The sequence below is a fragment of the Saccharopolyspora sp. ID03-671 genome (genome assembly GCF_045278815.1).
GTDB lineage: Bacteria > Actinomycetota > Actinomycetes > Mycobacteriales > Pseudonocardiaceae > Saccharopolyspora > Saccharopolyspora ipomoeae.
This window is the reverse complement of sequence record NZ_CP134054.1, coordinates 967,754-1,082,645: the sequence shown is the minus strand read 5'-3', so window position 1 is coordinate 1,082,645 and position 114,892 is coordinate 967,754. Positions and strand designations below refer to the sequence as shown.

The window sequence follows — 114,892 nt, the reverse complement described above, 5'->3', positions numbered from 1 at the left end:
CGTCACGCCGATTCGTACGGGGTCGCGGAGCCCCGGAGGAGGTCACCGGTGCGTCCGGATCAGTGGGTCGTCGTGTCATTTTCGGGCCTGTCGAGGGCTCGTCTCGTTGCTGTCCGCATCGCATAGGGCCATGCGCTTCGTGGCCGTTCCTCTTGCGATGTGGAGACAACTGTGTCTGTGAGTTTTCCTTTTCCGCGGCAGCGCGCTCATTCGGCGTTGGAACGCGTGATCGGTGATCGGGACGGGAAATCCGTCGAGGCGAAGACATCGGTGGCTTTCCTGACCGTGCAGGCGGCGCAGCACGTGGGGCGCCGCAGCGGTTATGTGAACGCGGTGCTGAGCGTGCGGGTGGGCTCAGCGGTGGGCTCCTGCGCGGTCGAGCCCGGTGAGATCGACGACGAGGTCGTGCGCGAAATCGTCGGGGCCGATTTGGCCGAGCTGCTGCGGCACCCCGTGACGGCGGTGCGGGTGGCCGCGCTGGACGCCTGCCTGGGGGATGCGGTGCCGCACGCGCGGCACCCGCGGGCGCGCTCGGTGCGAGTGCCCGCGGGGACCTCGCTGGAGAAGTCCACGGCGCGTGCCCGTGCTGTGGCTGAGCTGGTCGAAGTGCCGGCAGGCGGGCGGGTCGCCGTGGTCGGGGTGGTCAACTCGCTTCTGGCGGCACTGCGCGAACGCGGGATCGACTACGTGCCCTGCGATCTCAAGGGCGGCGTGACGGAGTGGGAGGAACCCGTCCTCACCGATCACCAGCGCGCGATCGACGGTGCCGACGCGGTGCTCGCGTCCGGAATGGTGCTCGGCAACGGCACGTTCGACTCCATCGCCGCGCTGTGCCGGTCGCGGGAGCTGCCGTTGGTGATGTTCGCCCAGAGCGGGAGCGCGGTGTTCCGCGAGATGCTGGGCGAGGAGATCACGGGGCTGTCGGCCGAGCCGTACCCGTTCTTCTGGCTCAGCGGCGGCGACACCGACGTCCACCTCTACCGAGGGGGTCTAGGGTGATCCCGCTGCAGCAGGGCGCCGCCGACGGTGTCGCGGGTGGCAGGAAGTGCGAGTCGTTGCTCGATCTCATCGGCGACACCCCAGTGCTGCGCGTGGCGACACCGCTTCCGCGACCGCACCCGGGGTTCTGGGCGAAGCTGGAGTCGGTCGGTCCGGCGACCATGAAAGCCCGTGCTGCGCTGTCGATGCTGCGCGGCGCCCGCGAGCGCGGTGAGCTCCGCACCGGGGCTGCGGTGGTCGAGTCCAGCAGCGGCACCCTCGCCGTGGGACTGGCGTTCGTGGGCTCGGCGCTGGGACATCCGGTGGTCATCGTTGCCGACTCCGAGCTCGACGAGATGACCCGGCGGTTGTTGCGCGCCTACGGCGCCCGCGTGGAGATCGTCCCGCAACCACATCCGGTCGGTGGGTGGCAGCGGGCACGGCTGGACCGGGTGCACGAGCTGTTGGCGGAGATTCCCGGCGCCTACTGGCCGGATCAGTACAACAACCCGGACAACCCAGCGGGCTATCGGGAGATGGGCCGCGAACTCACCGTGCAGTTCGACGAGCTCGACGCGGTGGTGTGCAGCGTGGGAACCGGTGGTCACAGCGCGGGCATCGCCTCGGTGGTGCGCAAGCGGTGGCCCGGAGTGCGCGTCGTGGGCGTCGACTCGCCGAGGTCGAGCCTGTTCGGCCAAGTGCCCGGGCATCGCCTGATGCGCGGGCTGGGAAGCAGCATCCACCCGGGCAACGTCGCCTACGACCAGTTCGACGAGGTGCACTGGGTGGGGCCTGCCGAGGCGGCCGACGCGTGCCGCAGGCTGGCCGCGCGCAGCTTCGTCAGCGGTGGCTGGAGCACGGGTTCGACCGCGATGGTCGCCGCGTGGTGCGCGCGGGAACTCGATTCGGATCGGGTCGTGGCGGTCTTCCCCGACGGTCCGGACCGGTACTGGGAGTCCATCTACGACGACGACTTCTGCCGGCACCACGACTTGGTCGCACGCGCCGCCATGCCCTCCACCGTGGACCACCCGCGCGAGGCCGTGGGCCGGCGGTGGGCGCGGTGCCGCACCGTGGCTGATCCGTGCTGCCGACGAGCCACCTCGGGGCAGTGGTGCCCGGTGTGCGAGGAGGGCGCGACATCATGACGAGCAAGGGAGCTTTCCTGCGGTTGTCCACGCCCGCGCGGTTGCTGGTGGTCAACCAGTTCGGGATCAACGTCGGCTTCTACATGCTGCTGCCGTTCCTCGCCTCCTACATGAGCCACGACCTCGGCTACGGCGCGGCCGTGGTCGGACTCGTGCTCGGAGTGCGGAACTTGAGCCAGCAGGGCATGTTCCTCGTGGGAGGAACCGCCGCCGACCGGATCGGCTGCCGGCCGATGATCATCCTCGGTTGCGCGCTGCGGGTGGTGGCCTTCGGCCTGTTCGCCTTGCTCACCTCGCTGCCGGGCCTGGTCCTGGCCGTGGTGCTGACCGGACTGGCCGGGGCTCTGTTCAACCCCGCCGTGCGGACCTACCTGATGCACGAGGCGGGCGAGCACCGGGCGGAAGCGTTCTCGGTGTTCAACGTGTTCGCCCACGCCGGGACCCTGGTCGGGCCGCTGCTCGGCGCGTTGCTGCTGAGCATCGACTTCCGCGCGGTCGCGCTGGTGGCCTGCCTGGCCTTCGCCGCGCTCACCGCCGCGCAGATCGCGGTGCTGCCGCACCGGGAAGTCGAACCGCAGGGCAGCAGCGTGCTCGGCAGCTGGCGGGAAGTCGTGACCAACCGACGTTTCCTGGCGTTCACGTTGTCGCTGTCGGCCTACTTCGGCCTCTACAACCAGCTCTACCTGACGATTCCGCTGGAAGCCCAGCGCGTGTCGGGGCTGTCGTGGGCGATCGCGGTGGTGTTCGTGGTCTCCACCGTGATCGGAGTCTTCGGCCAGGTGCGGATCACGAACTGGTGCCGTGGGCGCTGGTCGTCGGGGCGCTCGACGGCGGTCGGGTTGGCGTGCATGGGGTGCTCGTTCGTCCCGCTGATGGTGGCCGGGCCGCTGCTGCCCACGCGCGAGGTGGGCGAGACCGGCCAGAGCTGGGTGCTGCTGCCGGTGATCGTGACGACCGTGCTGTTCACCGTCGGCCAGGCGATCACGAACCCGTTCGCGATGGAGTTGCTGCCGATCGTGGGCAGCGAGCGGCTCGCGGGGACCTACTACGGCTTCTACTACCTGGTGTCGAGCCTGGTTGCGGCCGGTGTCAGCTGGCTCGTCGGAGCGATGCTCGACGCGTTTTCCTCGCCGGGGCTGCGCTGGTTGCCGTGGCTGGTGCTGTGCGCGGTGGGTCTGGCCGGTGCGGCGGGCACCGCCGTGATGCACCGGCGAGGCCTGCTGACGCGGAATCCGGCACCGTGCCGGAACGATGAGAGGAAGGCAGGAGCATGAGCGAAACCGGCAAGCGCCCACTGTGGAGTCGTCGGAGGATGCTGACCACGGCGCTGGGTGCCGCGGCAGCTCTGCCGCTGGCCGGGTGCGCCGGTGCGGGAGCAGGGGGCGGCGGTCGGCTTCGAGCGGCGTTCCCGACGTCGGGCGCCAAGGAATCGCTGGATCCTCACACCAGCTCGCTGTTCGTCGACCAGGCCCGGGCCAAAGCGCTATTCGACACGCTGGTCGCCTACGCAGACGACATGAGCGTCGTGCCGCGCCTGGCCGAATCGTGGGAGCCCGACGGGACGGGCACCCGGTGGCTGATCCGGCTGCGCCAGGCCAGGTTCCACGACGGCCGGCCGGTGACGGCCGAGGACGTGCTCTACAGCTTCCGCCGCATCACCGACCCGGCCACCTCGGCGGCTGCGGCCAAGCAATTCGTTGGCGTGAACTTCGCCGTCAGCCGCGCTCGCTCGGCCACCGAGCTCGAAGTGGTGCTCAACAGCCCCAACTTCGAGTTCCCGTCGGCGTGGGGCGCGCCAGGCGCCGAGATCGTCCCGGCGGGCACGACCGACTTCCACGCCCCGGTGGGATCGGGACCGTTCCGCTTCGTGGACTTCCAACCGGGCGCGAGCGCGGTGTTCGCGCGTTTCGACGGTCACTGGTCCGGCGCCCCGACGCTGCCGGAACTGGAGTTCGTGCCGATCAACGAGGACTCGGCCCGCGTGGCGGCGCTGCTGTCCGGTCAGGTGCACTATGCCCACGACATCGGCGCGAACGCTGCGCGCCAACTCGAAGCCGATCAGCGGGCCCAGCTGCTCTCGGCCGAGCGCAGTACCATGCAGGCGGTCGCGTTCAAGGTCGACCGGGCACCGTTCCGCGACCCTCGCGTGCTGCACGCGGTCCTGCGCGGCGTGGACCGCCGGGCGCTCGTCGACGTCGCTCTCAGCGGCAAGGGCGACGTGGGCAACGATCTGTTCGGCAAAGGACTGCGCCACTATGCTGAGAACGTGGCGCAGCGACCGCGCGACGTCGACCGCGCGAGGGCGCTGCTGCGCGACGCGGGTGCCGAGGGCTTGGCGTTCGATCTGCTGACCAGCGGCGCCGACCCGTACTTCGAGCCGGCGGCGATGCTGATCGCCCAGCAGCTCGGCGACATCGGCATCCGAGTCACCCCGCAGGTGCGCCCTTCGGAGACGTACTTCTCCGACATCAAGGAACAGGGCGTGGCCGCGCACACCAGGACCGCGGCCCTGCCGGTGGCGGCATTCCTCGGACAACGGATGACCAGCGGCAGCGGGACCAACAACTACACCCACTTCCAGTCGCCCGAGTTCGACGCGCTGTTCAGCACGGCGCTGGCCACCGCCGACGAAGGAGAGCGGGCGCGGCTGCTCTCCCAGGCCCAGCAGCTCGCGCACGAGCGCAGCGGGCTGATGGTGTGGGGCTTCAGCAACTGGAACGTCGCGGTCACCGGCGACGTCCGGGGCTTGCGGGCGGCCACGCCGAACTCCCTGGACTGGGCCCGGTTCGACCGCGCCGAGCTGGGTTGATGCCGAAGTTTGCGATCAGGCGGCTGGCCACGGGACTCCTGCAAGTCGTCGCGGTCGTCACCGGCGTGTTCGTGCTGACTACCTGGCTGCCGGGCGACACAGCGGTGGTCGTGCTGGGCGAGAACGCCACCGAACAGCAACTGGCGGCACTGCGCGACCAGCTCGGCCTGGACCGCCCCTGGCCGGAGCGGTTCCTCGACTGGGTCGCAGGCCTGGCCCGAGGTGATCTGGGGACGTCGCTGCTCACCGGGCAATCGGTGAGCGAGCAGCTCGGTCGAGAACTGATGAGCACCACGATGCTGGCCATGCTGACGCTGCTGGTCGTGCTGCCGCTGGCGGTGCTGATCGGGGTGCTCAGCGGGGTGCGGATGGGATCGCGCACCGACCGGGCGCTGACCTCGGCGATTGTCGTGCTCGACGCCATTCCGGAGTTCGCCCTGGGCATGGTGCTGGTCGCCCTGTTCGGACTGCAGCTCGGCTGGTTGCCCGCCACCGCGGCCGGGCTGTCGGGTCTCTGGCTGGCCGAGGAGCCGGCGGTGTTGGTGCTGCCGGTCACCGTGCTGGTGTGCAAGCAGTTGTGCGCGCCGACGCGGCAGATCCGGATCGGAGTGGCAGAAGCGGTCGAGGCCGGATACGCGACGCACCTGCGAATGCTCGGTGTGCCGGAACGGACGGTGCTGATGCGTCACGTGCTGCCCAACGGACTCGCACCGGCTGTCCAGCAGCTCGCCCGAACCGTGGACGGCCTGCTCGGTGGTGTTGTCGTGGTGGAGGCGTTGTTCGGGCTCACCGGGGTGGGATCGGGATTCGTCGACGCCGTCAAAGCCCGCGACCTTCCCGTGGTGCAGGGGTATGCGCTGGTGTTCGTGCTCACGACCGTCCTGGTCAACATCGCCGCCGATGTGGCGGCACGTCGGCTGATTCCGCAGCGGGAGGTGGTGGTGTGACCACGACGAACCTCCTGCGCGCCGTGACGGGATGGCTGCTGCTCGGTATTCCGCTGTGCCTGGCCCTGCTGGGGCCGGTGTTCGCCGGGACCACCCGGTCGGAAGCCGGTCCGCTGCTGTCACCGGACTCGGCACACCTGCTGGGGACCGACGCGCTCGGCCGGGACGTGCTCGCGCTGGTGCTCTCCGGTGGGCGCACGGTCGTCGTGCTCACCGGGGCGGCGCTGGCGCTGGCCTATCTCGCGGGCGTCCCACTGGCCTTGGTGATGGTCGGCCAGGCGCGGCAGTGGATCGACCAGGCATTGCTGCACGGGCTGGACGTGCTGCTCGCGCTGCCTGGCCTTCTCGTTCTGCTGGTGCTGGCCGCGACCGGCAGGCAGAGCGCGGCGAGCCTGGTCGTGGCGGTCGCCGTGCTGCAGCTCCCGGCGATCGTGCGACTGGCGCGCAGCGCCGCCCTGGCCCCGGGTTGTCGCACGGTCGTGGAAACCATGGTCCTGCAAGGCGAACCGTGGTGGCGGATTCACCTATGGCACACCGGCCGTGCAGTGCTCGGTCCGGTGGCAGTGGACGCGGGCAGCCGACTGATCCTGGTGTTGCAGCTGATGGCGTCGGCTAACTTCCTCGGCTTGGGTCTGCCCGCCTCGGCCAGCGATTGGGCAGTCCTGGTGGAACGCAATCGCGAAGCCCTGTTCCTACAACCGCTCGCCGTGGTCGCGCCCGCGTTGTTGCTGGTCGCTCTGTGCACCGGCGCCAACCTCGTGGTCGACCGCACGGCAGCGAAACGAAGCGAGGTCGCGGCGTGAGCGAACCCATCCTCGTCGTGCGCGGGCTCCGCGCCGCCGCGGGTGACCACTTGTTGCTGAATACCGTCGACCTGGACCTGAGACCGGGCACCGTGCTGGCGGTCATCGGCGAGTCGGGCAGCGGCAAGACCACGCTCGGACTGGCGTTGCAAGGCGAATCCCTACCCGGCGTCGCTCTTTCCGGCAGCGTCCGGCTGCACGACACCGAACTTCTGGGCTGCACGGATGCGCAGCGGCGCCGCGTGCGTGCCGGGAAGACCGCGGTGTTGCCGCAGCACCCGGCCGGTGTGCTCAACCCGATGCGGCGCGTTGGCACCGTGCTGCGCGAGCTAGCAGCACTACGTCACGCGGATCGCCGCACACGTGACCACGCCGTTCGGGACGCGATGACGGCAGCCCAGCTGAACCCGGAAGCAGGCCTCCAGCGCCGCTACCCGCACCAACTGTCGGGAGGCCAGCAGCAACGCTTCGCGCTCGCCCAAGCACTGATCACCCAACCCGGCATCGTCGTCCTCGACGAACCCACCACGGGTGCCGATACCATCACCACATCCGAAACCGCCGACATGTTGGCAGCTCTCGCGGCCAACGGGACGGCGTTGGTGCTGCTCACCCACGACCTGGCACTGACCCGCAGGATCGCGCACCACACGCTCGTCTTGCACGGCGGCCGGATCGTCGAACACGGGACAGCCACGCGATCGCTGCCCGCGCCTACCCACGCCCACATCAGAAAGCTCCCGGCAGCGGAGCGACACCTGTCCGCCAATGCCGACGTCACTCGGGCCGGTCCTGAGCCTGTGCTGCGTGTTGACAACATCGGTCGTCGGGCAAAGAACGGCACGCCTCTGATCAGCGGCGTGGATCTGACCGTGCACTCCGGCTGGTGCGCCGCGATAATCGGGCGGTCCGGAGCAGGAAAGACGACCCTGGCCCGCTGCCTGGCCGGGCTGACCCGTCCGGACACCGGCCGGATCCTCCTCGGCGACGTCGAACTGGCCCCGACGGCACGTCGACGACCTCGCGAACACCGCCGCCACGTGCAGTACATCCACCAAGACAACCGCGCCGCGTTCGACACGCGGAGTCCAGTGGTGCACCAGGTCGCCAGAACCGCGGAACTCCTGAGAGGCCTTTCCCGCCCGGACGCACTCCGGGAGGCCGGAGACGCGCTGGCCACACTCGGGCTGGAGTCGGCGCACACTCTGAGGCGCCCCTCCGGGCTCTCTGGCGGTCAGCTCCAGCGCGCGGCCCTGGCGCGCGCACTGCTGGCCCGCCCATCGGTGCTGATCTGCGACGAGATCACCTCATCGCAGGACGTGGTCAACCAGTCCGACCTGCTGCGCGTACTGGCTACCGTGAAAGCAACGTGTCACACCAGCATCGTGCTGATCAGCCACGATTTCACCGCGGTGTCCGCGCTGGCTGACGAGGTGCATCTCATGCAGGGCGGTCGCCTCGTCGAATCGACCACACCACGTGAGTTGTTCAACGCCCCGCGATCCGAGTTGGCATCCAACTTGGTTGCAGCGGACCGGAAACTCCGCCGGGGTCAGCACGTGACGGACGGCTGATCCACGGCACGCGACGGGATGGTCCAGCTTGCCAGGAGTGTGAACCTTTCCGCGGTGGGGCTGTCCTCGTCTGCACTGTAGGCCGTGATGGACAGCCTGTCTCCGCCGGGCATCTCCAATGTCGGCGGCGCCTGTCGGCCAACGAAAAGACGTCAACACAGCACATGCCCGACTACGTGGCCCGGGAGAACGCGCGAACGCCCAGCTCAAGTCCTGGAATATCCTGCGCAAGATTCGTTCCAGCCCACGACAGACGACCAGGCTCGTCAACGCCATCCGCAGCGTTATTCATGCAGGCTGTGCCAAAGTGGAAAACGTTCACTGATGGCTGCTTCCGATCCTATCGGACCATGATTTGGGGCTTTCCGTGAAAGCGGGGGAACCTCACCTGGCGGGATCGGATCAAGCAGGCCCACTTCGGCCGTGGCCAAAGGGGGCGTAAGTACCGAGGAGCGAGCTGCACCGTGAGTAGGAGGGGCCCGGGACCTGGGGTGCGGGCCCACGGTGGCGAGTTGGGGTCAGTCGTCCGCGTTAGCGGTGGTGAGCTGACGAGGAGTCAGCTGGCCGGTCGGGGTGAACTGACCGGTGGCTTCATCGAGAAACTGGACTTCGGCGGCGCCGATGTCGAAGTACATCCCGGTCAGCTGAAGAGCGCCGTTGTCCACCCGTTCCCGCACTCCGGGGTAGGTGAGCAGGTTGTCCAGTTGCTGGGCAACGTTGGCCCGACATAGGTTCTCGTGCGACATCGACCCGTGCTCGTCGTTGCTTGTGGTGTCGACGCGGTATCGGGCCAGGGTGTGGGTGCCATGTTGGAGCCATGCGTCCAGACCGGTAGTGGGACTGTTTTCGCCGTGGCCGTCCATGAGCGCGCGAATGGCTCCGCATCCGGAGTGGCCGCAGACCGTGATGTCGGTGACTTCCAGCACCTCGGTGGCATATTCGATGGCAGCGGCTACGGAGTGGTCGATTCCCATGGTGGTGGGGTCGACGTGGTGCTGTGGCACGAGGTTGCCGACGTTGCGCACGATGAACAGATCGCCAGAACCGCTGGTGGTGATCAGGTGGGGCACGATGCGGGAGTCCGCACAGGTGATGAACAGCTGCGAGGGTGCCTGCCCGCCGGCCAAATCTTCGAAGAGGCCGCGGAGTTTGGGTGCCACGGTGCGCTGGAACTCGTCAACGCCCGCGAGCATCTGCTGTCCCGGTGACGTCTCGGATTGCTGGGTCGGACGGGGCAGGAAGGCTGGCTTGGCCGGGGTGGATTTGGGTCCACCTGCGCCGTGTTCGGAGGCGTTGTGGTATCAGGCTTCGTGGATCTCATCGATGTCGACCTTGCCGCCAAGACGCTCCTGGGCCGTGCGCCAGTTGTGCAGCGCGTCGAAGGCGGCGTGGTCGAGGAAGTCCACAGCCAGGTCAACGTCCACGCTTGACCCGGCCGGGATCTGGGCCAGAGCGCGGGACAGCTTGGGCACCACGGCGAAGGTCAACGAACCTTCGACTACCACGTGCCACCGCTCGCCCTTATGCTCGGTGCGGACCGTACACCGCGTGAGCCGGAACAACGTGAACGCCACCGCTGTTCCGAGGCCCAGTAGCACACCGTCCATGAGGTTCAGGCAGACGACCCCCAGTGCCGTAATCAGATACAGCGGCAGCTCCCGATGACGCTGCAGCGCACGGATTTCTTTGATTTTGATCAGTTTGAGGCCGATCATCACCAGCAAGGCCGCCAGCACCGCAGTCGGAATCTGGCGGAGGAGTCTGGCGGCTAGCAACACGAACAAGATGACCCAAACACCGTGCAGAATCGTCGACACACGACTGCGGGCGCCAGCGGCCACGTTGGTGGAACTGCGCACGATGACACCGGTGATCGGTAGACCGCTGAGGCCACCGGAGACCCTGTCCCACCATCTCGCGGTTGAGGTCGGCGCGCGGACCATCGTGCATCCGGTCCACCGCGATCGCCGAGACCAGCGATTCGATGCTCGCGATCAGAGCCATGGTCACTACGGCCAACGCGATGCTGCCCCAATTCCCACTCGGGAAAGGCGGGTAGAACGTGGTCGTTCAACAGGTCATCGGGAAGGTTCACCCTGGGCACATCCAGCCCTGCGACCCAGGCCGTGGCGGTGGCCAACACCACCGCGATCAGCTGCGAGGGCACGGAGCTGACCTGTCGCGGCAATCGCGGCCAGACCAGCAGCACGCCGACGGTGAGAACGCCCAGTCCCAAGGCAGTTGGGTTCACCTGTGCCAGCTGGCCCGGCAGCGAGGCCAGGCTTTCCGGGGCCGAAGTGTGCGGCTGCCCGCCGAACACCACATGGATTTGTGCCAGGACGATCACGATGCCAATACCGGCGAGCATCCCCTGCACGACCGCCGGTGAAATCGCCAACGCAACCCGGGCAACTTTGGACATGCCCAGCAAGATCTGCAGCAGGCCAGCGCCAATCTCAATGGGCACATCGGGCGTCCGATGAACCTCGTGTCGATCCTCACACGCGCGATCCATACACGAGTGTTCCTCAACGATTACGAAAAGGGCCTGAATAACGCTGTCAGAATGTACGTGATCAAGACCGTAAAAGGATTAGTCGGGACTACCCTGAGTATCGGGATGCTTGGGAAAGGCCGAGTAGAGAATGCAGGAGCGCGAGCGGAGATCGACACCGATGGGAAGTGAGGCATCCTGTGGCCGATCAGCTCACCACCTGGCTACGCACAATCGTCCCGCCACTTGGTCCGCGGTCATCACCGCGCTCGCCACCGCCGGCGCTCCCCGCCTGGCTCACCAACTCGCTCGGCCATACCGGGCCACGCTCGTCGTGTTGCTCGTGCTCGCCACGGTCTACGCCCTGTTGCGCTGGGGGGACCGCGGCCTCCCGTACCGATCGCGAATCTACTGCTTGGAACCGCGGCCAAGCCGAAAGACCCTGGCCACGCAGGCACGTGACGTGAATCCTGTGTGGGTCTGGCGGGGCGGCCAACACCGCGCCAGCCGTGCACTCTCTCAGCAAAGACACAACCTAGATCACTGCTGTTCTTGCTAAGCGTGGTGCCTGCGCGCGGGTGGTCTGGTCGTGCATGCCGCTGCGATAACTAGCAGCGGTAGAGAGCACAAGACGGCCAGTGCGCATTGGTAGGAGTCGAACCACGTTCTGCCGAGTGCGAGAACGAGTGGGCCGAGTGCGGAAGCGCCGATGATGACCGAGTGCACGACGCCGCGTAAAGCTCCGAGATGGTGGGGGCCGAAGCGGTCGATGAAGACCACCGCCTTGAGCGTGCGCACCCCGCCGGTGCAGGCACCGAGTGCCAATCCGTATCCGATGGCCGCCCAGCCAGGTCGCACCCACGCTGCGCTGATCGTGGTGAGCGCGAGGATCGCCATGATGGCGATGGTGAGCGCGCGGTCACTGATGTGATCGGATAGCCACCCCACGAGGAAGCTGGCGAACAGTCCGGCGATCAGCTGCGGGATGAAGTTCGCGGCAGCTTCGGCGACGTCTAGCCCACGTTCACCCAGCAGGGAAACTTGGTGGAAGGTCAACGCGGTCGTCACCAGGCTGCACACGCCCGCACCGCTGATGACGACCCAGAACACCGCTGTCCGGCTCACGCGCCGGAGAGTCCAGTCGGCAGTGGCGAGCGCTGGCCCGGCTTCGACCGTGCTGAGGCTCGCAGTAGCGTCCTCCTCTGCGCGCACGCGCCGCGGCAGGACCAGCAGCGCGGCCGGTACGGTGAGCGCGAGGACGGCGCAGCCTTCCAACTGCCAGGCGGTGCGCCAGCCGAGCTCGCCGATGAGCCGCTCGAGGACCAATGGAGCCAGCGAGATAGCGGAGGTGCCGATCGCCGAGACGACGCCCGTCGCGAAGCCCTTGCGCTGCTGTACGTAGACCGCGACGGTGGTGGTGGCCACGAGGCTCAGCGCTCCCTGCCCGCCGATGCGGATGCCAACGAAGGCCGCGGTCAGGCCCACGATTTCGGTAGCGGTGCCGGCCGCCAGCAGGATACTGCCGAAGCAACATCCGATGACGGCCATAACCCGGCGCGGTCCGAAACGATCGAGCCCCTTTCCCAGCAGCGGCATCGCCACCGCGCCCGCCAGCGAGCCGATCAGATAGGCCGTGGCCACCGACGAACGAGACACGTGCAGGGATGTGATGAGCGGGTCGACGAACACCGAGATGCCCGCGGTCTGCCCAGGAGCCGTCATGGCTAACGCCACCGAAGCCGAGGTAATCACCCTTCGGCGGTAACTCCGCGTGGAACCCCCGCGGCCTGCTTTCGCCCCCTCCGACATGAACCGATCGAAGGTGATCGACACGAGCGCTCCTTTTCAAGTGTGCGGAAGTGCGCGACCGGATTCGGTCAGGGTTTGAAGAACGAGGAGTCGTGGGTCTGTCCGAGTGCTGCCCGTCCGATCGTCGCGAGGATGTGATCGTTGTTGTCGTGACGCGCGTAGAAGGTGAGATCGCGCAGGATGCGTTCCACGGGGCTGGGCCGAACCAGGCTGCGGGCTCCGCAGGCGCGGACGCAGTGGTCCACCGTGTCCAGCGCTAGATGTTCGACGAGGTGGCGGGCGCGGTTACCGGCGCGTTGCGCTTCGAGGCGACGACCGCTGTCCCAAAGCTGGGCCACGTGGGCCAGCCAGAGGTGCGCGGTTTCGATGTTGACCGCCATAGACCCGACACGATGCTGGACGTAGGGGTCGGCGGTCTTGTCTTGCCGGAGAAGGTATTCGAGCGCGTAGGCGTAGGCGCCTTCGGCGGCGCCGAGGAAGCTGGCCGCGTAGTGGGGAGTGAAGGCACTCTGCCAGCCCTCGTGCAGGTAGGCGCCCGGTGTCCCGATCAGGTTCTCCTCGGGCAGGAAGGTCTGGTTGAACTCGACCACGTGGCTCGCGGTGGCTCGCATGCCGATCGGGTCCCACCACGAATCGTCAACGGTGACCGCAGGGTCGGAGAGGTCGCACGCCAGCAGGAGCAGCCCCTCGGCCGGGCCGTCCGAATGGCGGGCGCCACCCGGCCCGGCGGTGTTGACCAGCAGAATGGCCCAGTCCGCACCCGTCGCGCTGGTGGCGAAGGCCTTGGCCCCGTCCAGGACCCATCCACCGTCGACAGCGGTGATGCTCGTGCCGAAACTATTGCCCTCACCGGGCTTTCGCGCCTGCGGCTCCCCGCTCCAGGCGACCCACTTCTCGCCGCCGCGCACGATTCCGTCGAACCAGCGAGCTTGTTGCTGGTCGGAGGCCAGCGCGTTGAGGAGCACCAGCGAGTTGGTGTGCCCTTCCCAGCATCGGCCGAGCGAGAGGTTCGCTTTGGCCAGCTCCTTGGTCATCAGCCACAGCGGGAGCGTGTCACCGTTCAGCGGCCCGAGCCCCAGCCCGCCATGCTCGCTGGGAACTGTGGCAGCGTTCAGGCCGGCGGCGGCCAAATCGTCGAAGTCCTTGCTGGGAAACACCGCTAACCGGTCGTATTCGTCCGCTCGCTCGGCGCAAGCTTCGGCTACTTCTCCGACGCGCCCGAGCAGTTCCCGATTTCGAGAGCTGAGACCTTGCAGCCACGTTGGTTCCAAGGTGTCGTCGATGAGCACGCGAATTCCTTTCTGTCTGAGTTCGAGGAGTCAGCAACGTGGAGATCCGTCGCGCGGGGACTTTCGCCCAGACTTCAGTAGCGCGCGGGTCTGTTCGGTGGGGATGTGCTGACCGGTCATGAAGTGGAACTGGCAACTGGCGTCGGCGAGGAGCACGTCCCACCCGTCGACGACGGTGAGTCCGCGCTCGCGCGCCGCGCTGCTGACCGCGGTCTCGCCCGGGGCGTAAACCATGTCGACAACGACCGCGTCGTCCGCAAGGTCATCCATGTGAAAAGGAACCCGCTCGGTCACAGGTGTCGCATGCACGAGGAGCGAAAATCCATCCGCGCGGAACTCGTCCAGAGGTATGAACTCAAAGCCGAGCGTCTCGGCGACTGACCGCCCCCGATGGTGATCACGGTTGACGAGCACGGGATCGGCGCCGCAGTCGGCGAGCGCGAGGGCGGCAGCGCGCCCGGCACCACCGCATCCGATCACAGCGGCCTTGCGGCCAGACACGGGTGCATCGATGCTGGCAAGGGCTCTGCTAATCGCGGGACTGTTAGAGGTGTCGGCGTGCCAGGTCTTCCCTCGTCGGACAAGCGAGTTCGCCGACCCGGAACTGTCCGCCGCGGGACTGGCCGTGCGAGCCGTGGCCAGGGCCGACTCCTTGTGCGGGGCCACGACAGTGGCCGCCCGCAGCGGAAGACCGAGCTCAGTCAAGCCAGACTCAGCGACTTCTCGCCAGAAGCCCCCGAAATCCTCGACCTGAAACGGCAAGTACAGCGCGGGGATACCGAGCGCGCGATAGCCGGCGTTGTGCGCACGGGGCGACACCGATGCCAAAACCGAACGGCCGACGATGCCGTAGACAGTGCTCAATGGGCGTAGCCGGGGGAAGCCGTAGTCGGCCACCAGCTGGTCGACAGTGGGCACCTCGGCGTCATTACCATCCAACCCACCAAACACGACGGGGGCACCGAGCCAGGGAGCCAGCAGGCGGCTCCAGAACCCGGCGGCGCCGGTGCCGAACGCGGTGACGTCCGGCCGCCCGATTTCGCCGAGGAACCGCAGCGGCGCCAAGGCTTGCTCAGGCCGCGATACGGCCGTCGTGAGCACATAAAGCCCAGCTCCCACGGCGGCCATGCGGTCGAAGTGCTGGTGCAGCAAGCCGTGTTCGGCGGCGGTTCCGTGCCAGGAAATGCGACGTTGCGTCACCGGAATCCGCTCCAGCAACTCCGGGACCAGGTCGTGCTCGGCCTCCAGATCGACCACGTCGTAGTGCTCGGACGCGGCCAGCAGCCGGGCGCATCGTTGCTGCGACGACCCCTCGAAGGCACCACCGTGCTCACGGCTGCGAAGACAGTACACGAGACAACCATCGAAACGATCCCGCAACCAGGAAGTGTCTACCTCACCCACGAGATCAGCCCGAACCTCAACCAGATCTGGTTCGTGCCGTAGCGCGTCCCACTCGAAGTCACCGTGAGACAGTGGCCTGGTCAACCCCGCGTTAATCGCAGCGCTGTCCCACTTCTCTGTACCAACGTGGATCAACGTAGCCTCCCGGCATGCGTGTTGCAGAATGGCAATTGGAGACTTCTCAGCACACACACGAAGCGCACCGATGCTGTCGATGAATCGCCGACCAAACCATGGCGTCGGTGCCGAAAGGCGTGCTTCAGTTACGCGTTTGAATCGCGTGCTAAGCGGTGTTAATGACGGCGTCGAGGATCAGGAATCCGACCAGCGCTACTCCGAGGACGGGCATGGCCCACACGTGGAGACCGGCGGCCAGCACAACTGCGCACAGCGTCGTTCTCGGCAGTTCGCGCCATACCCGCGGTGATGTGGGCGGCCACCGCGCATCGCATTGACGTTCTGCGGGGTGAACTCGTTATCCAGACCCGTGAGGCACATGACGACCAGGAACGGCGCGATTGCGAAACCGGCCAGGAAGTGCACGCATCGAGCGAGGACGGCTCGAAACGCGGCTTCGCTGCACCCGAAAGGCCAGCGGGACGGACCTCCCGCGTGTGCTGTGGCTCCTCGTCCGGAAGTGGTCGGCCGATGGTAAACGTCACCATGAGACTCCCAAGGTAGACGGTCAAGAGGAGAAACCAAATCGACATCAAGAATCGCGAGCTGCGATGCCGAGCTGCGTGGTGGTCGCATTCACCGAGTTCGCAGATCGTTCTGCAGCGAAAATGTTGACGCAGAGTCCCGCGAGCATCAATGACCCGGCAACGAAAGGTGTTTGATGCGTGACCGTCGGATCGTCCCGTTGAACGGACGGAGTCTCCGCCAGGCCGGAGCACATAAGTGAAAGTCCCGTTCGAACGCCGAGGGCGTCTCGCCGGTTCTGTTTGAATCCTAACTGCGGTTAGCTTGTCGGTGCAACTTCGATGGCCTTGTGAACTCGCGACCGATGCATGACGGCGCCGACCGCATGATGGCAAGCTGATGGCGTGACCGAGGACTCCGCTGACCGTGAAAACACTCCGCCAGGGTGGCTACTACTCATCTACCGAGTCCCGCGCGAACCGACCCGGCTGCGCGCGAGCGTATGGCGGAGGCTCAAGACCATCGGCGCGGTCTACCTGCAGAACTCCGTCGCAGTGCTGCCCGAGTCGACGTCCCACGAACGCGCGCTGCGCTCCTTGCGCAAGGACATCGGGGAGCTCGGCGGCACGGCCCAGTTGATGCGTTGCGAGGTTCTGGGCGGCATGGGCGAGGTCGTCGCGACCTACAACGCCAAGCGCAACGAGGAGTACCAGGAGATCATCGACCGGTGCCACGGTTTCCAGGCCGAGATAGACAAGGAGACCGCCGCCGAAAAATTCACCTACGCGGAACTGGAGGAGAACGACGAAGACCTCACTAAGCTGCGAGGCTGGTTCGACAAGGTCCGCCTCCGGGACTCGCTCGGTGCCGACCGCCGGACCGCTGCCGAGGAGGCGCTGCAGGCCTGCGTCGCAGCGCTCGACGTCTTCGCCGATCAAGTCTACCTCGCCGAGGACAGCCAGTGACCACAGGAAGCGCCCGGAGACAGTTTGGGCAGCGTCTTTCCTACCTTCGTTGCTCCCCCACGCTGCACACGCCGGAGACCATCTGCACGGTGTCCCCGACCATCCGCGCACCATGAAACGCGATCTCACGGAACGCGTCCCAGGCGTCACCGCCCAGCCGCCTTCGGAGTTGCCACGGGCTTGAGGTAGCTCTGCTCGGCCTGCTCGATGTTGGCCGAGGCCTCCCGGAGCCACTGGCAGGTCGCGGTGAAGTTCTCCGGGTGGCCCTTGAGCTCGGTGTCCAGTTCTTCCACGTCAGCGCCCGGCCTGCGCACTCTTGACGTTCAACGCTTCGTTGTAGTCGATCGTGTCGTACTCGGTGCGGCCATCCGCGACTGCGTCCCCCAGGCCGCCCGCGCCGGCGGCGACGTTGCCGACGCCCTCGCACAGGACAGCTTCGCCGACAAAAGCTCGGTCTCCCGCTCCACGATCTCCTGAGCGATGGCCGGCGGTGATGAACGTGGGCACGAAACGCGAATTTGCGCTCGTGTCACGGAGGAATGCTAACCGCCGTCATTTTTCATAGATAACCCTCGATCGTTCTCCGCGCTTTCGTGGACCGACACCTAAACTCCGCTCGTATCTCAAATCGACCCGGCGGTCACGCATCCCGTCCGTTTCGTCCTCGGGTCGTTGATACTCGCACGTCCCTCGCTCAAGGTTCCCGCAGAAGATCACGGGCATCGTGCGCTGGGAGTTGAACGGCATCGCGCGCCGGTCGGAAATCACCTCCGAAACCGTTCGGGCCGTTCACCGCCCGGCCCGTTTCCGGTGCCGGATGAGGATGCGGCGATCGCGTCCAGAACGGAGTCTGCTCGAGATGAGTCATCGCATCGGACATTGGGGAAAACGCGGTTGGGGGGCGATCTCCGCACTGGTGCTGAGCATCGTGCTGCTCGCCGGGTGCGCCACCGGCGGCGGAGGCGGAGAGGAAGCACCGGCGCCGACCCGAACGGTCGCGCATGACCTGGGTGCGAGCGCGGTCCCCGACAAGCCCCAGCGCATCGTGGCGCTCGAGTTCCCCTACGTGGACATGCTGGCGTCTCTCCGGGTGACCCCGGTCGGTGCGGTCGACGACGGCGATCCGGAGAACCTGATCCCCGAGGTGCGGAACCGGATCGGCAAGTGGGAGTCCGTCGGGTCCCGTTCGGAGCCGAACCTGGAGCAGATCGCGAGGCTCAAACCCGACCTGATCATCGCTGACAACGAACGCCACGCGGGGATCTACCACGAGCTGAGCGCGATCGCGCCCACGGTCGTGTTCACCGCCCGCTACGCCGGGTACGAGGAAACGCTGGACGTGGCTCGGAAGGTCGGCGACGCCATCAACAAGCCGGCGGAGATGAACGCGGAGATCACCCGCCTGAACGGTCGGCTGGACGAGTTCGCTCGAACCGCTCCCCAAGGTGGTGGACGCGATGCTCTGGCCGTCATCCCCCGGGATCACGGCACTGCGCAGGTTCTGGGAGAGGGGTCGTACGTGGCCGAAATCCTCCGCCGGGTGCGGGTGACGTACGCCCCGGAGGCGGCGGCCTACCCGGAGAACTCGGATTCGTCCTCGGTCGGGTTGGAAGGGCTGGCGCAGATCAACCCGGCCGTGCTGTTCGTCATGACCGACGCGAGGACCACGACGAAGGACTGGGAAGCGGCACCGGTGTGGCAGAACCTCAGCGCGGTCGCGGCCGGCGACGTCCACTCGGTGAATCGGGCCTTGTGGACCCGCTCCAGGGGACTCGTCTCCATGGAACTGATCGCCGAGGAGGCGACCAGGTTGCTCTACGAGCGAGCTCCGGCGAACGCCGGTCAACCGCAACAGCCGAACTAGTCGTCCCGGCCGGGCAGGATCATCTCAGTGTTGCGATCGCGGTACGCGCTCCTCCTCGGATTGGCGGTCTGCGCGTCGGTTCTGGCCGCAAGCCTCGTCATCAGCCTCAACTTCGGGGTGGCCGGAATCGGCGTGACGGACGTGGTGCGGGCCTTCGCGGACTTCAACGGGTCCCGCGATGACCTCATCGTCCGCACGATCCGGGTTCCGCGCGCGCTCAGCGCGGCGCTGGTCGGATCCTGCCTGGCCGTGGCCGGTGCGCTGATGCAGGGGATCACGCGCAACCCGTTGGCCGATCCCGGGATCCTCGGGATCAACGCCGGAGCGTCCTTCGCCGTGGTGATCACGGTGTTCGTGTTCGGCGCGACCTCGTCGACGACGTTCGCGCTGTTCGCCTTCGTCGGGGCGGCGGTCGCGGCCGTGCTCGTGTACGGGATCGGTTCGGCCGGCCGCGGCCAGATGGGCACGATGCGGTTGGCCATCGCCGGGGCGGCGCTGGCGGCGCTCCTGTCGTCGTTCACCACGGCCACGCTGATCTTCAGCGACCAGACGATGGACACGATCCGGTTCTGGCTGGCCGGCTCGGTGCTCGGGCGCGACCTCGCACTGCTGCAGCAGATATCGCCGTACGTCCTCGTCGGGCTAGGGAGCGCGCTGGCGTTGAGCCGTCAGATCACCGCGCTCATGCTCGGCGAGGACGTGGCCGGCGGGCTGGGTCAGAAGACCGCGCTCACCAAATCACTCGCCGTGCTCTCGGTGGTGCTCCTGGCTGGCAGCGCGGTCGCCGTGGCGGGGCCGGTGGGCTTCATCGGGCTCGTCGTGCCGCACGCCGTGCGCTTCTTCGTCGGCCTGGACTACCGCTGGATCCTGCCCTATTCCGCGATCATCGGAGGGATCGTGCTCCTCGGCGCCGACATCGTGTCGCGAATCGTCCTGGCGCCCCAGGAAATCCCGGTCGGCGTGACGACCGCTCTCCTGGGCGCCCCGTTCTTCATCTACCTGGCGCGCTGCAGGGCACCGCAGTGATGGCACGGCTGAGGTCCCTCGCCTCCCGGACGAACACCGGTGAGGCCGCGCTGCGAGCCGGACCGGTCTCGTTGCGGCTGAACCTGCGCGCGGCACTCGTCTTCCTCGCGCTGTCGTCGGCCGCGTTCGCGGGAGGCGTGGCGAACGTCGGGTACGGCGCCTACCCGGTGCCGCCGCTCGAGGTCGTGCGCACGCTCCTCGGTCTCGCGGACGACAGCGGTCAAGCGTTCGTCATCAACACCCTCCGGCTGCCCCGCGCGCTGGTCGCCGTGGCCGTGGGAGCCGCGCTGGCGGTGAGCGGGGCGATGCTGCAGGGCCTCACGCGCAACGACCTCGCCGCGCCGGACATCATCGGCGTCAACGCCGGGGCGTCGTTGGCCGCGGTGAGCCTGATCGTGGCCGCGCCCGCGGCAGCCACCGCCTACCTGCAGCCGGCGGCGTTGGGCGGGGCGTTCCTCGTGGCCGGGTTGCTGTACGCGCTGGCGTGGCGGGGGAACAGCTCACCGGTGAGGCTGGTGCTCGTCGGAATCGGGCTGAACGCGATCGCCGCCGCCGGCACCACGCTCATGATCACCATCGGCGAGATGCAGCAGGTGTCCTTCGCCCTGATCTGGCTCGCCGGCAGCGTCCACGGTCGCGGCTGGGACGAGCTCCAGTCGTTCGCGCCGTGGTTGGTGGTCCTACTCCCGCTGGCGTTGTTCCTCGCCCGTCGGCTCAACGCGATGAACCTGGGCGACGACGTCGCACGGGTGCTGGGGCTGCGCGTCGAGACGACGCGCGGGCTGCTGCTCCTGGCGAGCGTGGGACTGGCCGGCACTGCGGTGGCCACAGCGGGAGCGGTCGGTTTCGTCGCGCTGATGGCCCCGCACATCGCCCGCCAGCTGGTCGGCTCGTCCTACGGAGCCCTCATCCCCGTGGCGGCGGCGACCGGAGCGGCGATCGTCGTCGGCGCGGACTTCGTCGGGAGAACCCTCTTCGCCCCGGTGGAGATTCCCGCCGGAATCGTGACGGCGGTTCTCGGCGCACCGTTCTTCCTGTACCTGCTCCACCGGAGCAGGAACAAGTAGGTCTCGAGGTTCCGGTTTCACAGAGCGTCTGGAGGGCGAGTGTTCCTGTTGGGGAGGCGAGAGCCGTGAGCGAGCTCAGGACGGAGCGGATCACGCTCGCCTACGACGAAGCCACCGTGATCGCCGATCTTTCCGTCGCCGTACCGGAAGGCCGGATCACCTCGATCATCGGTCCGAACGGCTGCGGGAAGTCCACGCTGCTGCGCGCGATGGCTCGCCTGCTGAAACCCCGCGCGGGCACCGTCCTGCTCGACGGCCAGGCCATCACCGATCTCCCGACGCGCGAGGTCGCGAAGAGATTGGGCGTGCTGCCGCAGGACCCGCGGGCCCCGGAGGGGCTCACCGCCCGCGAACTGGCCGCGCAGGGCCGCTACCCGCACCAGAGCTTCCTGCGGCAGTGGTCCCGGTCCGACGAGCGGGCAGTCGCCCGCGCGCTGGAGATCACCGGCGTGGCCGAGTTCGCCGACCGGGCGCTGGACACGCTGTCCGGCGGCCAGCGCCAGCGCGCCTGGATCGCCATGGCCCTCGCGCAGCAGACCGACGCGCTGCTGCTGGACGAGCCCACCACGTTCCTGGACATGGCCCACCAGCTCGAGGTGCTCGAACTGCTCGCCGACCTGAACCGCGACGAGGGCCAGACCGCCGTCATGGTGCTGCACGACCTCAACAACGCCGCCCGCTACTCGCACCACATGATCGCCCTCTGCGAGGGCGCGATCTACGCCGCCGGAACACCGCACGAAGTCATGACCCAGGACATGCTCCGCGACGTCTTCGGCGTCGAGGCCGACATCGTCCACGACCCCCGGAACGGCAGCCCCCAATGCCTGCCCTACCAACTGCTCACCCGGAACCCTTCACAAGAGCCGCGCCGCACCCGCTGAATGGCCTCGTCGACTGGTCTGCCCCGGGTTTGACAGAGTCCGATTGTTGGATTGAGGGTGGCATGGGACGACGTGGGTATCCGCCGGAGTTCCGGCGGAAGGTGCTGGACGTGATCGACGCTGGCCGCAAGGTCGCCGACGTGGCGCATGATCTGGGGATCAGCGATCAGACGTTCTACGCCTGGCGGCGACAGGATCGGAACGACCGGGGCCTGGAGTCCGGGTTGACCAGCGCGGAGAAGGCCGAGCTGACCGCCGCGAAGAAGAGGATCGCCGAGTTGGAGGCCGAGCTGGCGGTGTATCGGCGAGCGACCGAGCTGCTGAAGAAGGAGGTGGTGCCCCCAAAGCCCGCTACGCCGCGATCGCGGGTCGCGGGGTTGACCCTGGAGGAGGTTGCCGGTGCTCGCCGATCCCAACGACGACCCGCCCGATGGGCTCGCGGACTTCCTGGCGGGTTACAACGACATGGTCCACACGGTGCATGGTGCTGACACAGGCCTGCGCTTGCTGGCACTTCGCTCGATCTATACCGCCTTCGAGCTCATCATGACGGAGGAAGCGGAAAGCCAACCCTTGGCGCGCATTGCCTCTGATGCGGCCATGCTGACGGCGAACCTCACCAATGCGTATCGACTTGACCAGCAACAGCCAGCCGATCGCGAAATGCGCGCCGTCGAAAGTTCTGCTGAGTATTTCCTTCGTGCTGTCACCCAAGCCCTCAGCGATTATCGCACATCAACGGCCGCGTCTGTGGCTGAGAAAAACCCCTGCCAGCGTCGACCACGGGACCCAAATTAGCTCCTACGCTAATAACAGGAATCTTCCCGGGAGCGCTTAGATTGCGTGGTGAACTCGCCCGGTAGTTGATGGACCAACAGTATTAAACCGGGGTTGTCACTGCTGGCTCGTGTTAGGGGGCCGTTCACCACGAGCCGGCCGAGCGTGCGCCTTCCGAGTGCGGTGGTTGGTCAGCCCGTTCGGCTGGTAGCGAGTGGGTGGGGTTCGCCGGTGAGGGTGGCCAGGGCGGTGGCGATTTCGGTCATGCCGGCGCGGGTGTAGGCGGCGGTGGTTCCGGTGTCGCTGTTGGTGGTGGTGTGGCCTGCGTAGGCGCGGGCGATGGCGTAGCCGTGGTTGCGTTCGACCCAGGTGAGGGTGGTGTGGCGGAGCCAGTGGGTGCTGACTCCTTGGGTGGTCACCCAGGGGAGGTGGTGCCGATGCGGGTCCAGAGGTGGTCGTAGCGGCGTCTGGTGATGGGTGTCCCGTTGCGGTAGCGCAGAAGCTGGTCAGTGGGTTTCGTAGTGCCGCGCTGCTGAGCATGCTCGCGCAGGTGGGTCATGAGGGTGGGGGAAACGGGCTGCCAACGGACGGTTTCGCCTTTTTCGTGGAGGCGGATGAGGCATTGGTCCGGGTCGAGGTCGCGGAGGGTGAGGACGAGGGCTCCGCCGCGGCGGCAGGCGGTTTCGATGTGCAGGCGCAGGATGAGGGTGTCGAGTGCGGGGTCGTCGCCGGTGGTGGCGGCGATGTGGTTGATCTCGTTGAGTCGGTTGTCGGTGAGTCCTCGTCGGGTGCTGGCGAGCCTGCGGGGTTTGGTGGCGTTCTTGGCGGGGTTGTCTCCTTCGGTGATGAGGTTGTCGGCGACGGCGTGGTTGTAGAGGCAGCGGATGGCGGCGATGAGGTGCTCGGCCGCACCCCGTCCGCCGCGGGCGTTGCGGCGCACGACGACCTGGGAGCGGACGGCTTCGGCGAGTTGTTGGATCTCCAGGGTGGTGGGTTCGTCGAGGTGCCGGTCGCCCCAGTGTTCGAGGATCCTGTTCCAGTACGTGCCATACACGCGCTTGGTGCCAGGGGAGACGGCTTTGGCGACCTCGGGGATGTAATCGGCGAACGTCGGAGCCTGCGGCTTCGGTGCGGCTGCACCGAGGAGGTCTTCGGGGGTGACGCCCATCTTGGCCAGCAGCAGGCGAGCGGCGTCGAGTTCGGGCGCGTCGGGGTGGTGGGTCATGGGGTGTCAGCTCCGGGGGTGTGGAAGGCGGCGACCATCGCGTCGAGAGCGCGCATGGTGTGGATCAGAAGAAGGCCGGGATCCGGGGCGGCGGCCAGCAGCAGCCGGTCGCCGGGGTTCAGGCCGCACCAGCGGCGCACCGCCGCCGACAGCGGGAGGTGGGCGCGGCGGGCGAGGGTGAACACCCCGTCGGGGTCGGCCTGGACGGTCACCGTGGTGTTGGAGAGCACATCCAGGCGCATCCGTCGCCCGGCTTGCCAGCCCAGGGCGTTGACGATGCTGCTGTCGGCGATGCGGCCTTGGGCGTCGAGGGAGGCGATCCGATAAACCATCGAGGTCGTACTCGGCAGTGCGGCCAGCTGCGTGAGCGGCACCCGCCGGGCCGTGCCGCGCGCGGCGATCAACTCGGCGCGCTCATCCACCGACAGCGGATGCAGCTCGATCGCGGGAACAGTCCGGTCAGCCACGGCTGCCACCCCCGAGCCAGGACTCTGTGGCAGAAGACGCGACGAGACGGCGGATGCAATGCACCTCGCCGTCTCGCGTTTGAAACCATCTGTGGTGTCGTGGGACGGATCCCACCCACTGGTGTCCGAGGGCGGACTTGAACCCGGCAGAGGACGATCAGACTGATGTGAGGCTGGTGCTATTTCCAGTCGATCTGAACTGATTCTTCCATGGTTGCCCAGGGGCCTCGCTTGTTGGGAAGCAGTGTGACGGTGCAGAGCGCGTCGATGGTGCCTCGCTTCAGGTCAAGGTCGGAATCGAGAAAACGTTGCCCGGGATCGTCGGTTCCGGATAGGTAGGCGAGTTCGTCGCGACCGAGCCGGGCGAGTTCGTCGTTGATTGCGTTGAGTCGGGAGGTCAGCGCCTGTGTCGCAGTTTGGACTTGCCCGGCGGTGAGGAGGCCTTGGGCATAGTCGACGCCCAGTCCATCGAGGCGTTGTCGAAGGCCGGCGGCGGTGGTGCGTAGCTCTGCGGCCCTTTGCTTGTTCTCCTGGCCAGCGAGGAGTTCGATGATGTCATCGCGGCGGAGGCGGGCGGCGACGGTGGTCAAGACGTAGGCGTCGACCTTGTCAGCACGGCGGCTGTTATGTCCGGTTAGCCTACATCGGTAGCCGCGGACTCTGTTGGGCATGTAGTCGGATTTCACGCGTGCGCCGCACTGGCCGCAGACAAAGAGGTTGCCACCTATCCAGCGTCGCGCGGTTCCGTCCTGGGTGCGTCGCCCTGGATCGGCAAGCAGTTGTGTCGCGGCTTGCCAGGTCTCTTCACTAACGATGGGGTCCCACTGTGTCGCGATGTCGAGGCGCTCGCCCTTGTAGAACCGCACGCCGGCATTGCGCGGGTTGCGCAGCACGGAGCGAACTGATGTTCGTGTCCACGTGTTGCCTCGCGCGGTTCGGAATCCTTCTTCGTTGAGCTCATGCGCCATTCGTCCGAGCGTGCGACCTGCGAACAGGCCTTCGTAGAGGCGCTGCACGGCGGCCCGTTCGGCCTCGATCTGCTCGTTGGGGACCGCGTGTCGTTCCTTGCCGAGCGGGGTCTCTACCCAGTGGCGTCGCGGATGCCCGAACGCCGATCGGGAGGGTGGTTTGCCCTCGTAGGCTGCCGCCTTCGCGGAGCGGGCAATCCGGCCTGACATCTTGCCGCTTTCGTACTCGCTATCGACCGCGTCTTCGAGCAGCGATCTGCGGTCACGGGGATTGCTGGGGTCGTAGGTCCGGCCGTGGGTGGTGACGCGGACGAGGACACCCTGCTCCTCAAGCAGGTCGCAGAGCAAGACCCATTCACCGACCCGTCGAGATCCACGGGACGACTCCCAGATGATCAGCACGTCGGCGTCGAATCGCTTCCCTTGCAGATCCGCGATGAGCTCGTCGTAGCCCTCGCGCGCCTTCTTGGAGTACCGCGAGGCCGAGATGGATGTGTCCTCGTAACGGCGGCCCAAGACCCAGCCTTGACGTGCGGCGTCGGCGGCGTTGTCGGTGTGCTGCTCGGTGTTCGAGCGCGCCCTGCCTGACCGGTCGTATGACACCCGCAGGTACTCGCGCGCCCTCAACGGGGTCGGATCGCTGCTCATGAAGCCAAGGTAGTTCAAGACAGTAGAGAAACGGTTGGTGCTTCCCGTGGGCGGTGACCGCGGCCGGCGGGGTGCACCACTGCCTGCGCAAGGTCGACCCGGGTGCGATCTGGGCGGCGATCGGGCGCGAGGGCATCACGCACTTCTGCGCCGCCCCGACCGTGCTGGCGATGCTCGCCGAGCACCCCGAGGCCCACCACCTCGACCACGTGCTGCGGGTTTTCGCCGGTGGGGCACCGCCGTGGCCATCGCTGCTGGCGCGGATGGGGGAGCTCGGCTTCGACATCCGCCACCTCTACGGCCTCACCGAGACCTTCGGGCCCGCCGTGGTCTGCGAGTGGCAGCCCGAGTGGGACGACGCCGATCCGGAGCGCCGGGCGCGGCTGATCGCGCGGCAGGGCATCGCCAACGTCATCGCCGAACCGGTGCGCGTCACCGACCCCGAGGGCCGCGAGGTGCCCGCCGACGGGCAGACGCCCGGCGAGATCCTGCTGCGCGGCAACGACGTCATGCTCGGCTACTACCGCGACCCCGAAGCCACCGACAACGCCACCCTCGACGGCTGGTTCCGCAGCGGTGACCTGGGCGTTCGTCACCCCGACGGGTACGTGGAGCTGCGCGACCGGCTCAAGGACGTGATCATCTCCGGCGGTGAGAACATCACCTCCATCGAGGTCGAGAACGCCCTCACCGCCCACCCCGACGTCGTGGAGGCCGCGGTCGTCGCCGCGCCGCACGACAAGTGGGGAGAGGTCCCGGTCGCCTTCGTCAGCCTCCGCGAGGGCGCCGCGGCGGGGGAGGCCGAGCTGATCGAGTTCGTCCGCTCCCGCATCGCCGCGTTCAAGGCGCCGAAGAAGATCGTCTTCGGGGAGCTGCCGAAGACCTCCACCGGCAAGCTGCAGAAGAACGTGCTGCGTGCCAAGGCCGTATCCGAATAGAACTGTGACACCCCCGGTCTGGTCCGCGTCGGGTCGCGCAGGCCATACTCGCCCCCATCGCTGATCCATCCGGAGCAAGCGGATCGCGATTCGGGGTAAGACGTAGGGGGCCGCGTGACAGGGGAGATCGAGCTCAGCCGCAGAGCCGACGAGGAGTTCGGCGCCGATGCGGAGTTCGGCGCCGACGAGGAGTTCGGCGCCGAGGAGGACCGCGGCGAGCAGCGATCGGCGGGTTCGAAGGTGCTGGGCGGTCTGCTGGGGTTGGCCGGCCGCGTCGGTCGCGACGTCGCGCGCACCGGCATGGGCCTGATGCGGGAGCTGCCCGGCGGCGTCGAGGTGGAACGCCAGGTGCAGGCCATCGAGAAGGCCGTGTCGACCGGCGTGCGGGTCTGGATCGAGTCCGTCGACGACCCGGTGGCCGGTGCGGAGGGCGCCGACCCCGAGGACGACGAGGACGGCGAGGTCGAACCGGTTCAGGACGGGCTGCGCGAGGCCATGTCCGAGCTGCTCTTCCGGTCGGCCACGTCGAGCAAGGCCGAGGCCCGCGAGTACCTCTACGCCGGGATCCTGCGGATGATCACGCCCGACGAGGCCCGCGTCCTCGCCGGTCTCGGCGACGGCGCGGCATACCCGGTGGTGCACGTGACCGAGCGCTCCGGCATCGGCGGGGCGAGCCGGTTCGTGCTGCGCAACGGCTCCACCGTCGGCCGTGCGGTGGGGGTGGCGCTGCCCGACGAGGTTCCGCACTACCTGACCCGCCTGCACGCGCTGGGGCTCGTCGAGATCGGCGCCGAGCTGGACGCGATGGACGACCAGTACGAGATCCTGCAGACCGAGTCGCGGATCCGGGAGGCGCTGCGCTCGGGGAAGTCCACCAAGGTCGTGCGCCGCAGCGTCCGGATGTCCGAACTCGGCACGCGGTTCTGGCGCCGCTGCGATCCCACCCCGATATCCGGCGCCGACGAGGCGTCGAAAGCGTAATCGCGCGGGGTAAGGTCAATCCCGCTGTGTCGTCGAGCACAGGTTCGTCGGGAGCAGGTGGGGCCGGGGCTTTTTCGGGGAAGGGCGTGAGATGGGAGCGATCCTCCAGGATTTCCACGAGCACTGGATGCTCTACCTCTCCATCCCGCTGGTGGCCGCCTTGATCGGTTACGTCACCAAGATCCTGGCGATCAAGATGATGTTCTACCCGGTTGAATTCCGGGGGAAGCGGCCGTTCCTGGGCTGGCAGGGCATCGTCCCCAAGCACGCCGCGAAGATGGCGGGCATCGCCTGCGACACGCTCACCGAGCAGCTGCTGCGCCCGCAGGACGTCGTGGCGCGGCTCGATCCCGACCGCATCGTCGCCGAGGTCGAGGAGCCGCTGCGGCAGACGATCGAGGAGATCGTCAACGAGGTCGCCTCCACCTACCAGCCGGGCATGTGGGAGGCGATGCCGAAGGCCGTGCGGCGGGCCATGATCCAGCGCGTCCAGAACGACGCGCCGCGGATGCTCGCGGAGATCATGGACGAGATCAAGTCCGATGTGGACAACGTCTTCGATCTCAAGGACATGGTCGTCAACGCGCTGGTGCGCGACAAGGAGCTGCTCAACCGGATCTTCCTGGAGGCCGGCGACAAGGAGTTCCAGTTCATCCGGCGCTCCGGCGCGGTGTTCGGCTTCGTCATCGGCCTGGTGCAGATGTCGGCGTGGGTGCTGTTCAAGGCGCCGATCCTGATGCCGATGTTCGGTCTGTTCACGGGGTGGTTCACCGACTGGCTCGCGCTGAAGATGATCTTCCGGCCGCAGCAGCCGACCACCTACCTGGGCCTCTTCGAGTGGCAGGGCTTGTTCCTCAAGCGCCGCAAGGAGGTCTCCGAGGCCTACGGCGAGCTCATCGCCAAGGAGATCGTCACGCCGCGCAACGTCATCGAGGCGGTGCTGCGCGGTCCGCTGTCGGACAAGGTGCTGGCGCTGGTGACCCGCAAGGTCGACGAGGAGCTCAACCGGCGCACCAGCATCGCCAAGCCGCTGGTGGTCTTCGCCGTCGGCGGGCGCCGCTACCAGGACCTCAAGGGCCGCATCGCCGAGATGGTGATGGGCAGGCTGCCCGAGACGATGAGCTACATCGAGGACTACGCGGCCGACGCGATGGACATCCGCAACACGCTGGTCAGCAAGATGCAGGAGCTCGACGCCGAGGAGTTCGAGGAGCTGCTCCGCCCGGCGTTCCGCGAGGAGGAGTGGATGCTCATCGCGACCGGCGCGCTGCTCGGTTTCGCGGTCGGCGAGGTCCAGGTCCTCGCGCTGGAGCTCCTGACCTAGACCGCGTCGGCCTCGACCGAGGTGTGCGTCCGGATGACGCGCGCGGGCACGCCCGCGAGCACGCTGTTGGGCGGGTAGACCCCGGCGGTCACCTGCGCCCCGGAGGCGACGATGGAGTTCTCGCCGATCTGAGCCCCGGCGAGGATCACCGATCCGGTGCTGATCACGGTCCCGGACCCGATCACCACCGGCCGGACCGGCAGCGGCCACTGCACGGCGACGGGCACGTCGGTGAGGTCGTGGCGGTGGTGGTGGTCGACGATCGTCACGCGGCTGGAAGTCCACACGTCGTCGCCGAGCACGACCGAGGACATCGCCAGGATCTCGGAGTTGCGCCCCAGGACGCAGCGATCACCCATGACGATCATCGGCTCGCCTTCGCCGAGCGCCGCCCCGGGCAGTCCGGCGGAGAGCACGGTGTGCTCGTTGATGATGCAGCCGGCTCCGATGCGGATGCGCTCGATCCCGGTCAGCGCCCCCTGCGGGAACGCCAGGTGGGTGCGCGCCCCCAGCGCCCCGAAACGACGCCCCTCCGCTGTCCGCGCGGTGATCGCGGCACCGTTGCGCGCCCACTGCCACCACGCCCGCGTCAACCGGCCCAACCAACGACTCATCAGAAGACCTCGAAAAACGCCGCCACCAGAACTCCCACCCGACCCGGACGAACCGGCCTACCCATCAGTAGGGAGGAGTACTGTAACCCGACGCACCTCCGCACTTCGATCCTGCGGGGGCCTGGAGGAACTTGACGGGAGACTCCCGCGGCGTTGATCGGTGACCGGGTCGAGGGCGGTGGGCAGGGGACAGTTTTAGCCATAATCACCCATGATCAATGTCCGAAATGCCGGGACAATTATGGCTAAAACTGCCCCTCTGCCACGGAGCTCCCCACCGCACCCGGACTCCCGAAGCCCTGCAGCTGCTCAGCCATGAGGGTTGTGGCAGTCGTGGCAGGTGGGGTGGCAGATCCGGTCCATCTCCGAGGGCTTGGTCATCGCGACTTCCTGGTCGCGGACCGTGGTGCTGGAGGGGTGCCCGGAGATGAAGATCATCGTGGTGGCTCGTGGTGTCCGTTGTGTGATTTCGTGGGGGTTGTGCCCGGCGGGCGCGGGTTCGGCTCGGGTGCGCTGAAGCGACGTTCTGCGGAGGGGCGAGATATGGGATTTCACCTGCACCGGCGGATTCGGTTGGGTCCGATCTACCTGAACATCCACAACACGCGCGTCACGTCGTGGGGGTTCAAGCTGGGGCGCTTCAGCCGGAACATGACGCACGGGAAGACGACGATCGACACGCCGGGGCCGGGGCACTACACCTTCGGCGGCAAGCGGCGGCGCTGAACGGGAAAGCCGAGTTGGAAAGAGGTGGACCGGACGGCGGGGGACAGTCCGGTCCACCTCGGCTCAGGGTTGCTCCGACGGGAGGAGCGGTGACGCTGCCGCGGGGGCGACGGCGGGCGTCGGTGCTTCGGGGTTGGGGGCTGCGAGCGCCTGGGCGGTCGGGGCTATCGCGGCCATGACCAGGACCGCGGTCGCGGCCAGGCCGTGGGTCAGGCGGCTGGGGTCCTCGCGGGTGGACTCCGGCAGCAGCTTCAGGAGACGCTGGCGGAACACGGCTTCCTTTCGGGGTTGCAACGGCTACCGGGAGGCGCGAGTGCGGGAGCGGTCGCAACCGACCGGGGGTGTCGATTGCGTCGGGGGCGACTGGCTGCCGTGACCGTTCCGTAACTCGCCTAACTGAAGGTAACCACGGGTAGTCGTGCCTTCAAGGACCGTTCACGCGAACAGGGGATGCGCAGGGCTGATAACCATGATCGGTCGCGGAGGGTGACCGATGGTGTTCATGTGCGACCAGGGAAAACGTCCCGGTCCGCGATCTGTCGTGACGTCCGCCACTGATTGCGAAAACACCAGGTCAGAGCGCGATTTCCGCTCGATGCCGTGTTCGGCGGCACCGGGTCCCGGCGACGGATGTTGCGGTTTCCGCGCGGGGTCAGGGGCTGGGGTGGAGGTCCTGGGTGCCGATGACCCGGAGGAGGTCGAGCTTGTCCTTGGCGTCCGTGCCCTCGGTGGGGAAGTAGGCGAGGAGCTTGAGGTCGGCGTCGGGGGTGAGGAGGGTTTCGCAGCTGACGTCGACCTCGCCGACCTCGGGGTGCAGGAAGCGCTTGCGGTCCTTGTGGCGGACGGCGACCTCGTGGCGCTCCCAGAGGTCGCGGAACTCGGCGCTGCGGGCCAGCAGGTCCTCGACCAGGCCGGTGATGTCGGGTTCGCCCGCGCGGCGCGCGTAGGTGGCGCGCAGGTCGCTGACGTGGGCCGCGGAGTGGTGCGCCCAGTCCTCCTCGGGCATCCCGCGTCGGACCTCGGGATCGGTGAACCAGCGCCAGACGACGCTGCGGTGCTTCTCGCCCGGCCGCCGCTGATCGCCCATGAGCGCCACCGCCAGCGCGTTCTGCCAGACGATCTCGTTGAGATCGGTGCAGAGGCAGACCGGTACGTCGGTGAGCCGGTCGGCGAGGCTGATCAGGCCCGGCCGGACGTGCCCGCTCGCGCGGCGCGGTGGCGGGGTGAGGCCGGCGAGGTGGAACAGGTGGTCCCGCTCGTCGAGGGTGGAGCGCAGCGCGCGGGCCAGCCCCGCCACGACCGGCTCGGACGGGTGCGAGCCGCGCTGCTGCTCCAGTCGCGCGTAGTAGTCGGTGGAGATCCCGGCGAGCTGGGCGACCTCGTCGCGGCGCAGACCCGGTGTGCGGCGGCGGACGCCCTCGGGCAGGCCGACGTCGGCCGGGCGCAGCAGCGCGCGGCGTCGGCGCAGGAAGTCGGCGAGCCCCGGTCGGTCGATCACGCCTCCCATCATCGACCCGGCGACGCCCCTCAGCCAGGGAGAGCCCGTCCCCGGATGAACCGGGCCTGGGCGGCGCCCCCGGAGCCGGACGACAGTGGTGGCATGACAGCTCGAACCCAGCTCCGCACCCGCCGCCTCGGCGCCACCGGCCCCACCGTCACCTCGCCCGGTCTCGGCTGCATGGGCCTGTCCGGCGCCTACGGGCGCACCGACGACGCCGAGAGCGTCCGGGTCATCCACTCCTACCTCGACGCGGGCGGCACGCTGCTCGACACCGGCGACTTCTACGGTCACGGGCACAACGAGATGCTCATCGGCCGCGCACTGGCCGACCGCGACCGCGACGAGGTCGTGCTCTCGGTGAAGTTCGGCGCCCTGCGGGGACCCGACGGCGCCCCGGTCGGCTACGACGCGCGGCCCGAGGCGGTGCAGAACTTCCTGACCTACTCGCTCAACCGACTCGGCGTCGACCACCTCGACGTCTACCGCCCGGCCAGGCTCGACCCGAAAGTGCCCATCGAGGACACCATCGGGGCGATCGCCGAGATGGTCGACAAAGGCCACGTCCGCCACATCGGGCTCAGCGAGGTCGGCGCCGAGACCATCCGCCGCGCCGCAGCGGTCGCCCCGATCAGCGATCTGCAGATCGAGTACTCGCTGCTGACCCGCGGGATCGAGGACGAGATCCTGCCGACCTGCCGCGAGCTCGGCATCGGCATCACCGCCTACGGCGTGCTCTCCCGCGGGCTCATCGGCGGCAGCGGCGCGGTCGACGGCGGACTGCGCGCCATGCCGCGCTTCCAGGACGGCAACCGCGAGCACAACGAGGCGCTGGTGGCGCGGGTGCGCGAGATCGCGGCCGAGAAGGACGCGACCGTCGCGCAGCTGGCCATCGCCTGGGTCGCCGCGCAGGGCGAGGACGTGCTGCCCGTCATCGGCGCGCGCCGCCCGGGCCAGATCGATTCGATGATCGCGAGCAACGCCGTGCGGCTCGACGCCGACGACCTCGCCCGCCTCGGCGAGCTCATCCCGCGCGACGCGGTCCGCGGCGACCGCTACCCGAGCGCGCACATGGCCGAGCTCGACAGCGAGCGGTGACCGTCGGGGCTTGCGGGCGATCAGGGCTTGCGGGCGATGAGCCCGTACTGCGGGACGCTCGGCTCCGACGGGTCCGGGTTGTGCCAGCGGGCGCACGAGACGATGCCCGGCTCGACGAGCTCCAGGCCCTCGACGAACCCGGCGATGTCGTCGTGGCCGCGGGCGGTGATCGGGGGAGTGGCGTTCTTGTTCCAGAACGCCATCGCCTCCCGGTTGGCCTCCCCGTCGAGCTCGGTCGTCGGGTGGCTGATCACCACGTAGCTGCCGGACGGGATCGCCCCGATCAACCGGCGGACGATGTCGCGGGCCTGACCGGTGTCCTGGATGAAGTTGAGGATGCCGAGCAGCATCACCGCCATCGGCTGCTGGAAGTTCAGCGTGCGCGAGGCCGCCTGCAGGATCTCCTCGGTGTGCCGCGCGTCGGCTTCGACGTAGTCGGTGCGGCCTTTCGCCGAGCTGGTCAGCAGGGCGCGGGCGTGGGTGAGCACCAGCGGGTCGTTGTCGACGTAGACCACGTGCGATTCCGGGGCGATCTGCTGCGCCACCTGGTGGGTGTTGTCGGCGCTGGGCAGGCCGGTGCCGATGTCGAGGTACTGGCGGATGCCGACCTCGCCCGCCAGGTGCGCGACCGCGCGCTTGAGGAAACCCCGGTCGGCGCGGGCGACGTCGGCGATCAGCGGGAACATGCTGTGGATGTGCTCACCGACCTGGCGGTCGACCTCGTAGTGGTCCTTGCCGCCCAGCCAGTAGTTCCACACCCGCGCGTTGTGCGCGACCGTGGTGTTCACACCCCGCAGCGGGGTCGACCATTCGCTCATCGACTCGCTCTCCTCGACGCCACCTGTCCGGCCCACTCGCTCCCGGCGGAGTGTAAACGCCCGGTCACCCCGACTCATTCCTCCGGATCGGGCGCCGCGAGAGCCTCCAGCACACCCTGACCGTAGCGGTTGAGCTTGCCCTCGCCGATGCCGCTGATCGTCGCGAGATCGTCCAACGTGGACGGTTGCACGGTGGCGATCTGCTTGAGCGTCGAGTCGTGGAAGATGATGAACGGCGCCTTGCCCTCCTCGCGGGCCACCTCCATGCGCCACGCCCGCAACTTCTGGAACACCGGCTCGACCTCGGGCGGCATGTCCACCGGGGCGCGCTTGGAATCGCGCGCCTTGGCCTTGGCGGCCGGGGTCTTCTTCGGCTCGGTGCGCAGCCACACCTGCCGCGGGTCCTCCCGGCGCAGCACCTCGGAGCTGGTGTCGGTGAGCACCAGCGTGCCGTAGTCGCCCTCCACGGCCAGCAGGCTCTGGGCCAGCAGCTGCCGGATCACGCCGCGCCACTCGTTGTCGCTGAGGTCGGAGCCGACGCCGAACACGCTGAGCTCGTCGTGCCGGAACTGCTCGACCTTCTGGGTCTTCTTGCCGCGCAGGATGTCGATGATCTGCCCGGCGCCGAACTTCTGGTTGCGCTCGCGCTGCAGGCGCACCACGGTCGACAGCAGCTTCTGCGCGGCGACCGTGCCGTCCCAGGACTCCGGCGGGCTCAGGCACGTGTCGCAGTTGCCGCACGGCTCGGCGTCGGGCTGGCCGAAGTAGTCGAGCAGCCGGGCGCGCCGGCACTGCACGGTCTCGCACAGCGCGAGCATCGAGTCCAGGTGCCTGCTCTGGGTGCGGCGGTGCGCCTCGTCGCCCTCGGAGTTGTCGATGAGCTTGCGCTGCTGCACCACGTCCTGGAGCCCGTAGGCCATCCACGCGGTGGAGGGCAGTCCGTCTCGGCCCGCGCGGCCGGTCTCCTGGTAGTAGCCCTCGATCGACTTCGGCAGGTCCAGGTGCGCGACGAACCGCACGTCGGGCTTGTCGATGCCCATGCCGAAGGCGATGGTGGCCACCATGACCAGCCCGTCCTCGCGCAGGAACCGGGACTGGTGCGCGGCGCGGATCTCCTTGTCCAGCCCGGCGTGGTACGGCAGGGCGGTGACGCCGTTGGCGGTGAGGAACTCGGCGGTGCGCTCGACCTCGGCGCGGGAGAGCCGGTAGACGATGCCGGACTCGCCCAGGTGCTCGGTCTGCAGCAGCTGCAGCAGCTGCCTGCGCGCGTCGGTCTTGGGCGCGATCCGGTACTGGATGTTGGGGCGGTCGAAGTCGGAGACGAAGTGCCGCGCCTCGGTCAGCTGCAGCCGGTTCGCGATCTCGTCGCGGGTGGCCGGGGTGGCGGTGGCGGTCAGCGCGATGCGCGGCACGTCGGGCCAGCGCTCGTGCAGCACCGACAGCGCGAGGTAGTCGGGCCGGAAGTCGTGGCCCCACTGGGCGACGCAGTGGGCCTCGTCGATGGCGAACACGCCGACCTCACCGCGCGCCAGCAGGTCCAGCGTGGAGTCCAGCCGCAGCCGCTCGGGGGCGAGGTAGAGCAGGTCGAGCTCACCGGAGAGGAACGCGTCCTCGGTCTCGCGGCGCTGCTGGTAGCTCTGCGTGGAGTTGAGGAATCCCGCGCGCACGCCGAGCGCGCCGAGCGCGTCGACCTGGTCCTGCATCAGGGCGATCAGCGGCGAGACCACGATGCCGACACCGGATCTGACCAGCGCCGGGATCTGGTAGCACAGCGACTTGCCGCCGCCGGTGGGCATCAGCACCAACGCGTCGCCACCCCCGACGACGTGGTCGATGATCTCCTGCTGCGTGCCCCGGAAGGAGTCGTAGCCGAAGACCCGCTGCAGGACCTTCAGGGGTTCGGTGGACAGGTCGGTCGCGGTTTCGGGAGACGCCACGGCGGGAATCTTACGCAGGGCGCCGGACGTTCCCGGGTGCCCACACGCCACCGGTGAGTCGGGCCGGAACGCGACCGATCTGTGAGCTGCGCCACCTTCGGGGAGTGCGGCGGTTCCCCCGGAATACTTCGTAAGGAAGACTCGTTCCCGGAAGTAGTTGAAGCTCGTACAAAATGACTGCGGGCTCGGGCTCAGTTAGGGAGTTCACATGCAGTTCGGGATCTTCTCGGTCAGTGACGTGACGACTGACCCGACCAACGGCCGGACCCCGACCGAGGCCGAGCGCATTCAGGCGATGGTCCGGATCGCGCTCAAGGCCGAAGAGGTCGGACTCGACGTCTTCGCCACCGGCGAGCACCACAACCCGCCGTTCGTGGCCTCCTCGCCCACGACGATGCTCGGCTACATCGCGGCGCAGACCAAGGACCTCATCCTGTCCACCTCCACCACGCTGATCACCACGAACGACCCGGTGAAGATCGCCGAGGACTTCGCGATGCTGCAGCACCTGGCGGGCGGTCGCGTCGACGTGATGATGGGCCGCGGCAACACCGGCCCGGTCTACCCGTGGTTCGGTCAGGACATCCGCCAGGGCATCCCGCTGGCGATCGAGAACTACGCGCTGCTGCGCCGGTTGTGGCGTGAGGACGTGGTCGACTGGGAGGGCAAGTTCCGCACTCCGCTGCAGTCGTTCACCGCGACCCCGCGCCCGCTCGACGGCGTCGCGCCCTTCGTCTGGCACGGCTCGATCCGCTCGCCCGAGATCGCCGAGCAGGCCGCCTACTACGGCGACGGGTTCTTCCACAACAACATCTTCTGGCCCGCCGAGCACACCGCGCGCATGGTGCGGCTGTACCGCCAGCGCTTCGAGCACTACGGCCACGGCAAGGCCGATCAGGCCATCGTCGGTCTCGGCGGTCAGGTGTTCATGCGCAAGAACTCGCAGGACGCGGTCCGCGAGTTCCGGCCCTACTTCGACAACGCCCCGGTCTACGGCGGCGGACCGTCCCTGGAGAACTTCAGCACCGCCACGCCGCTGACCGTCGGCAGCCCGCAGCAGGTCATCGACCGCACGCTGGGCTTCCGCGAGACCGTCGGCGACTACCAGCGCCAGCTGTTCCTGATGGACCACGCCGGCCTGCCGCTCAAGACGGTCCTGGAGCAGCTCGACATCCTCGGCGAGGAGGTCGTGCCGGTGCTGCGCGAGGAGTTCGCCAAGCTCAAGCCGGCGCACGTCCCGGACGCCCCCACCCACCAGTCCCTGCTCGCCGCCCAACAGCAGCAGGAAGAGCAGAAGCAGGAGGTCGCACGATGAGCGAGCGCGAGATCGTCGTGATCTCGGCCGGGCTGAGCAACCCGTCCTCGACGCGGATGCTCGCCGACCGCCTGGCCGCGGCCACCGCGCGGCTGAGCCCGGTCCACGTCCGGGTCGTGGAGCTGCGGGATCACGCCAAGGACATCGCCAACAACTTCGTCACCGGCTTCCCCAGCCCGGAGCTGGAGGAGGTGCTGGAGGCGGTGCGCAAGGCCGACGGGCTGATCGCCATCACCCCGATCTTCCAGGCGTCCTACAGCGGGCTGTTCAAGTCGTTCTTCGACGTGCTCGACAAGGACGCGCTGGCGGGCAAGCCGGTGGTCATCGGCGCCACCGGCGGCTCGGCCCGGCACTCGCTGGCGCTGGAGCACGCGATGCGGCCGATGTTCGCCTACCTGCACGCCGTGGTCGCTCCGACCTCCGTCTACGCGGCCTCGGAGGACTGGGCGACCGGGGGCGACAGCACGCTGGCCGACCGCGTCGAGCGCGCGGCGGGCGAGCTGGCCGCGCTCATCGACCAGCGCCCGGCGGTGCGGGCACCGGACCCGTTCGAGGAGCCGGTCCCGTTCGAACAGCTGCTGGCCCAGCAGAGCAACTGACGAGGAACCCGGAACTCCCGTCGCGATCCGCGGCGGGAGTTCCGGGCTTCCCGCGCCTCCGATTCGCTGCGCGAGGGGTAGCCGCCCGACTACCGTGGGTGGATGAGCGGCGATCGGATCCCGGCGGCGGAGCCTGCCGAGCTGGTGCCCGCCTCGGCGCGGCTGCGGGCCGAGGGCGTGGAACTGGTCGAACTGTCCTTCGTGGACAACGCGGGCATCGTGCGGGTCAAGACCGCCCCGCTGGACCGGCTGCCCGAACTCGCCCGCTACGGGCTCGGCGCCTCGCCGTGCTTCGAGACCTTCACCTTCGACGACGTGATGTTGCGCGGCACCCACCTGGGCGGCCCCGACGGCGACCTGCGGCTGGTCCCCGACATCGCGCGGCTGACCCGGCTGGTGGCCATGCCCGGCTGGGCGTGGGCGCCCGCCAACAAGTTCACCCAGGACGGGCCGCGCTTCGTCGCCTGCCAGCGCGCCTTCGCCGCGCGGCAGGTCGCCGCGGCGGCCTCGGCGGGACTGACGATCTCCGCGGCCTTCGAGCACGAGTGGGTCCTGGCCGAACCCGGGCTCGACGAGTTCGTGCCCGCGATCAGCGGGTCCGGTTACGGCCAGGTCCGGTTGGAGGCGCTGGCCGACTACGGCCTGACGCTGGTGCGCACGATGCGCGAGCAGGGCCTGGACGTGCTGCAGTTCCACCCCGAGTACGCGCTGGGGCAGGCCGAGCTGTCGGTGGCCGCCAAAGACCCCGTCGGCGCGGCCGACGACGCCGTGCTCACCCGGCACACCGTCCGCGCGGTCACCCGCCGGCACGGCTGGCGGGCCAGCTTCGCCCCCTGCCTGGTTCCGGACGGCGCCGGCTCCGGCGCCCACCTGCACCTGTCGGTGCACGACAGCCGCGGGAACCTGTTCGCGAGCGGATCCGGTCGCCACGGCCTGCAACCGGCCGGCGAGGCGTTCCTCGCCGGGGTGCTGCGCGAACTGCCCGCGCTGGTGGCCGTCGGGGCGGGCAACCCGGCGAGCTTCCTGCGGCTGGGGCCGTCCCGCTGGGCCGGCATCTGGCACGCGTGGGGCCACGAGACGCGCGAGGCCGCGCTGCGGCTGATCACCGGGACCGAGGGCACGCACTCCTGGGCCGCCAACGCCGAGATCAAGTGCTTCGACGCCACCGCCAACCCGTACCTGGTGGTGGGTGCGGTGATCGCCGCCGGGCTCGCCGGGGTGCGCGAGGAGCTGAGCCTGCCCGACGAGATCACCGGCGATCCCGCGCTGCTCGGCGAGGACGCCCGCACCGAGGCCGGGATCGAACGCCTGCCCGCCGGTCCCGCCGAAGCCGCCGACGCGCTGGCCTCCTCGGAGGTGCTCGCCGAAGCGCTGGATCCCGAGCTGCACGACGCCCTGCTGACCGTGCGCAGGGGAGAGGCCGAGCGCTTCGCCGAGGCCACCCCCGACGAGATCGCCGCCGCCACCCGCTGGACCTGGTAGGGAACAAGCCGGGCGCCCGAGCGGTTGGTTCTCAGCGGAACGACAGATCGTCCCTGGGGAGGACCGTGTCCGAAGAACTGCGCAACCCGGTGTGGCACTCGCTCAACGGTGCCCACGCCCGCCTCGCCGAACGCGTCGGCGAGGCGATGCGCTACCCGTCCGAGGTATCGCCCTTCGCGGCGCTGCCGCTCGAACCCGACGAGGCGGCCTGGGCGGACGCGGCCAAGCTCGTGGGGCCCGGCGGGATCGTGCTCGTCACCGGGCCGCCGCGCACCGCGCCCCCGGGCTGGGAGCGCTTCGAGGTCGCGCCCGGCGTCCAGATGATCGACGACGGCGTGACCGGTGAGCGCGACCCCGAAGCCGTCCGGCTCACCACCGCCGACGTGCCGGAGATGCGCGAGCTGGCCGCGCGCACCAAGCCCGGCCCGTTCGAGCAGCGCACCATCGAACTCGGCACCTACCTGGGGATTCGTCGCGGCGGGAAGCTGATCGCGATGGCGGGGGAGCGGATGCACCCGCCGGGCTGGACCGAGATCAGCGCCGTGTGCACCGACCCGGGCTTCCAGGGGCAGGGGCTGGCGTCCCGGCTGATCAGGACGCTGGTCGTCGACATCAGGGCGCGCGGCGAGCGACCGTTCCTGCACGCCGTGGACACCAACACCGGCGCCATCGCGCTCTACGAGCGGATGGGCTTCCGGATCCACCGCCGCCCGGTGTTCCAGGCTGTGCGCGCCCCCGCCTGAGCGGTGGCTCCGGGCCGAACCGGGGCCACCGTCGTGCTCAGCTCGCAGTGGCGGCGACCCCGCCGATCTCGCCGTTGCGGAACGCGTCGACGAACAACCGGTGGTCGTCGCGGACGACTTCGGCGTAGCCGAGGGCGAATTCGACGAGCCAGTCGACGAACTCCTTCTCCCGGTCGCCGACCACGCCGAGGATCGCCTCCTCCACCTGGAAGTCGACCAGCTGCGTGTCCGACTGCGCGTCGGACACGCAGTGGATCTTCGCGATCGCCCGGCCCAGGTAGTCCAGCACCGGCACGATGTCGCTCGGCTCGGTCAGGTCGTCCCACTCCAGGTCCGACTCGTACGGCGAGAGCTCGTCGACCAGGTAGCCGACCCCGCCGATCTCGGTGTGGCCCAGCATCGGGTCGGCGTGGGCCTGCAGCGCCCGCTGCGACAGCGCCGTCCGGTGGCCGTGGTGCTTGAAGTGGGCGCGGATGCGCTCGTCGGTGACCACCCGCGACGGTGCCGCCACGTTGCCCTGCTTCATCGACAGCACGATGTCGTTCTCCAGCGCCTCGGTCGCGCCCTCGATGAGGATGTTGTAGGCCGGGAGGCCCGCGCTGCCGATGCCGAAACCGCTGGACCCGACGACGTCCTTGATCGTGTAGGCCACGTCCCGCATCCGGTTCTCCTGCGGGATGGACTCCAGGTAGCGCGCGAACGCCTCCTCGACCCGGCCGCGCTCGGCGTCGTCGAGCCGTCGGATGTTCGGCCCGCGCCGCATCCGCCGGTCGTAGCCCTCGGTCTCGGTGAGCCGGTGGAGCAGCTCGGTGCGGCTGCGCAGCCGGGTCTGCTGCAGCAGCTCGTGCACGGTGCCGTCGGTGGTCGACAGCCGCAGCGAGTACTCGGAGTCGCGGTCGCTGGAGGCGAAGGTGCGCACCTGGTCCAGGTAGGACGTGGCGGCGTGGCGCACGAACGCGACGATGTCGCCGTCCGGCAGGGCCTTGCTCCAGGCCAGCAGCGCCAGGCTCGCGGCGAAGCGCTGCAGGTCCCAGGTGAAGTGCCCGAGGTAGGCCTCGTCGAAGTCGTTGACGTCGAAGACCAGCACGCCCGAGGCGTTCATGTAGGTGCCGAAGTTCTGCGCGTGCAGGTCGCCCTGGATCCACACCCGGCTGGTGCGCTCGTCGGCCCACGGGTCGGTCAGCCGGTTGACGTCGGCGTAGAACAGGCACGCGCTGCCCCGGTAGAAGGCGAACGGGTCGGCGGCCATCTTGCGGAACTTGGTGCGGAACGCCGCCGGGTTGCGCTCCATGAGTTCGGAGAACGCGTCGACGAGGATGTCGGCGATCTCCCCGCGGCGGGCGTCGGTGTCGGTGACGTCGAGGCTTCGAGCGAGCTCGGACATGATTTCCGTCCACTGTGAACAGTAGTGACAACGAGGTGGACGCAGTTTATCGGAGAATCACGCGCCTTTCGAAGGCGCCAAGTCGTCCACATAGAACAAAATGGACTCCCGGTGCGATACCGGGAGACCCGCGCGCCCCGACGAGTATCCGCCCGCGGCCCCACGCCCGCAACGAGACGCGTCTCCGCCCGGTGCCGAGAACCGCGGCACCTGTCGCCGCGAGAACCCGGGCTCTCGACGCGAGGTGAGGTGAGGTTGTTCCGGTTGGGGTGGGGAAATAGCCTCTGGCCGGTGGTGGCACGGTGCGAGCGGAGGTGGTGATGGCCGAGGTGGGGAGCCCTCCTGCGCGCAACACGCGGCCCCGGAACCGGCGGGCGATGATCACCGCCGCGGCGGCGGAGCTGTTCTTCCGCGACGGTTTCGACCAGGTCGGGATGAGCGACATCGCCGAGGCGGTGGGCGTCGGGTCCTCCGCGCTGTACCGGCACTTCGCGGGCAAGCAGCAGCTGCTGACCCACGTCGTGCTCGACGAGCTGCGCCCGTTCGTCGAGATCACCGCCGAGGCGGGTGACGTCGACGAGGTCGTCGGGAAGCTGGCGGCGACCGCGCTCGACCACCGCCAGCTCGGCGTGCTCTGGCAACGGGAGTCCCGGCGGCTGCCCGAGGAGCGCCGCGACGTGCTGCGCGGCGAGCTGCGCGAGGTCGCGCGCGGGCTCACCCGGCTGGCCCGGGCCTTCCGGCCCGAGCTGACCGACGCCGACGCGCGGTTCCGCGCCTGGTGCATGTTCAGCGTCCTGACCAGCCCGTCCTACCACCAGGTGCAGCTCTCGCGGCGGGACTTCGAACAGCTGCTGCGCGCGATGGTGATGATCATCGGCAACCGCCCGCCGCAGGAGCTCGCGGCCCGGCCCGACGCCCAGCCCGAGCAGGTCGAGCGCTTCGCCGGGCGGGCCTCCCGGCGCCGGTTGCTGCTGGTCGCGGCCAGTCGTCTGTTCGCCGAAGCCGGCTACGGCAAGGTCACCACCGAGGACGTCGGCGCGGCCGCCGGGATCGCCGGTCCCAGCCTCTACAACTACTTCGCCAGCAAGCAGGAGCTGCTCAGCGCCGTGATCACCCGCGGCAACGCCTGGCTGGAGGTGGACCTGGAGCGCACCCTGGCCACCAAGTCCGACCCGGCCGAGGCGCTGCGCGCGCTGCTGCGCTCCTACATCCGCTTCGCCTTCGACCACGGCGGCTTCATCGACATCCTGGTCAGCGAGGTCGGGCACCTGCCCGCCGAGGAGCGGCACCGGGCGCGCCAGACCCAGCACTCCTACGTCGCCGAGTGGGTCGGGCTGCTCTGCGAGGCGCGTCCCGAGCTGGATCCGGTCCGGTCCAGGATCCTGGTGCAGGCGGCGCTGACCGCCGCCAACGACATGGCGCGCACCGGCCCGATCCGGGACGCCAGGGCGGTGCTGCGGCTGGGGACCGCGCTGATGCTCGACACCCCGGTCGACGGCTGAGGCGACGCGCTACCGGCCGTTCACTTAGCGAGGGAAAGGGCAGGAGAACCAGCTCGCAGGACGTCGATCTGCCTAATGGCGGCTCACTTGTCGGTTGACTCGATCATCATCGGCGAATTAATCTCCGGCGAGAGCAGATCCGCGCGGACGCGGAACCCGCGCAGGTAGTCCCGAACACGTGCCACGAGGACAGGTTGGTTGCATGAGCAGCGCGACGGAACCGGTCGGTCAGCCGCCGGTTGACGTGCCGGACATCCACACGACCGCGGGCAAGCTCGCGGATCTGTACCGGCGGAACGACGAGGCGGTGCACGCCGGCTCGGCGCGCGCGGTGGCCAAGCAGCACGAGAAGGGCAAGAAGACCGCCCGCGAGCGGATCGACATGCTGCTGGACGAGGGCTCGTTCGTCGAGCTCGACGAGCACGCGCGGCACCGCTCCACCAACTTCGGCATGGACGAGAACCGCCCGTACGGCGACGGCGTGGTGACCGGCTACGGCACCGTCGACGGCCGCAAGGTGTGCGTGTTCTCCCAGGACTTCACGGTCTTCGGCGGCTCGCTGGGCGAGGTCTTCGGCGAGAAGATCGTCAAGGTCATGGACCTGGCGCTCAAGACCGGCTGCCCGCTGATCGGCATCAACGACTCCGGCGGCGCCCGCATCCAGGAGGGCGTGGCCGCGCTGGGCCTCTACGCCGAGATCTTCAAGCGCAACACCCACGCCTCCGGCGTCATCCCGCAGATCTCGCTGATCATGGGCCCGTGCGCGGGCGGCGCGGTCTACTCGCCGGCGATCACCGACTTCACGGTGATGGTCGACAAGACCTCGCACATGTTCATCACCGGCCCCGACGTCATCAAGACCGTCACCGGTGAGGACGTCACCTTCGAGGAGCTCGGCGGCGCGCACACCCACAACTCGCGTTCGGGCAACGCGCACTACCTCGCCTCCGACGAGGACGACGCGATCGGCTACGTCAAGGAACTGCTGTCGTTCCTGCCGAGCAACAACCTCTCCGAGGCGCCGGTCTTCGAGGGCGCCGACACCGGCGCCGGGGCGATCGCCGACGCGATCACCGACGCCGACCGCGAGCTGGACACGCTGATCCCGGACTCGCCGAACCAGCCCTACGACATGCACAAGGTCATCCAGACCGTGGTCGACGACGAGGAGTTCCTGGAGGTCTCCTCGCTGTTCGCGCCGAACATCGTCACCGGCTACGGGCGCGTCGAGGGCCAGCCGGTCGGCATCGTGGCCAACCAGCCGTCCCAGTTCGCCGGCACGCTCGACATCGGCGCCAGCGAGAAGGCCGCCCGGTTCGTGCGGACCTGCGACGCCTTCAACATCCCGGTGCTGACCTTCGTCGACGTGCCCGGTTTCCTGCCGGGAACCGACCAGGAGTGGAACGGCATCATCCGGCGCGGCGCGAAGCTGCTCTACGCCTACGCCGAGGCCACCGTCCCGCTGATCACCGTGATCACCCGCAAGGCCTACGGCGGCGCCTACGACGTGATGGGCTCCAAGCACCTCGGCGCGGACATCAACCTGGCCTGGCCGACCGCTCAGATCGCGGTGATGGGCGCTCAGGGCGCGGCCAACATCCTCTACCGGCGCCAGCTGGCCGACGCCGCCGCCAACGGCGAGGACGTCGAGGCGCTGCGCGCGGACCTGCAGCAGGAGTACGAGGACACCCTCTGCAACCCCTACACCGCCGCCGAGCGCGGGTACGTGGACTCGGTCATCCCGCCGTCGTTCACCCGCGGCTACGTCGCCCGCTCGCTGCGGATGCTGCGGAACAAGCGGGCCAACCTGCCCGCCAAGAAGCACGGCAACATCCCCCTGTGACCGGATCCCCTGTGACCGGGTACACCCGTGACCGGTCGGAGAGCGTCGAGGTGAAGGAGCGATCGATGAGCGAGCAGACGCCGCAGCGGCCGGTGCTGCGCATCGTGCGCGGCGATCCCGACGACGTCGAGGTCGCCGCGCTGACCGCGGCGCTGGCCGGTGCGGCCGCCGCCCAAGTGCCCGACGAGGGGCAGGAGCCGATGTCGCTGTGGGCCGATCCGGCCTCGGGGCTGCGCCACCCGGCGGGCCGCCGCCCGCTGCGGCCGGGCCTGCACGCGTGGCGCGCGTCCGGTCTGCCGGGCTGAACGCCCTCGCCAGTCTTGAACTTTTCCGCCTGCTCCGGCGTCGCGCCGGGAAAATGAGGAGTTGACCACTGTGGACGTGACGCCGATCAGCAAGGTCCTGATCGCCAACCGCGGTGAGATCGCGGTGCGGGTCATCCGCGCCTGCCAGGACGAGGGCATCGCCTCCGTCGCGGTCTACGCCGAGCCGGACGCCGACGCGCAGCACGTGCGGCTGGCCGACGAGGCCTTCGCGCTGGGCGGTTCCACGCCCGGCGAGTCCTACCTGAACATCGAGAAGATCATCGACGTCGCGAAGCGCTCCGGCGCCGACGCCGTGCACCCCGGCTACGGGTTCCTGTCGGAGAACGCCGAGTTCGCCCAGGCCGTGCTCGACGCGGACCTGATCTGGATCGGCCCGTCGCCGCAGGCCATCCGCGACCTCGGTGACAAGGTCACCGCGCGGCACATCGCCACCCGCGCCGGTGCGCCGCTGGTCCCCGGCACCAAGGACCCGGTCCCGGGCGCCGACGAGGTCGTCGCCTTCGCCCAGGAGCACGGGCTGCCGGTGGCCATCAAGGCCGCCTTCGGCGGTGGCGGCCGCGGTCTCAAGGTCGCGCGCAGCATCGAGGAGATCCCGGAGCTGTTCGCCTCCGCGGTCCGCGAGGCCGAGACCGCGTTCGGCCGCGGCGAGTGCTTCGTGGAGCGCTACCTCGACCGCCCGCGCCACGTCGAGGCGCAGGTGCTGGCCGACAAGCACGGCAACGTCGTCGTCGTGGGCACCCGCGACTGCTCGCTGCAGCGCCGCCACCAGAAGCTCGTCGAGGAGGCCCCGGCGCCGTTCCTCAGCGCCGAGCAGCACAGCCGCATCCACGAGGCCGCCCGGTCGATCTGCGCCGAGGCCGGTTACTACGGCGCGGGCACCGTGGAGTTCCTGGTCGGCCAGGACGGCACCATCTCGTTCCTGGAGGTCAACACCCGGTTGCAGGTCGAACACCCGGTCTCGGAGGAGACCACCGGCATCGACCTTGTCCGCGAGCAGTTCCGCATCGCGGCGGGGGAGAAGCTGCACCTGGGCGCCGACCCGGAGCCGCGCGGGCACGCCATCGAGTTCCGCATCAACGGTGAGGACGCCGGCCGCAACTTCCTGCCGGCGCCGGGCACGGTCACCAGGTTCGTCGCCCCGCAGGGGCCGGGCGTGCGCGTGGACGCGGGCGTGGAGAGCGGCAGCGTGATCGGCGGGCAGTTCGACTCGCTGCTGGCCAAGGTCATCGTCACCGGTGCCGACCGGCAGCAGGCGCTGCAGCGCGCCCGCCGCGTCCTCGACGAGATGCAGGTGGAGGGCATGGCCACGGTCCTGCCGTTCCACCGCGCGATCGTGCGCGACCCGGCGTTCGTCGGAACCGACGGGTTCACCGTGCACACCCGCTGGATCGAGACCGAGTTCGACAACACCATCGAGCCCCACACCGGTGGCGCCGAGCCCGCCGAGGAGGCCGAGGAGCGGCAGACGATCCTGGTCGAGGTCGGCGGTCGTCGCCTGGAGGTCTCGCTGCCCGCCGCGTTCGCGGCGACCTCGGCCGCCCCGGCCGCCAAGGCCAAGCCGCGCAAGCGCAGCGGCGGCAAGGCCGGTGCCGCGGCCTCCGGCGACGCGGTGGCCGCACCGATGCAGGGCACCATCGTCAAGGTCGCGGTCGAGGACGGTCAGGAGGTCGCCGAGGGCGACCAGATCGCGGTCCTGGAGGCCATGAAGATGGAGAACCCGGTCAACGCCCACAAGGCGGGCACGGTCACCGGCCTCACCGCCAAGCCCGGCGACTCCGTCACCCAGGGCACCACCATCTGCGAGATCAAGTAGCCCGAACCTGGTGGAGGGGTGGAGGTTTCCGGCGGAACCTCCACCCCTCCAGCTGCGTCAGCCCGCGTTCCGGGGGCGGGTGAGGTAGCAGTGGGCGTGGTACCAGCCGTCGGCTTCCAGGCCCTCGGGGTCGAGTCCTCGGCGCTGCACGTCGTGGATCGCGGCCTGCTGCTCGGTGTCGTCGGCGAAGCGGCGCTGCGGGTAGGTGCCGGGTAATCGCTCGGTGGTCAGGCCGTGGTCCGCGAGGAGCTCGGTGATGGCGGAGTAGTCGAAGACGCGGAGCACGAAGATCGCGAGCCAGAGCTCGTCGGGGCGGTTGATCGCCGCGAGGAGGCGTTCGAAGGTCGGCAGGCCGACGTAGCCGACCCCGCCGGTGGAGATGATCAAGCCCGTGTCGGCGATGCCCTTGGCGAGTTCCGGTGAGGGATCGGTGGTTTCGAGGTTCTCGGCCCAGCCGTCGGTGAGCAGCCCGGCGCTGCGGCCGTAGGCGATCGCGGGTTCGGAGACGTCCAGGCCGACGATGTCGAGGTCGCCGGCGAAGTCGCGCCGGTCCGCCGCCGCCAGTTCCGCGGTCGACGACCGCTCGGCCGACGGACCGGTGTAGCGGTCGAGGACCTCGCGCGGATCGCCGGAGGACTTCAGCAGGGCCGAGTTGATGCCGTAGGAGCAGCACACGTCCAGGACGCGCGCGGGGCGCGCCGCCCCGATCACCTCGCGGAAGATCGGGGTGGCGCGCTGCGGGATCTGGTACTCGAACCGCTTCAGCGTCGAGACGTACGCCCGGGGATCCGGCCGGGCGTAGATGTCGCTGAAGTCGGCCTTGTGCTCACCAGGACGACCGTGGTCACCAGACCGACCGGGCTCTCCAGAGCGACCGGGCTCTCCGAGTCGGCTCATGACACCAGGTCGGAGAGCTCGTCGATGGCTCGGCCCAGCTGCTCGGCGAAGCCCGTCATCTGCTCGCCGACCGTGCGCGGCGTGCTCAGGTGCACGTTGAAGCTCTGCGGCAGCAGCACGTAGGCCACCCCGATGCAGTGCTCGCTGGTCGCGCCGAACCCGAAGTACTGGATGTTCACCGACGGCGCGGCGCTGGTGCTCAGGTAGTCGTCGCGCATCGTCAGCCAGCCCGGCGAGGAGTACAGCGCGGGCGAGAACTCCTGCCCGCGCCGGGCCGCGATGAGCTGCAGCTCCCACAGGTGCTGCTCGGGCGCGTCCCCGGCCTGGCACTCCTTGGCGCGGATGACGTGCGCGTCGGCGGCCCGCCGGAACGCATCCGCGCGGTCCGACCGCGAGGACTCGGCGTCCTCCATCGCGGCCACGAACTCCAGCACCTCCGGGGTCACCACGCGCATCGCCTCGGTGCGCCCGTGGTGGAAGTGCCGGGTGGCGATCGACTCGTAGGTCGCGCCGGTGAAGCCTTGGACCGCCGGTGCGCGAGCTGGAAGGCCATCTGCACGAACGCGTCCGGTGAGATGCCGAGCGCCTTGGCGCGCTCCGAGCCGAAGTCGTCGAAGCGCACCGTGCGGGTCGCGGTGGCCTCGCCGTAGGCCACGTAGTCCTTGGTGGCGGCGTCCACCTCGCCTGAGAGCTCCGGCGACAGGCGGAATTCCAGCGCCTGGGGCTCCGGCACGCCCTGCGCGGTGGCGCCGGCGGCCCGCGCGTGCGACTCGGCGGTCCCGGACATCAGCGAGTCGACGAACTCGACGATCGTGGTGCCGTCGAGCAGGCAGTGCTCGCCGTTGATGCCGGCCGCGCCGTCGGGGAAGACGATGAGCGTGACGCCCTTGTCGAACCAGCGGTCGGTCGGGTCCCCGGCCAGCAGCTGCTTGCACTTGCCGTCCAGGTCACCGGGCAGCTCGTGCTCCAGGGCCAGGCAGAACAGCGCCGTCTCGACGACGTCCACCGACGCGGTGTTGTCGACCAGCAGCGCCTCCCGGTTCGCCGCCCAGCGAACCCGGTCGTGGCTGGTCAGCGCCCCGACACCGGGGCCGCGGTCGGTGGTGGCGGCGATCCGGCGCAGCGCCTCGGCGAGCTCGTCGAGGGAGTGCGGCGCGCCGTCGGCGCCGATCACGTCGAGCCGGAAGGCGTTGCCGCGGAAGAACACCACGATGTGCCGCGCCGGGCTCGGGCCGGGCTGCTCGGGCGTGTTGGGCGCCCGCACGCCGTCCCGCTCCGGGCGCGGGATGCGGGTGGTGGAGAAGAGGTACCGGTGCTGCTGCATCGACAGCGGCTGACCGCGCCGCGTCGTGGGCGGCACCGTCTCGGCGTCCAGCGCCAGCTTGTGGTCCACCGCCGCCGCGATCAGCCGCACCGCGCGGGAGATCTGGTCGTCGTCGGTGTCGTTGAACAGGAAGAAGAAGTTCGCGTTGAGGGCGATGCGGTCCCGGCGGCCCAGGTAGCGGTCCCGCCAGAACTCGTCGAGCCAGCTGTGCACGTCGTCCTGACCGGCGTAGGCGGTCAGCGAGTCGTGCAGCTCCGCGGCCTCGTCGGAGGCGAGGAACTCGGCCACCGCCTGCCGGGTGGTGGCCAGCTCCTCCTCGGTCAGCAGCGGTGAGCACCACTGCAGGAACCGCTCCCCGCTGTCGGCGAGCGTGGGCAGCGGTATCCGGGGGAGGGAGTCCTCGTTGCCGAAAGTGCTGGTGCGCAAAGCAACCTCGTCGTTCACTAGTCGAGCAGGTCGTCGGTGCGGGCGGTGGTGCCGTGCGCGTCGGTGACCCGGCCGAACAGCTGCCGGGTGCGCTCCGCGGTGCCCACCACCCCAGGGCGATCACTGTAGGCGAAGATCGCCGAGTGCCGGGCCACGTCACCCTCCACGGCGCTGACCCGGTGCAGCGCGTAGCGGCCGTGGAACAGCTGCAGGTCGCCGGGCCGCAGCGGCAGCGCGCGCACCCGGTCGCCGCCGTCGCCGCTGATCACGGCGCCGACGTCGGCGAAGTTCTCCGATTCGGCCGAGCGGATGTGCGGGCAGTACTCGAACACGCCGCCGCCCCGCGGCTGCTGGGTGAGCATGCTGACCGCGAACTCGTTGGTGTCGAAGTGCCACGGGTGCTCTTTGCCCGGGTTGACGATGTTGACCACCAGCCCGGCCAGCGGGTCCTCCAGCGGGTGGATCCGCTCCAGGCCCAGGCATTCGGCCAGGAACCGCTGGAACAGCTCGTCGGTGTAGAGCCGGTGGATCAGGTGCTCGGCGGGGATGTCCTCGCGGGCGACGAAGGCGTTGCCGCGCACCGTCGTCCGCCTGCCCGGGTGCCAGTCGGGCAGGTCGGCGTCGGGCGCGGTGTTGTAGACGTTGACCGTCTGCTCCTCGTAGTAGGCGCGGTCGGCCAGGCCCGCGCACTCGGTGCGCAGCGCCTCCCGGTGCTCGGCGGCGACGAAGTCGCGCAGCACGCTGCACCCGTCGACGGCCAGTTCGGCGCGCACCGACTCGACGGCGGCGACCCAGCCGGGGCTGCCGGGGGCGGTGAGCGGGTAGCGGTCGGTGTCGACGATGTCGGTCACCGCAGCGGTCATCGGGTTCCCTCCGAGGCCGGGACGACGGGCAAGGTGATCTTCGAAGGATGCTCCGCGGACGTGTGGATGGCAACGGGCGACAGCGCCGCGGGCAGGTCGCGCACGGTGGGCAGCAGGTGCGGCACGTCGAAGGCCTGCACCGAGATGCGGAGCTTGTGGCCGGGCGGGATGACCGCGCCGGTCGGGAAGACCTCGACGTCGACCGGTTCGACCTCGCCGGGCCGCATGGTGCTCTGCGCGTCCTCGGTGAACGGGTGGAACGGCTGGATCAGCTCGCCGTCGAGGTAGCGGGAGCGCTCCGGGTCGAGGGCGCGGTGCGAGAGCACCTGCCAGCCGCCGGTGAGCCGTTCGACGCTGCCGTCGGGCGCCACCGAGGACACCGACACCGACAGCATCCCGTTTCCGGTCGGCGTGGAGGTCTGCAGGTGGGCGTTGATCGGCCCGCGCATCCGCATCACCTCGGTCATCGGTTCGGTCTCGAACACCGCGCCGGACAGGTCGTTCCAGCGGTTGTCCCCGCAGAGGCGGGAGATCCCGACGGCGTTGGGCAGCCCGGCGGTCCACTGGTTGGTCGAGCGGGTGCACAGGCCCGACACCGGCAGCGGAGCGATCGTGGTCCGCCCCGGCTCCGGGTCGGCGTCGACGAGACCGCCGGGGGCACCGGGCAGCGAGGTGCCGGAGAGCTCGAAGCTGCGGGCGCGCTGCTCACCGATCCACCGGTCGGCCCGGTACCACTGCCCGGACCCGATCTCGTGGTAGGTCAGCGGCGGGATGTCGGTGTCCAGCGCCGGGTCGGCCTGGCCGCGCACGTAGTGGTCGAACCAGCGCAGCTGCAGCTCCTGCAGCGTGCCGTACCCGGCGGCGGGGACCTCGTCGCCGGAACCCTGGAGGTGGTCCCACGGGCCGAAGATCATCTTCACCGGGACGCCGCGCTGCCGCAGCGCGTCGAAGACCATCGGCGTGCCGCGCTGGAACAGGTCGTACTCGCCGCCGATGAGGAAGGTCGGCACGTCGATGCGATCCACGACGCTCGCTGGGGAGCGCTCGGCGTAGAACGGGCCGTCGAAGGCGGCGTTGAGCCCGAGGGTGGCTTCCAGCAGCGTCGGCGCGGTGAAGCTCGTCGCCCCCTGGACGCGGTCGAGGTACACCTGCAGCGCGTTGTCGGGCTCGGCGGGACCGTAAGCCGGTGGGATCAGCCCGGTTCCGGTCACCAGCCCCATCCACAGCGGGATGAACCCGACGTCGAGCGCGCCGCCGGAGGCGACCACGTCGCGGTAGGTGTCCATCGCGGGAACCTGCGGGAAGATCGCCTTGAGGCCCGGCGGCCGGTTGCCCGCGGCGAAGAGCTGGTTGATGCCCATGTAGGAGGCGCCGTGCATGCCGACGGCGCCGTTGCTCCAGGGACGTTCGGGCGAGGCGGCCCAGTTCACGATCTCGCCCGAATCGGTGTTCTCCCGCGCGCTGAACGCCTGCCAGTCACCGCCGGAGGAGCCGGTCCCGCGCGCGTCGACCGAGACGTGCACGTAGCCGCGCTGGACGAAGTAGTCGGGATCGCCGCCGACCGCACCGGCGGCGGGACCGCTGATGATGTTCTTGTTGTAGGCGATGATCGTCAGCAGCACCGGGAACCGTCCCTCGACCGGCCTGCCCTCTGCGTCGGCGGGGCGCCGGACGTCGCCGCGCAGCACCGTGCCGTCGGACATCGGCACCGGCACGTCGGTCTCGACGACCGAACCGGGGTAGTCCGCGTCCCGGGCGCTCCATCCGGAGGCGGGGGTGGCGTCGGCGGCGGTCAGGCCGGCGAGAGCGGTCAGCAACGCGAGCAGCAAGGCGGGTAAGGAGCGGCGCATTCAGACCTCCCAGTACGTCCGGGAGATCAACGACCGGTTTCCCGGGAGGTTACGCGGATCGCGCCTACGAGGCGTGGAAGTGCAGGTGTGCGGCCATGAATCGGCGTGCGGCGACCGGGTCGCGGGCCTCGATGGCCGCCAGCAGCCGCTCGTGGCGGGTGATCGCCTCGCGGTCGGTCTCCACCGGAAGGCCGGACAGCACGCGGGTGAACGGCTCGAACAGCAGCGGCACGAACGCGTTGCCGGTCGCGCGCACGATCGTCTGGTGGAACGCGAGGTGGGCGGCGCCGCGCGAGCCGGCGTCGTCGCTCGCGCGCATCGCGCGCACGTGCTCGCGCAACTCCCGCAGGTCGGACTCGGTGCGGTTGAGGGCGGCGAGCTCGGCGATCCCGGCCTCCAGCATCCGCCGGGCCTCGTGGACCCCGCCGACGACGTCGGGATCGGCGCCGGGGGAGGTGGCGGCGCGGATCATCGGGTGCAACGAGGTCCACTCCGCCGGTGGATTGACGTAGGTGCCGCGACCGCGCTCGACGCGGACGACGTTCTGCACCCGCAGCGCCTTGACGGCCTCGCGCACGGTCAGCCTGCTCATCGAGAACAGCTCGGCGAGTTCGGGTTCCGACGGCAGCGCGCCGCCGGGCGGGTAGGTTCCGTCGATGATCGACCCCAGGAGCTGCTCGGCGAGCTCTTCCGGCAACGACACGCGGACCCCGCCCGTTCTCGATCCCACGACGACTCGGCAACCGGGGATTGGCGTCCACAATGGACTCCAAAGATCCGGATCGGACGAGTCTACTGCATGAGTGAGCGCGGACACACACCAACCGGTTGGTATGTGTGGTAGAGCTGATGGATCGGGTGTCTGGAGGTCTGACCATGGGTGATCCGCGGTACGAGTGGATGGAACCGGGCGCGTTCGAGGTGGCGCCGGGCGTGCACCGCATCCCGCTGCCCCTGCCCAACGACGGGCTCCGCGCGGTCAACGTCTACGCCATCGCCGACGGCGACTCGCTGACCCTGGTCGACGGAGGCTGGGCGCTGGAGGAATCCCGGGCGCAGCTGGTCGCCGCGCTCGCCCAGATCGGCGCCGGGCCGGGCGACATCACCCGCTTCCTGGTCACCCACGCCCACCGCGACCACTACACGCAAGCGGTGGCCCTGCGGCGCGAGTACGGCTCCGAGGTGCTGCTCGGCGAGGAGGAGCGGCACACCCTCGACCGGCTGATGTCGCCCGAGCACCGCTCGATGGACAGCCAGCTGGAGCTGCTGGCCGAGCACGGCGCCAAACCCGTCCGCGACACGCTGCTGAGCCTGCGCGAGGACGGGCCGCGCAACCACATCTGGGAGAAGCCCGACGCGTGGATCAACGCCGCCAGCGACCTCGGGCTCACCGACCGGTCGCTGCGCGCGCTGCCCACCCCCGGCCACACCCGCGGTCACCTGGTGTTCCTGGAGGAGCAGGCCGGGCTGATGTTCGCCGGTGACCACGTGCTGCCGCACATCACCCCGTCCATCGGTTTCGAGCAGGCCCCGACCGCGAGCCCGCTGCGCGACTACCTGGCGTCGCTGCGGCTGGTCCGCGGCCTGCCGGACATGCGGCTGCTGCCCGCGCACGGCCCGGTCACCGACAGCGTCCACGACCGCGTGGACGAGCTGCTGGCCCACCACGACGCCCGGCTGACGGCCACCGCCGCGGTCGTGGCGGCCGGGGCGAGCACCGCCTACGAGGCCGCCCGCGCGCTGACCTGGACCCGCCGCGAGCGCGCCTTCGACGACCTCGACGTGTTCAACCAGATGATGGCGGTCCTCGAAACCGCCGCCCACCTGGACGTTCTCGTGCTCCAGGACGAGCTGGGGGCCCAGCGGGTCGAAGGAGTCGTGCACTACTCCTGAGAGCCGGTTCGTGGTGGCTGCGCTGGGCAGCGGGCGGCAACGGTCCGTAACCGGACGGAGGGTCTCCTGCGGGCCGAAAATCACCCGACTGCAGCGCAGAGGCGACCGGTGATCGCGTGCGAGCCTGAATGAGCTCTCAGGCCGGTGCGCGGCCGGGGAGCGCAACCTCGTTGGGGTCAAAGGCGACGTCACTAGGAGCTCGTCATGTTGAGCAAGCACGAGCGGGACAGGCTCGCCGAGATCGAATCGGCGCTGGCCTCCGCAGACCCTGTGCTCGCGGAGAAGTTCGAGCGGTTCGAGGGCGGGCCGAGCACGGGCGCGCTGAGCCGCGCGCTGATCTGCACCGCGCTCGCGCTGACCGCGATGCTGTCGCTGCTCTCCCTGGCCAGCGGCCTGGTGTGGACCTCGGCCGCGCTGGGCGCGATCACCGCGGCAGGCGTCATCGCGGCGGGTGTCACCTCCCGCCGGCATCGCGAGACCTGACGTCCCGCCGCGGACGCTCAGTCGTGCATCGGGTGCGGTAGGGACTGCAGCGCCGTGTCGGCCTCGACGTAGGTGCCCTCGGGCAACCCGTCGAGCCGGTCCAGCTGCTCCGGGCTCGCGCCCAACTCCTCGCACTGCTGCACGATCTCGCGCTTGGTCGCCGGGAACCGCACGTGGCAGAGCACCTGCAGCATCTCCGCGCGATCGGCCAGCACCATGACTCCTCCTCCGTCCACCCGCCTCGTGCGGGTGGAAACCCTCACGACACCAGCTCGCGGGCCTTGTCGGCGATGGCGGTGGCGTCGATGCGCGCCTGCCCGAGCAGCTCGGCCGGTTGACCCGAGCCCGGCATCTCGTGGACGGCGAGCAGCCGCACCGGCACCGGGTCGTCGGCCAGCGCGTGCAGCACCGCCTCGCCGAGACCGCCCTCGGGCCAGTGGTCCTCGGCGGTGACCAGCCCCGCGGTCTCGCTCGCGGCCCGGCGCAGCGTCGCGGTGTCCACGGGCTTGACCGAGTACAGGTCGATCACCCGGGCCCCGATTCCCTCGTGCGCCAGCAGATCGGCGGCCTTGAGCGCTTCGTGCAGCGTGACCCCCGCGCCCACCAGCGTCACGTCCGCGCCGTCGCGGACCACCTTCGCGCCACCGATCGGGAACTCCTCGTCGGGCGGGTAGATCACCGGCATCGCGCCCCGGCTGGTGCGCAGGTAGCTGATGCCCGGCAGGTCGGCCATCGCCGCCACCAGGTGCGCGGTCTGGTTGGCGTCGCACGGGTACAGCACCGTGCTGCCGTGCACCGCGCGGAACGCCGCGAGATCCTCCAGCGCCATCTGCGACGGCCCGTCCTCACCGATGGCGACCCCGGCGTGCGACCCCATCAGCCGCAGGTCGGCCCGGCTGACCGCGGCCATCCGGACGAAGTCGTAGGCGCGGGACAGGAACGCGGCGAAGGTCGAGGCGAACGCGCACCAGCCGCGCACCTGCATGCCCACCGCGGCGGCGATCAGCTGCTGCTCGGCGATGTACATCTCAAAGTAGCGGTCCGGGTGGGCGTCGCGGAACAGCTCGGCGAACGTCGAGTTCGACACCTCGCCGTCCAGCGCCACCACGTCACCGCGCCGGTCGCCCAGCGCCGCCAGCGCCTGGCCGTAGGCCTTGCGGGTGGCCAGCTCGGTGCCCTCCTCGTAGGCGGGCATCCCGGCGGTGCCGGTGTCGAAGACGTGCGGCGTGGCGTCGCCCTCGGGTGATGCCGGTTTGACCCGCAGGTCGCGCAGTCCGCCGAGCTCGGCGATCGCCTCCTCGGCGTGCGCCAGGGGTTTGCCGTGGAAACCGGGCTTGTCGGCGACCTCGGCGACGCCCTTGCCCTTCTGGGTGGCCGCCAGGATCATCACCGGCCTGCCGTCGCCCCGCTCGGCCTCGGTCAGCGCGGACTCGATCTCGTCGAGGTCGTGCCCGTCGATCTCCAGCACGCGCCACCCGGCGGCCTGCGCGCGAGCGGAGTAGGACGACAGGTCCCAGCCGTGCATGGTGGGTCCGGTCTGGCCGAGCCGGTTGACGTCGATCAGCGCGATCAGGTTGTCCAGCCGCTCGTGCCCGGCGTGCTCCAGGGCCTCCCACACCGAGCCCTCGGCCATCTCGCTGTCGCCGCACAGCACCCACACCCGGTAGGGGAGCCGGTCGAGGCGCTTGCCCGCCAGCGCCAGGCCGACGCCGACCGGCAGGCCCTGGCCGAGGGAGCCGGTGGCCACGTCCACCCAGGGCAGCACCGGGGTGGGATGGCCTTCGAGCCGGCTGCCGAACTCGCGGAAGGTCAGCAGCTCGTCGTCCTCGACGGCGCCGACGGCCTTGAACGCGGCGTACTGCAGCGGCGAGGCGTGGCCCTTGGAGAAGATCAGGTGATCGTTGGCTGGGTGATCGGGACGGGAGAAGTCCAGCCGCAGGTGGCCGTCGAGCAGCACGGCCAGGAGGTCGGCCGCCGACATCGACGAGGTGGGGTGGCCGGACCCGGCGGCGGTGCTGGCCCGGACGGAGTCCACCCGCAGCTGCTGTGCCAGTTCGGTGCGGAACAATGCCTGGTCCATGCCCCGGAAGGTGCCCGGCGCGTGGCCGGGCGAAACACGCCGCAGGTCACCCCGCCCGGGTCGGCGGGGTGGAGCGGATCAGTCCAGGCCGCCGTTGCTGAGGCCGGAGAGCAGCCGCTTGATGACCTCGGGGTCGACCTCGGCGGTCTCCTCGGTCGTCTGCGGAGCCATCGCGTTCTTCTTGCGGGAGCGGCGGGGAAGCGGAACCGAGTCGGCCTTGACACCGCTGGGCAGCGGCATCTCGCACCACACCAGGGTTCCGCCGGTGCGCAGCGCCGTGGCACCGCAGCGGCCGTCGGCGAAGCCGGGGGCGAGCTGCGGGGGAACGGTGGCCTGCTCGTCCTGCACCTCGGCGACGAGGCTCTCACCGCTCAGGCGCAGGCGGACGGTGATGAAGCCGGGGTTCTTCTGGTCGGCGGCGTCGACGGCCGCGGTCACCAGGGCTCCGGTGAGCTGCGTGGCGATGTCGGTCATCTCGCGCAGGCTCCACTCGGCCAGGGAGAACCGCACGAACATCTCGGTGCAGTTCACCGCGCTGGGCAGCGCGATCAGTCGCAGGTCGTCGACTTGTGCGGTCTGAGTGTTCACCTGGTTGAGATCCTCCGTCCGCCCCCGCTGCGCTTTCGATCACCCGGAAGTCGTATTTTGCCAACTCCACTGGGTGGCTTGTGCGCAGGGGCCCCTTTTGCTTTCGGCCTCGTACTTCGCTCCTCGACCCGGGACTCCGCAGGTCGCCGCGACCACCGCCGCCGCCGTCAACAGCCTTCTCCAGCTGCGACGACGCACGATCTGGTGAAAAACGTACGTGACGAAAGCCGGTCGCGACCACCTCCGGACGTATCGGTTCCACAACGGGGGAGTTCCAGGCCGGTGGCCCCTCTGATAACCGAGGAGGTGAACGACGATCGGGCTCCGGGAGTGTCGGGGCGGTCACGGCGTGTCGCGACCGCCCCGAGCGGTTCGCACGGCTCACACGAGGGTGTCGAGTCCCTCGGCGAAGGCCTTGCCGATGAGGCCGATCTCCTCCTCGGTGATGATCAGCGGCGGCGAGACCGCCAGCGCCTTGCCCAGCGGGCGCACGATCACGCCGAGCTCGCGGATCTTCTTCTGCAGCGCGCCGAGCCCACCGGCCTGCAGCTGCTCGGCGGTGAGCTCGACCGCCCCGAGCAGACCGGTCCCGCCCCGCACCTCGGCCACCGCCGGGTGGTCGGCGACCTGCGCGAGGGCGTCGTGCAGCGGCCGCTCCAGCTCATCGGAGCGGGCGATGAGCTTCTCGCGCTCCAGGATGTCGAGGTTGGCCAGCGCCGCGGCCGCCACCGTGGGGTGACCGGAGTAGGTGGCGCCGTGGCGGAACACCCGGCCCGGCTGGTCCCAGAACGGCTCGGCCACCTGCTCGGCGACCACCACACCGCCCAGCGGCAGGTAACCGCTGGTCACGCCCTTGGCGAAGGTGATCATGTCGGGTCGCAGGCCCCAGCGCTCGACGCCGAACCAGGTGCCCACCCGGCCGAAGCCGCAGATCACCGAGTCGGCGACGAACAGGATGCCGTTCTCGGAGCAGATCTTGGCGACGGCTTCCAGGTAGCCCGGTTCCGGCGGGTGCAGCCCGCCGGCGCCGATCACCGGTTCGGCGAAGAACGCCGCGATCTTCTCCGCGCCGATGCGCTCGATGGCCTCGCGCAGGCTCTCGGCGTCGTCGTGGGCGACCCGGCCCGTCTCGGGGACCAGCCGGCCGAACCCGGCCTGGTTGGCATCGATGCCGCCGATGCTGGTGCCCATGCCGTTGGTGCCGTGGTAGGCGTTGCCGCGGCTGAGGATGTGGGTGCGCTGCGGCTGCCCGCGCTGGGCCCAGTACTGCCGCGCCAGCTTCGCCGCCGTGTCGATCGCCTCGCCGCCACCGGTGGTCAGGAAGATCTTGGAGTTGGGCATCGGCGCGAGGTCGGCCAGCCGCGAGGCCAGCTTCTCGGCGGGCGGGTTGGTGTAGTCGTTGAAGACGAAGTAGGACTCCAGCTCGCGCATCTGCGCCGCGGCGGCCTCGACGATCTCGGTGCGACCGTGGCCGGCGTTGGCGTACCAGAGGCTCGCCGTCCCGTCGAGGTAGCGACGTCCGGAATCGTCGTAGATCCAGACCCCTTCGGCCTTGGTGACGCAGAAGCTGCTGCTCTTGACCTCGAACATGTCCGCGAACGGGTGCCACAGCGCGGTTGATGACATGGTTTCCTGCCTCCTTCGTGGTGCCCCGACAGCTTCGTCGCCCGCACCCCGGAAGGCCAGAGGCGCGGCCGGGAAGTCCGAATCCCGGCGTCCGCTTGGTGAGAACGCACGTCCGCTCGTTGACACCGCAACGGGACCGGCCGGACGATGAGGTTCGTGACCACTTCGATCCTCAGCAGGCGGAGGCACGTCGACTTCCAGCGGGTGACGACCCAGGCCTGTCGCTCCTGACGGAACCGCAACGTCAGGGGGGACGCCGTCACCAGGCGGAACCCGGTAACGGTCCACAGAGGACCAGGAGCAGGGAGAAGTTCGTGTCCACCGTTTTGGTCATCTCCGGAAGCCCGTCGCGCACCTCGAAGACGGAGAAGGTCGGCGAGCACCTCGCCCAGCGGCTCACCGCGAGCGGCCGCAGCGCCGAGCACCTGCGGGTGCGAACCCTTCCCGCCGAGGCGCTGCTCGGCGCCGACGTCAGCGACCCGGCCATCGCCGCGGCGGTGGAGCAGGTCGCCGCGGCCGACGGCATCGTGCTGGCCACGCCGACCTACAAGGCCGCCTACTCCGGCCTGCTGAAGTCGTTCCTGGACCTGCTGCCGCAGTTCGGGTTCGCGGGCAAGGCCGTGCTGCCGCTGGCCACCGGCGGCAGCGTCGCCCACGTGCTCGCCATCGACTACGCCCTGCGCCCCGTCGTGCACTCCCTCGGCGCCCGCCACGCGGTCCAGAGCTTCTTCCTCCTCGACAAGCACCTCACCCTCGCCGACGACCACCTCGCCATCCACGAGGACAGCGCGAACCCGCTCACCGACGTCCTGGAGCAGTTCACCAAGGCCCTCGACGGGATCCCCCACACCACGGTCCTCGGCCGCTCCGCCTGACTCGGTCCCCGGAAGGTCGAATCCTGCGGTTCTCGACGTCGCAGGTCTACAGGGGGTTGTCGATCCAGTTCTGGATGAGGGGGGCCGTGAGGGCGACGAGGTCTTCCGTGGGTTCGGCGGTGATGGCCCGGGTGCGCAGGACGAGGCGGGAGGCGCCGAGGCCCATGAGGTGGCTGCAGACCAGTTCCGCGCGCAGGCGGGCGCGGGGGCCGGTCAGGCGCTCGGCGAGGCGGGTGACCAGCTGGGACTCGAAGTTGTCCCGGAAGCTCGCGCCCGCCGGGCGGGACGAGGTGAACACCGCGCGCACCAGCGGGTCGCCCTGGGTGCGGTCGTGGTAGTCCAGCAGCGTGCGCACCAGGTGCTCGCCGAGGTGCTCCAGCTCGCAGTCCAGCAGCTTCTCGGCGTCGTTCTCGAAGCCCGAGGCCTGGGCGAAGAGGTCTTCCTTGCTGCCGAAGTACTTCACCACCAGCGCCGCGCTGACGTCGGCGTCGGCGGCGATGTCGCGCAGCGTCACGTCCGCGTAGCCGCAGGACGAGAACCGGCGCCTGGCCACCTTCAGGATGGCTTCCCGCGTCGCGCACGCTGCGCGGCGCTGCTCCTCGATCGACCCCGTGGTGGGCATGCGTTTCAGGCTAGCGCGAGCCTCCCACCGCTACGGGCATCCGGGGCGTAACGGACTCGTACCGAGCCGGTCCCGGGGTCGCCGCGGCGATCAGCGCGGCCACCAGAGCGGCACCGCCGGCCACCACGAAGACCCAGGAGTAGGCGTTGATCGACGGGTAGGTCGCCCCGGCGACCCGCACCAGCGATCCGGTGGTCAGCGCCACCACGATCGCGCTGCAGCTGGAGGTGCCGATCGAGCGGGCGAGGCTGTTGAGCGCGTTGGCGGCGGCGGTCTCGGTCTCCGGCACCGAGCGCATGATCAGCTGGGGCAGCGCGCCGTAGGCCAGGGCGCCGCCGATCGAGCTGATGGTCAGGTTCAGCACGACCAGCGACAGCGGCCCGTGCAGCAGCGAGGCGCCGAGGTTGCCGAGCACGAGGACGCAGGCGCCGAGGATGAGGGTGGTGCGCGGACCGAAGCGCCGCGAGATCCGGGCCGAGACCGGCGAGAACAACCCCATCGCCGCACCGATCGGCAGCAGCACCAGACCGGCAGTCACCAGCGACATGCCGTAGCCGTAGCCGGTTTCCGGCGGTGCCTGCAGCAGTTGCGAGCCGACCAGGAACCCGGTGAACATCGCGATGCCCACCAGCACCGAGGCGATGTTGGTCAGCAGCACCGTGGGCCGCGCCGACACGCGCAGATCCACCAGCGGTGCGGTCGTGCGGAGCTCGTAGGCGCCCCACAGCAGCAGCATCGCCACGGCCCCGGCGATCAGACCCAGCACCAGCGCGCTCGACCAGCCCCACTCGTTGCCCTTGGAGATCGCCAGCAGCAGGCAGGTCAGGGCCACCGACAGGCCGAGCGCGCCGACGAGGTCGAACTTGCCGCCGGTGCGCAGCGAGGACTCGGCACCACCTTGAGGATCAGCGCGATCTCGACGAGCGCGAAGACCATCGCCCCGGCGAACAGCCAGTGCCAGTCCAGCTCCTGGGCGACCACGCCGGTGACGGGCAGCCCGACCGCGCCGCCGATGCCCAGCGTCGCGCTCATCAGCGCCACCCCGGAGCCCACCTGCTCCTCCGGGAGCTCGTCGCGCATGATGCTGATGCCCAGGGGCACCACGCCGACCGCCGCGCCCTGCAGCACGCGGCCGACGAGCACGGCGGTGAAGTCGTCGCTGACCGCGCCGATCGCGCTGCCCACCGCCATCGTGGCCAGGGATAACAGCAGCATCCGGCGCTTGCCGTACATGTCGCCGAGTCGTCCGGTGACCGGTGCGCACACCGCGCCCGCCACCAGCGGGGCGGTGACCAGCCAGCCGGCGTTGGCGGCGGTGGTGTGCAGCAGCCGCGGGAAGTCGGGCAGCAGCGGGACGACGAGGGTCTGCATCAGCGACACCGCGATGCCGCACGAGGCGAGCACGAGGATGACCCATTTCGAACTGCGCGTTGCGGACGAAGCGGACCCGGCGGTGCTCATCAGACTCCTCACTCATGGGGTGAACCGGTGTTCACCACGTGAGTAAACCTGTGTTCACCCCCGGAATCAAGACATCGCCCGTCCGATTCCACCCAGCAGTCACGCGAATTCACCCAGACTTCGTCCACAGTGGATGGTGAGTGGTGGGTCCGGGCGATCTCGGCGCGGTGGCGAGCCGGTCGCCGGTCCGCGCCCGGCCGACCGCCGGGCTAGAGCGGCGGGAGGACTTCGGCGTGGCGGGTGGCCTGCTCGAAGGCGTGGGCGATGCGGAGCAAGCGCTGCTCGGACCGGTGCGGGCCCACCAGCTGGAGCCCCACCGGCAGGCCCTCCGGGGTGAACCCGGCCGGAACGGAGATCGCCGGGCAACCGGTGGCCGAGATCCAGTACGCCGAGCGCATCCAGTCCAGGTACGACGGCATGGCCACGCCGCCGATCTCGGTCGGGAACTCCAGGTCGATGTCGAACGGCGGCACCTGGCTGACCGGCAGCGCGAGCACGTCGTAGCGGGTGAAGAACTCCCGCACCCGGTGGTAGAGCTCGGTGTGCAGCCGTTCGGCGCGCCCCACGTCGGCGCCGGTCAGCGCCCGGCCGGCGTCGATGTTGTCGCGCAGGCTCGGCTTGATCCGGTCCGGGTGGGCGTCGCGGAGCTCGCCCAGCATCAGCTCGAACTGCCAGGCGCGCAGCGTCCGGAACACCTCGTCGGCGCCGGTCAGGTCCGGCCACGCCTCGTCGACCGCGCCGCCGATCTCGGTCAGCACCCGCGCCGCCGGTTCCAGCACCGACCGGACCTGCGGGTCGACCACGAGGTCACCGCCCAGGTCCAGCGAGAACGCCACCCGCAGGCCGCGGAGATCGGCCTCCAGCGGCTCCCGGAAGACCGAGCCGGGCTCGTCGATCGAGATCGGGCTGCGGTCGTCGGGTCCGGCGATCGCGGACAGCATCAGGGCGACGTCGGCGACGGTGCGCGCCATCGGCCCCTGCACCGACAGCGTCGACCAGGCCGCGGCGTCCGGCCACGTCGGCACCCGGCCCGGCGCGGGCCGCAGGCCCACGACGTTGTTGAACGACGCCGGGTTGCGCAGCGAACCGCCCATGTCGCTGCCGTCGGCCAGCGGCTGCATCCGGCAGGCCAGCGACGCCGCCGCGCCGCCGCTGCTGCCGCCCGCCGAGCGGTCCGGGGCGTAGGGGTTGGCGGTCGTGCCGAACACCGGGTTGAAGGTGTGCGACCCGGCCGCGAACTCCGGGACGTTGGTCTTGCCCATCGTCACCGCGCCCGCGGCCTTGAGCCGCTCCACGACGAGCTCGTCCTGGACGGGCACGTTGTCGGCCAGCAGCGGCGAGCCGTAGGTGGTGCGCAGGCCCGCCGTGTCGTGGGTGTCCTTGTGCGCCATCGGCAGCCCGTGCAGCGGACCGACCGCCGCGCCCGAGGCCAGCCGCTCGTCGGCCGCTGCGGCGCCGGTCAGCGCGCCCTCCGGGTCGAGCGAGACCACGGCGTTGACCTTCGGGTTGAGCCGCTCGATCCGGTCCAGGTGGGCGCGCATCACCTCGCGCGCCGAGACCTCCCGCGCGCGGAGCAGCGCGGCCAGCTCGGTCGCCGTGCGCTGGCAGAGCGAATCGGACACGTCGTGGCTCCTCCCACCGGGTGCTTCGACCCGCAACATAGCGCCCCGGACGCCCGAGCTGAGCGCCGTGCGAGGTGGTCGCGGTGGTCGGGGTCAGCCCAGGTCGAGGTCGACGACCACCGGGGCGTGATCGGAGGTGCCCTTGCCCTTGCGGGCCTCGCGATCGACGTAGGAGTCGGTGACGGCACCGGTGAAGGGCTCGTTGCCGTAGACGAGGTCGATGCGCATGCCCTGGTTCTTCGGGAACCGCAGCGCCCGGTAGTCCCAGTAGGTGAACGGCACGTCGTACTTCAGGGCTCGCGGGTACACCTCGGCCAGGCCCGTCTCGGCGAGCGACGTCAGCGCCTTGCGCTCCTCGGGCGTGATGTGGGTGCAGCCCTCGAAGGCGGCGATGTCCCACACGTCCTCGTCGTTGGGGGCGATGTTGAAGTCGCCCAGCACGGCCCACGGGGTCCCGGCGGTGAGCTCCTCGGCGGCGGTGGCGCGCAGCGCGTCCAGCCAGCGCAGCTTGTAGTCGTAGTGCGGGTGGCCGACCTCGCGGCCGTTGGGCACGTAGGCCGACCAGACCCGAACCCCGCCGCAGGTCGCGGCGACCGCGCGGGGCTCGGCGGTCTCGAACATGGAGCCGTCGGTCTGGAAGCCGGGCTGGTCGAGCAGGCCCTCGCGCACGTCGGTCAGGCCCACCCGGGAGAGCACGGCGACGCCGTTCCAGCGGCCGGTGCCGTGCGCGGCGGCCTCGTAGCCGAGCTCACCGACCTCGTCGTAGGGGAACGCGTCCTCGGCGCACTTGAGCTCCTGGAGGCACAGCACGTCCGGCTCGGCCGTGCCCAGCCAGTCCAGCAGCTTGGGCAGCCGCGCCCCGACCGAGTTCACGTTCCAGGTGGCGATCCGCATGGCCGCAGCTTGGCACACGCCGCCGACGATCCGACCGACCAGGGGCTGTTGATGCGGCGGAGCCGCATTCCCCTCCGCCACCTGGGGCGCCGGCTCCGCTACCGGCGAAGTGATCACTCACGGTTCTCAGGGAGCAACGCTCTGCTCGCCGGCGTACTGGTAGCGCCACACGCCGTCCGGGCGTTGGTCGCGGCGGTTGTAGCAGGCGTAGGGCGAGCACGGGTCCTCCCCGTCGCGGGGCGAGGGGAAGGCGAACTCGCCCAGCGGTAAGTCCGCGTCGACGGCCGGGATGATGAACGATCGCCCGTCCTCCGGGCCGCCGATGAGTTCTGCGTGCACGTGCTGCTGCATCGAGGTTCTCCCTGTTCGGCGTTCGCCGTAATCCGCTTACAGCCAATAGGAACAAATGCAGCGCCCGTTGGTTCCCGTTGTCACCCGAATGTTTTAACGATGTGCTGCGAACGCTGCTCACGACCAGGTGATTGGGGATCGGCGCGGCCGGGTAGGACGAGTTCATGCCGCGTCACGACGAGGCACCGTCCAACCCGGACAAGGTGCTCTACCCGCAAGACTCTTTCCGGAAACGAGACGTGTTCGACTACTTCCGCTCCGTGTCCGGTCCGCTGGTCGCGCACGCGCGCGGCAAACCGGCGACGCTGCGGCGGTTCCCGGACGGCATCGACGCCGACGGGTTCTTCCAGAAAGAAGCGTCGAGTCATTTCCCGGACTGGATCGCGCGGGCGGAGGTCCCGCAGCGCGGTGGTGGACCTCCTGTGCACCACGTGCTCGTCGACGACGAGGCGACGCTGCTCCACCTCGCCGATCAGGCCGCCCTGGAAATCCACATCGCACTGTCCACTGCGGACGATCTGGAGCATCCGGTGCTGGCGGTGCTCGACATCGACCCGCCGCCGGACGGCGTCGAGATCGCGACGCTGCGCCGCGTCGTGCGCTCGGTGTGCGCGCTGTTCACCGACGACGGGCTCGATCCGCACGTGCAAACCACCGGGGGCAAGGGATTTCACGTCGCGGCACCCCTGGACGGCTCGCGCGACTTCGAGGAGGTGCGCGGGTGGATCCGCGAGATCGCCGACCGCGCGGCCCGCGACGACCCGGATCGGCTCACCACCGAGCAGCGCAAGAACAAGCGCGGCGACCGCATCTTCCTCGACGTCAACCGGAACGCCTACGGCCAGACCATGATCGCGCCCTACTCGCTGCGCGCCCGCCCCGGAGCCCCGGCGGCCACGCCGATCGACCTCGACGAGCTCAGCCGGGTGCACCCGCAGTCCTACGGCCTGACCAACCTGGCCCGCAGGCTCGCCCGCAAGTCCGACCCGTGGCGCGACCTGCGCTGAGCCCGCCCGTGCGCGGCCCCTCGTGCATGGCCGGGCGGGAACGCGGGTACGCGGTGGTGCAGGTACGACTTGGGAGGGATCGTGGACGCCGACATCACGCTTCGCGTCGACGGCGTCGAGCACCGGCTCACCGTGGACACGCGGACGACCGTGCTCGACGCCCTGCGCGAACGACTCGGGATCACCAGCCCCAAGAAGGGCTGCGACCACGGCCAGTGCGGCGCGTGCACCGTGCTGCTGGAGGGCAGGCGCGTCAACAGCTGCCTGATGCCCGCCGTCGCCCACGACGGCGCCGACCTGCGCACCGCCGACGGGCTCGCCGACGGCGAACCGCACCCGGTGCAGCGCGGGTTCGTCGAGCACGACGCGTTCCAGTGCGGCTACTGCACGCCCGGTCAGGTCGTGTCCGCGGTCGCCGCGGTCGACGAGCTGCACGCCGGGGAACCCAGCGCGGTGACCGATCGGGGCGCCGACCTCGCCGAGGAGATCCGCGAGCGGATGAGCGGCAACATCTGCCGCTGCGGTGCCTACGCCAACATCGTGCGCGCGGTCGAGGAGGCGGTGACCCGATGAGGCCCTTCCACTACGAGCGAGTCTTCGACGTCGACTCCGCGGTGAGCGTGCTCGCCGAGACCCCGGGCGCCGAGTACCTGGCCGGCGGCACCAACCTCGTGGACCTGATGAAACTCGAGGTCGCCGCCCCCGAGGTGCTCGTCGACGTGCGGCGGCTGACCTCCGACGAGATCGAGGACCGCGACGGAATCCTGCGCATCGGCGCGTCGGTCACGAACAGCCGCCTGGCCGCCGACCCGCTGGTCCGGGAGCGCTTCCCGGTGCTGTCCCAGGCGGTGCTGGCCGGCGCCTCACCGCAGCTGCGCAACCTCGCCACCACCGGCGGGAACTTGCTGCAGCGCACCCGGTGCGGCTACTTCCAGGACGTCTCCACGCCCTGCAACAAGCGCGAACCCGGCAGCGGCTGCCCGGCGCGCGAGGGCTTCCACCGCGAGCACGCCATCCTGGGCGCTTCCCGCTCCTGCGTGGCCACCCACCCCTCCGACATGGCGGTGGCCCTGGTCGCCCTCGACGCCTCGGTCAACACCACAGGACCGAGCGGACGGCGCCGCATCGACCTGGTGGACCTGCACCGGCTGCCCGGCGACGAACCCGAGCGCGACACCGTGCTCGAACACGGCGAGCTCATCACCTCCGTCGAGGTGCCGCCGCTGGACTTCGCGGTGACGTCCCGCTACCGCAAGGCCAGGGACCGCGCCTCGTTCGCGTTCGCGCTGGTCTCGGTCGCCGCCGCGGTCGACGTCGTCGACGGGGAGGTCCGCGACGCGCGGCTCGCCCTCGGCGGTGTTGCGCACAAGCCGTGGCGGGCCACCACCGCCGAGCAGCGGCTGCGCGGCGGGCCCGCCCGCGCCGAAGCCTTCCGCCGCGCGGCCGAGGCCGAACTGGAGGCCGCGAATCCCTTGCCCGGAAACGACTTCAAGGTGGAACTCGTGCGGAACATGATCACCGGAACGCTCGCGGACCTGGCGGGGGTGCCGCGATGAGCACCGCCACCCGCGTCCTCGGCGCACCTCTCGACCGCATCGAAGGCCAGGACAAGGTCCGCGGCCGCGCCCGCTACGCCGCCGAGCACCCCGTCGACAAGCCCGTGCACGCCCACCTGGTGCAGTCGCGCATCGCCCGTGGCCGCATCACCACCATCGACGCCACCGCGGCGCTGGACGAACCCGGCGTGGTCGACGTCGTGACCCACCGCAACGCGCCCGAGCCGGCCTGCACCGAAGACGCTGAACTCGCCGTCCTGCAGTCGCCGCAGGTCGCCTACCGGGGCCAGCCGATCGGCGTCGTGCTCGCGGAATCTCCCGAGATCGCACGGGCCGCAGCGGGTCTCGTGCGCGTCGAGTACGAGCAGGAGGAGCACGACGCGCGCCTGGACGCCGATCGCGACGACCTCGAGACCGTCTCCGACGACGTCGACCAGGGCGGGCTCGACACCGCGCTCGCCGAAGCGGCCGTGGTGCACGACGCGGTCTACACCGTGCCGCAGGAGCACCACGTCGCGCTGGAACCGCACGCCACCACCGCCGCGTGGTCCGACGGCGAGCTCACCGTCCACGACTCCACGCAGGGCGTGCACTGGGTGCGGGACGCGCTCACCGGGCTCCTCGGCATCGGCGCCGAGAAGGTGCACGTCATCGCACCGCACGTCGGCGGCGGGTTCGGCTCCAAGGGGCCCGCGCACGCCCACCTGGTCGCCGCCGTGCTCGCCGCCCAGCGCGTCGCGCCGCGACCGGTGAAGCTGGTGCTCACCCGCAGGCAGGTGTTCCCGATCGCCGGGCACCGCGCGAGCACCGTCCAGCGCCTGCGCCTCGGCGCCGACCCCAGCGGGCGTCTCACCGCCATCGGTCACGACGTCGTCGCCCAGGACGCCCGGCTCAAGAGCTTCCCGGAGATGGCCGGGAAACCCACGCGCACGATGTACGCCGCGCCGAACCGGCGCATCACCCACCGCGTCGCGCCGCTGGACCTCCCGGTGCCGACGTGGATGCGCGCGCCCGGCGAGTGCCCCGGGATGTACGCGCTGGAGACGGCGATGGACGAGATGGCGCAGGCCTGCGGGCTGGACCCGATCGAGTTCCGCATCCGCAACGAACCGGAGCGCGATCCGGACACCGGACTGCCCTACTCCAGCCGCAACCTGGTGGCCTGCCTGCGCGAAGGCGCCCGCCGGTTCGGCTGGGCCGACCGCGATCCCGCGCCCGGCGCCCGTCGCGACGGCGAGTGGCTGGTGGGTACCGGTGTCGCCGCCTCCACCTACCCGGTCAACTCCCAGCCCGGCACGCAGGCCACCATCGAGGCCCGGCCCGACGGCCGGTTCCGGGTGCTCCTCGGCGCCGCCGACATCGGCACCGGCGCCTGGACCGCGCTCACCCAGATCGCCGCCGACGCGCTGGGCACCGACGTCGACAAGATCGTGCTCAGCATCGGCGACACCGACCTGCCGTGGGCCTCCGGCGCCGGCGGTTCGACCGGGATCACCTGCTGGGGCTCGGCGATCGTCGACGCCGCGCAGCGGCTGCGCGCGGAGCTGCCCGACGGCGGACCCGTGCCGGACGGAGGCGTCGCGGTGACCGGGCGGATGCCCGACAACCCGCACCGGAGCGCGTTCGCGATGCACGCCTTCGGCGCCCAGTTCGCCGAGGCGCGCGTCAACGTCGACACCGGCGAGGTGCGGGTGCCGCGATTGCTCGGCGTGTTCGCCATCGGCCGCGTCGTCAACGCCAAGACCGCCGCCTCGCAGCTGCTGGGCGGCATGACCATGGGCATGTCGATGGCGCTGCACGAGGAAGCCCAGGTCGACCCGCGGTTCGGGCACGTGATCAACCGGGACATGGCGCAGTACCACGTCGCGTCCTGCGCCGACGTCGGCGACATCGAGGTCGACTGGATCGACGAGGACGACCCCCACGTCAACCCGATGGGCACCAAGGGCATCGGCGAGATCGGCATCTGCGGCACCGCGGCCGCCATCGACAACGCCGTGCACCACGCCACCGGCGCCCGCGTCCGAGACCTGCCCCTCACCCCGGACAAGCTCCTCGGCCGGATCTGAATCACCGCTGGACTGGAGCCTCGCGCGGGGTGTCGGCGGAGGCCCGCGCCGGGACGCCGCCGCTCGACCGGGACGCCGCTCGACCGGGGGACACCAGGCGGGCCCGGGACTACTCGCGGGCGGCGTTCAGCGCCATCTCGGCGACGGTGCGCAACGGCAGTCCGAGGGCTCGGGCGGCGGTCGCCACGTCGTCGTGCTCGGGCTTGGCCCGGTGCGGGCCGTGCTTGACGCGGATCGCGTGGCCACCCACGTCCACCGTCGTGGTGCGGCGGGGCAGGACCGTGCGCTGGACCTCGTGGCGGCGCAGCCCGAGCGCGCCGGTCTCGGTCAGCACGATCTCGCTCAGCGCCGCCTCCCGGCCCGGCGCGCACAGCACGTGCAGGACGTGGGCCGGGCGGGACTTCTTCATCGTCGCCGGGCTGGTCCACGCGTCGGCGGCGCCGGATTCGAGCAGCCGCTGCACGACGTGGCCCAGCGTTTCTCCGGTGACGTCGTCGACGGTGCACTCCACCACGACCATCGTCTCCGCTCCGGCCCGCGGCGAGCCCAGCGACGCCGAGAGCACGTTGGGCCGCTGCGGGAAGCGCTTGGTACCCGCGCCGTAGGCGGTGGCGCCCAGCGTCATCGCCGGGGGAGGGGTGAACCGCACGCCCATCGCCGAGACCAGCGCGGCTCCCGTCGGGGTGACCGTCTCGCCGGGCAGGTCGGCGCCCACGACGGCCGCGCCCGCCAGCAGCCGCAGCGTCGCGGGAGCCGGGGCCGGCAGCACGCCGTGCGCGCAGGTCACGGTGCCCGAACCCAGCGCGATCGGGGCGGAGTGCACCTCGGTGATCGCCAGGTCGTGCAGCGCCGCGGCCACGCCGACGGCGTCCACGACCGTGTCGAGCCCGCCGACCTCGTGCAGGTGCACCTCGGCGGGATCCCGGTCGTGCAGCGCCCCTTCCGCCTCCGCGATCGCCCGGATCGCCGAAACCGCGACGGCGGCAACGGGTTCCGGTTGGGCCCGGGAGACCAGGTCGAGGAGCTCGGCGGCGTGGCGCTCCGGCGCGTCGTCGTCGACCTCCACGACGGCCCTGGTCGCGGCGATCCCGTCGACCTGCACCTGCTCGGCCGCCAGCGACCAGCCCGTCAGGCCGGTGGCGGCGATCGCCGAGCGCACCGCGCCCAGCCGCGCTCCGAGGCCGAGCAGCGCGCCCAGCAGCATGTCCCCGGACACGCCGGTCGCCGGGTTGAGCCAGAGGATCATCGCCGCGCCACCGCGGCCAGTCGGTGCGCGGCCATCGCGGCGGAGAAGCCCGAATCGATGTTGACCACCGTCAGCCCGGCGGCGCAGGAGGTCAGCATCGCCAGAAGCGCCGTCACGCCCTCCAGCGAGGCGCCGTAGCCGGTCGAGGTCGGCACCGCGATCACCGGGCAGGCCACCAGCCCGCCCACGGCGCTGGCCAGCGCGCCCTCCATGCCCGCGACCACGATGACCGCATCGGCCGCCCGCAGGTCCTCGCTCGCCGCCAGCAGCCGGTGGATGCCGGCCACGCCCACGTCGCGGATCACGTGCGTGCGCAGGCCGATCGCCGACGCGACCGCCTCGGCCTCGGCCGCGACCGGCCAGTCCGAGGTGCCCGCGGTGGCCACGCACACCCGGAAGCCCCGGTCCGCGGCGGGCCGCCAGACCAGCAGCCGGGCCGTCTCGTCGTAGTCGCCGCCGGGAACCCGCACCTGCTCGGCGACCTCCGGGTCGACCCGGGTGACCAGCACCGGGCCGGTGCCGCGCGCCAGCAGTTCGGTGACGATGCCGGTGATCTCCTCCGGGCGCTTGCCCGGGCCGTAGACGACCTCGGGCAGGCCCTGGCGTGACTCGCGGTCGGTGTCGACGCGGGCGTAGCCGAGATCGGTGAAGCCCGTCATGACGCGGTCCGGGTGGGAAGCAGCGGCAGCAGCACGTTCATCCGGCCGCTGGTGAAGCCCGCCATGTCCAGCGCGCAGAAGTCGAAACCCGCGTCCCGGCCGGCGGCATCGAGCTCGGCGTGCAGCGCGGCAGCGCGGTCGATGTCCTCGGACGGCACCTCCAGGCGCGCCACCGTGCCCTGCCCGTGCGCCCGGACCCGGCACACCGGGAACCCGAGGTCGTGGACGGCGGCCTCGGCGCGCTCGATCCGGGCCAGCACCTCCGGCGTCACCGGATCGCCGTAGGCGACGCGGGAGGCCAGGCACGCCGCCGCTGGTTTGTCCGCAGTGGACAGTCCGAGCGCGGCGCTGGCCTCGCGCACCTCGTCCTTGGTCAACCCCGCGTCGACCATCGGAGCGACCGCGCCCCGGTGCGCCGCCGCCCGCTGGCCCGGCCGGTGATCGCCCAGGTCGTCCACATTGGTGCCCAGCGCGATGCGCGCGCCCATCGTCGCCGCCAGCGGTTCCAGCGCGTCGAAGAGCGCGGACTTGCAGTGGTAGCAGCGGTTTCCGTCGTTGGCCGCGTACTCCGGGCGGTCGGCCTCGTCGGTGCAGACCTCGACGTGGGCGAAACCGCGCTCGCGCGCGAAGCGCTTCGCCTGCCTGCGCTCCTCGGCGGCCAGGCTCGGCGACACGGCGGTGACCGCGAGCATCCGCGAGCCCAGAACCTGGTGCGCCACCACGGCCAGCAGCGCCGAGTCCACGCCACCGGAGAACGCCACGACCAGGGCTTCCTCGGTGCCGACACGAGCCCGCAGGCGGTCCAAACCGGTCACGACCTCACTCCTCACGCACGGCGGTACCCAGGTGGTCTGACCAGACCTTAACTCGTGCGGGCGATGCGTCCCATGCCCGCGAACGAGATCTTTCCGGTGGTCAACGAGCCTGTTGGGGCCCTGTTCGGAGTGCTAGTGCCGGACTCGCCCACGTGTCCCCCGACCGAGTGGCTCTCCCGGGGAAGGTGGCGTTATCGACCTACCTTCCGAGAGGAACGTGCCGACGGGAGGAGACTGCGGTGACCGACAACAGCGCTGCCCAGCAGATCGCGTCCGGATACGACACCGGGGGCGCCGCCGTCGACCTCGGCGCGGTCGTCATCGACAACGAGGCCGATGCCCAGGCCGCCGTGCGGATCCCGCTGGCGACCCTCAACCGGCACGGCCTGGTCGCCGGGGCCACCGGCACGGGCAAGACCAAGACGCTGCAGCTGCTGGCCGAGCAGCTCTCCGAAGCCGGGGTCCCGGTGGTGCTCGCCGACATCAAGGGCGACCTGTCGGGCCTGGCCCGGCCGGGGGAGGGCGGGGAGAAGCTCGCCGCCCGCGCCCAGGACGTCGGAGACGACTGGCAGGCCTCGTCCTACCCGGCGCAGTTCCTGTCGCTGGGCACCGGCGGGCGCGGCGTGCCGATCCGGGCGTCGATCACCAGCTTCGGTCCGCTGCTGCTGTCGAAGGTGCTCGGGCTCAACGCCACCCAGGAATCCACCCTCGGTCTGATCTTCCACTGGGCCGACCAGCGCGGCCTGGCGCTGCTGGACACCAAGGACCTGCGCTCGGTCATCCAGTACCTCACCAGCGACGAGGGCAAGGAGGACCTCAAGGGCATCGGCGGTGTCTCGGCGGCCAGCGCCGGGGTGATCCTGCGCGCGCTGGCGAACCTGGAGGCCCAGGGCGGCGACGAGTTCTTCGGCGAACCGGAGCTCGACGTCTCCGACCTGCTGCGGCAGGTCGAGGGCAAGGGCGTGGTCAACCTGCTCGAACTCGACGACGTGCAGGCCAACCCGGTGCTGTTCTCCACCTTCCTGATGTGGCTGCTGGCCGAGCTGTTCGAGGAACTGCCCGAGGCCGGCGACCTGGACCGGCCCAAGCTCGTGTTCTTCTTCGACGAGGCGCACCTGCTGTTCAACGACGCCTCCAAGGCGTTCCTGGACCGCATCGAGCAGACCGTGAAGCTCATCCGCTCCAAGGGCGTCGGCGTCTTCTTCTGACACCCAGCTGCCCACCGACCTGCCCAACCCGGTGCTGTCCCAGCTCGGTGCGCGCATCCAGCACGCCATCCGCGCCTTCACCCCCGAGGACCAGAAGGCGCTCGCCCGCACCGTCAAGACCTACCCGACCACCGAGCACTACCGGCTCGACCAGGCGCTCACCACCCTCGGCATCGGCGAGGCCATCGTGACCGTGCTGTCCGAGACCGGTGCGCCGACGCCGGTGGCCTGGACGCGGCTGCGGCCCCCGCGCTCGTTGATGGGCAGCATCGGCGAGGACGCCGTGCGGGAGGCGGCGCAGTCCTCGGACCTGCACGCCAAGTACGCCGAGACGATCGATCGCGAGTCGGCCTACGAGAAGCTCGCCGAGAAGGTCGCCGAACCCTCCGCCGGGCGGACCGGAGCGCCGGCCTCCGCACCCGACGGGGAGGTGCCGGAACAGCGGGAGCGCGAGGAGGCCGGGATGTTCCAGAAGGCGATGGAGAACCCCGCCGTGCGCTCGTTCTTCCGCTCCGCCGCCAGCGCCGTGGGCCGCGAGGTCACCCGGGGGTTGTTCGGGAACCGGAGGCACTGACGGACAACGCGTCACCCGATCAGGTAGGGTCTGCTCGACTTATCCACGCGGGAGCTCGGGCGCACCGGGCTGAGAGGGTGGCAGATCGCGCGCCACCGACCGCAGAACCTGTCCGGATAATGCCGGCGTAGGGAGCTGTCGATGACGCATGACGTCGCGCTGTCCGAAGTTCCGAACACCCTGGACGAACCGGCGCCGAAAACCCTGGGAGTGCTCGACCAGGGCGCGTTCTGGGGCAACCTCGGCGTGAGCCTGCTGGGCTTCAGCGGCGCGCTGGCGGTGCTCGCACCGGCCGGAGTGCCGCAGCTGTCGTTCGCCGCGGCGGTCACCGCGACCGTCGTCGGCACCGTGCTCGGCAGCATCATGGTCGGCATCGCAGCCATCCCGGGCGCGCGCACCGGCGCTCCCGCGATGATGCTGCTGCGGGGCCTGTTCGGCACCCGCCTGTCCTACGTGCCGACCGCGCTCAACATCCTGCAGCTGGTCGGCTGGGGCACCTTCGAACTGCTGGTGATCGCCCAGGGGGCCGAGGCGCTGTTCGGCGGCGGCCCGCAGTGGCTGTACGTGCTCATCGCCGGGGTGATCACCACCGCGTTGACGCTGCGCCCGCTCGGCGCGCTGCGACTGCTGCGCCGCTACGTCAGCGTCGCCGTGCTCATCGCGATGGTCTACTTCTTCGTGCAGCTGCTGATGAAACCGCTGCCGCCGATGCACGAGGGCTCGTGGGAGGGCTTCTGGCCGGGCGCGGACGCGGCGCTGGCCGTGGCGGTGTCCTGGTTGCCGGTCGCCTCGGACTACTCGCGGCACTCCCGCTCCGCGGGTGGCGCGTTCACCGCCGCGACCGTCGGTTACTCGATCACCCAGATCGCCTGCTACCTGCTGGGCCTGCTCGGCCTGGCGCTGGTCGGCTTCGACGGCGACAAGGCGTTCGACCCGCTGCTGGCCGCGCCGCTGGGCGTGCTGTTCTTCGCGGTTCTGGTGCTGCGCGAGGTCGACCAGTCCTTCGCCGACACCTACTCCACCGCGGTGTCCATCCAGAACCTGCGCCCCAGCACCGATCGCCGCGTGCTGAGCCTGATCGTCGGCGCGATCAGCACGCTGGCGGCGCTAACGATGGACATCGAGCAGTTCTCCAACTTCCTGCTGCTGATCGGTTCGGTGTTCGTGCCGATGTTCGGCGTGCTGGCCGTGGACTACTTCCACAACGCCCGCAACCGCGAGTGGGACGTCTCCGCCGAAGCGCCCTCGCGCTGGGGCATGCTCGTGGCCTGGCTGCTGGGCTTCGCGACGTTCCAGCTGATCAACCCGGGTGAGCTCGGCTGGTGGACCCAGCTGTGGACCAGCGCCCGCGAGGCCGTCGGGTTCACCGTGCCGACCTGGATGAGCGCCGCGCTGACCTCGTTCGTGATCTCCGCGGTGGCGGCGGGAGTCATCGGCCTGTTCGCCCGCCGCCACCGCGACTGATCGTCCGGGGACGGCTCCGGCCAGAAGGGGCCGTGGGGCCGGAGCCGTCGTTCCGGACCGCCGGGATCAGTGGTCCCGGCGTGCCACCAGGTGGGCGAGCGCCGTCAGACCCGCCGCCGCCTCCTCGTCCGGCTCGGCCTTGCGGAGATCCGACAGCGCCGCGGCCAGCAGCTCGTCGGCCTGCGCCTGGCTCCACGCCTTGCCGCCCGCCAACGTCACCAGCTCCGCGGCCTGGGCCAGCTCACCGCTGATCAGCGGCTGCTCCCGGTAGTACAGCGAGGCCAACCGCTGACCCGCGTTGGTGCCCGAGGTCAGGGCCGAGACCACCGGCAGCGTCTTCTTGCGCGTCCGCAGGTCGGAGAACACCGGTTTGCCGGTCATCGCCGGATCGCCCCAGATGCCCAGCAGGTCGTCGATGTGCTGGAACGCCAGGCCCAGCCGCTCGCCGAAGCTGCGCATCCGGGTGATCTGCTCCGGCGACCCGCCGCCGTAGAGCGCGCCGAGCGCGCACGCGCAGCCCAGCAGCGCACCGGTCTTGTCGCGCGCCATCCGCTGGCACTCGGCCACGCCCACGTCCGCGCGGGTCTCGAACTCCAGGTCCGCGTTCTGCCCGTCGATGAGCCCCAGCACCGCGCTGCTGAGCATCCGCACCGCGCCGGAGGACTCCGGGTGCCGGGAGGAGGCGAGCACGTCGGCCGCCAGCGACAGCAACGCGTCCCCGGCCAGGATCGCGGTGGCGTTGCCGAACACCGTCCAGGCCGTGGGCCGGTGCCGCCGCGTGACGTCACCGTCCATCACGTCGTCGTGCAGCAGCGAGAAGTTGTGCGCCAGCTCCACCGCCACCGCGGCCGGCACCGCGTCGGCCGGATCGCCGCCCACCGCCGAGGCGCTGAGCAGCACCATCGCCGGGCGCATCGCCTTGCCCCGGTCCGCGCGCACCGGGTCGCCGCGCTCGTCGAGCCAGCCCATGTGGTAACCGGCGACCTGCCGCATCCGGTCCGGGAGCCGGTCCACCGCCGCCCGCAGCGCCGGTTCGACCATCGTCCGGCTGCTGGTCAGCGCCTCGAATGCCTGACCGGCGCGGTTCGCGTCCTGCTGCATCGCGGTCATCTCCGCACTCCCTTCGCTCAGCGGGTGATTTCGACGTTCTCCAGGACGCCGAGCGCGTCCGGGACCAGCACTGCGGCCGAGAAGTAGGCGCTGACGAGGTAGGACAGCACCGCCTGATCGTTGATCCCGGAGAACCTCACGGAGATCCCCAGCTCCTGCTCCTCGGCGATCCCGGTCTGGCGCAGACCGACCACGCCGTGGTCGTCCTCGCCGGTGCGCATGCACAGGATGGAGGTGGTGCCCTTGCCGCTGATCGGGATCTTGTCGCTGGGCAGGATCGGCACGCCGCGCCACGCCTGCACCGGATGCCCCTGCACCTCGGTGGTCTGCGGGTAGATCCCGCGCTTGGTGCACTCGCGGCCGAACGCGGCGATGGTGCGCGGGTGGGCGAGGAAGAACCGCGACTTGCGCCTCCGCGACAGCAGCTCGTCGAGGTCCTCCGGCGTGGGTGGTCCGGTGCGGGTGTGCACGCGCTGCTGGAGGTCGGCGTTGTGCAGCAGGCCGAAGTCGCGGTTGTTGAGCAGCTCGTGCTCCTGGCGTTCCTTCAACGCCTCGATGGTCAGGCGGAGCTGCTGCTCGGTCTGGTTCATCGGCTGGTTGTAGAGGTCGGCGACGCGGCTGTGCACCCGCAGCACGGTCTGGGCCACGTTGAGCTCGTACTCGCGGGGTTCGAGCTCGTAGTCGACGAACGTGCCCGGCAGCACGACCTCACCGGAATGCCCTGAGGCCAGCGCGATGTCGGCCTCACCGCGCTTGTTGGTCGCCGGTGCGGGCGAGGCGTACTCGGCGGCCACGTGCGCGCGCAGCTCGTCGAACTGCCGGGTGACCTCGTGCAGCGCGGCGCGATCCAGCGTCAGCACGATGCACGGCGTCACCGCCCGGTAGGTGCTGTCCCACGTGGACTGAGCGGTGGCCAGCACCTGCGAACCGAAGAACGAGCCCCCGGCGAGGGTGTCGGTGACGGTGTCCTCGCCGTACTCACCGCTGCGGATCTTGTCGACCTTGCCGTGCGCGAGGAGCACGACCTCGGTCGCCGGTTCACCGGCCACCGACAGCAGCTGGCCCGGCTCGTAGTGCCGCTGCACGAACCGGTCGGCGAGCGCGCCCAGCGCCGAGTCGTCGTCGAACCCGCGCAGCAGCGGGAGTTCGGTGAGCTCGCGGGGGATGACCCGCACGGCGTCGCCGGTGTTGGTGAAGGTGATCCGGCCGTCGCCGGAGGCGTAGGTCAGCCGCCGGTTGACCCGGTAGGTGCCGGCGTCGATGTCGACCCACGGGAGCATCCTGCTCAGCCACCGCGAGGTCCTGCCCTGCATCTGCGGCTGCGTCTTGGTGGTCGTGGAGAGCTTGCGCGCAGCATCGGTGCTCAGGCTCAGAGCCGGCTGTTCGGTCGCGGTCAAGGTGGTTCAACTCCTCGGATCGGGAAGAGGAGCGGGCCGGCCGCTGCGACCGGCCCGCCTGTTCAGCTCTCGCGGCCCACTTCGACGTGCTCGAGAACGCCGAGCGCGTCGGGGACCATCACCGCGGCCGAGTAGTAGGTGCTGACCAGGTAGGACAGGACCGCCTGGTCGTTGATGCCCATGAAGCGCACCGACAGCCCGGGCCGGTACTCGTCGGGCAGACCCGTCTGGTGCAGGCCGACCACGCCCTGGTTCTGCTCGCCGAGGCGCATCAGCATGATCGAGCTGGTGCGCTTGTCGCTGACGTGCAGCTTGTCGCAGGGCAGGATCGGCACGCCCCGCCACGCGGGGACCTGGTGCCCGCCGAGGTCGATGCTCTGCGGGTACAGGCCGCGCTTGCTGCACTCCCGGCCGAACGCGGCGATGGTGCGCGGGTGCGCCAGGAAGCAGCCCGGTTCCTTCCACACCAGCGTGAGCAGCTCGTCCAGGTCGTCGGGCGTGGGCGGTCCGGTGCGGGTGGGGATGCGCTGCCGCAGGTCGGCGTTGTGCAGCAGGCCGAAGTCGCGGTTGTTGACCAGCTCCTCCTCCTGCCGCTCCCGCAGGGCCTCGATGGTCAGGCGGAGCTGCTGCTCGGTCTGGTTCATCGGCTGGTTGTAGAGGTCGGCGACGCGGCTGTGCACCCGCAGCACGGTCTGGGCGACGCTGAGCTCGTACTCCCGCGGCGCGAGCTCGTAGTCGACGAACGTGCCGGTCAGCGACGGCTCGCCGGAGTGGCCGGAGGCGATGTCGATGTCGGCCTCGCCGTGCGGGTTGTGCGGCCGGCCCGGCCCGGCCAGCGCCTGCCGCACGTGCGCGCGCAACGACTCCGAGGAGCCGTTGAGCTCCTGGAAGGTCCGCTGCCCCAGGGAGAGCACGGTGCAGGGGGTGACCGCCTTGTAGCTGGCGTCCCACTCGCCGGCCTCACCGGCCAGCACCTGCGCGCCGAAGTACTGGCCGTCGGCGAGCACCTCCAGCACGGTCTGGTCGCCGTACTCGCCGGTGCCGATCTTGTTGACCTTGCCGTGCGCGATCAGCACCACCTCCTCGGCCGGGTCCCCGGAGCTGGCGATCACCTGGCCCGGTTCGTACTGGCGCTGCACGAAGCGGTCGGCCAGCGCGCGCAGCGCCGCGTCGTCGTCGAATCCGCGCAGCAGCGGCAGTTCCTGCAACTCCTGGGGGATCACCCGGACGTCGGCACCGGTGTTGCTGAAGGTGATCCGGCCGTCTCCGAGCGTGTAGCTCAACCGCCGGTTCACCCGGTAGACGCCGCCGGCCGCCTGCACCCACGGCAGCATGCGCAGCAGCCACCGGGAGGTGATGCCCTGCATCTGCGGAACCGACTTGGTCGTGGTCGCCAGGTTGCGCGCCGCCGCCGTGCTCAGGCTCAGCTGCGGGGATTCGGTGTCGACGGGGTTGGTCGGATCGGTCGCAGTCACGACAGAAATACCACCAATCTTTGTGCTGACGAATCGACGAGCGGGAAACTCGAAGAAGAGCAGGAGAAGTTGAATCGACGATTGTCGTCGATGAATTAGATGGAGAGGGGGAAGGATTTAATCGTGCGTCGCAACGGCGGCGTTGGCGTTGCTCACGAACGGAACGCTAGCACCGGGCCACAGGGCCGTACAGTCACCCGAAAGTGCTGATCGGTTCCATATTGGGTGGTCAGCGAAGCGTAGTTCCATGATCACCTGATTGCGCCCTTGTGCCCGGCGGGGTGCGTCGAATAGATGGGTTTTCCGGCTTAACGGGCGGAAGTCGCGCTCGGATGCGTTGTTGAGTCGGCAAGCGGGACGGCCCTTCGGTTTGGTTGCTCCATTGGAGCGACGGAGTTGTGAACTCGAATTCCACGAATCGGGTTATCCATTTCCGGCGGATCTCCGGCGTAGTGTTCGGGCAGTGGTTCGGCCGGGTCTTTCCCCGATTGGATCGGGATGGTTGAAGGCCCCTCGAAGTCGGCGAACCGGTCAGTTGTTCTCTCCAGGAGGCGATTTCGCGTGAAGTGGAACCTGAGGCTGGTCGCGGCGCAGCGCGGTATCTGGAAGGCCACCGATCTGCAGCGCAGATTCGCCGAGCACGGGCTGGTGATCTCCGCCGGGAAGATGTCGGGGCTGTGGTCGAAGACCCCGGCCAGCCTGAAGCTCGACGACCTGGACGTCATATGCCGCGTGCTCGGCTGCGAGGTCGGTGAGCTGCTGGAGCCGGAGGTGCAGCGGGTCCCCGCTCCGCGGGCGCCCGAGAGCGCGCACGAGGCGCCGGCCGGGGCCGTGGAATGAACCTGATCCTCACCGGCACGCTCTGGGTCCTCGGCGCCGCCGTCGGCGCGGCGGTGGTCGGCTACCTGGTGCGCCGGATCGGTCAGGACGAGGGCGAACCCAGCAACAACGACGCCGCCGGGCAGGTCTTCACGATCGTCAGCGGTCTGCAGGCGGTGGTCCTGGCGTTCGTGCTGGTGACCTTGTTCGACGCGGTCACCGACGCGCGCGAAGGCGCCTACACCGAGGCAGAGGACCTGGTCGCGGTGTCCTGGGCGATGGAGTCGCTCCCGGCGGAATCCGCCGCCGCGGTCCGGGCGCACAGTCGGGACTACCTCGGGACCGTGATCCGCGCCGAGTGGCCGCAGATGGAGCGCGGCACCCCGGTCGGCGGGCCCGGATGGGGTCAGCTGGACCGGATCCGGGCCGCGTTGGTGGCCGCCCAGGCAGACGGCGAGTTCCAGGAGGACCGCAAGTCCGAGGCCCTCGACAAGCTCAACGAGGTCTACACCGAGCGGCACGAACGCCTCACCCGCGCCTTCGACCGCGGCGTCGTGGCGGTGGTGTGGTTCGTCCTCGTCGTCGGCAGCGTGGTGTGCGTGCTGTTGCCGAACCTCTTCGGCGGCACCCGCTCCTTCCCGCACATCGTGCTGGTGTCCACCCTGGCCGGTGCGCTGGCGCTGCTGCTGTTCGCGATCTTCCAGTTGCAGAACCCGTTCAGCGGCGGGTCCCGAATCGAACCGGAGGCCTTCCAGTGGGCGCTCGACCGCTTGGGGCGGGGCTAGCCCTCGTTCTCGGTCTCATCGCGGTGCCCCCGGCGGCCGAGGCCGCGCCGGCGTGCGAAGCGCTGCAGGTCCGCACCAGCGGGGCGACCTCGGTGCTGCACCGGGTGCGGCTGCCCGGGTTCACCGACGTGCGGGTGGGGGAGCTGCCGTACCGGATCAACGCCCTCGGGTACTCGCGCTCGCAGGGCTGGGCGTACGGCATCGCCGAGGGATTCGCGGACGGCGGGCACGTGGTGGCGCTGCGCCCGTCCGACCCGCCGCTGGACCTCGGACCCGTGGTGGCCGGACGCGGCGACACGCCGTGGAACCCGATCGGTCACCCGGAAGCCGGGGCGATCCGCGGCGACCGCTGGTGCGTCCTGGACGAGGACTACCTGTACACAGTGGACATCGACCCGGACAGCCCGACGTTCCGGCACGTGCTGAGCTCCCGAGCGCTGGAACGCCGGCACGGCCCGTTCTCGGTCGACGACGTCGACGTCGGCCCGGACGGCCTGCTGCGCGGGGTCGCCCAGACCTACACCGGCATCCCGGCCGTCGTGCGGCTCGATCAGAGCACCGGCGTCGTCGAACCGGTCAGGTGGCTGCCGGAACTGCCGCCCGACAGCTACGGGTCGGCGGTGATCGGCCAGGACGACGCCCTCTACGTCACCGGCAACCGCAGCGGCGGGGTGTACCGGATCGGCGAAGGGGAGACGGTGAAACTGGCCGAGCTGCCGGGAATGTCCAGCTCGGACGCCGCCGGGTGCCTGCGACGACCACCCCCGCCACCTCCGCCCCCAGCGCCCCCGCCACCTCCGACTCCGCCGTCGCCGGCCCCGGCGCCTCCGACCAGCTCGGAAGCTCCCCAGCTCCCCTCCCCGCCGCCGGTCGCCCCGCCGAGCCCCGAGCCGGCCGAGCCCCGGCCGACCCCCGCGCCGAGCGCCGCGCCACCCCCGCCGGAGGACCGGCCGGAGGACCCGCCGAGCGAGACGCCGGAGTCCGCTACGCCCACGCCCAGCGAGGAGACCGACTCGGAGGAATCCGGGCACACCACGCAGGAGAAGCGCCGCTGGGCGCTGGCCGGGCTGGTGCTGCTCATCGGTGGCAGCGCGGCCGTGCGCAGGTTGGGACGCGGCTGAGCCGGACGGTGATGCTGGTGACGACCGTGACATCGGCCGGTGGCACCAACGGCTAGGCTGCCGCGCATGTTGCAGGCTCGGGATGAACGGACGCTGCTTCGCTGCGGGACCGCGGGCGCGGTCCTGTTCGTGGCGGCGTTCCTGGTCATTGGTTCGGTGCGGGCCGGGTACGACCCGCTGCGCCACCCGGTGAGTTCGCTGGCCATCGGTTCGTTCGGCTGGACGCAGGCGGTGAACTTCTGCATCAGCGGTGTCCTGGTCACCAGCTTCGCCTTCGGCGTGCGGTCCGTGCTGCTGCGATTAGGCGGCGACTGGTGGATCCCCGGTCTGGTGATCGCCGTCGGTGTCGGGCTCATCGGCGCGGGCTTCTTCACCACCGACCCGATCAACGGCTACCCGCCGGGTGCGGAGGCGGCGACGACCGTGATCGGCGTGCTCCACCAGCTGTTCTCCGCCGGCGTGTTCCTCGGCCTGCCCGCCGCGAGCTGGATGCTCGGCCGTCTGTTCTGGGCCACGAAGCACCCCTGGTGGGCCGGTTACTGCTTCGTCACCACCGCGGCCTTCCTCACCGGGTTCGCGCTGGCCGCGCTCGGTTTCGCCGGGATGCCCGACTTCCAAGCCCTCGCGGGCCTCTACCAGCGCATCACCCTGGTCATCGGGTTCGGGTGGCTGCTGCTGATCTCGCTGTTCCTGCGCAGCGCGCGCTTCTCCCGCGCCTTCAACATCCGGGTCCGGACGGCCTGACGCCCCGGCCCGCGCGGGACCGGGGCGTCGACGCGGGACTCAGTCCTGGGCCAGGCGAGCCGGAAAACCGCCGGTGGCGATCGGGCCCCAGCGGTCGATCGTGATCCGGATCAGCGACTTGTCCTGGCGGACCATCGCCTCCCGGTACTCGTCCCAGTCCGGGTGCTCACCCGAGATGCAGCGGAAGTACTCGACGAGCCCCTCCACCGCCTCGGGCATGTCCAGCACCTCGGCGGTGCCGTCGACCTGCACCCACGGGCCGTTCCACTCGTCGGAGACCACGCAGACCGACGCCTGCGGGTTGCGCTTCAGGTTCCGGGTCTTGGCCCGCTCCGGGTAGGTCGAGATGACCAGCCGGCCCTCGGTGTCCACACCGCAGGTCAGCGGCGACATCTGCGGCCGCCCGTCGGCGCGGGTGGTGACCAGGACGCCCTTGTGCCTCGGCCGCAGGAACTCCAGCAGCGCCTCGCGGTCGACCTCGTCAGCGGTGGCGATCGCCATGAACAGCTCCTCGAAACAGATCGCAGAGAACGCCGTTCACCCTAATCCGCACCACCGACACTCGCGCGACCTCCACAGTGGACGACCTGATGTTGTTGGGGTCCGTTTGCGTGGCGGTGCGGGTGGCGGAACCTGAGCGTCTCCGTGGACTCCGTGCGCCGCTCCTGATGTATGCCAATACACGGCGTCCCGGCGTACTCGCCACGAAGACGCTCAGGTTCCCCCAGAGGAGACAACACCGCGGTGCCAGTTGCTCGGGTGGTGGAAGAGGATGCGGCTCCGTCGCATGCACCTAGATCCGTTCGAAGATCGCTGCCAAACCCTGGCCGCCTCCGATGCACATGGTTTCGAGGCCGTAGCGGGCGTTTCGGCGGTGCATCTCGCGGGAGAGCGTCGCCAGGATGCGGCCGCCGGTGGCGCCGACCGGGTGGCCCAGCGAGATGCCGGAGCCGTTGACGTTGAGGCGGTCGAAGTCCGACGGCTTGAACTCCCACTCGCGGGTGCACGCCAGCACCTGCGCGGCGAAGGCTTCGTTGAGCTCGATCAGGTCCACATCGGCCAGACCGATCCCGGCGCGCTCCAGCGCCTTGGCGGTGGCCGGCACCGGGCCGATGCCCATCGTGCGCGGCGGCACGCCCGCCCTCGCCCACGACACGAGCTTGACCAGCGGGCGAAGTCCCAGCTCGGCGGCCTTCTCCGGGGTGGTGACCACGCAGATCGCGGCCGCGTCGTTCTGGCCGCTGGCGTTGCCGGCGGTCACCGTGGCCTCGGGGTCGTTCTTGCCCAGCACCGGCTTGAGCGCTGCCAGCTGCTCGAGGGTGGTGTCCGGGCGCGGGTGCTCGTCGGTGTCGACCACGACGTCGCCCTTGCGGGAGCGCACCGTCACCGGCAGCACCTCGTCGTCGAAGCGCCCGGCCCGCTCGGCCTCGGCCGCCCGCTGCTGCGAGCGCACCGCGAGCTCGTCCTGCTCCTCGCGCGGGATGGCGTACTCGCGGCGGAGGTTCTCGGCGGTCTCCAGCATGCCGCCGGGGACCGGGTAGTTCTGGCCGCCCGCGGTCGTGCGGCCGCGCGCCAGCGAGTCGTGCAGCTCCAGGCCGCTGCCGCGGATGCCCCAGCGGGCCTCGGTGGTGTAGAACGGCGCGCTGCTCATCGCCTCCGCGCCACCGGCCAGGACGACGTCGCTGACACCGGTCTGCACCTGCATCGCGGCGTCGACCACGGCCTGCAGGCCGGAGCCGCAGCGGCGGTCGAGCTGGGTGCCGCCGACCTCCACCGGCAGCCCGGCGTCGAGCGCGGCGACCCGGCCGATCGCCGGGGCGTCCGAGGTGGGGTAGCAGTGACCGAGGATGACCTCGTCGATGGCCTCACCGGGCAGGCCCGTGCGCTCCAGCAGACCCCTGATGGCGGTGGCGGCCAGCTCGACCGCCGACACCGTCTTGAACACCCCGCCGAACCGGCCGATCGGGGTCCGCAGCGGCTCGCAGATCACCGCTTCGCGCATGGCTTGCTCCTTCGCGTTGGCACGCCGCCGTTTCCGGCGTCGTCCTCTCGTTGGTAGCACAGCGCGGAGCCGGATCGTAAGCAGCGCGGATTATGTCGCGTCCCGTCTCACCGGCACCGCAATTCGGTATTGGACGGTCTCGGCGCGGACGTGCGAAGCTGACCGGAACCGGTGTCGCCAACGAAGGAGTCGACCATGCTGCCGGGCGAGTGGGCGGAGCGCGTGAGCACCGTGCGGGTGATCGGCACCGGCGTGATGGGACGCGGCATCGCCCAGATCTGCGCCGCCGCGGGCATCACCGTGCAGCTCGCCGACGCGCGCCCCGAGGCCGTGACCACGGCGGTCACCGAGATCGGGCGGATGTACGACAAGCTCGCGAGCAAGGGCCGGATGAGCGCCGAGCAGGCCGAGGCCGCCACCGGGAGGCTCGTGCAGCTCGCCGACCCGCTGGACCCCGCCGACTGCGACCTGGTCGTGGAAGCGGTCCGCGAGGACCTGCAGACCAAGCGCGAGCTGTTCGCGGCGCTGGAGGGCGCCTGCCCGCAGCACGTCGTGTTCGCCACCAACACCAGCTCGCTGCAGGTCACCTCGATCGCCACCGCGCTGCAGGACCCGAGCCGGCTGGCGGGGCTGCACTTCTTCAACCCGGTACCGCTGATGCGGCTGGTCGAGGTCATCCCGGGTGCCCGCACCGCCGAGGACCTGCCGGAGGCCCTCATCGCGCTGGTCCGCCGGGTCGGGCACACGCCGGTGCGCGCCACCGACACCCCGGGGTTCCTGGTCAACCACGCCGGGCGCGGACTGATCACCGAGTCGCTGCAGATCCTCGCCGAGGACCTGGCGACGCCGGAGGACGTCGACCGCATCGCCCGCGATGTGCTGGGGCTGCGAATGGGCCCGTTCGAGCTGATGGACCTCACGGCGCTGGACGTCACCCACCCGGCGATGGAGAGCATCTTCGCCGGATACTACGGCGATCCCCGGCTGCGGCCCTCGCCGATCACCCGGTCCCGGCTGGAGGCCGGGCTGCTGGGGCGCAAGACGGGGGAGGGGTTCTACCGCTACGAGGACGGCGCCAAGCAGGAACGCCCCGAACCGGTCGCACCGGAGCTCACCGACCGGCCCGTGTGGTCCGACGACGCGGCGCTGCTGGACTCGCTGGCCGAGGCGGGCGTGCCCGTCGAGCGCGGCGACGATCCCGGCGAGTCGGCGATCGCGCTGGTCACGCCCTACGGGCACAGCGCGGCCTCGGCGGCGTTGTCGGCACGGCTGCCCGTCGACCGGGTCTGCGGGGTCGATCCGCTGAGCACCTCCGAGCGCTGCACGCTGACGGTGCACCCGGCGGTCGACCGCGACGTGGTGCGCGCGGCGTGGGCGGCGCTGGCCGCCACCGGACGCGCGGTGACCGTCGTGCGCGACGGTCCCGGGATGATCGCCCAGCGCCTGCTCGCCGCGATCGTCAACACCAGCTGCTTCATCGCCGAGCAGCGCCTGGCCACGCCGGAGGACATCGACACCGCCGTGCGGCTCGCGCTGGGCTACCCGCGCGGCCCGCTGGAATGGGGTGAGCAGGTGGGCGCGCGGCGGATCCTGACCGTCCTGCGCGCCCTGCACTCGGCCACCGGCGACCCGCGCTACCGGCCCAGCCGCTGGCTGGTCGAACGAGCCGATCTCGGTCTCCCGCTCGACGAGACCGGTACCGCGGTCACCGACGTGCTCTAGGGGCTCACGCCGCACGCGGCGTCAGCCGCGTTCTCGTCCACGACGCTCGCGACCCGCGCTGCCGAGCAGAGCATCCGCGAAGCGGTTCTCAGTCCTGCTTCGGGGTGTTGGCCTCGCGCAGGGTGCGCATGGCCTGGGCCAGCGCCAGGGAGTCGGTCTTGCCCAGGGGAGCGAGGACGTGCTCGCGCAGGACCTGGGCGCAGGTCTCACGAGCGCGGTTCGCCACGTCCAGGCCGTGCTCGGTGAGCTCGGCGTAGGTCACCCGGCGGTCCGTCTCGCTGGGCACGCGGCAGATGAGGTCCGCCTTGGCCAGCCGGTCGGCGACCTTGGTGAAGCCGCCGCTGCTCAGCGCCGCCTCGCGGGCGAGCTTGGTCATCGGCATCCGGTTGTCCGGTGAGCGCACCAACCGGATGAGGATGTCGAACGACGCCATCGGCAGCCCGTACTCGTCCATGATCGCCGCCGCCAACTTCTCAGCCGTGACGTGGTAGCCCTCGATGACCAGGCCCCACCACGTGACGATCTCGTCGTCGTCGACGGCATTGTCCGGACTGATCGCCTCGCTCAACGCAACTCCTTCACTGCGGTCTTGTGAGATCCATGCTACACGAAAGAGATTTTCCGGAAAGTCGCTTGCGAGGAAGACATCTTCTGGATATTGTCTTCCGCGTAAGAGATCGACCGATCCGGACGATCCGTCGTGTGAACAGGAGTTTTGGATCGTGAGCAACGCCGTCAAGGTCAGCGTCATCTACTACTCGTCCACCGGGATCGGTGCTGAGATCGCCAACACCCTGGTCGCCGAGGCCGAAGCGGCGGGCGCCGAGGTGCGGCTGCGCCGCGTGCCGGAACTGGCCCCCGACGCAGCGATCGACAGCAACCCCGCGTGGCGCGCCAACGTCGAGGCCACCCGCTCGGTTCCGGAAGCCACGGCCGAAGACGCCGTGTGGGCCGACGCGGTGATCTTCGGTTCGCCGACCCGCTTCGGCAACATCGCCGCCCAGCTCAAGCAGTACATCGACACCCTCGGCGGCCAGTGGGCCCAGGGCAAGCTCGCCGACAAGGTCTACAGCGGCTTCACCTCCAGCTCCACCGCCCACGGTGGCCAGGAGTCCACGCTGCTGGCGCTGTACAACACCATCCACCACTTCGGCGGCATCGTGGTCGCGCCGGGTTACACCGACGGCAGCAAGTTCGTCGACGGCAACCCGTACGGCACCAGCCACGTCGACGCCCAGGGCGAGAACAAGGTCGACGACGTCACCCGCGCCGCCGCCGCCGTCCAGGCCCGTCGCGTCGTCAAGGTCGCCCGCGCCCTGAAGAGCGGTGCGTGAACCAGCAGTCCACTGCGAGGGGGAAGTGGAGGGCGTCTTCCCGCCGAAAGGCGTCCCGATGGTCCTCGCGCCGAGCGATTCCTCGAGGGGGGAACCGAACGTGCGCGGAACTTCGGGAGGCGGGGAGGCGCCCTCCACCTGTGCCCGCAGCACCTACGCCCGCAGCGCGATCGCCGAGAGCACCAGGCCATCGCGGATCATCCAGCGGCCGGTGAAGCCCGTCAGCCCGGCCGCGGTCTTGTGCAGCCGCGCGGTGAACGTCCCGGTGGCGGACCCGGCCGCACCTCCCGCCGGAGCGAACTCCAGCGCCGCGTCCTCGAAGCCCAGCCATTCGCCGGTGACCGGGAACCACGTCTTGTAGACCGATTCCTTGCAGCTGAACAGGAGCCGGTCCCACCGCGCGCCCGGATCGCGTGAGCCGAGCTCCGCGAGGTGCTCGCGCTCCTCGGAGCGGGAGACGACGTCCAGCACCCCTTCGGGCAGCGGCTGGTGCGTCTCGGCGTCGATGCCCACCGAACGCACCTCGCCCTTGCGGGCCACCACCGCTCCCCGGTAGTCGGCGCAGTGCGTGATGCTGCCGACCAGGCCCGACGGCCACACCGGCGCACCGCGCTCGCCGCGCAGCAGCGCGACCGGCTCCACGCCCAGCTCCCGCATCGCCCGGTGGGCGCACCAGCGCCCGCTGGTGAACTCGCGGCGTCGCTTGGTTACGGCCTCGGCGATCTCGGCCGCTTCGGCGTCGAACAACCGCGCCTCGGCCGGGTCGTCGAAGGTCTCGGCCGTGGCCACCTCGGCGGGCAGGAGCTCCTCGATCACCCACACAAACTAGCCCACTCGGTCGCTGACCAGGACGGATGCCGGTCTTTCCCACGATGTGGGGAGGACTTTCACGGATTGCGACGCCCGGCTACCGTCGTGCGCATGATCCCGTCGGTGCCGCTGACAACCCGGGGCCACGTCGACTTCTCCCGCGTGTCCTCGGCGCTCTGTCGGGCCTGAAGCTCTTCCCCCACTTCCTCTTCCGCAGAGCCGCTTTCCCGCGCCGCCGCGCTGAACGCTCGCCGGCGGCCGCTTCCGCATGCCCGCCCACGTTCGTGGAGCCCTCATGACCACACACCTCACACCCGTGCCGACGGGTGAGCAGATAGCCGTCACCCGGGTGAGCACCCGCACCGCGCGGCGCGAATCCCGCATCCCTCGTTGGGCTTTCAAGCTGATCAGCCCGATCGCCCTGGTCGCGCTGTGGCAGCTGCTCAGCAGCACCGGTGTGCTCAGCGACGACACGCTTGCCTCACCGGCGACCGTTGTGGAGACCGGCGGCGAGCTGTTCGCCGAAGGTCGCCTGCAGGAGGCGATCGCCGTGTCGCTGCAGCGCGTGGGTGCCGGGCTGGCCATCGGCGTGGTGGCCGCGACGGTGCTGGCGACGCTGTCCGGGCTGTTCCGGCGCGGCGAGGACCTCATCGACGCGCCCATGCAGATGCTGCGCACGGTCCCGGTGATCGGCCTGATCCCGCTGCTGATCATCTGGTTCGGCATCGGCGAGGAACCCAAGATCGTGCTGATCGCGCTGGCGGTGACCTTCCCGCTGTACATGAACATCTACGGCGGCATCCGCAACGTCGACGCGGGCCTGGTCGAGGCGGCCAAGACGCTCGGCCTCGGTCCGCTGGCCCAGGTGCGGCACGTGATCCTGCCCGCCGCGATGCCCAACGCGCTGGTCGGGCTGCGCTACGCGCTCGGATCCGCCTGGCTGGCGCTGGTCTTCGGCGAGACGATCAACGCCACCGCCGGTATCGGGTACGAGATGAACACCGCGCGCGAGTTCTTCCAGACCGACGTGATCGTGGTCTGCCTCGTGCTCTACGCCCTGCTCGGCCTCGTCGCCGACTTCATCGTTCGCGGACTGGAAAGGGTGGTGCTGGCATGGCGACCGGCCTTCAGCGGGAAGTGACCGCGAAACCCGCCGTCGTGCGCGGGCTCTCGCGCCGCTTCGGCGACCGGACCGTGCTCGACCGGCTCGACCTGGACATCGAGCCCGGGCAGTTCGTCGCGCTGCTGGGTCCCAGCGGCTGCGGCAAGTCGACCCTGCTGCGCATCCTGGCCGACCTCGACCAGGAGGTCACCGGGGAGGTCGAGGTCGCCGAGCGCCGCGCGGTGGCCTTCCAGGCCCCGCGGCTGATGCCCTGGAAGCGCGTGTGGAACAACGTCGTGCTCGGTTTGCCCGGGCGTCCGGACAAGCAGCGCGCCGTCGCGGCGCTGGAGGAGGTCGGGCTCGGGCACCGGGTGGACGTGTGGCCCAAGGTGCTCTCCGGCGGCGAGGCCCAGCGCACCTCGCTGGCCCGCGCGCTGGTGCGCGAACCCGATCTGCTGCTGCTCGACGAGCCGTTCTCCGCTCTCGACGCCCTGACGCGGCTCAAGGCGCAGCACCTCGTCGGCGAGCTGTGGAAGCGCCACGGGTGCGCGATCCTGCTGGTCACCCACGACGTGGAGGAGGCGCTGCTGCTCGCCGACCGCGTCCTGGTGATGAACGAGGGGCGCATCGGTTACGACCGGGCGCTGGACCTGCCGCGTCCGCGCGACGTCGGCGACCCGGAGTTCGTGTCGTTGCGGGCGGAGCTGCTCGCCCGCCTCGGCGTCGAATGATCCGGCCTCACCGCGCGGGAGCGGTGGTGGCGGCGAGCATCCGGTAGGCGTCGTGCTCGCAGTCGAGCAGCTCCTGGTCGTCGTGGTGCGGGCGCAACGGCTCGCCCGCGGCGACCTGGTGCGCGTCGCGCAGCGCGAACACCGCGCGCAGCAGGTCCGCCCGCGCCGCGTTGTCGCCGGGGGAGCGGCGCAGCTCGGCGGTGGCCCGGCGGGTGGTCTCCAGCGCTTCGCGCAACCGCGTCCGGGCGCGCCGGTTGGTCAGCACCAAGCAGACCAGCACGCCCAGCAGCGCGCCGAACAGCGTCATGCCCACGCGCTCGGCGACCAGGTGCTCTCCGGCGCCCGGGCTCCCCAGCGAGGCCAGGCACAGCGCCAGCGGGGTCGCGAAGGTCAGTCCGAGGCCGTAGTTGGCCATCACCACCAGCTCCGCGGCGACCTGGCACGCGATGATCACCACCAGGATCGCGGCCGGTGACGGATCGGCCGCGAAGATCCCCAGCGCCAGCAGCGAACCCGCCGCGGTGCCCGCGCTGCGCTGCAGTGCGCGCTGCCAGGTGGTGGCGGTGTTGTGCGACTGCAGCACCGAGCTGACCGACACCACCGCCCAGTAGGCGTGGTCGAGCTCGAACGTCGAGGCCAGCAGTCCGGTGACCAGCGAGGCCACCGCCATCCGCAGCGCGCTGGTGCGCAGCTCCGCGAACCGGACGCCGTCGGCGCGGACCGGGTGCGGAAGCGGGTGGTCCTGAGCCGGGGCCGGAACCCTGCCTCGCCGCAGGCCGCGGCCTGCGGCGCGCAGTTCCCCGACGCCCTCCGCCGGGTGGTGCAGCAGGTGCAGGGCGTGTGCCAGGTGCCCGCGCAGCCGGATCGCGGTGCGTCCCTCCTTCGCGCGCAGGGCGGTGAGCGCGTGATGCGCCGCGGCGTGCGCCCGGCGGCGGGACGCGGTCCCCGGCTCCTCGAGGTGCTCGGCGACGGCCAGCAGCGCCCGCGCGGTGGCCAGCCGGTGCGGACCGGTCGGGTGCAGCAGCCCGCCCAGCATGGAGATCAGGTACGACAGGAGCGCGGAGGCCGCGGCCGCTCCGACGGCGACCAGGAGCCCGGACCACGTCTGCGGGGAGTACGCCGCCGCACCCGCGGCGAAGACGAACATCAGCCCGCCGGGCGGACCCAGCCGGAGTGCGTCGGCGAGCAGCTTCGACAGAGTGGCCACCACCGCCAGGACCACGACCTTGGTCAGGCCGCCGGCACCGGCCGCCGAGGTCGCTGCCCCGGCGGCCACGCTCGCGGTCAGTCCGACCGCGACGAGCGCCAGCAGCCAGGCCCGGCGCGCGTAGGGATCGACCCGGCAGTACAGGGAGGTGAAGGCGCCCAGCGCCGCGAACGGCGTCAGCTCCAGGTGCCCGGTCGCCAGCAGCGCGAGGATCGGGACGGCGTAGGAGACCCCGACCCGCAGCGCCGGTACCAGCACCCCGCCGAACATCGAAGTGATCCGCAGGGCGTCCCGGGTGCGCAAGGTCTGGAGCAACGAACCGTTCACGAGTAAAATAATAGCTGGTGTTTTACCCGTGAAGGAGTGTGGCCTTGGACGTCGTCGGACGGATCCGCGAGCAGTGGCGCGAGCAGCACCCGGACCTGGACCTCACCCCGATCGAGGTGATCGGACGCGTGCGCAGGCTCGCGGCGCTCACCGACCAGCGGCACGACGACGACCTCGACGAGCTGAAGCTGTCCCGGATGGAGTTCGAGGTGCTCAGCGCACTGCGGCGGGCCGGGGGAGGTCTGCGGCCCAGCCGGCTCACCAAGGAGATGCTGTCGTCGGGCGCGGCCACCACCAAGCGGCTCGCCCGGCTCGAGCAGGACGGGCTGATCACCCGGAACCCGTCGACCCGGGACCGGCGCGAGGTCGACGTGCGGCTCACCGACCGCGGCCGGGAGGTCATCGACCGCGTGTTCCCGGCTCAGCTCGAACGCGAGCGGGCGCTGCTGGACCCGCTCACCGACGAGGAACGGACACGGTTGGGCGAACTGCTGGCGAAGGTTCTCGGGCCGCTCGACGTGGCAGGGTGAACGTCCGGTCGTTCCCGGCGAGGCGCGTGCCGGGAACCCGCCGACGTGGGTTAAGGTTTTTCGGCTTTCACCGGGGGAATTCCCGCGGCGCGGCGAACCGGGTGTGATCGCGCGATCACGCAGGCGAATCAACGGCGCCGCTCGGACGAGAGGACACAGGGTGGCCACGGTACGGATCGGCTCCGTCCCTGCTCTGCACCTCGGCGGTCTGCCCGACCGCCTGCGCGCCTTCGTGGTGGCGAACTCGCGCGCGATCACGCTCATAGGCATCCCGCTGGTGCTGGTCTCGCTCGGCCTGCTGCTGCTCACGCCCCGCGCGGGCATCGGTGAGGAATCGGCCATCGACTACCAGGTCTACCGCTGGGCGGTGCACACCTGGCTGGCCGGCGGCGACATCATGAACACCGCGCCGACGGTGAGCATCGGCCGCGTCCTGCCGTGGGTCTACCCGCCGTTCGCGCTGGCGCCGCTGGCGCCGCTGGCCCTGCTGCCCTTCAGCGCGGGTCTGCTGGCGCTCTACCTGCTCGACCTGCTGGCCATCGGCGGCTCGCTCTACCTGGTCCTCCGCCACCTGTGGCCCGCTGTCGGCGCCCGCGGAGCGCTGGCCGCGGCGACGGTGCTGCTGCCGTTGACGCTGTTCCTGGAGCCGGTGTACTCGTCGTTCGGCCTCGGTCAGGTCAACATCCTGCTCATGGGCCTGGTGATGGCCGACTGCCTCGCCGAGTCACCCCGCTGGCCGCGCGGGCTGCTGATCGGGATCGCCGCGGCCATCAAGCTCACCCCGGCCGCGTTCCTGCTCTTCCTGGTGCTGCGGAAGGACTACCGCGCGGCCGTCGTCGCCGTGGGCACCGCCGTGGTGGCCACGCTGTCCGGGTTCGCGCTGAACCGCTCAGCCGCCGTCGAGTACTGGTTCGGCAAGGGCCCCGCGCACGGTGTGAGCGGGTCGGCGTTCCACACCAACCAGTCCATCATGGGCGCGCTGTCGCGCTTCGAACTCCCGACCGCGGTGCAGAACGGGTTCTGGCTCGTGCTCGCGATCGCGCTCACCCTCGCCGTCGGATTCGCCGTTCGCCGCGTGGAGCCGGTGCTCGCCGTGTCGGCCAACGCGCTGCTCGCGCTGCTGATCTCGCCGACGTCGTGGTCGGACCACTGGGTGTGGTGCGCTCCCGGGCTGCTGGTGCTGCTGGGCTACGCCGTCCGGCTGCGCAGCCTCGGCTGGCTCGCGCTCGCGGGCTGGACGCTGGTCACGGTCCTGGCGGCGGCCTTCAACTGGATGCCCAGCGGCCCTCCTTGGGACGTGGTGGCCCACCTCTTCGGCAACCCCTACGCGCTGCTGGGGCTGGTGCTCATCGGGCTGCTGGTGCGCAAGGCCCGGCGCGAGCCGATTCGCACCGAGGTTCCGCGGGCTTCGCTACCGGAACCGGCGGGTGTCTGAAATCGCGTTTCGCATTCGGGTGATTGCGCCCACGCGCACGCACGGTGTAACAACAATTACGCAAAAGTGCGGTTCTGAACCGAATCCGAATGGCGTGAGCAGCTATTCGCACTGGATTCGGTGCTGCGCAAGAAGATCGTGAACAACACCACTGATGATCGCCAGCTGTCGCCTTAGGACAGATGCGTGGTGCACAATTCCTCGGACTCCCGGCCTTGGCGACAACGGCGTCTCACTGTCTGAGAGTCGTCATGTTCCCTTAACTTCGTGTTACCTAGCGGTAGCTTTTGGGCCGCTGGGTCTGTACAGTGCCTCAAACTGACCAAGAGTGCAACGGCGCATCCTTATTTGTCAGTGCCCCCAAAGGCTCCCGCGGTTCGCAGTGGGTGAGTCATGCCCTGCTGCGCACCGCAGCCTGTCGACGGGAGGTCCGATGCCCCAATCCCACCATGCAAGAAGCGTGGCGCAGCGTAGCGCCCAAGCCAGTGGTCTGTATGACCCGGCCAACGAGCACGACGCCTGCGGTGTCGCGTTCGTCGCCGACCTCCGCGGTCGGCGGAGTCACGACCTGGTTGACAAAGCACTGACGGCGTTGCGCAACCTGGAGCACCGCGGCGCCAAGGGCGCCGACCCCGAGACCGGTGACGGTGTCGGGTTGCTGACCCAGATCCCGGACGCGTTCTTCCGCGCGGTCGTGCCCTTCGAGCTGCCCGAAGCCGGCACCTACGCGGCGGGCACGGCGTTCCTGCCCGCCGATGACGCCGCCGCCGAGGAAGCCGCGGCCGTCATCGAGCGGATCGTTGCCGAGGAAGGGCTGCGGCTGCTCGGCTGGCGCGAGGTCCCCATCGCCGCGGACTGCGCGGGCACCTCCGCCCGCGAGACCATGCCGAACTTCCGCCAGCTGTTCATCGGCGCCCAGGACGGGCGGCAGGCCGAGACGGCGCTGGCGTTCGAGCGCCGGGCGTTCTGCGTGCGCAAGCGCGCCGAGCACGAGGCCGACGTGTACTTCCCGAGCCTCTCCGCCCGCACCATCGTCTACAAGGGCATGCTGACCGAGGCGCAGCTGGGCGCGTTCTACCCGGACCTGGGTGACGAGCGCTTCGCCAGCGCGATCGGGCTGGTGCACTCGCGGTTCTCCACGAACACCTTCCCGTCCTGGCCGCTGGCGCACCCGTACCGGTTCATCGCGCACAACGGTGAGATCAACACCGTCAAGGGCAACCGCAACTGGATGCGGACCCGCGAGAGCATGCTCGACACCGACCTCATCCCCGGTGAGCTCAAGCGGCTGTACCCGATCGCCTCGCCCGAGGCCAGCGACTCCGCGACCTTCGACGAGGTCCTGGAGCTGCTGCACCTGGGCGGCCGGTCGCTGCCGCACTCGGTGCTGATGATGATCCCGGAGGCGTGGGAGAACCACGCCGAGATGGACCCCAAGCGCAAGGCGTTCTACGAGTTCCACAACTACCTGATGGAGCCCTGGGACGGTCCCGCGCTGGTGGCCTTCACCGACGGCACCCAGATCGGCGCGGTGCTGGACCGCAACGGTCTGCGCCCCGGCCGCTACTGGGTCACCGAGGACGGGCTCGTCGTGCTGGCCAGCGAGGTCGGCGTGCTCGAGTTCGAGCCGGAGAAGGTCGTCCGCAAGGGCCGACTGCAGCCCGGCCGGATGTTCCTGGTCGACACCGACGCCGGCCGGATCATCGACGACGACGAGATCAAGGGCCAGCTCGCCGACGAGTTCCCGTACCAGGAATGGCTGGACGCCGGCGTCGTTCGCCTCGGCGACCTGCCCGAGCGCGAGCGCGAACTGCCCTCGCACGACTCGCTGGTGCACCGGCAGCAGGTCTTCGGCTACACCCAGGAAGAGCTCGGCGTCCTGCTGCAGCCGATGGCCACCAGCGGTGCCGAGCCGATCGGCTCGATGGGCAACGACACCGGCTTCGCCGCGCTCTCGGAACGCCCCCGGCAGCTGTTCGACTACTTCACGCAGCTGTTCGCGCAGGTCACCAACCCGCCGCTGGACGCGATCCGGGAAGAGCTCGTGACCTCGCTGGGCACCCACGTCGGGCCCGAGCACAACCTGCTCGACCACGCCCCGGAGGCCTGCCACCAGCTGGTGCTGCCGTTCCCGGTGCTCGACAACGCCCAGCTCGCCAAGATCGTGCACATCAACGACGACGGCGACCGGCCGGACCTCAAGCCCGCCGTCATCGACGCCACCTACCGGGTCTCCGGCGGGGGAGAGGCGCTGCGCGCGCGGCTGGACGAGATCTGCGAGGAGGTCTCCCAGGCCGTCGCCGACGGTGCGCACATCCTGGTGCTCTCCGATCGCAAGGCCGACGCGAAGCGGGCGCCGATCCCGTCGCTGCTGGCCACCGGCGCGGTCCACCACCACCTGGTGCGCGAGAAGGAGCGCACCCAGGTGGGTCTGATCGTCGAAGCCGGCGACGTTCGCGAAGTGCACCATGTCGCTCTCCTCATCGGTTACGGCGCCGCCGCCGTTAACCCCTACGTGGCGATGGCCACCGTTGAAGATCTCGTCACCACCGGCGTGATCAACGGGACCACCGCCGAGCAGGCGACCGCGAACCTGATCAAGGCGCTGGGCAAGGGCGTCCGCAAGACCATGTCCAAGATGGGCGTGTCCACTGTGGCCTCCTACACCGGTGCGCAGATCTTCGAGGCCATCGGTCTCGGCGAGGACGTGGTGCAGCGCTGCTTCACCGGCACCACCTCGCGGCTGGGCGGCGTCGGTTTCGACGTGCTCGCCCAGGAGGTCGCCGAGCGGCACCGCCGCGCCTACCCGGTCGACGGCGTGCAGGCGCCGCACCGCTCGCTGGCCGTCGGTGGCGAGTACCAGTGGCGCCGCGAGGGCGAACCGCACCTGTTCAACCCGAAGACGGTGTTCAAGCTCCAGCACTCCACGCGCTCCGGGCGCTACGAGGTGTTCAAGGAGTACACCCAGGCCGTCGACGACCAGTCGCGCGACCTGATGACGCTGCGCGGGCTGTTCAAGTTCCGCGAGGGCGCGCGCAAGCCGGTGCCGATCGACGAGGTCGAGCCGGTCTCGTCCATCGTCAAGCGCTTCGCGACGGGCGCCATCTCCTACGGGTCGATCTCGCAGGAGATGCACGAGACGCTGGCGATCGCCATGAACCGGCTGGGCGGCAAGTCCAACACCGGTGAGGGCGGTGAGGACGCCGACCGGTTCACGCCGGACGACAACGGCGACTCGCGGCGCTCGGCGATCAAGCAGGTCGCCTCCGGTCGCTTCGGCGTGACCAGCGAGTACCTGGTCAACGCCGACGACATCCAGATCAAGATGGCGCAGGGCGCCAAGCCCGGCGAGGGCGGTCAGCTGCCCGGCGGCAAGGTCTACCCGTGGGTGGCCAAGACCCGGCACTCCACGCCGGGCGTCGGCCTCATCTCGCCGCCTCCGCACCACGACATCTACTCGATCGAGGACCTGGCGCAGCTGATCCACGACTTGAAGAACGCCAACCCCCGGGCGCGCGTTCACGTCAAGCTCGTCTCCGAGGTCGGCGTCGGGACGGTCGCGGCGGGTGTGTCCAAGGCGCACGCCGACGTGGTGCTCATCTCCGGGCACGACGGCGGCACCGGTGCTTCGCCGCTGTCGTCGATCAAGCACGCCGGTGGTCCCTGGGAGCTGGGCTTGGCCGAGACGCAGCAGACGCTGCTGGCCAACGACCTGCGCGACCGGATCGTCGTGCAGACCGACGGCCAGCTCAAGACCGGTCGCGACGTCGTGATCGCGGCGCTGCTGGGCGCCGAGGAGTACGGCTTCGCCACCGCTCCGCTGGTGGTCTCCGGCTGCATCATGATGCGGGTCTGCCACCTCGACACCTGCCCGGTGGGCGTGGCCACGCAGAACCCGAAGCTGCGGGAGAAGTTCTCCGGCAAGGCCGAGTACGTGGTGAACTTCTTCGAGTTCATCGCCCAGGAAGTGCGGGAGTACCTGGCCGAGCTGGGCTTCCGGTCCCTGGAGGAGGCGATCGGTCACGCCGATCTGCTCGACACCTCCGACGCCGTGCGGCACTGGAAGACCCAGGGCCTGGATCTCGCGCCGATCACCCACGTCCCCGAGCTGCCGCAGGGCACCTCGCTGCACCAGACCACCGAGCAGGACCACGGTCTGGAGAAGGCGCTGGACAATACGCTCATCCAGCTGTCCGAGGGTGCTCTCAAGGAAGGCACCCCGGTGCGGCTGGACCTGCCGGTGCGCAACGTCAACCGGACCGTGGGCACCATGCTCGGCTCCGAGCTGACCCGGCGCTGGGGCGGCGAGGGCCTGCCGGACGACACCATCGACGTGACCTTCACCGGCTCGGCCGGGCAGTCCTTCGGTGCGTTCGTCCCGCGCGGCATCACCCTGCGACTGCTGGGTGACGGCAACGACTACGTCGGCAAGGGCCTCTCCGGCGGGCGGATCGTGGTTCGCCCCGACCCGAAGGCGCCGTTCGTGGCCGAGCAGAACATCATCGCGGGCAACGTGCTGCTCTACGGCGCGACCGGCGGCGAGCTGTTCGTGCGCGGCATCGTCGGCGAGCGGTTCTGCGTGCGCAACTCCGGCGCGGTCGCCGTCGTCGAAGGCGTGGGTGACCACGGCTGCGAGTACATGACCGGTGGTCGCGCGGTGATCCTGGGCAAGACCGGGCGCAACTTCGCGGCCGGCATGTCCGGCGGTATCGCGTACCTGCTGGACGTCGATCCGCGGCGGATCAACCCCGAGATGGTCGACCTGGACACGCTGGACGACGAGGACCGCGAGTTCCTGCACGACCGGGTGCGCAGGCACTTCGAGCAGACCGAGTCGGCGGTGGCGCGCGAGCTGCTGGCCGACTGGGACACCGCGGTCGAGCGGTTCGGCAAGGTCATGCCGCGCGACTTCAAGCGCGTGCTGGAGGCGCAGAGCGCCGCCGAGCGCGAGGGCCGCGACGTCAACGAGGCGATCATGGAGGCGGCTCATGGCTGACCCCAAGGGATTCATGACGACGCCGCGGGAGACCCCGCAGCGTCGCCCGGTGGACGTGCGCATCAAGGACTGGCGCGAGGTCTACCTGGAGTTCGAGCAGCCGCGGCTGACCAAGCAGGCCGGCCGCTGCATGGACTGCGGAATTCCGTTCTGCCACCAGGGTTGCCCGCTGGGCAACCTCATTCCCGAGTGGAACGACCTGGTGTGGCGGGACGACTGGGAGTCCGCGATCGAGCGGCTGCACGCCACCAACAACTTCCCGGAGTTCACCGGGACGTTGTGCCCCGCCCCGTGCGAGGCGGCCTGCGTCGTCGGCATCAACAGCGACCCGGTGAGCATCAAGCAGGTCGAGATCTCGATCATCGACAAGGCTTGGGAGGCCGGCTACGTCAAGCCGCAGCTGCCGCCGAAGCACACCGGCAAGAAGGTCGCGGTCATCGGCTCCGGTCCGGCCGGGCTCGCCGCCGCGCAGCAGCTGACCCGCGTGGGCCACAGCGTCGTGGTCTACGAGCGGGCCGACCGCGTGGGCGGACTGCTGCGCTACGGCATCCCCGAGTTCAAGATGGAGAAGAGCCGTCTGGACCGGCGTCTGGGCCAGATGCGCGCCGAGGGCACCGAGTTCCGCACCGGGGTGAACGTCGGCGTCGACGTCACCGTGGAGCAGCTGCGCGCCGACTACGACGCGATCGTGCTCGCCGGTGGTGCGACCCAGGCCCGCGACCTGCCCGCACCGGGCCGCGAGCTCGACGGCGTGCACCAGGCGATGGAGTACCTGCCGCTGGCGAACAAGGTGCAGGAGGGCGACTTCGAGCGCTCGCCGATCCACGCCGAGGGCAAGCACGTCGTGGTCATCGGCGGCGGTGACACCGGTGCCGACTGCGTCGGAACCGCGCACCGCCAGGGCGCGGCGTCGGTGACGCAGCTGGAGATCATGCCGCAGCCGCCTGCGGAGCGCTCCGCGGCGCACCCGTGGCCGACCTACCCGATGCTCTACCGCGTCACCTCGGCGCACGAGGAGGGCGGCGAGCGGCTGTACTCGGTCAACACCCAGGAGTTCGTGGGTGACGACCAGGGCAGGCTGCAGTCGCTGCGGCTGGTCGAGGTCCAGCGCACCGACAACGGCTTCGAGCCGGTGGCCGGAACCGAGCGCGAGATCCCGGCGCAGCTGGTGCTGCTGGCGATGGGCTTCGTCGGCCCCGAGAAGCCCGGTCTGATCGAGGACCTGGGCGTGGAGCTCGACCCGCGCGGCAACGTGGCCCGCGACGAGAACTTCATGTCCAGCGTGGACGGCGTGTTCAGCGCCGGTGACATGGGACGCGGTCAGTCGCTGATCGTGTGGGCCATCTCCGAGGGCCGCTCCGCGGCCGCGGGCGTGGACCGCTACCTCACCGGACGGGACGTGCTGCCGGCTCCGATCGAGCCGACCGACCGCCCGATGGTCTGAGCGAAGTTCCCCGCGGTGCCCCGGTCCTGTTCGGACCGGGGCACCGCTGTTTCGCGATCAGTCCGGTACCGGGGAGCCGAAATCCGGTGTGCCGTCGTGCTTCCAGCCGAAGGTCTGCAGCCGGGCGTGCCGGTTGGGGTCGCCGACCTCGGCGTCGTACGGGCGCGCGTGGTAGACGAGCACGTCGGTTCCGTCCTCGGCGACCGTGAAGCTGTTGTGGCCCGGCCCGTACTGGCTGTGGGCCGCGGAGGTGGTGAACACCGGGTCGGGGTTCTTCCGCCACGAGCTGCCGTCCAGCAGGTCCGCGTCGGCCGGGGCCGTGAGCAAGCCCAGGCAGTAGTTGCTGTCGGTGGCGCTGGCGGAGAACGTCAGAATCACCTTGTCGTGGCGCACCAGCGCTGCCGGTCCCTCGTTGACCCGGAATCCGCGCGTCTCCCAGTCGCGGGTCGGGATCGCCAGCCGCACCGGTGGACCGCCCAGCGTCCACGGGTCCGACAGCGGCGCGAGGTAGAGGTTCGAGTTGGTCTCGATCCCGGGCTCGCGCTGCGCCCAGGCCAGGTACCGGACACCGCGGTGGGCGAAGGTCGTCGCGTCCAGGGCGAAGGTGTCCCACGGCGTGCTGATCGGCCCGCGCTCCACCCACGCGCCGCTCAGCGGGTCGGTCGCGGCGTTCTCCAGCACGTACATCCGGATGCTCTGGATGTCCTCGGAACTGCCGGCGGCGAAGTAGACGTACCAGAGCCCGTCGACGTGGTGCAGCTCCGGAGCCCAGATGTGCCTGCTCATCTCGCCGCTGCTGTGCCTGCGCCAGAGCACGTGCTCGTCGGCCTCGCCCAGACCCCGCAGCGTCGTGGAGCGGCGCAGCACGACGCTGTCGTAGCCGGGGACGGTAGCTGTGAAGTAGTAGGTGCCGTCGGTGTGCCGGTGGACGTGCGGGTCGGCTCGTTGCCGGGCCAGCGGGTTGTCGAAGCGCACGGGTGATCCCCAGGCGTCAGCGGTGGTGCCGGTCATGGAGAGGGCGCCGGTGGCCAGCGCCCCGCGCAGCAGCGTCCTGCGGGCGATTGCTGATCGGTGTCGCACTCCGCTCACCGTGCTGCGAATGCGGTGCGCCCAGGACGATTTCCGCTCCTCGGCGTGGCATTCGAGGGCATCCGGGTAACCCGTCCCGGGGATGGAGGCCGGGTTCGCCCAGCGATCGCGGGGTTCGGCGTCCGAACCGCTCGCGGACGCGGATCGGGACGCACCGGGCCCTGTGAGGGGGTCGGTGGATCCACTGGTCAGAGCGCGGATCCGGCCTGCTTTTCCGCGGTGTCGCTGTGCTTTCGCCGGTGTGCGAGAGGAGAACGGGCCTTGCTGTTCTCCTTACGGGGACTAGCGTCGGAGACACCGGAATTCCGCAGCTGAATTCGGCGGCCGCGCACCGCACCACTGTCGAAACGATTCGAGGAAACGGGAGCATGAGCGACACCGTCCTGACCGACATTCGCGAGCAGTTCTTCGGCGACAACCCGCTGGAAGTCCGCGAAACCGACCACTACACCCAGGAATACGTGGGTGGAATGGTCGACAAGTGGGACGACCTGATCGACTGGGAACGGCGCGCCGACGGGGAGGGCCGCTTCTTCGTCGACCAGCTCAAGGCCCGCGGAGTCCGCAGCGTGCTCGACGTGGCCACCGGTACCGGATTCCACTCGGTCCGGCTCATCGAGGCGGGATTCGACACCGTCAGCGCCGACGGCAGCCCGCAGATGCTGGCCAAGGCCTTCCGCAACGGCCTGGACAACGGCGGCCACCTGCTGCGGGTGGTCAACGCCGACTGGCGCTGGCTCAACCGCGACGTGCACGGTGAGTTCGACGCGGTCATCTGCCTGGGCAACTCCTTCACCCACCTGTTCAGCGAGCACGACCGCCGGAAGGCGCTCGCCGAGTTCTACGCCATGCTCAAGCACGACGGCGTGCTCATCATCGACCAGCGCAACTACGACGCCCTGCTGGACGGCAAGGCCGGCGGCAAGAGCAGCTACTACTACTGCGGGACCGAGGTCGAGGCCGTTCCCGACCACGTCGACGACGGGCTGGCCCGGTACCGCTACGAGTTCCCCGACGGCAGCGAGTACCACCTGAACATGTACCCGCTGCGGCGCGACTACCTGCGCGGGCTGCTGCGCGACGTCGGGTTCCAGCGCATCGACACCTTCGGTGATTTCCAGGAGCAGCCGGTCGACGAACCGGACTTCTTCATCCACGTCGCGGAGAAGACCTACGTGGAGGACCCGGACGCCTGACGTCCGGCCGCGAACCCGCCACGGGGTTGCCGGGATGCGGCCCGGGGACCGGTGATGTCACCGGGCCCCGGGCCGCATCCGCATGTCGGCCTCGATGCGGGCGGCCGTGCGGGCCAGCAGCGGCACGATCTCGCGCCGGACGCCCTCCTCGGTGGAGCTGTGCTTGTCCAGCGAGACGTTGATCGCGGCGAACACGCGACCGTCGGTGTCGCGGACCGGGACCGCGACCCCCCGCAGCCCTTCCTCCAGCCCGTCGTCGGCGATCACGAATCCCTGCTTGCGCACGGTGGCCAGCTCGGCCAGCAGCGCCTCGCGCGTGGTGACGGTGTGCGGGGTGATCGGCGCCAGCTCGATCGAGCGCAGGCTGGCGTCGAGCTGCTCCGGCGGCACCGCGGCCAGCAGGACCTTGCCCATCGAGGTGGCGTGAGCCGGGAACCGGGAGCCGACCGGGATCGCCACGGACAGCAGCTTCGGGCTCGGCACCTGGGCGATGTAGCGGGTCTCGGTGCCCTCCAGCACGGCCATCGCGGTCATCTCCCGCACCTGGCGGGTCAGCTCCTGCAGGTGCGGTTCGGCGATCTGCGGCAGCGACCTGCTGGTCAGGTAGGCGTGCCCGAACTCCAGGACCAGCGGTGTCAGCGCGTAGCGCTTGTCGGTCTGGTGCACGTAGCCGAGCTCGACCAGCGACAGCAGGATGCGCCGGGCGCCCGCCCGGTCCAGGTCGGCGGCCTGGGCGACCTCGGTCAGCGACAGCTCGGCTCGTTCCGGGGTGAACGCCCGCAGCACCGACATGGTCCGCTCCACGGCGCGGACGAAGTGCTCCCCACGCTGTTGCGGCACGCCACCTCCCGAATCGCTCGCCTCAGCCTATCCGGTCACGGCCGGTAGACCGCCGGGCTGACACGCCTCCCGCCTCGAAGTTTCATACCGACCGGCCGGTCTGTCTGGACTGAGGGGCGGGCGACGGGTTTAACTGAAGGCCGGAAACCGATCGTGCACCCCGGAGGGAACAGCGAACGTGGCCGCCGACAGCGAAGATGAACTGCGGGAACGCCGGCAGGCGGTGCGCGACCTCGGGTCCGCGCTGCGCGACCTCACCGACGCCGCTGTGTCCACGGAGGCGGACACCGAGACCCTGCGGGAGATCACCGAGCAGGTGCGGGCGCTGGTGCCCCCGCTCGACGCGGTGCGTCGCGAGCGGGGCCAGATGGCCGCCGTCGACGACGGCCGCCGTCCGCGCCGCCTGTACAGCCCGGCCGTCGGGCCCGGCAACCCGATCTCGCCGCCGATGCACGTCGAGATCGTCGACGGCGCCGCGGTCGGCACCTGCACGCTGGGGCTCGCCTACGAGGGCCCGCCCAGCTACGTGCACGGCGGGATGAGCGCGATGCTGCTCGACCAGATCCTCGGGCACGCCCACGCCGCGGGCGGGGCCCCGCCCGGCATGACCGTCCAGCTGTCGCTGCGCTACCGGCGCCCGGTGCCGCTGGCCACCCCGCTGCGCATCGTCGGCCGGGTCGAGCAGGTCAACGGGCGCTGGACCGAGTCGAAGGCCACGATCTGCACCGCCGACGCGCCGGACGCGGTCCTGGTGGAGGCCGACGGCAGGTTCGTGGTGCCCAACGCCGAGCAGTCCAGCCGGCTCTTCGGGAAGGTCGAAGGACTGGTCAAGTGAGGTAAATCGAAGGCGGTACGCGAGGTTCAAGGAGGAGCCGCATGTACCCAGGTGTCCACGCCGCCACCACGCCCGACAAACCGGCCCTGATCATGGCCGGTTCGGGCGAGGTGCTGACCTATCGGGAACTCGACGACCGCTCGCTGCGCTTGGCCAACTCGCTGCGGGAGGCCGGACTGACCAAGGGCGACGTGGTCGCCGTGCTCTCCGACAACAACCTGCACGCCTACGAGGTGTACTGGGCGGCGGTGCGCTCGGGCATGTACGTCTGCGCGGTCAACAACCACCTGCAGCCCGACGAGGTCGCCTACATCGTCAACGACTCCGGCGCGAGCGCGATGGTCGTCTCGGCGGGACTGGGCGAGCTGCCCGAGCAGGTCGCCGAGCTCACGCCCGGGGTGCGGCTGCGGCTCGCCTACAGCGGCGCGGTGCCCGGCTACGACGACTACGAGAAGGCGCTGTCGGCCGCGTCCACCGAGGCCCCGGCCGTGCAGCCGTGCGGCGCGGATCTGCTTTACTCCTCGGGCACGACCGGCCGCCCCAAGGGCATCCGGCCCGATCTGCCCGACCGGCAGGTTCACGAGCCGGGCAACATCCTGGTCGACCTGCTGCGCGGTTTCTACGGCTTCGGCGAGGACACCGTCTACCTCTCGCCCGCGCCGGTCTACCACGCCGCGCCGCTGCGCTACTGCGCGACGGTGCACGCGATCGGTGGGACCGTGGTGATGATGGAGCGCTTCGACCCCGAGGAGGCGTTGCGCGCCATCGAGCGCTACCAGGTCACCCACAGCCAGTGGGTGCCGACGATGTTCGTGCGGATGCTCAAGCTCGACGAGGCGACCCGCACCCGCTACGACCTGTCCAGCCACCGTACCGCCGTGCACGCCGCCGCGCCCTGCCCGGTCGAGGTCAAGCGCGCGATGATCGAGTGGTGGGGCCCGATCCTGCAGGAGTACTACTCCTCCACCGAGGGCATCGGCATGACGATGATCGAGTCCACCCAGTGGCTGGACAAGCCCGGTTCGGTGGGGCGGCCGGTGCTGGGTGTGGTCCGGGTCTGCGACGAGGAGGGCACCGAGCTGCCCGCCGGCGAGGTCGGCACCGTGTTCTTCGAACGCGAGGAGATCGAGTTCGAGTACCTCGGCGATCCGGGCAAGACCCGTTCGGTCAAGCACCCCGAGCACCTCAACTGGGCCACGATGGGCGATCTCGGCTACATCGACGAGGACGGGTTCCTGTTCCTCACCGACCGCAAGGCATTCATGATCATCTCCGGCGGGGTGAACATCTACCCGCAGGAGGTCGAGGACGTGCTGGCCCTGCACCCCTCGATCCTCGACGTGGCGGTCTTCGGCGTTCCCGACCCCGAGATGGGCGAGGCCGTCAAGGCCGTCGTGCAGCCCGCGCCGGGCGCGGAACCCGGTCCGGAGCTGGAACGGCAGATCATCGAGCACGCCCGCGAGCGGGTGGCGCACTACAAGGTTCCGCGCAGCGTCGACTTCGTCGACGACATGCCGCGCACACCGACCGGAAAACTCGTCAAGGGCAAGCTCAAAGCCCGCTACACCCGATGAATTGAGAGGATGACCCGTGGATCGACGTTGGGGCATCAGCGTTCCGCTGCCCGAGCTCTCGCTGCCCGAGCAGCGCGAGCTCATCGCCGAACTGCCCGACCTCGGCTACACCGACGTGTGGTCGTCCGAGGCCAACGGCGCTGATGCGTTCACCCCGCTGGCGCTGGCCTCGACCTGGGCGCCGCAGCTGCGGCTGGGCACGGCGATCGTGCCGGTCTACACCCGCGGTCCGGCGACCTTGGCGATGAGCGCGGCCACCCTCGCCGCCGCGGCCCCCGGTCGCTTCGCACTGGGCGTCGGGACGTCGTCGAACGTCATCGTCGAGCGCTGGAACGGGATCCCCTTCGACGAGCCGTACAAGCGGGTGCGCGACACCGTGCGGTTCCTGCGGCAGGCGCTGCGCGGGGAGAAGGTCACCGAGTCGTACGACACCTTCGAGGTCAAGGGCTTCACCGCCGGACTGGTGGCCGACCCTGTGCCGCCGGTGCTGGTGGCGGCGCTGCGCCCCGGGATGCTCAAGCTGGCCGGGCGCGAGGCCGACGGAGCGATCATCAACTGGCTCTCGCCGGACGACGTCCGCACGGTCGTGCCCCACGTCCAGCAGGGCGGTCCGGACAAGGAGGTCGTGGCCCGCATCTTCGTGATGCCCGACATCGACCCGGACACCGCTCGGGGCCTGGCCCGCAGGCACATCGCCGCGTACATGAACGTCCCGGTCTACCGGGCGTTCCACGAGTGGCTGGGCCGCGACGAGTTCACGCCGATGTGGCAGGCGTGGGACTCCGGCGACCGCAAGGCCGCGCTCGCGGCGATCCCGGACAGCGTCGTCGACGACCTGGTGGTGCACGGGCCGGCCGAGTACTGCCGGGAACGCGTCCAGCAGTACGTCGACAACGGTGTGACCACACCGGCGATCGCGCTGGTGGCTCCGGGCGACCCCACGGCGGCCGTTCGGGCGCTGGGCCTGAAGTAGACCGCCGGTGGCCGCTGCGTCAGCTCAGGGCGGCGGGCTGCTGGTCCAGCCCGCCGCTCAGGTGCGCGGTGTCGTTGAAGCGCCGCACGATCCAGCGGCCACCGCTGACCACGATCTGGGAGATCGAACCGTTGCTCGCGCCCAGGAACGCGAGCGGGAGGCTGCCGCTGGCGATGGACATGACCTCACCGATCACCCCGCCGTGCGTGAACACCGCGATGCGCTGATCGGGGTGGGCGGCGGCCAGCCGCTCGATGGCTCCGGTGACCCGCTCGCGCAACGCCTCGGAGGTTTCGGCGCCGGGGATGACGTCCCACCGGCCCTCGGCGTGCATCCGCTGGATGATCGGGTCGTTCTGGGCGACCTTCTGGCGGAACAGCCCGCCCTCGAACTCGCCGAGGTGCACCTCCCGGAGGTCCTTCTCGACGCGGGGTGCGAGCCCGAGCCGGGCGGCCAGGGGAGCGGCGGTCTCGGCCGTGCGCCGCAGGGTGGTCACGTAGAGGGCGTCGAGCGGCTCGGCGGCGAGCCGTCGTCCGACGTGCTCGGCGTGCTCCCGGCCGGCCGGTGCCAGTTCGGGGTCGCCCTGGCCGTCGACGAGGTCGAAGGGCTTTCCGGGCACGGCGGGGGCGGATTCGCCGTGCCGGACCAACAGGATGTCGGTCGCCCCGGCGGGCGGTGTGAACGCGGACTGCCGGTACTCGACCTCGGACATGCTGCCCCGCTTTCTGCGATTCCTGGTGCACGCCGGACTTTTCCACTGCGCAAGCCCGTTTTCAAACCCGCGAATTGGATGGTGCGATGACTTACACCGAGATCGGCTACGAGGTCTCCGAGCGGATCGCCACGATCACCTTGAACCGGCCGCAGAAGCTCAACGCGTTCACGCACGTGATGCGCGGTGAGATCATCGCGGCCCTCGACGAGGCCGAGGCCGACGACGACGTGCGGGCGGTCATCGTCACCGGCGTCGGTCGCGCGTTCTGCGCGGGAGCGGACCTGAGCGCGGGCGAGGACACCTTCAACAGCCGGTCCAACGGCGTGCGCGCCGCGGCGCACCGCGAGCTCGGCGAGGTCGACGGCGTGCCGCGCGACGGCGGTGGCACCGTGGCGCTGCGCCTGGCGGCCATGCGCAAGCCGACGGTCGGCGCGATCAACGGTGCCGCGGTCGGCGTCGGGGCCACGATGACGCTGCCGATGGACATCCGCGTCGCCGCCGAGAGCGCCCGGTTCGGGTTCGTCTTCACCCGTCGCGGTCTGCTGCCCGAAGCGGCCTCGTCCTGGTTCCTGCCGCGGGTGGTGGGCATCTCGCAGGCGATGGAGTGGGCCGCCACCGGGCGGATCTTCGACTCCGCGGAGGCGTTGACCGGCCGGCTGGTGTCCCGCGTGGTCGCCGACGACGAGCTGCTCGAAACGGCGCGATCGATCTGCCGGGAGATCGTCGAGAACACCTCGGCCGTGTCGGTGGCCGTGGCCCGTCAGCTGCTGTGGGGCATGCTCTCGGCCGACTCGCCGTGGGAGGCGCACCGCCTGGATTCCAAGGGGATCAACGTGCTCGGCGCCGGGGCAGATGCGGCCGAGGGCGTCGGTTCGTTCCTGGCCAAGCGTCCGCCGGAGTTCCCCCTCCGGGTGAGCGAGGACTACCCCGACTTCATGCCGGAGTGGCCCGCTCGCCCGGAGGGGGTCTGACGGCGCCCCGGACCCTGATGTGGAGTTGTCAAGCAGCATGTCGCCGGGGTCACCGGCCATCTGAGGATCGGTGCGCCGGAGCGCGTTCGGGCGTCATCGGGTGCCGGGCGGTGGCTCTCGGGCCACCGCCCGGGTGCGGTGTTCGCGGAAGTCGAAGGGGGTGACGAGCGAATAGTGCTCATCAGCAGGAGGTTTCGCGGAGATCGGTCGTGAAGGCGCGGAAAGGCGTTGGCGGAAAGGGGAGTCGAGGGGGTGGTCGCGGTGTTCCGGTGTCGAACGCATGTGTCAATGGTGCACGTCGGCGTTCGAAAAGGCGAGCGAACAGCCGCTACACGATCAGGTGATCGATGTCGAAACAGGCTGCAAGACAACACCATCAAGCGACCACTGTGGATGAATCCAGAGGTCACAGCCCTGCGAGAAGGCTCGTTCCGAGCGACACCATCATCACCGCGATCGCCCCGTCCAACACGCGCCAGGACGAGGGGCGCGCGAAGAAGCCCGTCAGCAGGCGGGCGCCGAAGCCGAGCGCGACGAACCACACGCAGCTGGCCGCCAGCGCGCCCGCTCCGAACTCCCACCGCATGGCTCCGTACCCGGCGGCCACCGACCCGATGAGCAGGATCGTCTCCAAGTAGGTCTGCGGGTTCAACCACGTCATGGCCAGGCAGGTCAGCGCCGCGCGACGCCGCGACCCGGTCTCGCCGGTCCCGGCGTCGAGCGCCGCCGACGGGCGCAGCGCTCGCCTGGCGGCGAGGAACCCGTAGGCGAGCAGGAAGCAGCCGCCCGCGACCGTGCACAGGGTCAGCAGCAGCGGCGACCGGGTCACCAGGGTGCCGAACCCGCCCACTCCCAGGGCGATCAGGGCGACGTCCGAGGCGATGCAGATCGCCACCACCAGCAGCACCGCGTGCCTGCGCAGGCCTTGGCGCAGCACGAAGGCGTTCTGGGCGCCGATCGAGACGATCAGGGACATGCAGGTCGCGAAACCCGCCGACATCGGGAGCAGGGAGTTGGCCATGCCACCGACGCTAGGGAGGAGGCGCGGGACAGTACAGCTAATGATTCTTAACTACCATTAGGAGGAGTGAACCTCGATCTGCCCCTGGAGCACGTGCGGACGCTGCTGGCCGTGGTCGACGGCGGCACCTTGGACGCCGCGGCGGCCGCGCTGCACGTGACGCCGTCGGCCGTAAGCCAGCGCGTGAAAGCGCTGGAGCAGCGCACCGGACGGGTCCTGCTGATCCGCAGCAAACCGGTGCAGCTCACCGAGTCCGGGCAGGTGGTGGTCCGGTTCGCGCGGCAGCTGGCGCGGATGGAGCAGGACGTCGGAGCCGACCTCGGCATGTCCGGCAGCGGCGCCCCGAACACCCTGCCCATCGCGGTCAACGCGGACTCGCTGAGCACCTGGTTCGTCCCCGCGCTGGCCGGTGTTCCCGACGAGCTCGGGGTCTGCTTCGAACTGCACCGGGCCGACGAGGGGCACACCACGACCCTCCTCCGCGAGGGGCGCGTGATGGCGGCGGTGACCTCGACGCCCGATCCCGTGCAGGGCTGCTCGGTGCGCAGGCTCGGGCACATGCGATACCTCGCCTGCGCGGCACCGCGCCATCAGGAGCGGCGCACCCTCAAGCAGGTGCTCGACGAGGTCCCGGTGCTGATCTTCGACCAGCACGACGACCTGCAGGACGCCTTCGCCCGCAAGGTCACCCGGGGCCGAGGGGCGGGCGGTGCCCGGCACTTCGTGCCCTCCTCGGAGGGCTTCGTCGAGGCCATCGTGGTCGGCCTCGGCTGGGGGATGGTGCCGCGCGTGCAGGCCGAACCGCTGCTGCGATCCGGCGCGCTGGTCGACATCGCACCGGACCGGGGCGTGGACGTCCCGCTGTTCTGGCAGCAGTGGAAGCTCGACTCACCCGCGCTGGCCGCGGTCGCGCACGCCGTGCAGGACGCCGCAGCCCGCGATCTGGACCCGCGTTCCTAACAGCTCCTAGGCGGGGTCGGTGAACTTCGGGGGGCGCTTCTCCAAGTTCGCCGAGATCGCTTCGAGCTGGTTCGGGGTGCCGATGAGGGAGTGGATCGCGACCTGCTCGGCCTCGAAGCCCTCGTCGAGCGAGACCCGACCGGCCAGGTCCAGCAGGCGCTTGGACTCGCGGATCGCTTCCGGGCTCTTGCCCGCGATCTCGCGCGCGAGCGCGAGCGCGGCCGCGTGCGGATCGGTTTCCACGCGGGTGGCCAGGCGCAGGGCCGCGGCCTCCTCGCCCTCGACGACGCGGCCCGTGAACGTCAGCTCCTTGGCCACGTCGCGCCCCACGAGTTCCGGGAGCACCTGGGTTCCGGTCATGTCGGGGTTGATGCCCCACTTGATCTCCAGCACCGACAGCCGGGCGTCGGGGGCGACCAGCCTGATGTCGGCGCCGAGCGCGATCTGTAGGCCGCCGCCGAAGGCCACGCCGTGCACCGCGGCGATCACCGGCTGCGGCATCAGCGTCCAGATGTGCACCGCCTGCTGCGCGAGGGCCTTGGCCGGTCCGCCGGTCTCCAGGCGCGGCGGCGCCGTGCCGTCCGCCATCTCGCCGAACACGCTGAAGTCCAGACCGGCGCAGAACCCGCGCCCCTCGCCGGAGAGCACGACCGCGCGCACCCCGGAGTCCCCGCGCAGCCGCTCACCGGTGGTGACCAGCTCCTCGAACATCGCCAGGTCCAGGGCGTTGAGCTTGTCGGGGCGGTTCAGCCGCACGTCGGCCACGCCATCGGTGATGGTGCAGCTGATCCGCTCTGCTGTCGACACGGGGTTTCCTCCAGGAAGGTCGTGAAAACCGCGCGCAGCAGCGGGAAACCGTGCGCAGCGGCGCCTTAGCGAACGTTAAGGGCCGTGCCCGGCGCAGTCAAGATCGGGCCCCGGTCGCACGGTTGTGCTCGTCGCCTCACTGTGCCTAGCGTCACCGAGGAGTTCGCCGACCCCGGATGAGGTGGGATCTATGGCCAGGCCGATTCGAATCGCAGGGTTCTCGGGTTATCTGGGGGACCGGCGCAGCGCGCTCGACGAGGCGATGGCCGGCGATCCGGTCGACGTGCTCATCGGTGACTACCTCGCCGAGTTCACCCTGGCGATGCTCTCGGCGCGGCACCGCAGCGATCCCTCGCGGGGTTACGTCGAGTACTTCTTGACGCAGCTCGAACCGCACCTGTCGGCGATCGCCGAGCGCGGGGTGCGCGTCGTGGTCAACGCCGGCGGGTTCAACCCCGCCGGGCTGGCCGAGGCCACCCGCGCGCTCGTCGCGGAGGCCGGAGCGGACCTGCGCGTCGCCCACGTCGAGGGCGACAACGTGCTGCCGCGGCTGGCGGAGTTGCAGGCCGGTGGCCACGACCTGGCGAGCATGGACACCGGTGAGCCCCTCGAATCGTGGCGGGGGAGCCCGGTCGCGGCCAACGCCTACCTCGGCGGTTGGGGCATCACCGCGGCGCTGCGGGCCGGGGCCGACATCGTGGTGTGCGGGCGGGTCACCGACGCCTCGCTGACCGCCGGGCCCGCCGCGTGGTGGCACGAGTGGTCCCGCACCGACTTCGACCGGCTGGCCGCGTCCGTGGTCGCCGGGCACATCATCGAGTGCGGCCCGCACGCCACCGGCGGCAACTTCTCCGGGTTCACCGCGATCCCTGGTGCGGTGGCACCGGGTTTCCCGATCGCCGAGATCGCCGACGACGGCACCACCGTCATCACCAAGCACGCCGCCGACGGCGGCGCGGTCACCACCGACACCGTGACGGCGCAGCTGGTCTACGAGATCCAGGGCCCGCGCTACCTCAACCCCGACGTGACCGCGCACCTCGACGACCTGCGGCTGCGGCAGATCGGGCCGGACCGGGTGGAGCTGTCGGGAGCGACCGGGTCGCCGCCTCCGCCCACCACGAAGGTCGCCCTGTTCGCGCCGATCGGGCACCAGATCGTCACCGCGCTCTACGTCACCGGGCTCGACATCGATGCCAAGGTCGCGCTGATCCGCGAGCAGGCCGAGGCCCTGCTGGCCGGCGCCGAGGCCGAACTGGACGTCTCCGCGCTCGGCACGGTCGCCGAGGACCCGCAGCGGCAGTGGGACGCCACCGCCCAGGTGCGGATCATGGCCACCGCGTCCGAGCGAGAACCGCTGCAGCGCTTGGTTTCCGGGATCGGCGAGCTGCCTGTCCAGCGTTCCGGGGTTCTTCACCGACACCGCGGCCCGGCAGGCGGCGACGCCCAGCACCCGCGTCGACTACTGGCCGGCGCTGCTCGACATGGCCGCCGTCGAGCACATCGCGGTGCTCGACGACGGGACCCGGATCGACGTGGAACCGCCCGCGACGACGGAAGAGTCGTTCCAGCCCGCGCATCCCGAACCGCCCGCGCGCGAATCGGGCGACACGCGGCGGGTGCCGCTGGGGCGTCTCGCGCACGCCCGGTCCGGCGACAAGGGAGGCAACAGCAACGTCGGGCTGTGGGTGTCGGATCCGGCGGCCTGGCCGTGGTTGCGGAGCCTGCTCACCACCGAGGAGCTGCGCAGGCTGATGCCCGAGGCCAAGGACCTGGAGATCGTCCGCCACGAGTTCCCGAACCTGCGCGCCGTGCACTTCGTGCTGCGGGGACTGCTCGGGACCGGCGGGTCCAGCAACCTGCGCGTGGACCCGATCGGCAAGGCCGTCGGGGAGTTCCTGCGCGCGCGGCACGTCGACGTCCCGGTGGAGTTGCTGTGATCCGGGCGGGAAACGCGATGGCGTCCGGCTGTGAGCGTGCGCTAATATGCGTACACCGCACGCAATAGGGGATTGCGCTGCGACGGGGTCGGGGCGGTTCGGCGGCATCGGCTGGGGGTGATGCCGCCGAACCGGATTTCGCGGAGTACCGGTGGACACGCGCAACGGCGGGAGCGCAACCCGTTCGGCGTAACCTCTACGCGCGACGAAGACGCCTACGTCGAGCACGAGGTGGACCGCGATGAGCGATCGAGACGTCCAGTCCAGCGGGGTGCAGCTGCTCTGGGGCGACACCAGCCGGGCACCGCGCGGGCCGAAACCCACACTCAGCCTCCAGCGCATCGTGGACGAGGCGGTGCGACTCGCCGACGCGGAGGGCCTGGAAGCGCTGTCGATGCAACGCCTCGCCGCCGAGCTCGGCGCCGGCACCATGTCGCTCTACCGCTACGTGCCGAGCAAGGACGACCTGATCTGCCTCATGCTCGACACCGCGATCGGGGCGCCGCCGGAGATCGGCAGGCGCACCGGGTGGCGCAGCGCGATGGAGACGTGGGCGCGCGCCAACGTGAGCGTCTTCGAACGGCATCCGTGGGCGCTGACGCTGGTGACCAGGCCGCGCGTGATGGGCCCGAACGAGGTCGCCTACCTGGAGGCCGGGCTGGCGGCGCTGCGCGGAACCGGGCTCGCCCCCGCCGAGATGCTCAACACCGTGCTGCTGGTCAACGGATTCGTGCGCGGCAGCGCACCGTTCGTGCCGGAACGCTCCGGGGAGGCGAAGATGGTCAGCGCCGAGATGCTGGTCGACTTCGGGCAGCAGGAGCGCTTCCCGACCGTGGTCGAGGTGCTGAGCGCGATGGCCGAACGCCGTCCCCGCAAATCCGACGTCCCGTTCGAGTACGGGCTGCGCCGGGTGCTCGACGGCATCGCCGCCCGCATCGACTCGATCGAGCGCCGTTCGTGAGGTTCAGCGCGGGGCGGGGAGCACGGCGCCGGGGGAGTGGGGCGCCGGGTGGTCGCGGTGGGCGTCCAGGATGGAGATGGCGGTGGCGGTCTCGCCCTTCCTCAGGGCATCGATGAGCATCCGGTGCTCGCTCACCAGCCTTCGCCGGGCGGTCCGGTCGTAGAGGTGGACCGAGCGGTAGGGCTCGGTCATCTTCCATATTCGCTCGATCTCGTCGACGATCAGGTCCAGCCCCGAACTGCGGAAGATCACGAAGTGGAAGTCGTGGTTGAGCTCGGTCATCCGCAGCACGTCGGTGGCCTCCGCCGCGGCCTCGATGCCCCGGTTGAGCTCGTCGAGCTCGATCAGCCGGGCGTCGCTGAGCCGCGAGATCCGGCGCAGCACCGTGGATTCCAGCGCAGCGCGCATCAGGTAGGACTGCTGCAGCTCGTCGGCCGACAACCGGGTCACCGTGTAGCCCACGTTCGGCCGGTGGCGCACGACGCCCTCGGCCTCCAGCGACTTGAGCGCCTCCCGGATCGGCACCCGGCTCACGCCCAGCCGCTCGGCCAGCGCCTCCTGCCGCAACGGCTGTCCTGGAAGCAGTTCCTGACTGCGCATCATCCGCCGGATCTGGTCGACGGCCCGCCCCACCGAAGTTCCCGCCATTGCACACGCTCCGCGCTCGACTGGATCGGTGGCCGGATCGTAACGCACCGTGTTCACGGGCCTACGCGGCGCTGCCCGTTCCGTCGTCC

The 114,892-nt window shown here is 70.2% G+C and carries 102 protein-coding genes, 7 pseudogenes and 2 riboswitches (1 of these 111 only partly in view); of the genes and pseudogenes, 58 read left to right on the top strand and 51 right to left on the bottom strand.

Translation table 11 applies throughout. The features are described 5' to 3' along the window. Positions 1-17: riboswitch (cobalamin riboswitch) on the top strand; it begins 159 nt to the left of the window's first position. Positions 18-270: 253 nt separating this feature from the next. The 8 genes and pseudogenes from REH65_RS05090 to REH65_RS05055 all read left to right on the top strand — a co-directional run. Further along, positions 271-999 carry a Rossmann-like domain-containing protein gene (locus REH65_RS05090; protein ID WP_245776134.1) on the top strand — a complete coding sequence of 243 codons (729 nt, stop codon included), beginning with the start codon at positions 271-273 and terminating at the stop codon, positions 997-999. Beyond that, on the top strand, positions 996-2,126 hold the full coding sequence (locus REH65_RS05085; RefSeq protein ID WP_245776135.1) for a PLP-dependent cysteine synthase family protein: 1,131 nt from the start codon (positions 996-998) through the stop codon (positions 2,124-2,126). Before REH65_RS05090 ends, REH65_RS05085 begins: the two co-directional genes overlap by 4 nt. Beyond that, a complete protein-coding gene (locus tag REH65_RS05080) occupies positions 2,123-3,400 on the top strand; it encodes an MFS transporter (protein WP_093423244.1) in 1,278 nt (425 codons plus the stop codon). Before REH65_RS05085 ends, REH65_RS05080 begins: the two co-directional genes overlap by 4 nt. Next, a complete protein-coding gene (locus REH65_RS05075; RefSeq protein ID WP_406691477.1) occupies positions 3,397-4,935 on the top strand; it encodes an ABC transporter substrate-binding protein in 1,539 nt (512 codons plus the stop codon). The genes REH65_RS05080 and REH65_RS05075 overlap by 4 nt, the downstream gene beginning before the upstream one ends. Continuing rightward, on the top strand, positions 4,935-5,882 hold the full coding sequence (locus REH65_RS05070; RefSeq protein ID WP_093423250.1) for an ABC transporter permease: 948 nt from the start codon (positions 4,935-4,937) through the stop codon (positions 5,880-5,882). Before REH65_RS05075 ends, REH65_RS05070 begins: the two co-directional genes overlap by 1 nt. Then, a complete protein-coding gene (locus tag REH65_RS05065) occupies positions 5,879-6,685 on the top strand; it encodes an ABC transporter permease subunit (RefSeq protein ID WP_245776136.1) in 807 nt (268 codons plus the stop codon). Before REH65_RS05070 ends, REH65_RS05065 begins: the two co-directional genes overlap by 4 nt. Beyond that, complete coding sequence (locus tag REH65_RS05060; protein ID WP_175548272.1) at positions 6,682-8,259, top strand: ABC transporter ATP-binding protein; 1,578 nt, start codon at positions 6,682-6,684, stop codon at positions 8,257-8,259. The genes REH65_RS05065 and REH65_RS05060 overlap by 4 nt, the downstream gene beginning before the upstream one ends. Positions 8,260-8,401: 142 nt before the next feature. Next, positions 8,402-8,584, top strand: a pseudogene (locus tag REH65_RS05055) (hypothetical protein); the annotation flags it as partial. Between the two features lie 193 nt (positions 8,585-8,777). Here REH65_RS05055 and REH65_RS05050 read toward each other — a convergent pair. The 6 genes and pseudogenes from REH65_RS05050 to REH65_RS05025 all read right to left on the bottom strand — a co-directional run bounded on the left by REH65_RS05050 (position 8,778) and on the right by REH65_RS05025 (position 15,255). Further along, positions 8,778-9,452, bottom strand: coding sequence for a carbonic anhydrase (locus REH65_RS05050; protein ID WP_093423255.1), 675 nt, complete (start codon positions 9,450-9,452; stop codon positions 8,778-8,780). Between the two features lie 108 nt (positions 9,453-9,560). After that, the gene (locus REH65_RS05045) at positions 9,561-10,202 is read right to left on the bottom strand and encodes a SulP family inorganic anion transporter (RefSeq protein WP_406691476.1); all 642 of its coding nucleotides are present in this window, start codon (positions 10,200-10,202) and stop codon (positions 9,561-9,563) included. Between the two features lie 182 nt (positions 10,203-10,384). Further along, positions 10,385-10,774: pseudogene (locus tag REH65_RS05040) on the bottom strand (SulP family inorganic anion transporter); the annotation flags it as partial. Between the two features lie 534 nt (positions 10,775-11,308). After that, complete coding sequence (locus REH65_RS05035) at positions 11,309-12,586, bottom strand: MFS transporter (protein ID WP_217649842.1); 1,278 nt, start codon at positions 12,584-12,586, stop codon at positions 11,309-11,311. A 44-nt stretch (positions 12,587-12,630) separates the two neighbouring features. Beyond that, positions 12,631-13,851 (bottom strand): acyl-CoA dehydrogenase family protein, encoded by a 1,221-nt coding sequence (locus REH65_RS05030; protein ID WP_093423261.1) that lies wholly within the window; start codon positions 13,849-13,851, stop codon positions 12,631-12,633. A 30-nt stretch (positions 13,852-13,881) separates the two neighbouring features. Next, positions 13,882-15,255, bottom strand: coding sequence for a type I 3-dehydroquinate dehydratase (locus REH65_RS05025; protein ID WP_175548274.1), 1,374 nt, complete (start codon positions 15,253-15,255; stop codon positions 13,882-13,884). A gap of 1,046 nt (positions 15,256-16,301) precedes the next feature. Here REH65_RS05025 and REH65_RS05020 point away from each other — a divergent pair. Then, entirely contained in the window at positions 16,302-16,862 is a 561-nt protein-coding gene (locus REH65_RS05020; protein WP_093423268.1) for a Chromate resistance protein ChrB, read from the top strand. Positions 16,863-17,008: 146 nt separating this feature from the next. Here REH65_RS05020 and REH65_RS05015 read toward each other — a convergent pair whose 3' ends face one another. Further along, positions 17,009-17,155, bottom strand: coding sequence for a hypothetical protein (locus REH65_RS05015; protein WP_175548275.1), 147 nt, complete (start codon positions 17,153-17,155; stop codon positions 17,009-17,011). A 1-nt stretch (position 17,156) separates the two neighbouring features. Then, the gene (locus tag REH65_RS05010; protein WP_093423271.1) at positions 17,157-17,369 is read right to left on the bottom strand and encodes a hypothetical protein; all 213 of its coding nucleotides are present in this window, start codon (positions 17,367-17,369) and stop codon (positions 17,157-17,159) included. 352 nt (positions 17,370-17,721) lie between these two features. Here REH65_RS05010 and REH65_RS05005 point away from each other — a divergent pair, with 352 nt between their 5' ends. The 6 genes from REH65_RS05005 (at position 17,722) to REH65_RS04980 (ending at position 22,501) form a co-directional block, all read left to right on the top strand. After that, positions 17,722-18,726: an ABC transporter substrate-binding protein gene (locus tag REH65_RS05005; protein ID WP_406691475.1), complete on the top strand. Its 1,005-nt coding sequence runs from the start codon at positions 17,722-17,724 to the stop codon at positions 18,724-18,726. A gap of 27 nt (positions 18,727-18,753) precedes the next feature. Then, positions 18,754-19,752, top strand: a complete 999-nt coding sequence (locus REH65_RS05000) for an iron ABC transporter permease (protein WP_217649843.1) — start codon at positions 18,754-18,756, stop codon at positions 19,750-19,752. Then, the gene (locus tag REH65_RS04995; RefSeq protein WP_093423516.1) at positions 19,752-20,819 is read left to right on the top strand and encodes an iron chelate uptake ABC transporter family permease subunit; all 1,068 of its coding nucleotides are present in this window, start codon (positions 19,752-19,754) and stop codon (positions 20,817-20,819) included. The genes REH65_RS05000 and REH65_RS04995 overlap by 1 nt, the downstream gene beginning before the upstream one ends. Positions 20,820-20,884: 65 nt before the next feature. Further along, a complete protein-coding gene (locus REH65_RS04990; RefSeq protein ID WP_406691474.1) occupies positions 20,885-21,703 on the top strand; it encodes an ABC transporter ATP-binding protein in 819 nt (272 codons plus the stop codon). After that, positions 21,643-22,194 (top strand): transposase, encoded by a 552-nt coding sequence (locus tag REH65_RS04985; RefSeq protein WP_406691473.1) that lies wholly within the window; start codon positions 21,643-21,645, stop codon positions 22,192-22,194. The genes REH65_RS04990 and REH65_RS04985 overlap by 61 nt, the downstream gene beginning before the upstream one ends. Next, positions 22,103-22,501 (top strand): hypothetical protein, encoded by a 399-nt coding sequence (locus REH65_RS04980; RefSeq protein ID WP_175548271.1) that lies wholly within the window; start codon positions 22,103-22,105, stop codon positions 22,499-22,501. The genes REH65_RS04985 and REH65_RS04980 overlap by 92 nt, the downstream gene beginning before the upstream one ends. Before the next feature lie 170 nt (positions 22,502-22,671). Here the strand turns inward: REH65_RS04980 and REH65_RS04975 are convergent, their stop codons facing one another. The 4 genes from REH65_RS04975 to REH65_RS04960 all read right to left on the bottom strand — a co-directional run bounded on the left by REH65_RS04975 (position 22,672) and on the right by REH65_RS04960 (position 25,788). After that, a complete protein-coding gene (locus REH65_RS04975; RefSeq protein ID WP_342742654.1) occupies positions 22,672-22,899 on the bottom strand; it encodes a hypothetical protein in 228 nt (75 codons plus the stop codon). Continuing rightward, the gene (locus tag REH65_RS04970; protein WP_342742655.1) at positions 22,896-23,705 is read right to left on the bottom strand and encodes a tyrosine-type recombinase/integrase; all 810 of its coding nucleotides are present in this window, start codon (positions 23,703-23,705) and stop codon (positions 22,896-22,898) included. Before REH65_RS04970 ends, REH65_RS04975 begins: the two co-directional genes overlap by 4 nt. Further along, positions 23,702-24,172 (bottom strand): hypothetical protein, encoded by a 471-nt coding sequence (locus tag REH65_RS04965; protein ID WP_093423283.1) that lies wholly within the window; start codon positions 24,170-24,172, stop codon positions 23,702-23,704. Before REH65_RS04965 ends, REH65_RS04970 begins: the two co-directional genes overlap by 4 nt. Positions 24,173-24,351: 179 nt before the next feature. Beyond that, a complete protein-coding gene (locus REH65_RS04960; RefSeq protein ID WP_406691472.1) occupies positions 24,352-25,788 on the bottom strand; it encodes a recombinase family protein in 1,437 nt (478 codons plus the stop codon). A gap of 44 nt (positions 25,789-25,832) precedes the next feature. Between REH65_RS04960 and REH65_RS04955 the strand changes: the two are divergent. From REH65_RS04955 to REH65_RS04940, 4 genes and pseudogenes are all read left to right on the top strand, one after another. Continuing rightward, a pseudogene (locus REH65_RS04955) lies at positions 25,833-26,300 on the top strand (AMP-binding protein); the annotation flags it as partial. Beyond that, on the top strand, positions 26,298-26,726 hold the full coding sequence (locus tag REH65_RS04950) for an AMP-binding enzyme (RefSeq protein ID WP_406693086.1): 429 nt from the start codon (positions 26,298-26,300) through the stop codon (positions 26,724-26,726). The pseudogene REH65_RS04955 and the gene REH65_RS04950, both read left to right, overlap by 3 nt. 114 nt (positions 26,727-26,840) lie before the next feature. Continuing rightward, complete coding sequence (locus tag REH65_RS04945) at positions 26,841-27,707, top strand: Abi-alpha family protein (protein WP_406691471.1); 867 nt, start codon at positions 26,841-26,843, stop codon at positions 27,705-27,707. 91 nt (positions 27,708-27,798) lie between these two features. Continuing rightward, positions 27,799-29,031 carry a DUF445 domain-containing protein gene (locus tag REH65_RS04940; RefSeq protein WP_406691470.1) on the top strand — a complete coding sequence of 411 codons (1,233 nt, stop codon included), beginning with the start codon at positions 27,799-27,801 and terminating at the stop codon, positions 29,029-29,031. Here REH65_RS04940 and REH65_RS04935 read toward each other — a convergent pair. Together REH65_RS04935 and REH65_RS04930 are read right to left on the bottom strand one after the other, a co-directional pair. Next, complete coding sequence (locus REH65_RS04935; protein ID WP_281455519.1) at positions 29,028-29,645, bottom strand: acyltransferase; 618 nt, start codon at positions 29,643-29,645, stop codon at positions 29,028-29,030. The two genes, REH65_RS04940 and REH65_RS04935, sit on opposite strands and share 4 nt — an antisense overlap. Before the next feature lie 309 nt (positions 29,646-29,954). Further along, positions 29,955-30,083, bottom strand: a complete 129-nt coding sequence (locus REH65_RS04930) for a hypothetical protein (RefSeq protein ID WP_406691469.1) — start codon at positions 30,081-30,083, stop codon at positions 29,955-29,957. A 105-nt stretch (positions 30,084-30,188) separates the two neighbouring features. Between REH65_RS04930 and REH65_RS04925 the strand changes: the two genes are divergently transcribed. Next, positions 30,189-30,371: a DUF4236 domain-containing protein gene (locus tag REH65_RS04925; RefSeq protein WP_281455517.1), complete on the top strand. Its 183-nt coding sequence runs from the start codon at positions 30,189-30,191 to the stop codon at positions 30,369-30,371. A 63-nt stretch (positions 30,372-30,434) separates the two neighbouring features. Here the strand turns inward: REH65_RS04925 and REH65_RS04920 are convergent, their stop codons facing one another. Next, complete coding sequence (locus tag REH65_RS04920) at positions 30,435-30,644, bottom strand: hypothetical protein (protein WP_281455516.1); 210 nt, start codon at positions 30,642-30,644, stop codon at positions 30,435-30,437. Between the two features lie 379 nt (positions 30,645-31,023). Next, the gene (locus REH65_RS04915) at positions 31,024-31,869 is read right to left on the bottom strand and encodes a helix-turn-helix transcriptional regulator (protein ID WP_406691468.1); all 846 of its coding nucleotides are present in this window, start codon (positions 31,867-31,869) and stop codon (positions 31,024-31,026) included. Between the two features lie 102 nt (positions 31,870-31,971). Here REH65_RS04915 and REH65_RS04910 point away from each other — a divergent pair, with 102 nt between their 5' ends. After that, complete coding sequence (locus REH65_RS04910; RefSeq protein ID WP_406691467.1) at positions 31,972-32,967, top strand: aldo/keto reductase; 996 nt, start codon at positions 31,972-31,974, stop codon at positions 32,965-32,967. Positions 32,968-32,987: 20 nt separating this feature from the next. On the opposite strand, the gene REH65_RS04905 is transcribed toward REH65_RS04910, so the two are convergent. Next, positions 32,988-33,785: an SAM-dependent methyltransferase gene (locus REH65_RS04905; protein WP_406691466.1), complete on the bottom strand. Its 798-nt coding sequence runs from the start codon at positions 33,783-33,785 to the stop codon at positions 32,988-32,990. 74 nt (positions 33,786-33,859) lie between these two features. Next, the gene (recQ, locus tag REH65_RS04900) at positions 33,860-35,722 is read right to left on the bottom strand and encodes a DNA helicase RecQ (RefSeq protein ID WP_406691465.1); all 1,863 of its coding nucleotides are present in this window, start codon (positions 35,720-35,722) and stop codon (positions 33,860-33,862) included. 208 nt (positions 35,723-35,930) lie between these two features. On the opposite strand from recQ, the gene REH65_RS04895 reads away from it, so the two are divergent. The 4 genes from REH65_RS04895 to REH65_RS04880 all read left to right on the top strand — a co-directional run bounded on the left by REH65_RS04895 (position 35,931) and on the right by REH65_RS04880 (position 39,861). Further along, positions 35,931-37,037, top strand: a complete 1,107-nt coding sequence (locus REH65_RS04895; RefSeq protein WP_406691464.1) for an LLM class flavin-dependent oxidoreductase — start codon at positions 35,931-35,933, stop codon at positions 37,035-37,037. Further along, positions 37,034-37,636, top strand: coding sequence for an FMN reductase (locus REH65_RS04890; protein WP_406691463.1), 603 nt, complete (start codon positions 37,034-37,036; stop codon positions 37,634-37,636). Before REH65_RS04895 ends, REH65_RS04890 begins: the two co-directional genes overlap by 4 nt. Positions 37,637-37,738: 102 nt before the next feature. After that, a complete protein-coding gene (locus REH65_RS04885) occupies positions 37,739-39,118 on the top strand; it encodes a glutamine synthetase (protein ID WP_406691462.1) in 1,380 nt (459 codons plus the stop codon). A gap of 65 nt (positions 39,119-39,183) precedes the next feature. Continuing rightward, the gene (locus REH65_RS04880; protein WP_406691461.1) at positions 39,184-39,861 is read left to right on the top strand and encodes a GNAT family N-acetyltransferase; all 678 of its coding nucleotides are present in this window, start codon (positions 39,184-39,186) and stop codon (positions 39,859-39,861) included. A 37-nt stretch (positions 39,862-39,898) separates the two neighbouring features. Here the strand turns inward: REH65_RS04880 and REH65_RS04875 are convergent, their stop codons facing one another. Next, a complete protein-coding gene (locus REH65_RS04875) occupies positions 39,899-41,245 on the bottom strand; it encodes a DUF2252 domain-containing protein (RefSeq protein WP_406691460.1) in 1,347 nt (448 codons plus the stop codon). 320 nt (positions 41,246-41,565) lie between these two features. Here REH65_RS04875 and REH65_RS04870 point away from each other — a divergent pair, with 320 nt between their 5' ends. From REH65_RS04870 to REH65_RS04855, 4 genes are all read left to right on the top strand, one after another. Then, on the top strand, positions 41,566-42,747 hold the full coding sequence (locus tag REH65_RS04870; RefSeq protein WP_406691459.1) for a TetR/AcrR family transcriptional regulator: 1,182 nt from the start codon (positions 41,566-41,568) through the stop codon (positions 42,745-42,747). A 202-nt stretch (positions 42,748-42,949) separates the two neighbouring features. Further along, positions 42,950-44,590: an acyl-CoA carboxylase subunit beta gene (locus tag REH65_RS04865; RefSeq protein ID WP_406691458.1), complete on the top strand. Its 1,641-nt coding sequence runs from the start codon at positions 42,950-42,952 to the stop codon at positions 44,588-44,590. Positions 44,591-44,655: 65 nt separating this feature from the next. Continuing rightward, positions 44,656-44,895, top strand: coding sequence for an acyl-CoA carboxylase epsilon subunit (locus REH65_RS04860; protein WP_406691457.1), 240 nt, complete (start codon positions 44,656-44,658; stop codon positions 44,893-44,895). A gap of 70 nt (positions 44,896-44,965) precedes the next feature. Further along, positions 44,966-46,729 (top strand): acetyl/propionyl/methylcrotonyl-CoA carboxylase subunit alpha, encoded by a 1,764-nt coding sequence (locus tag REH65_RS04855; protein ID WP_406693085.1) that lies wholly within the window; start codon positions 44,966-44,968, stop codon positions 46,727-46,729. 57 nt (positions 46,730-46,786) lie between these two features. Here REH65_RS04855 and REH65_RS04850 read toward each other — a convergent pair whose 3' ends face one another. From REH65_RS04850 to REH65_RS04830, 5 genes and pseudogenes are all read right to left on the bottom strand, one after another. Continuing rightward, positions 46,787-47,626, bottom strand: a complete 840-nt coding sequence (locus REH65_RS04850; RefSeq protein WP_406691456.1) for a class I SAM-dependent methyltransferase — start codon at positions 47,624-47,626, stop codon at positions 46,787-46,789. Further along, positions 47,623-49,394: pseudogene (locus REH65_RS04845) on the bottom strand (choline/carnitine O-acyltransferase). The gene REH65_RS04850 and the pseudogene REH65_RS04845 overlap by 4 nt, the downstream one beginning before the upstream one ends. After that, complete coding sequence (locus REH65_RS04840; RefSeq protein ID WP_406691455.1) at positions 49,394-50,239, bottom strand: arpA protein; 846 nt, start codon at positions 50,237-50,239, stop codon at positions 49,394-49,396. The pseudogene REH65_RS04845 and the gene REH65_RS04840 overlap by 1 nt, the downstream one beginning before the upstream one ends. Next, a complete protein-coding gene (locus REH65_RS04835) occupies positions 50,236-52,089 on the bottom strand; it encodes a CocE/NonD family hydrolase (protein WP_406691454.1) in 1,854 nt (617 codons plus the stop codon). The genes REH65_RS04840 and REH65_RS04835 overlap by 4 nt, the downstream gene beginning before the upstream one ends. A 64-nt stretch (positions 52,090-52,153) precedes the next feature. Further along, entirely contained in the window at positions 52,154-52,792 is a 639-nt protein-coding gene (locus REH65_RS04830; RefSeq protein WP_406691453.1) for a FadR/GntR family transcriptional regulator, read from the bottom strand. 173 nt (positions 52,793-52,965) lie between these two features. Here REH65_RS04830 and REH65_RS04825 point away from each other — a divergent pair, with 173 nt between their 5' ends. Together REH65_RS04825 and REH65_RS04820 are read left to right on the top strand one after the other, a co-directional pair. Continuing rightward, entirely contained in the window at positions 52,966-53,982 is a 1,017-nt protein-coding gene (locus tag REH65_RS04825; protein WP_406691452.1) for an MBL fold metallo-hydrolase, read from the top strand. Between the two features lie 204 nt (positions 53,983-54,186). Beyond that, positions 54,187-54,465, top strand: a complete 279-nt coding sequence (locus tag REH65_RS04820; RefSeq protein WP_406691451.1) for a DUF3040 domain-containing protein — start codon at positions 54,187-54,189, stop codon at positions 54,463-54,465. A 17-nt stretch (positions 54,466-54,482) separates the two neighbouring features. Here the strand turns inward: REH65_RS04820 and REH65_RS04815 are convergent, their stop codons facing one another. The 4 genes from REH65_RS04815 to REH65_RS04800 form a co-directional block, all read right to left on the bottom strand. Next, entirely contained in the window at positions 54,483-54,683 is a 201-nt protein-coding gene (locus tag REH65_RS04815) for a DUF2795 domain-containing protein (RefSeq protein ID WP_281455496.1), read from the bottom strand. Positions 54,684-54,724: 41 nt separating this feature from the next. Continuing rightward, complete coding sequence (locus REH65_RS04810) at positions 54,725-56,545, bottom strand: transketolase (RefSeq protein ID WP_406691450.1); 1,821 nt, start codon at positions 56,543-56,545, stop codon at positions 54,725-54,727. 78 nt (positions 56,546-56,623) lie between these two features. Beyond that, positions 56,624-57,133 (bottom strand): histidine kinase, encoded by a 510-nt coding sequence (locus REH65_RS04805; protein ID WP_093423361.1) that lies wholly within the window; start codon positions 57,131-57,133, stop codon positions 56,624-56,626. A gap of 381 nt (positions 57,134-57,514) precedes the next feature. Then, the gene (locus REH65_RS04800; RefSeq protein WP_406691449.1) at positions 57,515-58,759 is read right to left on the bottom strand and encodes an aspartate aminotransferase family protein; all 1,245 of its coding nucleotides are present in this window, start codon (positions 58,757-58,759) and stop codon (positions 57,515-57,517) included. Between the two features lie 314 nt (positions 58,760-59,073). Here REH65_RS04800 and ssuE point away from each other — a divergent pair, with 314 nt between their 5' ends. After that, positions 59,074-59,634: an NADPH-dependent FMN reductase gene (gene ssuE, locus REH65_RS04795; protein ID WP_406691448.1), complete on the top strand. Its 561-nt coding sequence runs from the start codon at positions 59,074-59,076 to the stop codon at positions 59,632-59,634. Positions 59,635-59,680: 46 nt separating this feature from the next. Here the strand turns inward: ssuE and REH65_RS04790 are convergent, their stop codons facing one another. The 6 genes from REH65_RS04790 to REH65_RS04765 all read right to left on the bottom strand — a co-directional run bounded on the left by REH65_RS04790 (position 59,681) and on the right by REH65_RS04765 (position 64,584). After that, on the bottom strand, positions 59,681-60,256 hold the full coding sequence (locus tag REH65_RS04790) for a TetR family transcriptional regulator (RefSeq protein ID WP_281455492.1): 576 nt from the start codon (positions 60,254-60,256) through the stop codon (positions 59,681-59,683). A gap of 10 nt (positions 60,257-60,266) precedes the next feature. Further along, positions 60,267-61,088, bottom strand: coding sequence for an MFS transporter (locus REH65_RS04785; protein WP_406691447.1), 822 nt, complete (start codon positions 61,086-61,088; stop codon positions 60,267-60,269). After that, positions 61,079-61,717 (bottom strand): MFS transporter, encoded by a 639-nt coding sequence (locus tag REH65_RS04780; protein ID WP_406691446.1) that lies wholly within the window; start codon positions 61,715-61,717, stop codon positions 61,079-61,081. The genes REH65_RS04785 and REH65_RS04780 overlap by 10 nt, the downstream gene beginning before the upstream one ends. A gap of 209 nt (positions 61,718-61,926) precedes the next feature. Next, positions 61,927-63,378, bottom strand: coding sequence for an amidase (locus REH65_RS04775; protein ID WP_406691445.1), 1,452 nt, complete (start codon positions 63,376-63,378; stop codon positions 61,927-61,929). 54 nt (positions 63,379-63,432) lie between these two features. After that, positions 63,433-64,233 carry an exodeoxyribonuclease III gene (locus REH65_RS04770; RefSeq protein ID WP_406693084.1) on the bottom strand — a complete coding sequence of 267 codons (801 nt, stop codon included), beginning with the start codon at positions 64,231-64,233 and terminating at the stop codon, positions 63,433-63,435. 126 nt (positions 64,234-64,359) lie between these two features. Next, the gene (locus tag REH65_RS04765; protein WP_281455488.1) at positions 64,360-64,584 is read right to left on the bottom strand and encodes a hypothetical protein; all 225 of its coding nucleotides are present in this window, start codon (positions 64,582-64,584) and stop codon (positions 64,360-64,362) included. Between the two features lie 164 nt (positions 64,585-64,748). Between REH65_RS04765 and ligD the strand changes: the two genes are divergently transcribed. From ligD to REH65_RS04745, 4 genes are all read left to right on the top strand, one after another. Further along, on the top strand, positions 64,749-65,591 hold the full coding sequence (ligD, locus tag REH65_RS04760) for a non-homologous end-joining DNA ligase (protein ID WP_406691444.1): 843 nt from the start codon (positions 64,749-64,751) through the stop codon (positions 65,589-65,591). An 81-nt stretch (positions 65,592-65,672) separates the two neighbouring features. Then, complete coding sequence (locus tag REH65_RS04755; protein ID WP_406691443.1) at positions 65,673-66,164, top strand: (2Fe-2S)-binding protein; 492 nt, start codon at positions 65,673-65,675, stop codon at positions 66,162-66,164. Further along, the gene (locus REH65_RS04750) at positions 66,161-67,147 is read left to right on the top strand and encodes an FAD binding domain-containing protein (protein ID WP_406691442.1); all 987 of its coding nucleotides are present in this window, start codon (positions 66,161-66,163) and stop codon (positions 67,145-67,147) included. Before REH65_RS04755 ends, REH65_RS04750 begins: the two co-directional genes overlap by 4 nt. Beyond that, positions 67,144-69,216, top strand: a complete 2,073-nt coding sequence (locus REH65_RS04745) for a xanthine dehydrogenase family protein molybdopterin-binding subunit (RefSeq protein ID WP_406691441.1) — start codon at positions 67,144-67,146, stop codon at positions 69,214-69,216. Before REH65_RS04750 ends, REH65_RS04745 begins: the two co-directional genes overlap by 4 nt. A 109-nt stretch (positions 69,217-69,325) precedes the next feature. Here REH65_RS04745 and larC read toward each other — a convergent pair whose 3' ends face one another. Genes larC through larE form a run of 3 tightly spaced genes read right to left on the bottom strand, consistent with a single transcriptional unit; the run spans position 69,326 to position 71,936 of the window. Further along, complete coding sequence (gene larC / locus REH65_RS04740; protein WP_406691440.1) at positions 69,326-70,462, bottom strand: nickel pincer cofactor biosynthesis protein LarC; 1,137 nt, start codon at positions 70,460-70,462, stop codon at positions 69,326-69,328. After that, positions 70,459-71,121, bottom strand: coding sequence for a nickel pincer cofactor biosynthesis protein LarB (gene larB, locus REH65_RS04735; protein ID WP_406691439.1), 663 nt, complete (start codon positions 71,119-71,121; stop codon positions 70,459-70,461). Before larB ends, larC begins: the two co-directional genes overlap by 4 nt. Beyond that, the gene (gene larE / locus REH65_RS04730; protein ID WP_406691438.1) at positions 71,118-71,936 is read right to left on the bottom strand and encodes an ATP-dependent sacrificial sulfur transferase LarE; all 819 of its coding nucleotides are present in this window, start codon (positions 71,934-71,936) and stop codon (positions 71,118-71,120) included. The genes larB and larE overlap by 4 nt, the downstream gene beginning before the upstream one ends. 239 nt (positions 71,937-72,175) lie before the next feature. Here larE and REH65_RS04725 point away from each other — a divergent pair. Together REH65_RS04725 and REH65_RS04720 are read left to right on the top strand one after the other, a co-directional pair. Continuing rightward, positions 72,176-73,718, top strand: a pseudogene (locus REH65_RS04725) (helicase HerA-like domain-containing protein). Between the two features lie 37 nt (positions 73,719-73,755). Then, positions 73,756-73,869, top strand: a riboswitch (TPP riboswitch). Further along, positions 73,860-75,182 (top strand): purine-cytosine permease family protein, encoded by a 1,323-nt coding sequence (locus REH65_RS04720; RefSeq protein WP_406691437.1) that lies wholly within the window; start codon positions 73,860-73,862, stop codon positions 75,180-75,182. Its footprint overlaps the riboswitch before it by 10 nt. Before the next feature lie 66 nt (positions 75,183-75,248). Here the strand turns inward: REH65_RS04720 and REH65_RS04715 are convergent, their stop codons facing one another. The 3 genes from REH65_RS04715 to REH65_RS04705 all read right to left on the bottom strand — a co-directional run bounded on the left by REH65_RS04715 (position 75,249) and on the right by REH65_RS04705 (position 79,164). Next, entirely contained in the window at positions 75,249-76,292 is a 1,044-nt protein-coding gene (locus tag REH65_RS04715) for a family 2 encapsulin nanocompartment cargo protein polyprenyl transferase (protein ID WP_406691436.1), read from the bottom strand. A gap of 17 nt (positions 76,293-76,309) precedes the next feature. Next, positions 76,310-77,689, bottom strand: a complete 1,380-nt coding sequence (locus REH65_RS04710) for a family 2B encapsulin nanocompartment shell protein (RefSeq protein ID WP_406691435.1) — start codon at positions 77,687-77,689, stop codon at positions 76,310-76,312. A 62-nt stretch (positions 77,690-77,751) separates the two neighbouring features. Beyond that, positions 77,752-79,164 (bottom strand): family 2B encapsulin nanocompartment shell protein, encoded by a 1,413-nt coding sequence (locus REH65_RS04705; protein ID WP_281458535.1) that lies wholly within the window; start codon positions 79,162-79,164, stop codon positions 77,752-77,754. 561 nt (positions 79,165-79,725) lie between these two features. Between REH65_RS04705 and REH65_RS04700 the strand changes: the two genes are divergently transcribed. From REH65_RS04700 to REH65_RS04685, 4 genes are all read left to right on the top strand, one after another. After that, positions 79,726-80,004 carry a helix-turn-helix domain-containing protein gene (locus REH65_RS04700; protein ID WP_406691434.1) on the top strand — a complete coding sequence of 93 codons (279 nt, stop codon included), beginning with the start codon at positions 79,726-79,728 and terminating at the stop codon, positions 80,002-80,004. Then, positions 80,001-80,768 carry a hypothetical protein gene (locus REH65_RS04695; RefSeq protein WP_406691433.1) on the top strand — a complete coding sequence of 256 codons (768 nt, stop codon included), beginning with the start codon at positions 80,001-80,003 and terminating at the stop codon, positions 80,766-80,768. The genes REH65_RS04700 and REH65_RS04695 overlap by 4 nt, the downstream gene beginning before the upstream one ends. A 23-nt stretch (positions 80,769-80,791) precedes the next feature. Continuing rightward, the gene (locus tag REH65_RS04690; protein ID WP_406691432.1) at positions 80,792-81,889 is read left to right on the top strand and encodes a hypothetical protein; all 1,098 of its coding nucleotides are present in this window, start codon (positions 80,792-80,794) and stop codon (positions 81,887-81,889) included. Positions 81,890-81,955: 66 nt separating this feature from the next. After that, on the top strand, positions 81,956-82,633 hold the full coding sequence (locus REH65_RS04685) for a DUF998 domain-containing protein (protein ID WP_406691431.1): 678 nt from the start codon (positions 81,956-81,958) through the stop codon (positions 82,631-82,633). Positions 82,634-82,672: 39 nt separating this feature from the next. On the opposite strand, the gene REH65_RS04680 is transcribed toward REH65_RS04685, so the two are convergent. Both REH65_RS04680 and REH65_RS04675 read right to left on the bottom strand, forming a co-directional pair. Beyond that, positions 82,673-83,134: a PPOX class F420-dependent oxidoreductase gene (locus REH65_RS04680; RefSeq protein ID WP_406691430.1), complete on the bottom strand. Its 462-nt coding sequence runs from the start codon at positions 83,132-83,134 to the stop codon at positions 82,673-82,675. A gap of 292 nt (positions 83,135-83,426) precedes the next feature. Next, positions 83,427-84,635, bottom strand: a complete 1,209-nt coding sequence (locus REH65_RS04675) for an acetyl-CoA C-acetyltransferase (RefSeq protein ID WP_406691429.1) — start codon at positions 84,633-84,635, stop codon at positions 83,427-83,429. Between the two features lie 195 nt (positions 84,636-84,830). On the opposite strand from REH65_RS04675, the gene REH65_RS04670 reads away from it, so the two are divergent. After that, the gene (locus tag REH65_RS04670) at positions 84,831-86,357 is read left to right on the top strand and encodes a 3-hydroxyacyl-CoA dehydrogenase (RefSeq protein WP_406691428.1); all 1,527 of its coding nucleotides are present in this window, start codon (positions 84,831-84,833) and stop codon (positions 86,355-86,357) included. A gap of 88 nt (positions 86,358-86,445) precedes the next feature. On the opposite strand, the gene REH65_RS04665 is transcribed toward REH65_RS04670, so the two are convergent. After that, on the bottom strand, positions 86,446-86,925 hold the full coding sequence (locus REH65_RS04665; protein ID WP_281458528.1) for a MarR family winged helix-turn-helix transcriptional regulator: 480 nt from the start codon (positions 86,923-86,925) through the stop codon (positions 86,446-86,448). Between the two features lie 154 nt (positions 86,926-87,079). Between REH65_RS04665 and wrbA the strand changes: the two genes are divergently transcribed. After that, complete coding sequence (gene wrbA, locus REH65_RS04660; protein WP_406691427.1) at positions 87,080-87,691, top strand: NAD(P)H:quinone oxidoreductase; 612 nt, start codon at positions 87,080-87,082, stop codon at positions 87,689-87,691. A 153-nt stretch (positions 87,692-87,844) separates the two neighbouring features. Here the strand turns inward: wrbA and REH65_RS04655 are convergent, their stop codons facing one another. Beyond that, complete coding sequence (locus REH65_RS04655) at positions 87,845-88,507, bottom strand: 4'-phosphopantetheinyl transferase (RefSeq protein WP_406691426.1); 663 nt, start codon at positions 88,505-88,507, stop codon at positions 87,845-87,847. 289 nt (positions 88,508-88,796) lie between these two features. Here REH65_RS04655 and REH65_RS04650 point away from each other — a divergent pair, with 289 nt between their 5' ends. Further along, complete coding sequence (locus tag REH65_RS04650) at positions 88,797-89,642, top strand: ABC transporter permease (protein ID WP_406691425.1); 846 nt, start codon at positions 88,797-88,799, stop codon at positions 89,640-89,642. Beyond that, on the top strand, positions 89,615-90,334 hold the full coding sequence (locus REH65_RS04645) for an ABC transporter ATP-binding protein (protein ID WP_281458524.1): 720 nt from the start codon (positions 89,615-89,617) through the stop codon (positions 90,332-90,334). The genes REH65_RS04650 and REH65_RS04645 overlap by 28 nt, the downstream gene beginning before the upstream one ends. A gap of 7 nt (positions 90,335-90,341) precedes the next feature. On the opposite strand, the gene REH65_RS04640 is transcribed toward REH65_RS04645, so the two are convergent. After that, on the bottom strand, positions 90,342-91,868 hold the full coding sequence (locus REH65_RS04640) for an FUSC family protein (protein ID WP_406691424.1): 1,527 nt from the start codon (positions 91,866-91,868) through the stop codon (positions 90,342-90,344). A 44-nt stretch (positions 91,869-91,912) separates the two neighbouring features. Here REH65_RS04640 and REH65_RS04635 point away from each other — a divergent pair, with 44 nt between their 5' ends. The 4 genes from REH65_RS04635 (at position 91,913) to REH65_RS04620 (ending at position 100,273) form a co-directional block, all read left to right on the top strand. Further along, on the top strand, positions 91,913-92,398 hold the full coding sequence (locus REH65_RS04635; RefSeq protein WP_406691423.1) for a MarR family winged helix-turn-helix transcriptional regulator: 486 nt from the start codon (positions 91,913-91,915) through the stop codon (positions 92,396-92,398). 160 nt (positions 92,399-92,558) lie between these two features. Further along, positions 92,559-93,833, top strand: coding sequence for a glycosyltransferase family 87 protein (locus REH65_RS04630; RefSeq protein ID WP_406691422.1), 1,275 nt, complete (start codon positions 92,559-92,561; stop codon positions 93,831-93,833). Between the two features lie 433 nt (positions 93,834-94,266). Continuing rightward, complete coding sequence (gene gltB, locus REH65_RS04625; protein WP_281458520.1) at positions 94,267-98,829, top strand: glutamate synthase large subunit; 4,563 nt, start codon at positions 94,267-94,269, stop codon at positions 98,827-98,829. Further along, positions 98,822-100,273, top strand: a complete 1,452-nt coding sequence (locus REH65_RS04620; RefSeq protein ID WP_281458519.1) for a glutamate synthase subunit beta — start codon at positions 98,822-98,824, stop codon at positions 100,271-100,273. The genes gltB and REH65_RS04620 overlap by 8 nt, the downstream gene beginning before the upstream one ends. A gap of 57 nt (positions 100,274-100,330) precedes the next feature. On the opposite strand, the gene REH65_RS04615 is transcribed toward REH65_RS04620, so the two are convergent. Beyond that, positions 100,331-101,353 (bottom strand): family 43 glycosylhydrolase, encoded by a 1,023-nt coding sequence (locus REH65_RS04615; RefSeq protein ID WP_406691421.1) that lies wholly within the window; start codon positions 101,351-101,353, stop codon positions 100,331-100,333. 377 nt (positions 101,354-101,730) lie between these two features. Between REH65_RS04615 and REH65_RS04610 the strand changes: the two are divergent. Then, a pseudogene (locus REH65_RS04610) lies at positions 101,731-102,546 on the top strand (class I SAM-dependent methyltransferase); the annotation flags it as partial. A 69-nt stretch (positions 102,547-102,615) separates the two neighbouring features. Here REH65_RS04610 and REH65_RS04605 read toward each other — a convergent pair. Further along, a complete protein-coding gene (locus tag REH65_RS04605; RefSeq protein WP_406691420.1) occupies positions 102,616-103,398 on the bottom strand; it encodes an IclR family transcriptional regulator C-terminal domain-containing protein in 783 nt (260 codons plus the stop codon). Between the two features lie 178 nt (positions 103,399-103,576). On the opposite strand from REH65_RS04605, the gene REH65_RS04600 reads away from it, so the two are divergent. The 3 genes from REH65_RS04600 to REH65_RS04590 are packed head-to-tail and all read left to right on the top strand — an operon-like array spanning position 103,577 to position 106,780. Continuing rightward, positions 103,577-104,233, top strand: coding sequence for a PaaI family thioesterase (locus tag REH65_RS04600; RefSeq protein ID WP_281458515.1), 657 nt, complete (start codon positions 103,577-103,579; stop codon positions 104,231-104,233). A gap of 41 nt (positions 104,234-104,274) precedes the next feature. Continuing rightward, positions 104,275-105,807, top strand: a complete 1,533-nt coding sequence (locus tag REH65_RS04595) for an acyl-CoA synthetase (protein ID WP_406691419.1) — start codon at positions 104,275-104,277, stop codon at positions 105,805-105,807. Positions 105,808-105,823: 16 nt separating this feature from the next. Next, a complete protein-coding gene (locus REH65_RS04590) occupies positions 105,824-106,780 on the top strand; it encodes an LLM class F420-dependent oxidoreductase (RefSeq protein ID WP_406691418.1) in 957 nt (318 codons plus the stop codon). Between the two features lie 19 nt (positions 106,781-106,799). On the opposite strand, the gene REH65_RS04585 is transcribed toward REH65_RS04590, so the two are convergent. Beyond that, the gene (locus REH65_RS04585) at positions 106,800-107,492 is read right to left on the bottom strand and encodes a histidine phosphatase family protein (RefSeq protein WP_406691417.1); all 693 of its coding nucleotides are present in this window, start codon (positions 107,490-107,492) and stop codon (positions 106,800-106,802) included. 86 nt (positions 107,493-107,578) lie between these two features. Between REH65_RS04585 and REH65_RS04580 the strand changes: the two genes are divergently transcribed. Then, positions 107,579-108,466: a crotonase/enoyl-CoA hydratase family protein gene (locus REH65_RS04580; protein ID WP_406691416.1), complete on the top strand. Its 888-nt coding sequence runs from the start codon at positions 107,579-107,581 to the stop codon at positions 108,464-108,466. Between the two features lie 406 nt (positions 108,467-108,872). Here REH65_RS04580 and REH65_RS04575 read toward each other — a convergent pair whose 3' ends face one another. Beyond that, positions 108,873-109,487, bottom strand: a complete 615-nt coding sequence (locus tag REH65_RS04575) for a LysE/ArgO family amino acid transporter (RefSeq protein ID WP_406691415.1) — start codon at positions 109,485-109,487, stop codon at positions 108,873-108,875. A 66-nt stretch (positions 109,488-109,553) separates the two neighbouring features. Here REH65_RS04575 and REH65_RS04570 point away from each other — a divergent pair, with 66 nt between their 5' ends. After that, positions 109,554-110,447, top strand: coding sequence for a LysR family transcriptional regulator ArgP (locus tag REH65_RS04570; protein ID WP_406691414.1), 894 nt, complete (start codon positions 109,554-109,556; stop codon positions 110,445-110,447). A gap of 6 nt (positions 110,448-110,453) precedes the next feature. Here REH65_RS04570 and REH65_RS04565 read toward each other — a convergent pair whose 3' ends face one another. Beyond that, positions 110,454-111,254, bottom strand: a complete 801-nt coding sequence (locus tag REH65_RS04565) for a crotonase/enoyl-CoA hydratase family protein (protein ID WP_406691413.1) — start codon at positions 111,252-111,254, stop codon at positions 110,454-110,456. 190 nt (positions 111,255-111,444) lie between these two features. On the opposite strand from REH65_RS04565, the pseudogene REH65_RS04560 reads away from it, so the two are divergent. Together REH65_RS04560 and REH65_RS04555 are read left to right on the top strand one after the other, a co-directional pair. After that, a pseudogene (locus REH65_RS04560) lies at positions 111,445-113,194 on the top strand (acyclic terpene utilization AtuA family protein). 241 nt (positions 113,195-113,435) lie between these two features. Beyond that, positions 113,436-114,155, top strand: a complete 720-nt coding sequence (locus REH65_RS04555; protein WP_406691412.1) for a TetR/AcrR family transcriptional regulator — start codon at positions 113,436-113,438, stop codon at positions 114,153-114,155. 3 nt (positions 114,156-114,158) lie between these two features. Here REH65_RS04555 and REH65_RS04550 read toward each other — a convergent pair whose 3' ends face one another. Continuing rightward, complete coding sequence (locus tag REH65_RS04550; protein ID WP_281458505.1) at positions 114,159-114,803, bottom strand: GntR family transcriptional regulator; 645 nt, start codon at positions 114,801-114,803, stop codon at positions 114,159-114,161. Positions 114,804-114,892 lie beyond the last annotated feature (89 nt).

Coding starts and splice junctions, on each gene's coding strand:
- REH65_RS04770 (WP_406693084.1), bottom strand. CDS start 64,233: ATGCGGATCGCCACCTGGAACGTGAACTCGGTCGGGGCGCGGCTGCCC.
- REH65_RS04580 (WP_406691416.1), top strand. CDS start 107,579: ATGACTTACACCGAGATCGGCTACGAGGTCTCCGAGCGGATCGCCACG.
- REH65_RS04860 (WP_406691457.1), top strand. CDS start 44,656: ATGAGCGAGCAGACGCCGCAGCGGCCGGTGCTGCGCATCGTGCGCGGC.
- ligD (WP_406691444.1), top strand. CDS start 64,749: ATGCCGCGTCACGACGAGGCACCGTCCAACCCGGACAAGGTGCTCTAC.
- REH65_RS04985 (WP_406691473.1), top strand. CDS start 21,643: ATGCCTGCCCTACCAACTGCTCACCCGGAACCCTTCACAAGAGCCGCG.
- REH65_RS05080 (WP_093423244.1), top strand. CDS start 2,123: ATGACGAGCAAGGGAGCTTTCCTGCGGTTGTCCACGCCCGCGCGGTTG.
- REH65_RS04905 (WP_406691466.1), bottom strand. CDS start 33,785: ATGAGCGAATGGTCGACCCCGCTGCGGGGTGTGAACACCACGGTCGCG.
- REH65_RS05005 (WP_406691475.1), top strand. CDS start 17,722: ATGAGTCATCGCATCGGACATTGGGGAAAACGCGGTTGGGGGGCGATC.
- REH65_RS04765 (WP_281455488.1), bottom strand. CDS start 64,584: ATGCAGCAGCACGTGCACGCAGAACTCATCGGCGGCCCGGAGGACGGG.
- REH65_RS04680 (WP_406691430.1), bottom strand. CDS start 83,134: ATGGCGATCGCCACCGCTGACGAGGTCGACCGCGAGGCGCTGCTGGAG.
- REH65_RS04645 (WP_281458524.1), top strand. CDS start 89,615: ATGGCGACCGGCCTTCAGCGGGAAGTGACCGCGAAACCCGCCGTCGTG.
- REH65_RS04620 (WP_281458519.1), top strand. CDS start 98,822: ATGGCTGACCCCAAGGGATTCATGACGACGCCGCGGGAGACCCCGCAG.
- REH65_RS04790 (WP_281455492.1), bottom strand. CDS start 60,256: ATGCCCACCACGGGGTCGATCGAGGAGCAGCGCCGCGCAGCGTGCGCG.
- REH65_RS04695 (WP_406691433.1), top strand. CDS start 80,001: ATGAACCTGATCCTCACCGGCACGCTCTGGGTCCTCGGCGCCGCCGTC.
- REH65_RS04935 (WP_281455519.1), bottom strand. CDS start 29,645: ATGAGTCGTTGGTTGGGCCGGTTGACGCGGGCGTGGTGGCAGTGGGCG.
- REH65_RS04595 (WP_406691419.1), top strand. CDS start 104,275: ATGTACCCAGGTGTCCACGCCGCCACCACGCCCGACAAACCGGCCCTG.
- REH65_RS04995 (WP_093423516.1), top strand. CDS start 19,752: ATGGCACGGCTGAGGTCCCTCGCCTCCCGGACGAACACCGGTGAGGCC.
- REH65_RS04780 (WP_406691446.1), bottom strand. CDS start 61,717: ATGAGCACCGCCGGGTCCGCTTCGTCCGCAACGCGCAGTTCGAAATGG.
- REH65_RS05075 (WP_406691477.1), top strand. CDS start 3,397: ATGAGCGAAACCGGCAAGCGCCCACTGTGGAGTCGTCGGAGGATGCTG.
- REH65_RS04715 (WP_406691436.1), bottom strand. CDS start 76,292: ATGACCGCGATGCAGCAGGACGCGAACCGCGCCGGTCAGGCATTCGAG.
- REH65_RS04800 (WP_406691449.1), bottom strand. CDS start 58,759: ATGTCATCAACCGCGCTGTGGCACCCGTTCGCGGACATGTTCGAGGTC.
- REH65_RS04970 (WP_342742655.1), bottom strand. CDS start 23,705: ATGACCCACCACCCCGACGCGCCCGAACTCGACGCCGCTCGCCTGCTG.
- REH65_RS05050 (WP_093423255.1), bottom strand. CDS start 9,452: ATGCTCGCGGGCGTTGACGAGTTCCAGCGCACCGTGGCACCCAAACTC.
- REH65_RS04750 (WP_406691442.1), top strand. CDS start 66,161: ATGAGGCCCTTCCACTACGAGCGAGTCTTCGACGTCGACTCCGCGGTG.
- REH65_RS04940 (WP_406691470.1), top strand. CDS start 27,799: ATGGGAGCGATCCTCCAGGATTTCCACGAGCACTGGATGCTCTACCTC.
- REH65_RS04555 (WP_406691412.1), top strand. CDS start 113,436: ATGAGCGATCGAGACGTCCAGTCCAGCGGGGTGCAGCTGCTCTGGGGC.
- REH65_RS05045 (WP_406691476.1), bottom strand. CDS start 10,202: ATGGTCCGCGCGCCGACCTCAACCGCGAGATGGTGGGACAGGGTCTCC.
- larB (WP_406691439.1), bottom strand. CDS start 71,121: ATGACGGGCTTCACCGATCTCGGCTACGCCCGCGTCGACACCGACCGC.
- REH65_RS04840 (WP_406691455.1), bottom strand. CDS start 50,239: ATGACCGCTGCGGTGACCGACATCGTCGACACCGACCGCTACCCGCTC.
- larC (WP_406691440.1), bottom strand. CDS start 70,462: ATGATCCTCTGGCTCAACCCGGCGACCGGCGTGTCCGGGGACATGCTG.
- REH65_RS04950 (WP_406693086.1), top strand. CDS start 26,298: ATGCTCGGCTACTACCGCGACCCCGAAGCCACCGACAACGCCACCCTC.
- REH65_RS04650 (WP_406691425.1), top strand. CDS start 88,797: ATGACCACACACCTCACACCCGTGCCGACGGGTGAGCAGATAGCCGTC.
- REH65_RS04575 (WP_406691415.1), bottom strand. CDS start 109,487: ATGGCCAACTCCCTGCTCCCGATGTCGGCGGGTTTCGCGACCTGCATG.
- REH65_RS05070 (WP_093423250.1), top strand. CDS start 4,935: ATGCCGAAGTTTGCGATCAGGCGGCTGGCCACGGGACTCCTGCAAGTC.
- REH65_RS04960 (WP_406691472.1), bottom strand. CDS start 25,788: ATGAGCAGCGATCCGACCCCGTTGAGGGCGCGCGAGTACCTGCGGGTG.
- REH65_RS04745 (WP_406691441.1), top strand. CDS start 67,144: ATGAGCACCGCCACCCGCGTCCTCGGCGCACCTCTCGACCGCATCGAA.
- REH65_RS04825 (WP_406691452.1), top strand. CDS start 52,966: ATGGGTGATCCGCGGTACGAGTGGATGGAACCGGGCGCGTTCGAGGTG.
- REH65_RS04815 (WP_281455496.1), bottom strand. CDS start 54,683: ATGGTGCTGGCCGATCGCGCGGAGATGCTGCAGGTGCTCTGCCACGTG.
- REH65_RS04720 (WP_406691437.1), top strand. CDS start 73,860: ATGACGCATGACGTCGCGCTGTCCGAAGTTCCGAACACCCTGGACGAA.
- gltB (WP_281458520.1), top strand. CDS start 94,267: ATGCCCCAATCCCACCATGCAAGAAGCGTGGCGCAGCGTAGCGCCCAA.
- REH65_RS04675 (WP_406691429.1), bottom strand. CDS start 84,635: ATGCGCGAAGCGGTGATCTGCGAGCCGCTGCGGACCCCGATCGGCCGG.
- REH65_RS04870 (WP_406691459.1), top strand. CDS start 41,566: ATGGCCGAGGTGGGGAGCCCTCCTGCGCGCAACACGCGGCCCCGGAAC.
- REH65_RS04585 (WP_406691417.1), bottom strand. CDS start 107,492: ATGTCCGAGGTCGAGTACCGGCAGTCCGCGTTCACACCGCCCGCCGGG.
- REH65_RS04930 (WP_406691469.1), bottom strand. CDS start 30,083: ATGATCTTCATCTCCGGGCACCCCTCCAGCACCACGGTCCGCGACCAG.
- REH65_RS04810 (WP_406691450.1), bottom strand. CDS start 56,545: ATGGACCAGGCATTGTTCCGCACCGAACTGGCACAGCAGCTGCGGGTG.
- REH65_RS04925 (WP_281455517.1), top strand. CDS start 30,189: ATGGGATTTCACCTGCACCGGCGGATTCGGTTGGGTCCGATCTACCTG.
- REH65_RS04820 (WP_406691451.1), top strand. CDS start 54,187: ATGTTGAGCAAGCACGAGCGGGACAGGCTCGCCGAGATCGAATCGGCG.
- REH65_RS04835 (WP_406691454.1), bottom strand. CDS start 52,089: ATGCGCCGCTCCTTACCCGCCTTGCTGCTCGCGTTGCTGACCGCTCTC.
- REH65_RS04865 (WP_406691458.1), top strand. CDS start 42,950: ATGAGCAGCGCGACGGAACCGGTCGGTCAGCCGCCGGTTGACGTGCCG.
- REH65_RS04895 (WP_406691464.1), top strand. CDS start 35,931: ATGCAGTTCGGGATCTTCTCGGTCAGTGACGTGACGACTGACCCGACC.
- REH65_RS04670 (WP_406691428.1), top strand. CDS start 84,831: ATGCTGCCGGGCGAGTGGGCGGAGCGCGTGAGCACCGTGCGGGTGATC.
- REH65_RS04890 (WP_406691463.1), top strand. CDS start 37,034: ATGAGCGAGCGCGAGATCGTCGTGATCTCGGCCGGGCTGAGCAACCCG.
- REH65_RS04685 (WP_406691431.1), top strand. CDS start 81,956: ATGTTGCAGGCTCGGGATGAACGGACGCTGCTTCGCTGCGGGACCGCG.
- REH65_RS04850 (WP_406691456.1), bottom strand. CDS start 47,626: ATGAGCCGACTCGGAGAGCCCGGTCGCTCTGGAGAGCCCGGTCGGTCT.
- REH65_RS04775 (WP_406691445.1), bottom strand. CDS start 63,378: ATGTTGCGGGTCGAAGCACCCGGTGGGAGGAGCCACGACGTGTCCGAT.
- REH65_RS04910 (WP_406691467.1), top strand. CDS start 31,972: ATGACAGCTCGAACCCAGCTCCGCACCCGCCGCCTCGGCGCCACCGGC.
- REH65_RS04550 (WP_281458505.1), bottom strand. CDS start 114,803: ATGGCGGGAACTTCGGTGGGGCGGGCCGTCGACCAGATCCGGCGGATG.
- REH65_RS04875 (WP_406691460.1), bottom strand. CDS start 41,245: ATGTCCGAGCTCGCTCGAAGCCTCGACGTCACCGACACCGACGCCCGC.
- REH65_RS04885 (WP_406691462.1), top strand. CDS start 37,739: ATGAGCGGCGATCGGATCCCGGCGGCGGAGCCTGCCGAGCTGGTGCCC.